106 protein-coding genes, 1 pseudogene and 2 other annotated features (2 of these 109 only partly in view) are annotated in these 115,343 nt (G+C 36.9%); of the genes and pseudogenes, 89 read left to right on the forward strand and 18 right to left on the reverse strand.

Annotation, left to right across the window (positions count from 1 at the left end; all coding sequences use genetic code 11):
- Both murJ and MKX39_RS04390 read left to right on the forward strand, forming a co-directional pair.
- Positions 1-636, forward strand: the final stretch of a protein-coding gene (gene murJ, locus MKX39_RS04385; RefSeq protein WP_340768518.1) for a murein biosynthesis integral membrane protein MurJ. The gene continues 897 nt to the left of window position 1, outside the view; only the last 636 of its 1,533 coding nucleotides appear in the window; its start codon lies beyond the left edge, outside the window; its stop codon occupies positions 634-636.
- Between the two features lie 69 nt (positions 637-705).
- Complete coding sequence (locus MKX39_RS04390) at positions 706-1,755, forward strand: glycosyltransferase family 4 protein (RefSeq protein ID WP_340768519.1); 1,050 nt, start codon at positions 706-708, stop codon at positions 1,753-1,755.
- Between the two features lie 136 nt (positions 1,756-1,891).
- Here the strand turns inward: MKX39_RS04390 and MKX39_RS04395 are convergent, their stop codons facing one another.
- Together MKX39_RS04395 and MKX39_RS04400 are read right to left on the reverse strand one after the other, a co-directional pair.
- Positions 1,892-2,938, reverse strand: a complete 1,047-nt coding sequence (locus MKX39_RS04395; RefSeq protein WP_340768520.1) for an LCP family protein — start codon at positions 2,936-2,938, stop codon at positions 1,892-1,894.
- A 113-nt stretch (positions 2,939-3,051) separates the two neighbouring features.
- The gene (locus tag MKX39_RS04400) at positions 3,052-3,687 is read right to left on the reverse strand and encodes a YigZ family protein (RefSeq protein WP_340768522.1); all 636 of its coding nucleotides are present in this window, start codon (positions 3,685-3,687) and stop codon (positions 3,052-3,054) included.
- A 140-nt stretch (positions 3,688-3,827) separates the two neighbouring features.
- Here MKX39_RS04400 and MKX39_RS04405 point away from each other — a divergent pair, with 140 nt between their 5' ends.
- Together MKX39_RS04405 and MKX39_RS04410 are read left to right on the forward strand one after the other, a co-directional pair.
- A complete protein-coding gene (locus tag MKX39_RS04405; RefSeq protein WP_340768524.1) occupies positions 3,828-4,973 on the forward strand; it encodes a sensor histidine kinase in 1,146 nt (381 codons plus the stop codon).
- Between the two features lie 35 nt (positions 4,974-5,008).
- Positions 5,009-5,683, forward strand: a complete 675-nt coding sequence (locus MKX39_RS04410) for a response regulator (RefSeq protein WP_093537271.1) — start codon at positions 5,009-5,011, stop codon at positions 5,681-5,683.
- A 187-nt stretch (positions 5,684-5,870) separates the two neighbouring features.
- Here the strand turns inward: MKX39_RS04410 and MKX39_RS04415 are convergent, their stop codons facing one another.
- Positions 5,871-6,788 carry a nuclease-related domain-containing protein gene (locus tag MKX39_RS04415; protein ID WP_340768525.1) on the reverse strand — a complete coding sequence of 306 codons (918 nt, stop codon included), beginning with the start codon at positions 6,786-6,788 and terminating at the stop codon, positions 5,871-5,873.
- Positions 6,789-6,918: 130 nt separating this feature from the next.
- On the opposite strand from MKX39_RS04415, the gene MKX39_RS04420 reads away from it, so the two are divergent.
- From MKX39_RS04420 to MKX39_RS04505, 18 genes are all read left to right on the forward strand, one after another.
- A complete protein-coding gene (locus MKX39_RS04420; protein WP_093537273.1) occupies positions 6,919-7,500 on the forward strand; it encodes a nuclear transport factor 2 family protein in 582 nt (193 codons plus the stop codon).
- Between the two features lie 106 nt (positions 7,501-7,606).
- The gene (locus MKX39_RS04425) at positions 7,607-8,449 is read left to right on the forward strand and encodes a DegV family protein (RefSeq protein ID WP_093537274.1); all 843 of its coding nucleotides are present in this window, start codon (positions 7,607-7,609) and stop codon (positions 8,447-8,449) included.
- Positions 8,450-8,739: 290 nt separating this feature from the next.
- Positions 8,740-9,789, forward strand: coding sequence for a DEAD/DEAH box helicase (locus tag MKX39_RS04430; protein WP_340768526.1), 1,050 nt, complete (start codon positions 8,740-8,742; stop codon positions 9,787-9,789).
- Entirely contained in the window at positions 9,789-10,412 is a 624-nt protein-coding gene (locus tag MKX39_RS04435; protein WP_340768527.1) for a ComF family protein, read from the forward strand. The genes MKX39_RS04430 and MKX39_RS04435 overlap by 1 nt, the downstream gene beginning before the upstream one ends.
- 43 nt (positions 10,413-10,455) lie before the next feature.
- The gene (locus MKX39_RS04440) at positions 10,456-10,872 is read left to right on the forward strand and encodes a TIGR03826 family flagellar region protein (RefSeq protein ID WP_340768528.1); all 417 of its coding nucleotides are present in this window, start codon (positions 10,456-10,458) and stop codon (positions 10,870-10,872) included.
- 263 nt (positions 10,873-11,135) lie between these two features.
- A complete protein-coding gene (gene flgM / locus MKX39_RS04445) occupies positions 11,136-11,399 on the forward strand; it encodes a flagellar biosynthesis anti-sigma factor FlgM (protein WP_340768529.1) in 264 nt (87 codons plus the stop codon).
- Positions 11,400-11,414: 15 nt separating this feature from the next.
- Positions 11,415-11,909, forward strand: coding sequence for a flagellar protein FlgN (locus MKX39_RS04450; RefSeq protein ID WP_340768530.1), 495 nt, complete (start codon positions 11,415-11,417; stop codon positions 11,907-11,909).
- 12 nt (positions 11,910-11,921) lie between these two features.
- Complete coding sequence (flgK, locus tag MKX39_RS04455) at positions 11,922-13,559, forward strand: flagellar hook-associated protein FlgK (protein WP_340768531.1); 1,638 nt, start codon at positions 11,922-11,924, stop codon at positions 13,557-13,559.
- A gap of 15 nt (positions 13,560-13,574) precedes the next feature.
- Entirely contained in the window at positions 13,575-14,444 is an 870-nt protein-coding gene (flgL, locus tag MKX39_RS04460; protein WP_340768533.1) for a flagellar hook-associated protein FlgL, read from the forward strand.
- A gap of 55 nt (positions 14,445-14,499) precedes the next feature.
- Positions 14,500-15,054: a DUF6470 family protein gene (locus MKX39_RS04465; protein WP_340768536.1), complete on the forward strand. Its 555-nt coding sequence runs from the start codon at positions 14,500-14,502 to the stop codon at positions 15,052-15,054.
- A 19-nt stretch (positions 15,055-15,073) separates the two neighbouring features.
- A complete protein-coding gene (fliW, locus tag MKX39_RS04470; RefSeq protein ID WP_340768537.1) occupies positions 15,074-15,511 on the forward strand; it encodes a flagellar assembly protein FliW in 438 nt (145 codons plus the stop codon).
- Positions 15,512-15,515: 4 nt separating this feature from the next.
- Positions 15,516-15,728: a carbon storage regulator CsrA gene (csrA, locus tag MKX39_RS04475; RefSeq protein WP_340768538.1), complete on the forward strand. Its 213-nt coding sequence runs from the start codon at positions 15,516-15,518 to the stop codon at positions 15,726-15,728.
- Positions 15,729-15,915: 187 nt separating this feature from the next.
- A complete protein-coding gene (locus tag MKX39_RS04480; protein WP_340768539.1) occupies positions 15,916-17,628 on the forward strand; it encodes a flagellin N-terminal helical domain-containing protein in 1,713 nt (570 codons plus the stop codon).
- An 848-nt stretch (positions 17,629-18,476) separates the two neighbouring features.
- Positions 18,477-18,845, forward strand: coding sequence for a flagellar protein FlaG (gene flaG / locus MKX39_RS04485; protein ID WP_340768541.1), 369 nt, complete (start codon positions 18,477-18,479; stop codon positions 18,843-18,845).
- Between the two features lie 15 nt (positions 18,846-18,860).
- Entirely contained in the window at positions 18,861-20,375 is a 1,515-nt protein-coding gene (locus MKX39_RS04490) for a flagellar hook-associated protein 2 (protein ID WP_340768542.1), read from the forward strand.
- 39 nt (positions 20,376-20,414) lie between these two features.
- Positions 20,415-20,816 (forward strand): flagellar export chaperone FliS, encoded by a 402-nt coding sequence (fliS, locus tag MKX39_RS04495; protein WP_340768544.1) that lies wholly within the window; start codon positions 20,415-20,417, stop codon positions 20,814-20,816.
- Positions 20,813-21,166 (forward strand): flagellar protein FliT, encoded by a 354-nt coding sequence (locus MKX39_RS04500; protein ID WP_340768545.1) that lies wholly within the window; start codon positions 20,813-20,815, stop codon positions 21,164-21,166. The genes fliS and MKX39_RS04500 overlap by 4 nt, the downstream gene beginning before the upstream one ends.
- A 70-nt stretch (positions 21,167-21,236) precedes the next feature.
- Complete coding sequence (locus MKX39_RS04505; RefSeq protein ID WP_340768547.1) at positions 21,237-21,623, forward strand: hypothetical protein; 387 nt, start codon at positions 21,237-21,239, stop codon at positions 21,621-21,623.
- Between the two features lie 44 nt (positions 21,624-21,667).
- Here the strand turns inward: MKX39_RS04505 and MKX39_RS04510 are convergent, their stop codons facing one another.
- Entirely contained in the window at positions 21,668-21,994 is a 327-nt protein-coding gene (locus MKX39_RS04510) for an SCP2 sterol-binding domain-containing protein (protein WP_340768548.1), read from the reverse strand.
- Between the two features lie 168 nt (positions 21,995-22,162).
- On the opposite strand from MKX39_RS04510, the gene MKX39_RS04515 reads away from it, so the two are divergent.
- The 30 genes from MKX39_RS04515 to MKX39_RS04660 all read left to right on the forward strand — a co-directional run bounded on the left by MKX39_RS04515 (position 22,163) and on the right by MKX39_RS04660 (position 61,014).
- Positions 22,163-22,912 carry a C40 family peptidase gene (locus tag MKX39_RS04515; protein ID WP_340768549.1) on the forward strand — a complete coding sequence of 250 codons (750 nt, stop codon included), beginning with the start codon at positions 22,163-22,165 and terminating at the stop codon, positions 22,910-22,912.
- Positions 22,913-22,930: 18 nt separating this feature from the next.
- Complete coding sequence (locus MKX39_RS04520; protein ID WP_340768550.1) at positions 22,931-24,619, forward strand: methyl-accepting chemotaxis protein; 1,689 nt, start codon at positions 22,931-22,933, stop codon at positions 24,617-24,619.
- Between the two features lie 156 nt (positions 24,620-24,775).
- Positions 24,776-26,458, forward strand: coding sequence for a methyl-accepting chemotaxis protein (locus MKX39_RS04525; RefSeq protein ID WP_340768551.1), 1,683 nt, complete (start codon positions 24,776-24,778; stop codon positions 26,456-26,458).
- Positions 26,459-26,594: 136 nt separating this feature from the next.
- Positions 26,595-28,277: a methyl-accepting chemotaxis protein gene (locus MKX39_RS04530; RefSeq protein WP_340768552.1), complete on the forward strand. Its 1,683-nt coding sequence runs from the start codon at positions 26,595-26,597 to the stop codon at positions 28,275-28,277.
- 269 nt (positions 28,278-28,546) lie between these two features.
- Positions 28,547-28,978 (forward strand): hypothetical protein, encoded by a 432-nt coding sequence (locus MKX39_RS04535; RefSeq protein ID WP_340768553.1) that lies wholly within the window; start codon positions 28,547-28,549, stop codon positions 28,976-28,978.
- 454 nt (positions 28,979-29,432) lie between these two features.
- Positions 29,433-31,100, forward strand: coding sequence for a dihydroxy-acid dehydratase (gene ilvD / locus MKX39_RS04540; RefSeq protein WP_340768554.1), 1,668 nt, complete (start codon positions 29,433-29,435; stop codon positions 31,098-31,100).
- Between the two features lie 39 nt (positions 31,101-31,139).
- Positions 31,140-31,391: a binding site (T-box leader), on the forward strand.
- Between the two features lie 136 nt (positions 31,392-31,527).
- Entirely contained in the window at positions 31,528-33,279 is a 1,752-nt protein-coding gene (gene ilvB / locus MKX39_RS04545; RefSeq protein ID WP_340771337.1) for an acetolactate synthase large subunit, read from the forward strand.
- A complete protein-coding gene (gene ilvN / locus MKX39_RS04550) occupies positions 33,276-33,791 on the forward strand; it encodes an acetolactate synthase small subunit (protein ID WP_093537301.1) in 516 nt (171 codons plus the stop codon). The genes ilvB and ilvN overlap by 4 nt, the downstream gene beginning before the upstream one ends.
- Positions 33,792-34,079: 288 nt before the next feature.
- On the forward strand, positions 34,080-35,111 hold the full coding sequence (gene ilvC, locus MKX39_RS04555) for a ketol-acid reductoisomerase (RefSeq protein ID WP_340761733.1): 1,032 nt from the start codon (positions 34,080-34,082) through the stop codon (positions 35,109-35,111).
- Entirely contained in the window at positions 35,098-36,639 is a 1,542-nt protein-coding gene (locus MKX39_RS04560; RefSeq protein WP_340768555.1) for a 2-isopropylmalate synthase, read from the forward strand. Before ilvC ends, MKX39_RS04560 begins: the two co-directional genes overlap by 14 nt.
- A gap of 262 nt (positions 36,640-36,901) precedes the next feature.
- Positions 36,902-38,002: a 3-isopropylmalate dehydrogenase gene (leuB, locus tag MKX39_RS04565; protein WP_340768556.1), complete on the forward strand. Its 1,101-nt coding sequence runs from the start codon at positions 36,902-36,904 to the stop codon at positions 38,000-38,002.
- A 19-nt stretch (positions 38,003-38,021) separates the two neighbouring features.
- Positions 38,022-39,431: a 3-isopropylmalate dehydratase large subunit gene (gene leuC / locus MKX39_RS04570; RefSeq protein WP_340768558.1), complete on the forward strand. Its 1,410-nt coding sequence runs from the start codon at positions 38,022-38,024 to the stop codon at positions 39,429-39,431.
- A gap of 15 nt (positions 39,432-39,446) precedes the next feature.
- On the forward strand, positions 39,447-40,028 hold the full coding sequence (gene leuD, locus MKX39_RS04575) for a 3-isopropylmalate dehydratase small subunit (RefSeq protein ID WP_340768560.1): 582 nt from the start codon (positions 39,447-39,449) through the stop codon (positions 40,026-40,028).
- Positions 40,029-40,434: 406 nt separating this feature from the next.
- The gene (locus tag MKX39_RS04580) at positions 40,435-41,283 is read left to right on the forward strand and encodes a VOC family protein (RefSeq protein ID WP_340768561.1); all 849 of its coding nucleotides are present in this window, start codon (positions 40,435-40,437) and stop codon (positions 41,281-41,283) included.
- A gap of 378 nt (positions 41,284-41,661) precedes the next feature.
- On the forward strand, positions 41,662-43,350 hold the full coding sequence (locus MKX39_RS04585) for a methyl-accepting chemotaxis protein (protein WP_340768563.1): 1,689 nt from the start codon (positions 41,662-41,664) through the stop codon (positions 43,348-43,350).
- Positions 43,351-43,529: 179 nt separating this feature from the next.
- The gene (locus MKX39_RS04590; protein ID WP_093537309.1) at positions 43,530-44,024 is read left to right on the forward strand and encodes a C40 family peptidase; all 495 of its coding nucleotides are present in this window, start codon (positions 43,530-43,532) and stop codon (positions 44,022-44,024) included.
- Positions 44,025-44,177: 153 nt separating this feature from the next.
- Positions 44,178-44,558: a PilZ domain-containing protein gene (locus MKX39_RS04595; RefSeq protein ID WP_340761741.1), complete on the forward strand. Its 381-nt coding sequence runs from the start codon at positions 44,178-44,180 to the stop codon at positions 44,556-44,558.
- A 110-nt stretch (positions 44,559-44,668) separates the two neighbouring features.
- The gene (hpf, locus tag MKX39_RS04600) at positions 44,669-45,226 is read left to right on the forward strand and encodes a ribosome hibernation-promoting factor, HPF/YfiA family (protein ID WP_093537311.1); all 558 of its coding nucleotides are present in this window, start codon (positions 44,669-44,671) and stop codon (positions 45,224-45,226) included.
- A gap of 135 nt (positions 45,227-45,361) precedes the next feature.
- Complete coding sequence (gene secA / locus MKX39_RS04605; protein ID WP_340768566.1) at positions 45,362-47,872, forward strand: preprotein translocase subunit SecA; 2,511 nt, start codon at positions 45,362-45,364, stop codon at positions 47,870-47,872.
- Between the two features lie 192 nt (positions 47,873-48,064).
- Positions 48,065-49,169 (forward strand): peptide chain release factor 2 gene (gene prfB, locus MKX39_RS04610; protein WP_407691709.1). Its coding sequence is split into 2 segments (ribosomal slippage): positions 48,065-48,130 and positions 48,132-49,169, totalling 1,104 coding nucleotides; the frame shifts between segments, so codons are not numbered across the junction.
- 81 nt (positions 49,170-49,250) lie between these two features.
- Positions 49,251-50,717: a methyl-accepting chemotaxis protein gene (locus MKX39_RS04615; protein WP_340768568.1), complete on the forward strand. Its 1,467-nt coding sequence runs from the start codon at positions 49,251-49,253 to the stop codon at positions 50,715-50,717.
- A gap of 762 nt (positions 50,718-51,479) precedes the next feature.
- A complete protein-coding gene (locus tag MKX39_RS04620; protein WP_340768570.1) occupies positions 51,480-52,355 on the forward strand; it encodes a YitT family protein in 876 nt (291 codons plus the stop codon).
- Positions 52,356-52,405: 50 nt separating this feature from the next.
- Positions 52,406-52,753, forward strand: coding sequence for a cytochrome c551 (gene cccB, locus MKX39_RS04625; RefSeq protein WP_093537315.1), 348 nt, complete (start codon positions 52,406-52,408; stop codon positions 52,751-52,753).
- A 278-nt stretch (positions 52,754-53,031) separates the two neighbouring features.
- Complete coding sequence (ftsE, locus tag MKX39_RS04630; protein ID WP_093537316.1) at positions 53,032-53,718, forward strand: cell division ATP-binding protein FtsE; 687 nt, start codon at positions 53,032-53,034, stop codon at positions 53,716-53,718.
- Complete coding sequence (ftsX, locus tag MKX39_RS04635; RefSeq protein WP_093537317.1) at positions 53,708-54,595, forward strand: permease-like cell division protein FtsX; 888 nt, start codon at positions 53,708-53,710, stop codon at positions 54,593-54,595. The genes ftsE and ftsX overlap by 11 nt, the downstream gene beginning before the upstream one ends.
- Before the next feature lie 29 nt (positions 54,596-54,624).
- Positions 54,625-55,947 (forward strand): murein hydrolase activator EnvC family protein, encoded by a 1,323-nt coding sequence (locus tag MKX39_RS04640; protein WP_340768571.1) that lies wholly within the window; start codon positions 54,625-54,627, stop codon positions 55,945-55,947.
- A gap of 1,479 nt (positions 55,948-57,426) precedes the next feature.
- Complete coding sequence (locus MKX39_RS04645; RefSeq protein ID WP_340768573.1) at positions 57,427-58,005, forward strand: peroxiredoxin family protein; 579 nt, start codon at positions 57,427-57,429, stop codon at positions 58,003-58,005.
- Between the two features lie 72 nt (positions 58,006-58,077).
- On the forward strand, positions 58,078-59,493 hold the full coding sequence (locus MKX39_RS04650; protein WP_340768575.1) for a S41 family peptidase: 1,416 nt from the start codon (positions 58,078-58,080) through the stop codon (positions 59,491-59,493).
- Between the two features lie 85 nt (positions 59,494-59,578).
- Positions 59,579-60,748: a PDZ domain-containing protein gene (locus MKX39_RS04655; protein WP_093537321.1), complete on the forward strand. Its 1,170-nt coding sequence runs from the start codon at positions 59,579-59,581 to the stop codon at positions 60,746-60,748.
- Between the two features lie 8 nt (positions 60,749-60,756).
- Positions 60,757-61,014: a CsbA family protein gene (locus MKX39_RS04660; RefSeq protein ID WP_093537322.1), complete on the forward strand. Its 258-nt coding sequence runs from the start codon at positions 60,757-60,759 to the stop codon at positions 61,012-61,014.
- Positions 61,015-61,059: 45 nt separating this feature from the next.
- Here MKX39_RS04660 and MKX39_RS04665 read toward each other — a convergent pair whose 3' ends face one another.
- Together MKX39_RS04665 and MKX39_RS04670 are read right to left on the reverse strand one after the other, a co-directional pair.
- Positions 61,060-61,368 carry an AzlD domain-containing protein gene (locus tag MKX39_RS04665; protein WP_340768578.1) on the reverse strand — a complete coding sequence of 103 codons (309 nt, stop codon included), beginning with the start codon at positions 61,366-61,368 and terminating at the stop codon, positions 61,060-61,062.
- A 4-nt stretch (positions 61,369-61,372) separates the two neighbouring features.
- Complete coding sequence (locus tag MKX39_RS04670; protein ID WP_340768579.1) at positions 61,373-62,080, reverse strand: AzlC family ABC transporter permease; 708 nt, start codon at positions 62,078-62,080, stop codon at positions 61,373-61,375.
- Between the two features lie 110 nt (positions 62,081-62,190).
- On the opposite strand from MKX39_RS04670, the gene MKX39_RS04675 reads away from it, so the two are divergent.
- From MKX39_RS04675 to MKX39_RS04715, 9 genes are all read left to right on the forward strand, one after another.
- Positions 62,191-62,832, forward strand: coding sequence for a TVP38/TMEM64 family protein (locus MKX39_RS04675; RefSeq protein ID WP_093537324.1), 642 nt, complete (start codon positions 62,191-62,193; stop codon positions 62,830-62,832).
- Position 62,833: 1 nt separating this feature from the next.
- Positions 62,834-63,376 (forward strand): signal peptidase I, encoded by a 543-nt coding sequence (gene lepB / locus MKX39_RS04680; protein ID WP_340771339.1) that lies wholly within the window; start codon positions 62,834-62,836, stop codon positions 63,374-63,376.
- A 332-nt stretch (positions 63,377-63,708) separates the two neighbouring features.
- On the forward strand, positions 63,709-67,203 hold the full coding sequence (gene addB, locus MKX39_RS04685) for a helicase-exonuclease AddAB subunit AddB (RefSeq protein WP_340768580.1): 3,495 nt from the start codon (positions 63,709-63,711) through the stop codon (positions 67,201-67,203).
- Positions 67,190-70,903 carry a helicase-exonuclease AddAB subunit AddA gene (gene addA / locus MKX39_RS04690; protein ID WP_340768582.1) on the forward strand — a complete coding sequence of 1,238 codons (3,714 nt, stop codon included), beginning with the start codon at positions 67,190-67,192 and terminating at the stop codon, positions 70,901-70,903. Before addB ends, addA begins: the two co-directional genes overlap by 14 nt.
- 11 nt (positions 70,904-70,914) lie before the next feature.
- Entirely contained in the window at positions 70,915-72,078 is a 1,164-nt protein-coding gene (locus MKX39_RS04695; RefSeq protein WP_340768584.1) for a DUF418 domain-containing protein, read from the forward strand.
- Between the two features lie 77 nt (positions 72,079-72,155).
- Positions 72,156-73,052, forward strand: coding sequence for a fumarylacetoacetate hydrolase family protein (locus MKX39_RS04700; protein ID WP_340768586.1), 897 nt, complete (start codon positions 72,156-72,158; stop codon positions 73,050-73,052).
- A 54-nt stretch (positions 73,053-73,106) separates the two neighbouring features.
- Entirely contained in the window at positions 73,107-73,469 is a 363-nt protein-coding gene (locus tag MKX39_RS04705) for a YisL family protein (RefSeq protein WP_093537330.1), read from the forward strand.
- Positions 73,470-73,557: 88 nt separating this feature from the next.
- The gene (locus MKX39_RS04710) at positions 73,558-73,719 is read left to right on the forward strand and encodes a hypothetical protein (RefSeq protein ID WP_175496271.1); all 162 of its coding nucleotides are present in this window, start codon (positions 73,558-73,560) and stop codon (positions 73,717-73,719) included.
- Between the two features lie 268 nt (positions 73,720-73,987).
- Positions 73,988-75,433 carry an alpha-amylase family glycosyl hydrolase gene (locus MKX39_RS04715; RefSeq protein WP_340768588.1) on the forward strand — a complete coding sequence of 482 codons (1,446 nt, stop codon included), beginning with the start codon at positions 73,988-73,990 and terminating at the stop codon, positions 75,431-75,433.
- Positions 75,434-75,493: 60 nt separating this feature from the next.
- Here the strand turns inward: MKX39_RS04715 and MKX39_RS04720 are convergent, their stop codons facing one another.
- From MKX39_RS04720 to MKX39_RS04730, 3 genes are all read right to left on the reverse strand, one after another.
- Positions 75,494-76,003, reverse strand: a complete 510-nt coding sequence (locus MKX39_RS04720) for a DUF3231 family protein (protein WP_093537332.1) — start codon at positions 76,001-76,003, stop codon at positions 75,494-75,496.
- A 124-nt stretch (positions 76,004-76,127) separates the two neighbouring features.
- Positions 76,128-76,979, reverse strand: coding sequence for a DegV family protein (locus MKX39_RS04725; protein ID WP_093537333.1), 852 nt, complete (start codon positions 76,977-76,979; stop codon positions 76,128-76,130).
- Between the two features lie 164 nt (positions 76,980-77,143).
- A complete protein-coding gene (locus tag MKX39_RS04730; RefSeq protein ID WP_093537334.1) occupies positions 77,144-77,956 on the reverse strand; it encodes a Cof-type HAD-IIB family hydrolase in 813 nt (270 codons plus the stop codon).
- Between the two features lie 131 nt (positions 77,957-78,087).
- On the opposite strand from MKX39_RS04730, the gene MKX39_RS04735 reads away from it, so the two are divergent.
- Together MKX39_RS04735 and MKX39_RS04740 are read left to right on the forward strand one after the other, a co-directional pair.
- Positions 78,088-78,846, forward strand: a complete 759-nt coding sequence (locus MKX39_RS04735; RefSeq protein ID WP_340768589.1) for a prolyl oligopeptidase family serine peptidase — start codon at positions 78,088-78,090, stop codon at positions 78,844-78,846.
- 66 nt (positions 78,847-78,912) lie between these two features.
- The gene (locus MKX39_RS04740) at positions 78,913-79,233 is read left to right on the forward strand and encodes a metal-sulfur cluster assembly factor (protein WP_093537336.1); all 321 of its coding nucleotides are present in this window, start codon (positions 78,913-78,915) and stop codon (positions 79,231-79,233) included.
- 146 nt (positions 79,234-79,379) lie between these two features.
- Here the strand turns inward: MKX39_RS04740 and MKX39_RS04745 are convergent, their stop codons facing one another.
- Positions 79,380-80,075: a Crp/Fnr family transcriptional regulator gene (locus MKX39_RS04745; protein ID WP_340768591.1), complete on the reverse strand. Its 696-nt coding sequence runs from the start codon at positions 80,073-80,075 to the stop codon at positions 79,380-79,382.
- A gap of 184 nt (positions 80,076-80,259) precedes the next feature.
- On the opposite strand from MKX39_RS04745, the gene MKX39_RS04750 reads away from it, so the two are divergent.
- Positions 80,260-82,395: an ATP-dependent Clp protease ATP-binding subunit gene (locus MKX39_RS04750; protein ID WP_340768592.1), complete on the forward strand. Its 2,136-nt coding sequence runs from the start codon at positions 80,260-80,262 to the stop codon at positions 82,393-82,395.
- Between the two features lie 674 nt (positions 82,396-83,069).
- Here MKX39_RS04750 and MKX39_RS04755 read toward each other — a convergent pair.
- Positions 83,070-83,258, reverse strand: a complete 189-nt coding sequence (locus MKX39_RS04755) for a YjzD family protein (RefSeq protein ID WP_340761764.1) — start codon at positions 83,256-83,258, stop codon at positions 83,070-83,072.
- 164 nt (positions 83,259-83,422) lie between these two features.
- Here MKX39_RS04755 and MKX39_RS04760 point away from each other — a divergent pair, with 164 nt between their 5' ends.
- The 7 genes from MKX39_RS04760 (at position 83,423) to MKX39_RS04790 (ending at position 91,786) form a co-directional block, all read left to right on the forward strand.
- The gene (locus MKX39_RS04760) at positions 83,423-84,358 is read left to right on the forward strand and encodes a beta-ketoacyl-ACP synthase III (protein WP_340761765.1); all 936 of its coding nucleotides are present in this window, start codon (positions 83,423-83,425) and stop codon (positions 84,356-84,358) included.
- A gap of 28 nt (positions 84,359-84,386) precedes the next feature.
- The gene (gene fabF, locus MKX39_RS04765; RefSeq protein ID WP_340761767.1) at positions 84,387-85,622 is read left to right on the forward strand and encodes a beta-ketoacyl-ACP synthase II; all 1,236 of its coding nucleotides are present in this window, start codon (positions 84,387-84,389) and stop codon (positions 85,620-85,622) included.
- Positions 85,623-86,020: 398 nt separating this feature from the next.
- Entirely contained in the window at positions 86,021-87,037 is a 1,017-nt protein-coding gene (locus MKX39_RS04770; protein WP_093535615.1) for an oligopeptide/dipeptide ABC transporter ATP-binding protein, read from the forward strand.
- Positions 87,034-87,981 carry an ATP-binding cassette domain-containing protein gene (locus MKX39_RS04775; protein WP_093535613.1) on the forward strand — a complete coding sequence of 316 codons (948 nt, stop codon included), beginning with the start codon at positions 87,034-87,036 and terminating at the stop codon, positions 87,979-87,981. The genes MKX39_RS04770 and MKX39_RS04775 overlap by 4 nt, the downstream gene beginning before the upstream one ends.
- 1 nt (position 87,982) lies before the next feature.
- On the forward strand, positions 87,983-88,945 hold the full coding sequence (opp4B, locus tag MKX39_RS04780; protein WP_093535611.1) for an oligopeptide ABC transporter permease: 963 nt from the start codon (positions 87,983-87,985) through the stop codon (positions 88,943-88,945).
- Positions 88,946-88,973: 28 nt separating this feature from the next.
- Positions 88,974-89,882 carry an ABC transporter permease gene (locus tag MKX39_RS04785; protein ID WP_093535609.1) on the forward strand — a complete coding sequence of 303 codons (909 nt, stop codon included), beginning with the start codon at positions 88,974-88,976 and terminating at the stop codon, positions 89,880-89,882.
- Between the two features lie 62 nt (positions 89,883-89,944).
- Complete coding sequence (locus MKX39_RS04790) at positions 89,945-91,786, forward strand: oligopeptide ABC transporter substrate-binding protein (protein WP_340768594.1); 1,842 nt, start codon at positions 89,945-89,947, stop codon at positions 91,784-91,786.
- A 243-nt stretch (positions 91,787-92,029) separates the two neighbouring features.
- Here MKX39_RS04790 and trpS read toward each other — a convergent pair whose 3' ends face one another.
- A complete protein-coding gene (gene trpS, locus MKX39_RS04795; protein WP_340761769.1) occupies positions 92,030-93,022 on the reverse strand; it encodes a tryptophan--tRNA ligase in 993 nt (330 codons plus the stop codon).
- 53 nt (positions 93,023-93,075) lie between these two features.
- Positions 93,076-93,291, reverse strand: a binding site (T-box leader).
- Between the two features lie 53 nt (positions 93,292-93,344).
- On the reverse strand, positions 93,345-93,689 hold the full coding sequence (locus MKX39_RS04800; protein ID WP_340768596.1) for a DUF3899 domain-containing protein: 345 nt from the start codon (positions 93,687-93,689) through the stop codon (positions 93,345-93,347).
- Between the two features lie 237 nt (positions 93,690-93,926).
- Between MKX39_RS04800 and MKX39_RS04805 the strand changes: the two genes are divergently transcribed.
- From MKX39_RS04805 to pepF, 11 genes and pseudogenes are all read left to right on the forward strand, one after another.
- A complete protein-coding gene (locus MKX39_RS04805; RefSeq protein ID WP_340768597.1) occupies positions 93,927-95,639 on the forward strand; it encodes a peptide ABC transporter substrate-binding protein in 1,713 nt (570 codons plus the stop codon).
- Between the two features lie 197 nt (positions 95,640-95,836).
- On the forward strand, positions 95,837-96,769 hold the full coding sequence (opp3b, locus tag MKX39_RS04810; protein ID WP_093535599.1) for an oligopeptide ABC transporter permease: 933 nt from the start codon (positions 95,837-95,839) through the stop codon (positions 96,767-96,769).
- Positions 96,769-97,788 carry an oligopeptide ABC transporter permease gene (opp3C, locus tag MKX39_RS04815; protein ID WP_093535597.1) on the forward strand — a complete coding sequence of 340 codons (1,020 nt, stop codon included), beginning with the start codon at positions 96,769-96,771 and terminating at the stop codon, positions 97,786-97,788. The genes opp3b and opp3C overlap by 1 nt, the downstream gene beginning before the upstream one ends.
- Before the next feature lie 15 nt (positions 97,789-97,803).
- On the forward strand, positions 97,804-98,868 hold the full coding sequence (locus MKX39_RS04820; protein WP_093535595.1) for an ABC transporter ATP-binding protein: 1,065 nt from the start codon (positions 97,804-97,806) through the stop codon (positions 98,866-98,868).
- Positions 98,868-99,809: an ABC transporter ATP-binding protein gene (locus tag MKX39_RS04825; RefSeq protein ID WP_340761775.1), complete on the forward strand. Its 942-nt coding sequence runs from the start codon at positions 98,868-98,870 to the stop codon at positions 99,807-99,809. The genes MKX39_RS04820 and MKX39_RS04825 overlap by 1 nt, the downstream gene beginning before the upstream one ends.
- 424 nt (positions 99,810-100,233) lie before the next feature.
- A complete protein-coding gene (locus MKX39_RS04830; protein WP_340768599.1) occupies positions 100,234-101,442 on the forward strand; it encodes a putative glycoside hydrolase in 1,209 nt (402 codons plus the stop codon).
- A 392-nt stretch (positions 101,443-101,834) separates the two neighbouring features.
- Positions 101,835-102,230: a transcriptional regulator SpxA gene (spxA, locus tag MKX39_RS04835; RefSeq protein WP_175453953.1), complete on the forward strand. Its 396-nt coding sequence runs from the start codon at positions 101,835-101,837 to the stop codon at positions 102,228-102,230.
- A 224-nt stretch (positions 102,231-102,454) separates the two neighbouring features.
- The gene (gene mecA / locus MKX39_RS04840) at positions 102,455-103,123 is read left to right on the forward strand and encodes an adaptor protein MecA (RefSeq protein WP_093535589.1); all 669 of its coding nucleotides are present in this window, start codon (positions 102,455-102,457) and stop codon (positions 103,121-103,123) included.
- A 123-nt stretch (positions 103,124-103,246) separates the two neighbouring features.
- Positions 103,247-103,903: pseudogene (locus MKX39_RS22310) on the forward strand (competence protein CoiA); the annotation flags it as partial.
- A 132-nt stretch (positions 103,904-104,035) separates the two neighbouring features.
- A complete protein-coding gene (locus MKX39_RS04845; RefSeq protein ID WP_340768601.1) occupies positions 104,036-104,398 on the forward strand; it encodes a hypothetical protein in 363 nt (120 codons plus the stop codon).
- Positions 104,399-104,460: 62 nt separating this feature from the next.
- Complete coding sequence (pepF, locus tag MKX39_RS04850) at positions 104,461-106,281, forward strand: oligoendopeptidase F (protein ID WP_340768602.1); 1,821 nt, start codon at positions 104,461-104,463, stop codon at positions 106,279-106,281.
- A gap of 486 nt (positions 106,282-106,767) precedes the next feature.
- Here the strand turns inward: pepF and MKX39_RS04855 are convergent, their stop codons facing one another.
- The 4 genes from MKX39_RS04855 to MKX39_RS04870 form a co-directional block, all read right to left on the reverse strand.
- Entirely contained in the window at positions 106,768-107,583 is an 816-nt protein-coding gene (locus MKX39_RS04855; RefSeq protein ID WP_245762631.1) for a ClpXP adapter SpxH family protein, read from the reverse strand.
- Positions 107,580-107,978, reverse strand: a complete 399-nt coding sequence (locus MKX39_RS04860; protein WP_093535583.1) for a globin domain-containing protein — start codon at positions 107,976-107,978, stop codon at positions 107,580-107,582. Before MKX39_RS04860 ends, MKX39_RS04855 begins: the two co-directional genes overlap by 4 nt.
- A gap of 249 nt (positions 107,979-108,227) precedes the next feature.
- Positions 108,228-108,878, reverse strand: a complete 651-nt coding sequence (locus tag MKX39_RS04865; protein WP_340761778.1) for a lytic transglycosylase domain-containing protein — start codon at positions 108,876-108,878, stop codon at positions 108,228-108,230.
- A 5-nt stretch (positions 108,879-108,883) separates the two neighbouring features.
- On the reverse strand, positions 108,884-109,459 hold the full coding sequence (locus tag MKX39_RS04870; protein ID WP_340768603.1) for a CYTH domain-containing protein: 576 nt from the start codon (positions 109,457-109,459) through the stop codon (positions 108,884-108,886).
- Between the two features lie 98 nt (positions 109,460-109,557).
- On the opposite strand from MKX39_RS04870, the gene MKX39_RS04875 reads away from it, so the two are divergent.
- From MKX39_RS04875 to MKX39_RS04900, 6 genes are all read left to right on the forward strand, one after another.
- Complete coding sequence (locus tag MKX39_RS04875) at positions 109,558-109,941, forward strand: UPF0738 family protein (protein WP_340768604.1); 384 nt, start codon at positions 109,558-109,560, stop codon at positions 109,939-109,941.
- A gap of 32 nt (positions 109,942-109,973) precedes the next feature.
- Positions 109,974-110,648 (forward strand): GTP pyrophosphokinase, encoded by a 675-nt coding sequence (locus tag MKX39_RS04880; RefSeq protein WP_093535578.1) that lies wholly within the window; start codon positions 109,974-109,976, stop codon positions 110,646-110,648.
- Positions 110,649-110,651: 3 nt separating this feature from the next.
- A complete protein-coding gene (locus tag MKX39_RS04885) occupies positions 110,652-111,458 on the forward strand; it encodes an NAD kinase (protein WP_340761781.1) in 807 nt (268 codons plus the stop codon).
- On the forward strand, positions 111,455-112,366 hold the full coding sequence (locus tag MKX39_RS04890; protein WP_340768606.1) for an RluA family pseudouridine synthase: 912 nt from the start codon (positions 111,455-111,457) through the stop codon (positions 112,364-112,366). Before MKX39_RS04885 ends, MKX39_RS04890 begins: the two co-directional genes overlap by 4 nt.
- Positions 112,367-112,709: 343 nt before the next feature.
- Positions 112,710-114,095: a magnesium transporter gene (gene mgtE, locus MKX39_RS04895; RefSeq protein ID WP_340768607.1), complete on the forward strand. Its 1,386-nt coding sequence runs from the start codon at positions 112,710-112,712 to the stop codon at positions 114,093-114,095.
- 52 nt (positions 114,096-114,147) lie between these two features.
- On the forward strand, positions 114,148-114,513 hold the full coding sequence (locus MKX39_RS04900) for a hypothetical protein (protein ID WP_340761784.1): 366 nt from the start codon (positions 114,148-114,150) through the stop codon (positions 114,511-114,513).
- Positions 114,514-114,640: 127 nt separating this feature from the next.
- Here the strand turns inward: MKX39_RS04900 and MKX39_RS04905 are convergent, their stop codons facing one another.
- Positions 114,641-115,156 (reverse strand): CotY/CotZ family spore coat protein, encoded by a 516-nt coding sequence (locus MKX39_RS04905; RefSeq protein ID WP_340761785.1) that lies wholly within the window; start codon positions 115,154-115,156, stop codon positions 114,641-114,643.
- Positions 115,157-115,292: 136 nt separating this feature from the next.
- On the opposite strand from MKX39_RS04905, the gene MKX39_RS04910 reads away from it, so the two are divergent.
- Positions 115,293-115,343, forward strand: the 5' portion of a protein-coding gene (locus MKX39_RS04910; RefSeq protein ID WP_340761786.1) for a hypothetical protein. Its footprint extends 342 nt past the window's final position; only the first 51 of its 393 coding nucleotides appear in the window; the start codon lies at positions 115,293-115,295; its stop codon lies off the right edge, out of view.

Genomic DNA, 115,343 nt, shown 5'->3' on the forward strand with positions numbered 1-115,343 from the left:
AGTGGACTTAGATATTTAGTTATACTGTTAGTACCGGTGACCATTTTTTCCTTTTTTTATGCTGAAAACCTTATTCAAATTATATTTGAATACGGAAATTTTGATGAGGTCTCTACTGCTATAACAGCGCCAATTTTAGAAATATTTTTATTAACCATGTTCTTCTTAGCTGCGAATACGTATGTGACAAGATTCTATTATGCAAAAGGGAACTCAATTACACCAGTCATCTTTAGTATTATTAATGTCTTTGTTATTAATATAATTATAATTTATTTCTTTATTGACTCTATTGGAGCAATGGCTATAGCATGGGGAACCTTAATTTCTTCCGTTATAAATTTCATTATGTTATTTGTATATGCTAACAAGAAATATGAGTTAACCTTTTTTAATAGCTGGAACAAAGGAATTGGAAAGATATTTGTTGCGATTTTATTAATGGGATTTGTAACATATTTTTCAAACGAATTTATTCAATTATCTTCTAAATGGTTAACATTTTTGGTTGGATTGAGTATATTTGGATTCAGTTATGTGTGTTTCTTCCTATTGCTTAAAGTTGCTGAAGCAAATATAATTTTGATGAAACTAAAAAGTAGTATAAAACGTCTTATAAATATAAAAAATAAATGATATTATGTATATTTCCATGTTATAATGTATTGGATTTGAATAATACAGATTTAGATGAGGAGGAGAGACATGCTTGCCTTTACACTAGTGTTGGCATTTGTCGCATCCGTACTATTTACACCACTTGTAAAAAAATTAGCGTTTCGCGTTGGAGCAGTAGATAAACCAAACTATAGAAAAGTTCATGCTAAGATTATGCCGAGACTAGGTGGATTAGCTATCTTTATGGCCTTCCTGGTTGCTTTTTTTGTTTATAGACCCGATGGTCAATATGACAAAGCAATGTTACTTGGAGCGTTAATAATTATCATTACAGGTGCTTTAGATGATATGTTTGAGATTACAGCAAAAGCAAAATTACTTGGGCAACTTTTAGCAGCCTCAAGTGTTGCCATATATGGGGGACTACAAATTGAGTTTATAAACATTCCATTTATAGGCTATGAATTACAGTTTGGTTATTTTGCAATCCCGCTTACTATTTTATGGATTATAGCTATTACAAATGCAATAAATTTAATCGATGGTTTAGATGGATTGGCAGCTGGTGTTTCTGCCATAGCACTTTTAACACTATCAGGAATGGCTATTATAATGGGGACTCCATTTGTTGCTGCAATGGCAGCTATATTGGCAGCTAGCACATTAGGTTTCTTAGTATTTAACTTTTATCCTGCGAAGATTTTCATGGGAGATACAGGTGCACTGTTCCTTGGGTATATGATATCAGTACTTGCATTACTTGGATTTAAAGGTATAACAATGTTTGCATTGATCATCCCTATAATAATGCTTGGTGTACCTATTTCAGATACATTCTTTGCAATTGTTAGAAGATATCGCTCAAAACAGCCATTAATGGCTCCAGATAAATCTCATTTACATCATTGCTTATTAAATGTAGGATTTACACATCGTCAAACAGTTCTTATCATTTATGCAATAGCTGCAATGTTTGGTATTGCGGCATTAATATTCTCACAAGCAACAATGTGGGGAGCAATCCTCTTGCTAGTTGTTATGCTTATAGCGATTGAATTATTTGTAGAAGCAGTTGGTTTAGCAGGAAAAAATTATAGACCACTCTTAAATTTAGTAAAAATAATAGGTAGATCATAAAAAAACCTTTCATTCTATTATATAGAATGAAAGGTTTTTTTATGTTTATAGAGAATAAAAGATTATTAGAATATGTTATGGTGAATGAAAAAGGAGCTAAGAAGAAAATATATTTCTTCTTAGCTCCTTATCTTTGCTAAGGGCGACTATCTGCTGCATAATTACTGTTTGTATCGGAATTATTGCCTGAAATATTACTTGTTTCTGGCTGTAATCCAAGATGGCTTTTAAGAATATCTCTCGTTTCATCAAGGCTTTCATCGTCTAATTTCCAATAATAAACACCAGTTGACATATCATCATAACCTTCAAGAGATAGAGTATCTATTTGTGGCATTCCCTTTTTAATATATTCAAAGAAGGATTTCATTTCATCAAATGTTAAATCAGTCTTCATATTTTCTCCGACAGCATCAATCACTTCACCGTATTTAGTAAAGGACGAGGCAGAACTAGCTTTCTTAATAATAGAAGAAAGGATCATTTGTTGACGTTTCCCTCGTTCAATATCATTATCAAGTTTTCGAGTTCTAGCTAAAGCTAATGCTTCTCGACCGTCAAGCTCTTGTAATCCAGGGTTTAATGCAACTGTACGTTGATCGTTCTCATCTTTTTCTAGTAACTTATAAGGAACCTCGGCTTCGATTCCTCCTAACGCATCGATAACATCGATAAATGCATCAAAGTTCATTTTCACATAATAGTCTACTGGTACTTCTAGTAAATCTTCAATTGTTTCTATAGAAGCTCTAGTCCCACCATATGAATGAGCATGGGTAATTTTATCTTCATACCCGACTTCATCTATATAAACATATGAATCACGCGGGACACTTACTAATTTTACGGTTTTGGTCTTGTTGTTCAGCGTAGCTAGCATGAGTGCATCAGAGCGGCTGTTTGTGTCACCTTGACCACGTTGCTCACTATCGTCAATTCCTATAAAAAGAACTGAGACATTATCATTCAATGGTTCAACTTTCTCATCGCGTAATGGAGATTGATCCCGATTATCCACAATTTCAAAAGCTTTGTCTGCAGCAGTTTCTGCCTTTTTGGTTAAGAAAACTGCATAGGTAGATAAAGAAATAAGTAAGGACCCAATTACTATAAGAGAAACGGTTAAGAATTTGCGCTTCTTACTACTTTTCTTTTTCTCCTTTTTATATGCTCTTCTATTCATTTTTATAATCTCCCTTTATTCTAGATAACGCTAATAAGACGAAGAATCGACAAAATAGTTTCTTAAAATTTGGCATGCCCCTTATTATACTATGAATTTGATTATAGGTAAATTTATTTCATTACGAATTCCAAAAACTCTTTTTCGACAAGTTCGACTTTCGCCTGTCCATTAGTCATTTCAGCCATCCAGTTAATAAAGGTTTCTTCTTCATATGCTTTTGTAAATACCATTACTTCGACAAGATCCGCATAGTTAATCTCTTTTAGAGGATAGACGGAGTTCCGAACTTCATTTTCCACTTTTCCTAGCCATGTGTAGTCTATAGAGATCTTCATCAGATGATGCAGCTTTCGTTCCACCACTTTTGCGGCGTCAATTCCTTCTGTAGTTGCTTTCCCGTAAGCTCTGATAAGTCCGCCACCACCGAGCTTAATACCCCCAAAGTAACGAGTGACGACAACAACTGTATCCTGTAGACCCTGTTTCTTCAATACTTCGAGCATTGGGACTCCTGCAGTTCCACTTGGTTCCCCATCATCATTGGCTTTTTGTATATTGTCATGCTCGCCAATAATGTAAGCAGAGCAGTTATGATTAGCACTTTTATGCTTTTCTTTGATATTATTAATAAAATCTTGCGCTTGTTGTTCTGTTTCAGCCCGGCTCACATACGTTAGAAAACGTGATTTTTGAATGATTAATTCGCTCTCGCCACAGCCTTGGATAGTATGGTAATCTTTTCTCATAGATATATTTCCCCTCCTGATTCTATTGAAACATAGTTGTAAAGTAATTTTAATTTATTTTTAGTCACTTAGTGCTATAATAGGACATGTCATCATTTGTGAATGAGGACTCATTTGGGCGCATAAAGGAGAAAAAACAGATGACGAATATGAATTTTGAAACGCAATCGTTAGATGTTATTTTCGATCGAATGGTCGAAGTGATGGATCATTCGAAAAAGGATATATTCATTATAAGCGAACAGAGTCGACAAAGCTTTGAAGAAATGAAAGTGGAGTTAGAAATTATTCGTGGAGATATCGAGACAATTATTATAGAAGGAGATTTGCTCGAATCAAAATCGAGGCACTCCCGAAATCGATTAGCTGAGGTTTCCAAGAATTTTGACTCGTACGATGAACCACAAGTTCGCCAAGCCTACGAAACTGCAAATGAAATTCAAATAAATCTTCTCATCAAACGTAGTGAGGAACGTCAGCTTAGACTTAGAAGAGATGATTTAGAACGCAGATTACAGGGCTTGCTAGAAATGATTGAACGTGCCGATCATCTGGTCAATCAGGTGAATATCGTCATGAATTACTTAACATCCGATTTGAAAAATGTAGGAGCAGCACTTGAAAATGCAAAAATTAAACAAGATTTCACCTTGAAAATTATCGAAGCGCAAGAAGAAGAGCGTAAAAGACTTTCAAGGGAAATTCATGATGGCCCTGCGCAAATGCTAGCGAATGTTCTTCTTAGAACAGACCTAATCAATCTTACATATCAGCAGCGTGGTGGAGAAGCAGCGATGAAAGAAATTTTAGACCTAAAAAAAATGGTTCGTGATGCTCTTTCAGAAGTACGTCGTATTATTTACGATCTACGACCTATGGCATTAGACGATTTAGGTTTAATACCAACACTTCGAAAGTATATAACAACAATCGAAGAATACAACCCAACAGGTAGGATTAATTTCCAAAACTTTGGAGAAGAGAAAAGACTAGATACCAATTTTGAAGTAGCCATTTTCCGTATTGTCCAAGAGTGCTTAACGAATGGAACTAAACACGGGAAGTTTACTGAAGCTTGGGTGAAAGTAGAATGGTTGAAACAAAAGATAAATATTATCGTCAAAGATAATGGAGCTGGTTTTGATCCAGAAGTAGCAAAAGAAAAATCCTTTGGTTTAATCGGAATGAAGGAACGAGTGGATTTGTTAGAAGGATCGATGAAAGTTATATCATCCCCTGGTAAAGGAACTAGTATTTTGTTTAGTATTCCATTAAATGAGGAATAGTAAATATGGCTTTTTAATTATAGGAGGAAATGAACATGACAAAAATTATAATCATAGATGATCACCAACTATTTCGCGAAGGAGTAAAACGTATTTTAGACTTTGAAGACTCTTTCGAAGTAATAGCAGAAGGTGACGACGGCCATGACGTTTTAAGTCTTTATGAAAAATATCTTCCAGATGTAGTATTGATGGATATCAATATGCCTACTAAAAATGGCGTAGAGGCTACAGGAGAATTACTAGTGAAATTCCCTGATGCAAAAGTAATCATCCTTTCTATCCATGATGATGAGTCATACGTATCACACGCACTAAAAACAGGTGCTCTTGGATACATGCTAAAAGAAATGGATGCCAATGCAATTGTCTCTGCTATCAAAGTAGTAGCAAAAGGCGGTTCATACTTACATCCAAAAGTTACTAAGAACCTTGTTGCAGAATTCCGTCGCTTAAGCGAGCGCGAAAACAAAGGGAACTTCCATCAAACAGAAATTCGTCGTCCATTCCATTTACTTACAAAACGTGAATGCGAAGTACTTCAATTGCTAACAGATGGCCAAAGTAACCGCACAATCGGAGAAACACTATTCATCTCCGAAAAAACCGTAAAAAATCACGTATCCAGCATCCTTCAAAAAATGAACGTAAACGACCGCACCCAAGCCGTAGTAACCGGCATCAAAAATGGTTGGGTTGAAGTACGCTAATAATTATATAAAGAATCCCACTCCAGTTTTGGAGTGGGATTTTGTTTTTGGAAAAATAAAAATGAGAAAGTTGCGCCAAACGAAGTGAATGTTGCGAATAAAGTCACCAATGTTGCGAGAAACCACTTGGAAGTTGTGAAACCACCTCGGAACGTTGCGCATCGCAAAATCATCACTCCCGATTCAATCACTTCTCCACAAAATACCGACTAGGACCAGATCCATATGCTATCAAATCCATACTATTCAACATACGCGAAGCGCTATATTTAGAATCTATCATACAAAATCTCCGAAACTCTTTACTAGTAATTTTTTTATCAATTAGCCGAAAGTAATCTCTTACAGCCGATATATGTGCATAGCGATCATTTTTCCCGCAAGCCAAACAATGCCAAGTAGTGTATACACGTCGCATCCCCAAAACCCCACAACCAGGACACTCCACCCCTGGCCGAATCTCGCTAGCATTAATTCGATAATATTCACAAAGTGGGGGATACTCAAAAGTAGACCTATTCTCTAACAACAGCTTCTGAATCACATCTAACTGTTCTCCAGAAAAACCAACAACACCAGAACTATTGTAAATCTGTGTCACTCTCTCAACCATGCTCTCTAACTTATAAATGGGATAATGGGTAGGTTTTTTCATAATGCGGCAGGACTTAGCGGTCATGATAACTGCACCAGTCACTTTCATTTGTGGGTGGGTCTTTCGTAGAAGTTCTTTCATGAAGCGAATATTTCGCATCAATTGAAAATACGGATTAGAAATGGGGGTCTCTGTTCCATTTTCATCTTTATAAAATTCATCTAACTCTTCATTAAAATACAAGCGTCCACTTATATTCTTCGACTCCAACACTATACAACATCGGTCGGTCACTAAAAGACAATCTATCTGCACTTTCCAATCATCCAACTCCAAGCAGACATCCGAGAAAACGCGAAACTTACCATGCAAACGTAACTCCCTCAATCTCTCAACAAGTCGATCCTCTCCGCGCACTCCAGCATCCATTTTCCGAATCTCTTCACGAATAAATTCAAAAGACGGAGCTCCATCATTCAACCTTTTCAACAAAGTAAAATGTCCACTCAATCCTTCAGCTCCTTTCTACCTATATCTTACATTCCAATACCGGAATATTCTACCTATTTTAAATGGGAACTTAATAATTGAGTTTTCGTCCTAATTATGACAAAATAACCTTCAGCAGGAGGAGACATATATGAAAATAATCCAAGCAATTACACTCGCGGCCTTCACACTAACGCTGGCAGCTTGCAATAGTAACGACGAAACAGCACAAAACGCTAATTCCGCAACCGACATCGCTCCAACGAACACACAAACAACAACGGATCACGGTGCAGAAGATAAAAGCGAAACCAATATAGGCTTCGAATTGTCAGGTGACAATATTGAAGAAGCAACAAATGTACCAGAAAAAGAAAAAACAGCATTACTCGAATCTTTCACGGAATACATGGAATCATTTAACGCAGAAGACCCAGAACGCTATATGAACACAATTTCCAAAAATCCAGAAGGCTTTAACTACGACGCTGAAAAAGTCAAAGTAGAAGAAACGTTCAACGACTTTAACACGATCCGTACAGCTGATAATATTACGATTATCGAATACGATAAATCACAAGCGCAAGTATTCTCCAATATCCATACTTCTTTTGAACAAATGGACACAGGTGCTAAACTTGAACAGAACGGACGCCAGGTAACTGTATTTGTCAAAGAAGATGGCAAATGGCTAGTTTCTAGCGTCTACTATATAGGCGAAACAACTGAATAACAACGTATTCCCCAGACATATATGACAAATATCATGTTTGGGCTTTTTTATGCTTTCATTTCTACCAATTATTCAGTAAACTACAAGTAGGAGTGTGATTTATTAAATGAAGACAGCAATCGTAACCGACAGCACCGCATATATCCCGAAAGAAATTCGTGACCAACTGAATATTCATATGGTGCCGCTAAGCGTTGTCATCGGAAATGACACCTATCAAGAAGAAATCGACATTAACACCACAGAATTCTACGATAAAATCCGTAAAGGTGGAGCGCTTCCAAAGACATCGCAACCAGCCTTAGGAACATTTATCGAAACATATGAAAAGCTAGCAAAAGAGAACGACGCAGTTATCTCTATCCATCTATCTAGTGGTATCAGCGGAACACTTGCTGGAGCAGAACAAGCAGGAGAAATGGTAGCTGACCTTGATGTACGAACATTCGACACAGAAATTTCCTGTATGGTCCAAGGCTTCTACGTACTTAAAGCTGCTGAAATGGCTGAACAAGGTGCTTCACCGGATGCCATCCTACAAGAACTAAACAACATGAAACAAACGATGCGTGCATATTTTATGGTCGACAATCTAGACCATCTTCACCGCGGAGGAAGACTAACTGGCTTCGAACGCGTCATCGGTTCCGTACTGCAAGTAAAACCGATTCTACACTTTGAAAACAAAGTCATTGTACCATTTGAAAAAGTTCGTACTCGTAAAAAAGCGATGAAACGTATTTCGGACATGCTTCAAGAAGACTCAAACAAATTCAACATAAAAGCGACAATCATTCATGCTAACTACGAAAACGAAGCAATCGCATGGAAAGAAGAACTTCAAGCAACAATGCCAAACGTAGACTTCACGATTAGCTACTTCGGTCCCGTAATCGGTACACATCTTGGGGAAGGGTCCATGGGTCTCGGTTGGTACAAGATTAACTAATGAGGTGAATGCTCATGAACAAACAGCTCCAACAATTTCTAACCGGCCGCATATGGCTTCGCGAACACACCCCATTCCCACGCGAAGTCATCGACGCCCACATCGACTCCGGTCACATCCACCTAAAGCCTGGAGTCCTCACAAAATCAGATTCCAACCTTTTTTGGCAATCAAACATGAACACCTGCAACAGATGCCACAATACGAACCCATCCTTATTTCACTCATTCAACTGTGCCCTTTGCAACAAAATTTGTACGTATTGCCGCCATTGTATCCGAATGGGGCGGGTGAGTAGTTGTTCTGAATTACTCCTTTGGGACAAGCAGCATGCTCGCAGCGCGAACGCACATGTCTTTGCATGGAGCGGCCAGCTTACACCTCTTCAACAAAAGGCGAATGAAGAACTACTTGCTAGTGTCGAGCAAAACCAATCCCACCTAGTCCATGCAGTATGCGGAGCAGGAAAAACAGAACTCCTATTTCCAGCTATCTTTGCATGTTTACAAGCTGGCAAAAGAGTTTGCGTTGCTGCCCCAAGGACCGATGTTATTTTAGAGCTATTCCCTCGATTCCAGAAAGTCTTCCCAGACACAACGATCCACGCATTATTCGGTGGAGCACCTGACCAACAAGGATTTCCTGAACTCATACTAGCAACAACACACCAACTCTATAGATTTGAAAATGCCTTCGACGTCGTATTTGTCGACGAAGCAGATGCCTTTCCTTACTATGCTGATGAAACCCTCCAAAAAGCAGTTACTAAAGCCGCAAAACCAGAAACTGCCATACATTATGTAACAGCTACTCCAACTAAATCATTAAAAACAAGCAACCAATCTATTCTCACAAGAAGATATCACGGCTACGACCTTCCAGTACCTAAATTTGTAAGTCTATGGGGTTACGCTCGGCAACTCAAAAAAGGAAAAATTCCTCTGAAAATACAAAACTGGATAAATGAAAAGATAGAAACAAACACGCCTTTTCTTATCTTCTTGCCTACTATCGAAATGCTTGAGAACTTCCCAGGTGATTTACCAAGGGTTCATGCAGAGCACCCAGATAGAAAAGAACTAGTTATGCAATTACGCGAAAAGAAAATCCCTGGCTTACTAACAACGACCATATTAGAAAGAGGAGTTACTATTGAAAACGTGCATGTAGCTGTAGTTGGAGCAGAGCAGCCCATCTTCACCTCCAGTGCGCTCATTCAAATAAGTGGACGAGTCGGTAGATCAGCACAGTATCCAGATGGAGATATTACTTTTTTTCATCACGGGATAAGCAGAGATATGGATAAAGCGCAGGATGCGATTGAAGGGTGGAATCTTTGATGACCTGTTTAATCTGTGGCACACTTTACCAACCATCAGCAACCTGGTCGAAGCTTTTTTTATACGAGGTGGATTCTTCTACTTGCAAGAGATGCTTCGCAAAATTTGAAATCTCAAAGTCGACCATCGATTTTACCAATTTCCTAGACACTCCTTATGAAGGAGCAGTAGACTCAGTCTTTTGTCTATACACTTATAACGAACCGATGAAAGAATATCTACACCAGTACAAATTCCTCCAGGACGTTGCATTAGCAAAAGTATTTTCGGGGAAGTTACAACAAGCATTTCAGAAGAAAGAAGGCATTGTCGTACCCATTCCAATGCACCCAGAAAAACTAAAGTTACGTACATTCTCTCAAGTAGACGAGCTCCTAAATGCAGCACAAATTCCTTTTCAACAAGTACTTACCAAAACAACATCCGATTCTCAAGGGAAGAAAACAAAAAAAGAACGATTAAAAACAACTAATCTTTTCGAAGTAATAAGGACCATCGAAGCAGCAAATTATATTTTATTCGACGATATATACACAACTGGCGCTACCATCCATCATGCAGCGAAGATATTAAAGGATGCGGGTGCCAAAAGAGTCGACGCAATCACTTTAATAAAAGGGTAACTTGCCGATAAATAAAGGGAGAATATTATTTGGAGGTAACAACATGGGTGAACTAAAAAATTGTCCTTCATGCGACGAGTTTTTTAACTATACGGGATTGAGAGAAGTATGTAACAATTGCGCAATGAACGAAGAAAAACTATATGAAACGGTTTACCGCTTCCTTCGCAAACGCGAAAATCGAGCAGCAACCGTAGAAAGAATTGTAGAAGCTACCGGAGTAGAAGAGTCATTATTACATAAATGGGTACGTAAAAACCGTCTTCAACCAGCCATGTTCCCGAACCTAGGCTATCCATGCGATAACTGTGGAAAAATTACACAGTCAGGTAAACTATGTATCAAATGTACGGACGAATTAAAATCCGGTCTTCGTCAATTTGACGCAGCAAAAGAATTCCGCGAAAAAGTGTCTCAACAAGAAACAGGGACTTATTATTCAGACAGTAAGAAAAAATAACTCTCACCTTGTGTGGGAGTTTTTCCTTGGGGTGATTAAAAGAAATCAAAATTGAGTTACACTCAAAGCCATACGAGTTCCATCTAACAATCCATGAGTTCAACCCACCCCCACTCCAGTTCTACCAAAAGACCTTCTAATTCCACTAAGCCCTTTAATTCCCAAGACCTATTCCACACAAATCGTTCAAATTACTCTAAACACTTCATATTTCCTGCCGAAATAATACATAGACACTTTGAAAAAAGAGGAGGATGAAGTTTATGAAAATCACAAATATTGGTGTAAACCAAGTAAATCCATACAAACGTAATCAACAACAAGCTGAAAAAGTACAAAACACAACCAAAACAGCTGCAGATCAATTAGAAATTTCGTCTACTGCGAAAAGCATGCAAACCAAATCACCGGTAGAAGTAAAACAAGCGGAACGAGTTGCGGCTATAAAAGCTGACATCGATGCAGGAACATACAAAGTAGATGCAAAACAATTAGCCTCGAATATCCTGAATTATTACCGTCTATAAAAGGAGCTTACGAACATGTCCATCGATAACATTTTGCAATCACTAACCAAACTAGACATGCTTCACAAAAGCTTGTTAGAGGTTGCATACAAAAAAACAGAAGCTATCAAAACAGGGGACATGGACAGTCTAAACCAGCTGCTCAAGGATGAGCAGGCACATGTTGCAGGCATTTCACAGCTAGAACAACAGCGTCAAACAGAGGTAACGGATTACCTTCGAGCAAAAGGAATTGCTCCTACTGACAACCCTACTGTTGCACTTGTCTTAGAAAATACCAACACAGATGAAGAAAAAGCTCAACTAACCAAAGCACGCAATAATCTATTATTAACGCTAGAAACATTAAAACAACAAAACGATCTAAATCAAAAACTTACCATGCAATCACTTCAATTTGTTAATTTAACATTAGATGCATTAAGACCCAAGCCAGACCAAATAAACTATTCGAGATCTGAAGTACAAAGTCCCTCAAAAGACAAAACCTACTTCGACTCACAAGCATAAGGAGGCGAACCCATGGGCTCTACATTTATGGGACTAGAAACAAGTAAACGCGGATTATACACGCAACAATCTGCATTATATACAACCGGACACAATATATCTAATGCTAATACAATTGGATATTCTCGCCAAAGAGTGAATATGGAAGCAACTTTAGGCTATCCCGGAACAGGACTAAACGCACCAAAAATTCCAGGTCATCTGGGTACAGGTGTGCAATCACAGTCAATTCAACGTATTCGTGATTCTTTCGTTGATACGCAATATCGTCAAGAATCCAATAAACTAGGTTATTGGGAAACAAGGTCTCAAGCAATAACACAAATGGAAGATGTGCTTAATGAACCGTCCGATTATGGATTAGCTAAATCAATGGATGAGTTTTGGAAATCACTACAAGACTTAAGCGTCAACCCTGAGAATGGTGGGGCACGTTCTGTAGTTGTTCAACGTGGAATAGCAGTAGCTGATTCTTTCAACTACTTGTCCAAATCCATCTCCCAAATCCAAGAAAATGCAGGTAAAGAAATCGGAATTTCATTAAAAAATGTAAACTCGATTTTAGAACAAATCGCTAGCATTAACGAACAGATACAAGCGATTGAACCGAACGGCTATATGCCTAATGATTTATATGATGTTCGTGACACGCTGCTAGATGAGTTATCAACTTACTTCCCAATCGAAACTAGTAACGTTAAATCAGGTGGTAATTCATTAGCTATTGCAGAAGGTTCCGTGACAGTTTCATTGAAATTAAAAGACGGTTCATCCTTAAAATTGATTGATGGAAAAAACTTTGCTCAGCTTCGTAATTCTGGTGCAAGTGAAACAGATGGGATGACACCCAAATCTGCAATCGAAGGTTTTCATATTGTCAGATTAGACTCTAGCAGAAAGGATGTTCCTCTAAATAATGATTGGACTGATGCTTTAGCAGCTGTGCCGCATGACATTACTAAATTTAGCGATTTAGGCAAACTTAAATCACTTGTGAATTCATATGGTCAGGCTACTGGTGGTCCAATAGCACCTGTAAAAGGATTATTGCCAGATATGCTTGCAAAATTAGACAAAATGGCAGAAGCATTTGCGACTGAATTTAATAAAGTTCATATGGGTGATCCAACTGACACTGCAAAGTATCCACAAGGTTCAGATATTTATGGAAAACAAGGTGAAACTTTCTTTATTAATAAAGATAAAGCTGATAATAGCGGAGCCGGAATAACTGCAAAAAATATCTATATTTCCTCTGATATTATTAAAGATCCTGGAAAAGTTGTGGCTTCTGATTCAACGCCTGGAGAGGCTGAACCAGGTAACGGCAAATTTGCATTAAAATTAGCAAATATGAAATTTGCAAGCCTTGATGATTTAGGAAAAGTTAGTGCACAAACCTATTTCGAAGGTCTTATTGGTCAATTAGGTGTAGATGGTCAACAGGCTACACGTTTGGCATTCAATTCCGCAACACTTCAGCAAGCAGTAACAGAACGTCGTGCTTCCGTAAGCTCAGTATCACTGGATGAAGAAATGACAAATATGATTATTTTTCAACAAGCATACAATGCTTCGGCGCGTATGATTACAGTAGTTGATGAAACATTAGATAAAATAATCAACGGCATGGGCCGTGTGGGACTATAATAGGGGGAACTAAACATGCGTGTAACCCAAGCAATGCTATCAAGCAACATGCTTCGTAACTTATCCACTAGCTATAATAAAATGGGGAAACTTCAAAATCAAATTGAGACAGGTAAAAAAGTAAACCGACCTTCTGATGATCCAGTGGTTGCGATGAAGGGGATTGGATACAGAACAGCGTTAGAAAAAGTAGAACAATTCCAACGTAACATTGGAGAAGTAAATAACTGGTTGGATAGTTCGGATGATGCCTTTGATAAAGTTGGTTCTGCATTGCAACGTGCTAATGAACTAGCGGTAAAAGCGGCAAGTGAGACAACAACCGTTGATGATCGGCAAAAGGTTCTGAGTGAATTAGACCAACTAAGACAACATATTCAAAATATTGCTAATACAAAAGTTGGAGACAAATATATTTTTAGTGGAACTAAAACAACTACAGCTTTATTTGATGAAAAATCGGGTGGATATCCGACAACAAATATAGATGCATTTAATAAAGATGTGGAAATAGAAGTATTCGATGGAATAACACTTAAAGTGAATACAAATGCAATCGATGTATTTAAAAATATCGATCAAATGTTTGCGGATATTAAAGAAGGAAATGTCAACTACAGTGAGGCTATCGGAAAAATTGACGAACAAATGAATGAAATACTAACAACACGTGCTGATATTGGAGCTCGTCAAAACCGTGTAGAGCTAATGAATGATCGACTGCAATCACAAGAAGTAATTGCGACTAAACAAATGTCCGAAAATGAAGACGTGGACATGGAAAAGGCAATTACTGAAATGATTACTCAAGAATCAATTCATCGTGCAGCCCTTTCAGTTGGTGCGCGAATTATTCAACCGAGTTTAGTAGACTTTTTACGATAATAACAAAAGCGTTTGGACATATGCTCCAAACGCTTTCTTTAAAGGGTGAGAAAAGATGAATATCCCAAAACTCCAAGTAAACTCAACAAAAGCACAAATTGGTTTAAATATACAAAAACCAGTGCAAGAAATTGAACAGCCAAGCGCGAATCTAGATTTGCAACAACCAAAAGCAATACAAACGATGAGAACAACAAAACCGCAACTTTCCATAGACACGGAGCAAGCTCGGGCTGATATTGATTTAAAAAGCGTCAGAAGAAGAATCGAAGAGTTTGCTGCTGAAGGACGTCAAGGTGTATCAGAAGGTATCGCTAGACGTGCGCAACAAGGCACCGAACTGATGAAAATTGAAAACGGTGGAAATCCGATAAAATCACAAGCTCAACAAACGGGAAGACAACCATACTCTGGCTTAGCGATTAAATTCGTGCCCTCTTACGGTAGCGTAAAAGTAGACTTTCAACCAGGAAGCGTTGATATCCAAGTAGAACCACAACAAGTGATTAATAATACAACAACTAATAAGCCAATTCACAATTACACTCCTGGAAAAGTGAAAGTGGAAATGCAACAGCACTCATCCATTCAATTAGATTGGCTTGTATAAATAGATAGGAGTAAATTATATGAATCTCAAAACAGCATACTCAGGAGAAGTGGAAATTGATACTGCTGAAATACTTAAGTTTGAACATGGAATACCAGGGTTCGAATCCGAAAAAGAATTCGTAATACTTCCCATTGAAGACAACGAGGAGTTTACTGTCCTCCAATCTGTTCAAACAGAAGCTTTGGCATTCATTGTTACAAATCCTTATAACATAACGGTAAATTACAATATTGAACTGGACGAAGCGACGGTTCATGCTCTTCAAATAAAAGAGCAGAAAGAGGTAGCTGTTTTTGCAATTGTCTCTTTAAAAGAAACAATTGCAGACTCAACAATAAACTTAAAAGCACCTATTATTCAAAATACATCCAATAATAAAGCTAAACAAGTAATCTTAAACAATGAGGACTACAGTATTCGTCATCTTATATCATCAGAAAGTCAAAAGGGGTGATCATATGCTAGTATTATCCCGGAAAGCTGGGGAAACGATTTGGATTGGGGAAGACATCGAAATCATAATCTCAGAAGTAAAAGGCGAACAAGTAAAAATAGGAATCAGCGCACCAAGAAGTATTGAAGTAATTCGTGGCGAATTAAGACAGGATGTGTCTACTTCTAATACTGAAGCAGTACTTAAAAACATTGACATTTTCAAATCAAAAAAGTAACGATTTAATAAATCGACAAAAAGATTCAAAAAAATATATAAAACTATTAAACAATGGAAAAACATTCCGATACTATCTATGTAAGCAAGAAAAACGGGGTCCGGCCGGCTCGGTTCTCTTGTCTCATACAAAATACAAAACACTGCTCACAAGGAAGTGAGCAACACATTCCAAGGAGGAACTTATAATGAGAATTAATCACAATATCGCAGCACTTAACACACATCGCCAGTTAAATAGTGCATCTACTGCACAATCTAAATCAATGGAAAAATTAGCTTCAGGTCTTCGTATTAACCGTGCTGGAGATGACGCAGCTGGCCTTGCGATTTCTGAAAAAATGCGCGGTCAGATTCGCGGATTAGATCAAGCTTCTAAAAACTCTCAAGATGGGATTTCCATGATCCAAACAGCTGAAGGTGCCTTAAATGAAACACATGATATCCTTCAACGTATGAAAGAACTTTCAACACAAGCTGCGAATGGGACAAATACAAAGTCTGATCGTGGAGAAATCCAAAAAGAAATCAATGAGTTAACTTCTGAAATTAACCGTATCGGTAACACGACTGAGTTTAATACGCAAAGCCTATTAAAGGGTGGAAGTGGTTCTGCAAACGTAACATCAACAAATCTTATAACTTCAGGTAAACTTGCTAATGGTACAGCAGCTAGTCTTACACAAGCAACTACAACAGATGCTATTGCGGATTTATCTAACGCAGCAGCAGATGGTACAACTGCAGAATTTACAGTTGGTGGAAAAACATTTACAGTTACTTTTGATCAAGCTGATACTGCTGCAAATAGTAATTATGTTTCTACAGATGGTTTGACAGTTACACTAGGGACTTCAGATGCAACAAATGCAGCTGGAAGTGCTACTGCATTAGCAACTATTTTAAATGAAGCTTTCGGGGCAGCAGGAATTGATGCTCAATATCAAGCTACAGATGATGGCACTGGGAATCTAACGATTTCAGCAATTGCTGGAAGTGATGCAGATGGAACAGCAGGAACTATTGCAGACTCAAGTTTCTCAGCAGTAGGAGCAGGTGTTGCTGGTGCAGCAGCCCCGGGTACAATTACTGCCGGTTCTAAAGCAGTAACTGCTGATATTGACCTTTCAAGCATAGCAAACGCTGCTGATGTTGCATCTCTTGTTGGAAAAGGATTCACAGTAGACAATCAAGTAATTGAGTTCTTTGATGGAAGTAAAGGTAGCTATGAAGGAAATGGTATCGGTATAGATATTCATAATGCTCTTGATAGTGGAGATGTTGTTGCAGATCTTGTAGCACAAACTGCTGGTAAATTAAATAATGTAACACTTAAACAAGGTACATCAGTTGATGATTTAGTAATTGAAGCTAAACAAGCTGGAACTAATGGTAATAATATTTCTCTATCTGATGGAGGTAGAGAAAAAGAATTTACTGCTTCTTTCCAAGTAGGTGCAAATGAAGGTCAAAGTATGTCAATCAAAATTAGTGATATGCGTTCTGAGGCACTAGGTTTAACTGGTAAAGCAGGAACTGGAAACTTTACTTCGACTAATAATGTTACTAACGGTACAAATAATACTTCTGTTGAAGCGGGTCTAGATGTGTCATCACATGAGAGTGCTTCAGCTGCAATTACAACAATTAATGATGCGATTGAGAAAGTCTCTTCTCAACGTTCTAACCTTGGTGCATTCCAAAATCGTTTAGAGCACACAATCAATAACTTAAACACATCTTCTGAGAATCTAACTGCTGCGGAATCTCGTATTAGAGATGTCGATATGGCCAAAGAAATGATGAATCAAACTAAGAACTCAATATTAGCACAAGCAGCACAAGCAATGTTGGCTCAAGCTAACCAACAACCGCAAGGGGTTCTACAACTTCTTCGTTAATATTAATAAAAAAATGGCCTTCTCCTTTTTGAGAAAGGTCATTTTTTATTATTCATTTAAATTTTTCTGGCTTTTCTGGGGTGCCAGGATTAATTAAATATTTGTTTTGAGTAAATATAATTTTCTATCGCTTAATGTTGTTTCATCTGATTTTTTTCCAGATAATAAAGTTCTACTTCAAGTGACTTTAAAAAAATTACAAACTTGCTTCTTTATGCTGACTATCTCATTGGAACAAGATTGTCAGTGTACATAATGAGAACAGAAGTATCAGTAGTAGCTGATTCTAAGTAAGTCTCAATAAATTCTGCAGTAAGCTTACATAATTCCATATTCAATAGTATTAAGTCATTTTACTACCACTCTCAATATCCATTTCTAAAAGAATTTCACGATATTTTCAAAATGCTCTAAAATCCCAATGAAATTTTATTACCCTACATCCTGCTCAAAGTAAGCATTATTAACTTCTGAGGAGACATTTGCATCCACATATTGAGAAAAAGTATTAAAACTTGATGGCTCTCATTCAAAATCCTGATTGAAGGCAATAAGTATTTTTATTTTAGACAGGATAATTATATTACTCATATCGGTTTAATCAATTTCTTGAAAACCAATAATGCGTCTACTCATTTTTCTTATTCCGCTATATTACTGTATATTTTTGGGAAATATAACGTGGTTAATTACTTGAAATTAAAGTTTCAATAGTAATTGAAGAAAGAATAGCATTACAAATCCAAATAAAAATTTCATTTACTCTATTTTCTAGATGGTTATTAAAATAATTTATCACCAACCGATATAAAAAGTAAAACATATATTAACAAGGGGGCAAGACCCGTATGGTCAATCGAATATCTGATTCTATTCTAAATGTTCCAATCAATGTAGCAGTAAAAATAGCTGATGTCGAGCCAGTTGTGTCCACTTCTACTCAATCTGACTATATTCCTTTATCAAAAGAAAGTGCTGAACAAGAGCATTTACCTGGTGAAAAAGCAAAGAAAATGACAGATAGTATGAATCAGTTTATGGAATCGACTAATACCAGCTTGCGGTTTCAATATCATGAAGAGCTAAAAGAGTACTACGTGAGTATTGTAGATTCAAGGACAGATGAAGTAGTGAAAGAAATTCCTTCAAAAAAACTTATGGATATATATGCAGCTATGCGTGATTTCCTAGGAATTTTAGTTGATCACAAAATTTAGAGAGTAGGTGGAAATGTGCGAGTTACGGGACTAGCAAGTGGTATGGATACAGAAACAATGATAAAAGATATGATGAAGGCGCAGCGCCTTCCATTAGATAAAATAATTCAAAAGAAGCAATACATGGAGTGGCAACGGGATGATTATCGAGCTACAAATAAAAAAATGTTTGATTTTCGCAATTTAACTAGTGATACAATGTTGCGTCAATCTACATATATACAACAGACAGTGACCAGTTCAGCACCTGACGATATTAGTGTACGAAATGTTAATTCTACCAGTAACTTTACTGGTAAAATTTACGTAAAGGAACTTGCAGAATCAGCTACAATGCAAAGCTCGGGTCGTGTGCTGAATTCGGAAGCAGATTTGAAAAAAACCCTAAAGGAAATAAAGCCAACGATTAATGTACCAACTACATTCAATATAAAAGCGATAAAAGAAGATGGGAATTTAGATACAAAAGGCTATGATGTTAAAATAGACGAGAACTCCACTATGCAAAGCATTTTGGATGATATTAATAAAAACTCAGGTGTGACAGCTATTTTTGATAGCTTTACTGGTCAGATAGCGATTACCTCCAAAAATAGTGGGAGTTCACAAAATAGTTCGAATGAAATAGAGTTCAGTGGTGACTTTGCAAAATACTTCATGTTAATGGATACCAACAATGTTGCTGCAAAAAAAGAATTAAGAGGAACTGATGGCAAAAATGCCGAGTTTACTTTTAACGGGTTAGTAACTCAAAGACAAAGCAACACCTTTCAAATCAATGGATTCGAGGTTTCATTGAAAAAAGCTAGTAAGACAGACATTACGTTTAGTTCCGCACCCGATACAGATAAAATTCTTGCATCAGTAACTAAGTTTGTAGATGAATATAACAAGTTGATTGAAAGTTTGAATAGCGAGATTAGAGAAACAAAATATAGAGATTTTCAACCTCTATCTACTGAACAAAAAGCAGATATGAAAGAGAAAGAAATTGAGCTTTGGGAAGAAAAAGCGAAAAGTGGGACACTTAAAAATGACAGTGTCATTTCCAGTGCATTAAGCCAATTGCGTTCGGCATTAAATTCAGCTGTTAGCGGGGTTGTTGGTGCTGGTCGATTAAATGAAATAGGTATTTCCACTTCAAACAACTATATGGAAAATGGGAAATTAGTAATTGACGAAACGAAATTGCGCAAAGCGATTTCTGATAATCCTAACCAGGTGTATGAACTTTTTGCGGCAGATGGTGCTACGGATTCAGAAAAAGGATTGGCTAGGAGATTAGTAACTACATTAGACGATACGCGAAAAAAATTGATTGAAAAGGCTGGTACGGATACAGCAATAAGCACTACTTTTTCACTTGGACGTACATTAAAAGGTTATGATGATCAAATTACTCGATTTGAAGCTCGTCTTCAAATGATTGAAAGTCGCTATTATAAACAATTTTCGGCAATGGAATCTGCAATACTACGTGCAAATAACCAATCGAGTTACTTAATGAATGCATTTAGTAGCGGGCAATAATAAATAAGTTATAAGTGTTAAATAAAGAGGAGTGTTATCGTGGCTATAAATAATCCATATCAAGCCTATCAACAAAACAGTGTTACTCAGTCTACACCGGGAGAGCTAACACTTATGTTGTATAATGGCTGTTTGAAGTTTTTAAACCAAGCGAAAAAAGGAATTGATACAAAAGATATTGCATTGAAAAATACGAATATCCAAAAAGCACAAAATATTTTACGTGAGTTGATGATTACACTGGATCCATCCCAAACTATTTCCCAATCAATGGCAAGTATTTATGAATATATGATTAACCGTTTAGTAGAAGCAAATATAAACAATGATGCAGCGATTGTGGATGAAGTATATGGAATGACTACTGAATTCCGTGATACTTGGAAACAAGTAATTCAAATAAATCGTCAAAGACAATACGGCTCTACTGGTGAAGTATGATTCGTGAAAGCCTTATTTCTTGGAGAGATGTTACGGAGCAGTTAGTTGTTATTTTAGATGAACGAGAAGAAGAAAAACGAGATGCCATTATTACGCAAATAGAGGAATTAATAAATAAACGTGAGGATTTACAATCTTCTATTCAAGAACCTTTTACCGACGAAGAAAAGTCATTTGGACAAGCACTTCTTCCTTTAGAAAAAATACTTCAAGCGAAGCTGAAAGTCTATTTGAAGGATATTCGTTTGGATATATCAGATCAACAAAAGAAAAAAGTCTCTGTAAACGCCTACATGGACCCATACAATCAAGTATTCCGAGACGGTACTTTTTACGATAAGAAAAAATAAGCAAACCGGCATTAGCTCATGCTTGTGCCGGTTTGACTTGTATTTACATATGAAATGGAGCTCTATAATAATGACAACTTTAACAGAAGATCAAACACAATTAGTTCGGGAATATACAACAATGCTTGTGAATGTTGATGAAGCATTTGAATATGTTGTTGCTAGTTTTTCAGATTACTCCAAAACAGAAAGTGACCTTGTGTTGAGTGACATTCTTTCATCCTTTGTTCAGTTTATACAAGTGAATGAGGACTTAACAACTATTTATCATGATAATAGTGAAGTGAAGAACTCCATAATTGACTTCAAAAAAGTTATTTCTGAAGCTGAGAAGTTAGATGGCATTTTTGAAAAGTCTCAGGAAAAACAAGAAGTGGTTCAAAAATCACTATACCCAGCATATAAAAACTGGTATGAAACTATTCATCCACAACTAGTCGTGTATACACAAGTATAAAATCAAACCCAATGAGAAAACATCATTGGGTTATTTTTCAATCCTCAAAATTTATACTCCTTCAACAACCCCTCCAACTTCAAAGCCAACCCAATACTCCCATCTACCTTCAACTTACCAAACATAAACGCAGTAGTACTATTCAACTCCCCAGCTAGTAGTTTCATAAAGTCTTTCGAGCTCAATGTTAACTTGCAATCTGCCTTGGTCGAAGTATCGTCCGAAACTTCTGCAATCCCATTTGCTAAGACTAGCTGTTTCACACTTGGATTATCACCAGTTAAGTTAAACTCATAACGTACATTTTCATTGTGAATTGGTGCAGGATTTTCATTCATTGTAGTTTCAATTAGTTGCCAAGTTTCGTTCATATATAATCTCCCTCTCTAAATATGACTGAATATTCAGTCATATTTAATTTTCTCATATTCGTCCCGTTTTGGCGAGTTAATATTTCCTGGGAAATTAATAAATAGTAATGTGATTAGTAAGTAGAAATGGTATTATAGATATAATAGTTAAATAGAAGGAGGGTCTTTATGTTCAAGAAAGTGCTAATAGTAACAGTCTTACTTATTTCATTTGCATCATCTGCTAGTGCCAATACCTTATATGAAGTTAAAAAGGGTGATACACTATCGAAAATAGCAAAGCTTAATAAAGTAACAATCAATGATCTTCGTTCATGGAATAAGTTGACGAAGGATAGTGTTTATATCAAACAAAAGTTAGTTGTGAAAAAGCCCGCTATTACGACTAAAACTCCGGCAAAGGTTGTTACTACTAAACCTGTAGTAGTTACTAATACATCGAAACAGGAGACAGTAGTAACTCCAGTACAAGTAAAGGATGCACAGCTGATCACTGCACCATTTCAAGAACAAGAAAAGAGTTTATCTGCTAAAGGACAAGCTATGTATCCCTTAATAGTAGATTTTGCAATACGTCTAGAAGGCATACCGTACGTATATGGTGGTTATACAATGTCGGGGTTCGATTGTAGTGGATTTATTTATTTCTTACATACACAAGCAGGTTTAGATATTACGAGACAAAGTAGTGAGAGTTACTTCGCACAAACATCTGTTGTTTCGATACCAGTTGTAGGGGATTTAGTATTTTTCCAAAATACATATAAACAAGGGATTTCTCATATGGGAATTTACATAGGTGATAATAAGTTCATCCATGCGGGTTCGAAAAGTGTGGAAGTGACGAGTTTAGATTCTTCTTATTGGAAAGAACATTTTGTTTCATTCAATCGATTTAATGCATTAACTGTGAAGTAAGGCAAAGGGGGATTTGACATGAAGTGGACTATCGGTAGGAAGATGTGGCTGGGGTTTGTTGCTATTTTAGTATTATTAATCATCGTTTCGGTTTTATCGGTTATGACGATTATGGATACGAGTGATAAATATCGATTTTTGCTAGATGATCGAGTAGTTAAAGTGAATCTAGTAAAAGATATTGAGTTATCTCAAAAGGACACGTCCGGAGCACTTATGGATTATTTACTATTTACTACAGATGCATCCAGAGCAAGTGTAGAGGAACATCAACAAATTACGAATAATTTAACTGCTGAATTACGTAATAAGATGTTTTCAGAAGAGACGTTAGAGATGATGACAGAATTTGAAAAGAAAAATGATATGTTCGCTGCTATTAATGCAGATGCGATTAAAGCGAAAATGGAAAAAGATACTGCGGCGGTCAATAAACTTACTGCCAATGCGAAAACTACAAATGCAGATGCGTTAGTAGTACTAGAAAAAATTGAAAAGTTTTTACAAGACGATATGGATAAAACTAGAGAAGAGCTTACTAGTTATGAATTTGGGGCAAAAGTATTCGTTAGCTCCTTAGCGGCATTAGGTGTTTTACTAGGTGTTATACTTGCATACTTTATCAGTAGAAGTATTTCAGCACCCGTGAAGTGTGTTACGGCTGGCCTTACAGAAATTGCAACAGGTAACTTATTAGTTGATCCTATTGTGATTAAAAATAAAGATGAGGTCGGCGAAATGGCCACAGCATTTAATGCGATGTCTAAAGACCTACGAGACATCGTGTCAGGAGTTCGAGATTCTTCTACGCAGCTTGCGGCCAATGCAGAGGAACTTTCTGCTAGCTCCGAAGAAAGTTTAGCATCTTCTCAAATGGTAGCGAAATCTGCGGAAGCTCAGATGGTTTCAAGTGAGCAGCAAGTACATCATATGGATTCATCCGTTCAGTCATTAACAGAGCTATCACAAGGAATTGGTCAAATTTCTGTTAGTAACGAAGAAATGCTAGTGGCTGCAAATGATGTACAAAAACTAGTTCACACAGGATCTAATGTTGTATCAGATGTTGCTAAACAAATGGATACTATTCATACAACATTTAATGATACGACTATTATCATGAAGAATATGGCGAAGCATTCCAATGATATTCAGACTGTTACTGCTTTAATAACGGATATATCTGAACAAACAAACTTATTGGCATTGAATGCTGCCATTGAAGCAGCACGGGCTGGCGAATATGGTAAAGGCTTTGCAGTTGTAGCGGATGAGGTGCGTAAACTTGCAGAGCAATCTAAGAATTCTGCGACAGAAATAGCTTCTATGGTTCAATTGATTCAAAGTGCTTCAGGTGAGGCTGTTCATGCTATAACAGATGGTGGCGAGAAAGTGGAAGCTGGTATCGCTAAAACAACCGAATCCTTAAAGGTATTCCAAGGCATTGAACAGGCTGTTGGAGAAGTAGGTCTTAAAGTAGAATCGGTTTCTGCAGCTATTGAACAAATACAAGCTATGGCGGAGTCTGTTTCCCAGGGCGCGATAGAAGTACAGCGACTTGCAACGCTTGCAGCAGATGGAGCTAATGATACTAGTGCGGCGACAGAGCAACAAATCGCTGCAAATGAAGAGATTTCATCCAATGCACAAGCATTAGCGGATCTTGCTGAAGCATTACAAAATAATGTTAGTCATTTTAAAATTTAAATTAAACCTGTCTATCCTATGTCATCCTAAATGGCATAGGATATTTTACTGAAAGTTTTCAAAATTTATGTGTCCAAATACCCTTCTATTATGTATAATGATATAGTTACATTAGAATCATATAATACTAATATAAATAGGAAAAAGGGGATACAAATGAAGTTAACAATATCTAAGAAAATGTGGTTTGGTTTTAGTGCTGTTTTACTATTACTAGTAATCACAAGTATTATTACTCAAATAGGAACGTCCATGCTAACGGATAGATACAAAGAATTATTAGATGATGACGTTGCAAAGATAGATTTAGTAGAAGAGATCACGGTCATTCAAAAAGATATGGCCACTGCTATATTAGAGTTTGTTATGTTTGGTAAGAGAGAAGCAGTGGATAAGTTTGATGCTGAAATAGAGAAAGGTTCTGTTGCAGCACGAGCTTTAATAGAAAAAGCTCCTGATGCAGAGTCCATGGAGTTAATGAAAGAACTTCAAACAGAAACAGTGAAGTTATTCGAAAATAATAATAAAATTATAGAGTTAAAATCTGTAAATAAGCCTTTTGAACAATATGCAGCAAATTCATCGAAAATTAATGCCGGGGTTCTTGATATTTTGGCAGAACTACAACAAGTACAAGAAGAAAATTTGGCAGATACACGAGCGGAATTAGAGAAATTTGAGGCAAACACCTCAAGATTACTAATTTTATTAACTATTGCAGCAATTATTATTGGAATTCTGATTTCTTACTTCATCGGAAAATCTATTTCTAATCCAATTCAAAAAGTAACAAAAGGTCTGGAAGAAATTTCTAATGGTAACTTAGCCGTTGAACCAATTATTATTAAAAATAAAGATGAAGTAGGCACAATGGCGAAAACATTTAATAAAATGTCGAGCGATTTACAACAAATTGTATCCAGTGTTCGTGATTCATCGATGCAGTTAGCAGCAAATGCAGAAGAACTTTCTGCTAGCTCCGAAGAAAGTCTTGCATCCTCTCAAATGGTAGCGAAATCTGCCGAAGAGCAAATGGTTGCAAGTGAACAACAGGTAAAACACATGGAGTCATCGATGAACTCAATGGAAGGTCTTAAGCATGGCGTATCAGAAATTGCTTCAAGTAACGATGAAATGTTACAAGCGACAGATGGCGTGCAAACTTTAGTAACGAAAGGTTCTTCTGTTGTATCTGAAGTAGCTAACCAAATGGAAACGATCCATACTACTTTCACTGAAACTACTGAAATTATGAAAGATATGGCTAAGCATTCTGATGAAATTCAAAACATTACATCACTTATAACGGATATCTCCGAACAAACGAACTTACTTGCATTAAATGCTGCAATTGAAGCAGCTCGTGCTGGGGAATATGGTAAAGGATTTGCGGTTGTTGCGGAAGAAGTTCGTAAACTTGCAGAGCAATCGAAAAATTCCGCTTCTGAAATTGAGTCAATGGTTAAACTAATCCAAACTGCATCAGGGTCAGCAGTTAAAGCTATAACAACTGGTGGAGATAAAGTAGAGCAAGGTCTTGCGAAAACGACAGAATCTCTTCATGTTTTTGAAGAAATTGAAACTAGTGTAGTGGATGTAGTGAACAAAGTAGAGCTTGTAACATCTGCTATTGGACAAATTCAAGAGATGGCTAATTCTGTTACAGAGAGTGCCCAACAAGTACAAACAATTGCTACGCACGCTGCAGATAGCGCAAGTGACACAAGTGCCGCTACAGAACAACAATTAGCTGCAAACGAAGAAATCTCTTCCAATGCTCAGTCTCTAGCAGATTTAGCAGAAAAACTACAAAACGAAGTAAGTCACTTTAAGATATAACTTTCAAAGACCCTAAATTGTAAGTTGGATTTAGGGTCTTTTACTGCTAAAAAAAATATTTCGACAATAAATGTCGTCAACTTTCAACTTGTATAATTAGGTTTAATTAGCATCTATAGAGAAAAAGGGGATAATTATGAAATTAACAATTTCTAAGAAATTATGGGGTGGATTTACAGCAGTATTGGGGATGTTAATAATAGCGAGTGCTATGTCTATGTGGACAACTTACGACATATCAAGTAAATATGATTCACTAATTGATGAAGAACTGGAACATGTGTCTCTTATCGAGAAAGTGGAACTAATTCAAAAGGACACGTCGACTTCAGTATTAGAGTATTTAATGTTTAGCAAACTAACTTCAGTAGAAAAACTAGAAAACAATTATAAACAAGTGACGGAGATTACAACTTCCCTTTCTAGTGATCTTAAAGATACGACTTCAAAAGAGTTAGTAGAAGAATTACAGAAGAAATCTAAACAACTATACGAATCAAACAATCAAATAATCGAAATAAAAAAGAAAAACGGTATGTACCAAAAGAATGCTTCCGAATCTACGAAGCTTAACTTGGAGATTGCGGATGTATTAGTAGAACTAAAATCAAATGTTGAAAAAAGAGCAGAGCAAACAAGGGACGAATTAAATACATATGTAGGAACAGCTAATATTGTTACACTAATATTAACCATTCTTAGTATCGTTGTTGGAGTACTCGTATCACACTTTATAAGTAGAAGTATAGCTAAACCTATTACTAAAGTGACGAATGGTCTTGTAGAAATTGCAGACGGCAATTTGACAATAGAGCCAATTATTATAAAGAATAAAGATGAAGTTGGAGAAATGGCCACTACTTTTAACAAAATGTCTGGTGATTTACAACGTATAGTTTCTGGTGTCCGTGATTCATCGATGCAATTAGCAGCAAACGCGGAAGAACTAACTGCTAGTTCCGAAGAAAGTTTGGCATCTTCCCAAATGGTCGCAAAATCTGCGGAAGCTCAAATGTTAGCAAGTGATGAACAAGTAAATCACATGGATGCTTCAATGCAATCCATGACAGACTTACAAAAAGGTGTTTCACAAATTGCTTCAAGTAATGATGAAATGTTACAAGCTACAGACGGAGTGCGATCTCTTGTTACACAAGGGTCTAAAGTCGTTACAAATGTAGCTAGTCAAATGGATAATATTTATACAACTTTCCATGAAACAACAGAAATTATGAAAAACATGGCAAAGCATTCCGATGAAATTCAAAACATTACTTCCATGATTACAGACATTTCCGATCAAACGAATCTGCTGGCATTGAATGCAGCAATTGAAGCAGCGCGTGCTGGTGAATACGGAAAAGGATTTGCAGTTGTAGCAGAAGAAGTGCGCAAACTTGCGGAGCAATCCAAAAACTCAGCAGCAGAAATAGCAGCCATGGTCCAGTTAATCCAAACGGCATCGAGTTCAGCAGTTAAAGCAATCACTTCGGGCGGAGAAAAAGTGGAAGAGGGCTTAGCGCAAACAACTGAATCTCTAAATGTCTTCCATCAAATTGAAACAAGCGTTGACGATGTAGTACAAAAAGTAGAATCCGTCACAATCGCTATAAGTAATATCCAAGAAATATCTAGTTCCGTAACCGAAAGTGTCCAACAAGTTCAATCATTAGCAACACAAGCAGCAGACGGAGCAAGTGACACAAGCGCTGCAACCGAACAACAATTAGCAGCAAACGAAGAAATTTCAACCAATGCTCAATTCCTAGCAGACTTAGCAGAAAAATTACAAAACGAAGTAAGTCACTTTAAAATATAAGTAACACGACTCCTATTGCTTATAGGAGTTGTTTTTCTGTAGAGGCAGAGGGAAATTGCGCAAATGAACCGCAATGTTGAGCTAATGACGTAGTACGTTGCAAATAAGATAACTCATGTTGTGCCAACAAGAACAACGTTGCGAGAAACTAGAAAGTTGCGCAAAATTATATCACCCTAATTCTCAAAGATTATCTCCTAACATTCCAGAACTCGTCACAAAGTTATCAAGGGAAATCAGGTATACTTGCGGTAGGGAGTTGTTTCGAAATGTATACATTCATTATTTTCATACATGTGATAAGTGCAGTTTTATCGATAGGTCCGTTTTTTGTTCTGTTCCCGTTATTAAATAGGATGAAAGGCAAAAGTAAAGAGATGATCGATACATCTTTAGAAGTGTTTCAAGCAGCTATTCGTCTAGTTAAACACGCTGGTCATGTGCTTGTAGGGTCAGGGATTCTCCTTGTATGGCAAGGGAACTGGTCATGGACAACCTCGTGGGTGGTTATGACAATTGTCGTGATGGTAAGTTCAATCGTATTCCTAGCAAGAGCATTTAAACCAAATATTCGAGAATTCCGCGCAGAAACGATTGATTTGGATACACTCATCAATAAATTAAAGTCCAATGTGTGGAAATATATATTATTGTTATTACTCATGCTTTGGTTCATGGTTGCAAAGCCAAATTTGTGGTAACAGATGACCCTTTCTCTTTTTGGAGAAAGGGTTTTTATTTGTCAACTTGCGATTATCGAAGTAGATATTGCGATTTGTATTTAATGACTTGCGATCATTCCAAACCATTTTGCGATTCACTGTGTACAACTTGCGAATAGACACACACAATTTGCGATTCAAAAGATATAACTCCTCCACAACTCTAATATCTTCCAAACTCATGTCATTTTAACAAAAAGTTCATAATTATTTTTTCTTTCTGCGAAATGCGATATATCGCAGATGAAAGCGATTACAAACAAAAAGAATATTCGAAAATAACTGACAATTTAAAAATTGGGTGTTGACGGGGCATTTTAAAGGCGATATGATATCAACAATATATTAATTATTGTGAGAAAATTCACAATGATAAATATTCAGAGCTGCAAAGCTAAACGCTACATAAGCGGAAAGTATAGGAGCGATTGAATTGAGAAGTGACATGATAAAAAAAGGCGTCGATCGCGCCCCACACAGAAGCTTGCTTTATGCAACTGGGGTTAAAACGAAAGATTTAGATAAACCGTTTATCGGTGTTTGTAACTCCTATATTGATATTATTCCTGGTCATATGCACTTAAACAAATTTGCCGAAGTTGTGAAAGCAGCTATTCGTGAAGCAGGAGGAATTCCATTTGAGTTCAACACGATTGGTGTAGACGATGGAATTGCAATGGGTCACATCGGCATGAGATATTCACTTCCTAGCCGAGAGCTTATTGCAGATTCAGCTGAAACAGTTATTAATGCGCACTGGTTCGACGGAGTGTTCTACATTCCAAACTGTGACAAGATCACACCGGGTATGCTAATGGCAGCGGTAAGAACGAATGTCCCATCTGTGTTTGTTTCAGGTGGTCCGATGGAAGCTGGTACTTCAGCTGACGGGAAACAACTTTCACTCACTTCTGTGTTTGAAGGAGTAGGTTCTTATAAGTCAGGTGGTATGTCAGCAGAAGAGCTACTAGATATTGAACAGAATGCATGTCCAACATGCGGATCATGTTCAGGTATGTTCACTGCAAACTCCATGAACTCCTTAATGGAAATGCTAGGAGTGACACCTCCCGGCAATGGAACGATTATCGCAACATCCGATGAACGTCATCGCCTTATTAAAGAAGCAGCACATCATCTAATACGAATGGTAAAAGAAGATGTGAAGCCTAGAGATTTAATAACAAAAGAAACGATCGATGATGCATTTGCGCTAGATATGGCAATGGGTGGTTCAACAAACACAGTTCTCCACACATTAGCAATTGCACATGAAGCTGAAATTGAATATAACGTGCGTGAGATTAATGAAGTCGCAAAACGTATTCCTTACTTATCGAAGATTATGCCAGCATCTGATTACTCCATGCATGATGTTCATCTAGCAGGAGGAGTTAGTGCCATTATAAAAGAGCTTTGTGAGATTCCTGGAGCTGTTCATCCAGATCGACTAACGATTACTGGAAAGTCACTCTATGAAAATGTGAAAGAAGCAGAAATTACGAATGATCGAGTCATACGCCGAAAAGAAAATCCATATAGTCCTGTAGGAGGCTTATCCGTATTATTTGGAAATATTGCTCCTGAAGGTGGAGTTATTAAAGTAGGTGCGGTGGATCCTTCTATTAAAGAGTTCACTGGTAAAGCGATTGTGTTTGATTCGCAAGAAGCTGCACAAGAAGCGATTGATGATGGTACCGTTCAAGCAGGTCATGTCGTTGTTATCCGCTACGAAGGTCCAAAGGGTGGACCAGGAATGCCGGAAATGCTTGGACCAACTTCCGCGATTCAAGGTCGCGGATTAGGAACACAAGTAGCACTAATAACAGACGGTCGTTTCTCCGGAGCTTCTCGAGGGATTTCAATCGGACATATTTCTCCAGAAGCCGCAGATGGTGGACCAATTGCTTTAGTTCAAAATGATGATTTGATCGCTATTGATCTAACAAATAGAACGATAGATTTACAAGTTAGCGATGAGGAATTAGCTACTAGAAAAGCAAACTTACAACCATTTGAACCAAAGATTAAAAAAGGTTATTTAGCAAGATATTCAAAACTAGTAACATCAGCAAGTACTGGTGGAGTAATGAAAATCTAAGGATAAACTTTACAAACGGTTTTTATTAAAAATAAAATATATAAATCATTGATGAGGCAAAAGTTAAAGGAATCTTGTATTAACAGAGAGTCGGTGTGGTGGGAACCGACAATACAACCTTTAGCGACATCCCCTCGGAGTGAAGTGTTGAACGGGAAACCTTTTAGATACTTCCGGGTGTAGTTTAGCTACTCTCGTTATAAATGGATAGTGGGCAATTGCTTGTTATCTGCGAGGTAGCGGTTGCGCTACGAACTAGGGTGGTACCATGAAAAGAATTTCATCCCTATACAAAAGAACGATGGTTTCTTTGTGTGGGATGAGATTCTTTTCTTTTTTATACATTTAACTTTAGCCATTTAAAGTGAGAGTTAAGTGAAGTTTTTCAAGCGAACTGGGCGATTTGATTAAAAAGGAGGAATTAATGATGAAGTTGACCGTTGAGGAAACTGAGCAAGTTTATGAAGAGCCAATAACCACACAGGCTCCTACACAGTTGAATGGTGCAGATGTTTTTATCGAAACGTTAAAGAAGCATCAGGTTGAAGTAATATTTGGTTATCCAGGTGGTGCGGTTCTACCAATTTATGACGCATTGTACAAAAATCCGATTAAACATATTCTTGCAAGACATGAACAAGGCGCTATTCATGCAGCGGAAGGATATGCCCGTGTTTCTGGAAAAGTTGGAGTAGTGATTGCTACTTCGGGACCAGGTGCAACGAATTTAGTTACCGGCATTGCCGATGCGATGATGGATTCCATTCCGTTAGTCGTGTTTACAGGGCAGGTTGCTACAACCGTGATTGGTACAGATGCATTCCAAGAAGCAGATATTATCGGTATTACGCAGCCTATAACTAAACATAATTACCAAGTAAAAGATGTAGCTGATTTTCCAAGAATCATTAACGAAGCTTTTCATATTGCTTCTACAGGTCGTCCAGGACCAGTTGTAGTAGATATACCTAAAAATATGGCTACCGGATTGTTCGTAACGCCAAAAGATGAAGATCAGGAAGTAAATCTTCCAGGGTATCAGCCAACGACAAAGCCAAACTTTTTACAAATTCAAAAAGCGGCTCAAGCTATTTCTACCGCCAAACAACCGTTAATCCTTGCTGGAGCAGGAGTATTATTTGCAAAAGCATCAGACGAACTTGCTGAATTTGCTGAAAAATATCAAATTCCAGTAACGAATACGCTGCTAGGATTAGGGGGTATCGAAGGTAATCATCCACTATTCCTCGGAATGGCAGGCATGCACGGAACTTATACAGCGAATATGGCCATTCAAACATGTGACTTACTTATAAATGTTGGTGCACGATTTGATGATCGCTTAACAGGAAATTTAAATTACTTTGCTCCAAACGCTAGAGTTGTTCATATTGATATAGATCCAGCAGAAATTGGCAAAAACGTTCCAACAGAAATTCCGATTGTAGCGGATGCGAAAGAAGCATTAGAAGCTTTGATAGCGCATGAAGCATCGAATAGAAATACAGCAGCTTGGTTAGAAAGCTTAAATATTTCTAAAGAGCAATATCCATTTCATTATCAAGCTAGCGAAGAACGTGGATTGCTTCCACAGCAAGTTATCGAGCTAGTACATGAGTATACAAACGGAGACGCGGTTGTCACAACAGACGTTGGACAGCATCAAATGTGGACTGCACAATATTATAAATTTAATCATCCACATAATTGGGTAACATCCGGTGGACTAGGAACGATGGGATTTGGTTTCCCAGCTGCAATTGGTGCACAGCTAGCAAAGCCTGATGCGAAAGTGGTTTCAATTGTTGGGGATGCAGGTTTCCAAATGACGTTACAGGAATTATCTCTATTACAAGAACTGAGAATTCCAGTAAAGGTAATTATTTTAAACAATCAAGCACTTGGTATGGTCCGCCAGTGGCAAGAGACCTTCCACGGTGAAAGGTACTCACAATCATTAATTTCGGTTCAACCAGATTTCGTGAAACTAGCAGAAGCTTACGATATCAAAGGGTATAAAATTGAAACGTTTGAAGACGCGAAGGTTCAGTTAAAAGAAGCATTAGAATCAGATGAGCCAGTTTTAATCGATTGCCGAGTAGTACAAAAAGAATTAGTTTATCCAATGGTTGTTCCAGGCACAGCCCTACATGAAATGATTGGGGTGAAACCAGAATGAAACGAATCATCACAGTAACCGTGATCAATCAAAGTGGAGTTCTCAATCGTGTGACTGGCTTACTCATGAAGCGTCAGTTCAACATTGAAAGTATCACAGTAGGGCATACAGAAAATCCGCAAATTTCTAAAATGACATTTGTCGTAAATGTGGAGGATGAGCAAAAGCTTGAGCAGCTATTAAAGCAGCTACAAAAACAAGTAGATGTTCTGAAAGTAAATGATATTACCGAAAAACAAATTGTCGTAAGAGAACTGGCACTCGTAAAAGTTGCGTCGCCACCAACTGTAAGAGCAGAGGTTAATAGTATTATAGAACCTTTCCGTGCTTCTATTATTGATACTGGTAAAAACGTAGTCACTTTCCAAGTAACAGGTAGTCCAGAAAAAATTGATGCATTCATCGATTTGCTCAAACCCTATGGCATTAAAGAACTAACAAGAACAGGCGTAACCGCATTTGTTCGCGAGACACAGAAAGTAAACGGCCCACAGCTATCCATTTTGAAATGAAATAGTGGCTTATGAATATGTAATGAAAGATTTTAGAAACTTATTTAATTGGAGTGTAATGCGGCGACTCCAGCGGGAAAAGCGAGTCCAGGTGAGACACCACAGGAGACTTAGAAGAACGAAGGCTAAAAGCGCCACATCGTGTGGCAACACCTTCGCGACCAACATTGTGTTGGCCTGAGGAGGCTCACGGACCGCCCGCGGAAAGCGTCCGCATGAAACGTAAATCTGCAAAAGTGATTAATGAATAAAAAATATAAAAAACCCAAATTCGAGGAGGAAATAACAATGGCTAAAATGTATTATAACGGAGATATCAACGAAGGACTTTTACAAGACAAAAAAATCGCAATCATCGGGTACGGATCACAAGGTCACGCACACGCACAAAACCTGAAGGATTCAGGATTTGATGTAGTAGTTGGTATTCGTGCAGGTAAATCATTCGATCAAGCAAAAGAGGATGGTCTAGAAGTATATTCTGTAAAAGAAGCGGCAGAAAAAGCAGACGTTATCATGATCTTATTGCCAGATGAAAGACAAAAAGCAGTGTATGAAGCAGAAATTGAACCTTCGTTAAAAGCCGGCAAAACATTAGTATTCGCACATGGCTTCAACGTACATTTTGGTCAAATCGTTCCTCCAACAGATGTGGATGTATTCCTAGTAGCACCAAAAGGTCCTGGTCATTTAGTGCGTAGAACATTCGAAGCAGGAGCAGGAGTACCTGGATTATTCGCAGTTTACCAAGATGCAACTGGTCAGGCAAAGGATCTAGCTCTTGCTTATGCAAAAGGTATCGGAGCTGCACGTGCAGGTGTTCTAGAAACAACGTTTAAAGAAGAAACGGAAACAGATTTATTCGGAGAGCAAGCGGTACTTTGTGGTAGTACAACTGCGATCGTTAAAGCAGGTTTCGAAACATTAGTAGAAGCAGGTTACCAACCAGAGCTTGCTTACTTTGAAACTTTACACGAATTAAAACTAATCGTTGACCTTATGTACGAAGGAGGAATGGCTACAATGCGTTCTTCGATCTCAGACACTGCAGAGTGGGGAGATTTCGTATCAGGACCACGTATCATTGATGCATCTGTAAAAGATCGTATGAAAGACGTATTAACAGATATTCAAGACGGTACTTTTGCAAGAGAATGGATTAAAGAAAACGAAACAGATCGTCCAAAATATAATGCTATTAAAAAAGCAGAATCAGAGCACCAAATTGAAGTAGTTGGAGCAAAATTACGTGAAATGATGCCTTTCATCAATGAAGGGAAAAAAGTCAAGAAAGAAGTGGTGACTAGTGCGCAAAATTGAATTCTTTGACACAACTCTACGTGACGGCGAACAATCAGCTGGTATTAATTTAAATACAAAAGAAAAGTTAGAGATTGCTCGTCAGCTAGAAAAGTACGGTGTTTCCATTATTGAAGCAGGCTTTCCTGCTTCATCCCCTGGGGACTTCGAGGCAGTTAAGCTAATTGCAGATACGGTGAAAAATTCAGTTGTTACTGGTTTAGCTCGGTCGATTAAAAGTGATATCGAAACTTCTTGGGAAGCGTTAAAAGGTGGCGTGCAACCACATCTACACACATTTATCGCAACTTCACCGATTCATATGCAATATAAGTTAAATAAAACACCTGAGCAAGTAATCGAAATTGCTGTGGAATCTGTGAAACTAGCAAAAAAATATTTTCCACTTGTACAGTGGTCTGCAGAGGATGCAACTCGCTCCGACAAGGATTTCTTAGTTCGTATTATGAATGAAGTCATTAAAGCAGGAGCAACAACAATTAATATTCCCGATACAGTGGGCTATGCGAGTCCTATTGAATACGGAGCTCTCTTCAAATACTTAAGTGAAAACGTAACAGGTATCGAAAAAGTGAAATTATCAGCTCATTGTCATGATGACTTAGGAATGGCTGTAGCTAATACATTAGCAGCTATCGAAAATGGAGCAACGCAAGTAGAAGGTACGATTAATGGTATCGGTGAACGTGCGGGTAATGCAGCACTGGAGGAAGTAGCTGTTGCACTACATATTCGCAATGATTATTACCAAGCAGATTCTGGCATTATATTAAAAGAAACAAAACGTACTAGTCAACTAGTAAGTCAGCTTACAGGCGTTGTAATTCAGCCAAATAAAGCGGTTGTCGGAAAAAATGCATTTGCACATGAATCTGGAATTCACCAAGATGGCATGCTTAAAAATCCGGAAACGTATGAAATCATTACACCTGATCTTATCGGTGACGTAGCTACTGAACTTGTTCTTGGAAAACATTCGGGTCGTCATGCTTTCTTCTCGAGAGCGGCGGAAATGGGCTTCCAGCTAAGTGATGAGAAACTAAATGCCGCATTTGTCGCATTTAAGAAATTGGCAGATCGTAAGAAAGAAATTGCAGAAGAGGACTTATTTGTTCTATTAACTGATCAGCAAGTGAAGAGCGGAGAAGTGGAATTGTATGAATTAGAGGAATTAGTCGTCCACTATGAAAACAATGTCCCAACCTCTACGATTACTGTAAAAGTACCATCAGGTGAACAAGTAGTGGAAACTTGCGCAGGTTCTGGTGCAGTAGAAGCTATTTTCAATACACTAGAAAAGATCGTAAACGGCGAAGTTCGCATTTTAGATTACCGTGTATCGTCTGTATCTAAAGGACGCGACGCACTCGGTGAGGCAGTAATCAACTTAACACTCAACGGCAAAACATCCACGGGTAGAAATGCTTCCCAAGATGTATTGAAAGCATCTGCCAGAGCGTATATCAACGCCATCAATCGTCAATTAGTAAACGTTCAAATAAAAGAACAAGCCGCAGTAGGACAATAACTAAGTTAGTGAGTTAATTTCAGAACAAATAATAAAATCCGAACAAAGTTGATTTCCGCTATAGGCGGACGCTTTCCGCGGGCACGGCTTCAATCTCCTCGTCACTGCGTTCCTGTGGGGCTTTCAGCTCGCGCTATTCCCGCTGGAGTCGCCGCCTTACGCTGCAATCAACGAAGTCCACTTTAATTAATAGGATAATATCACATAGTTCTTCGTGTTTTATTATTAATTTTATGTAAATAAAAAAATGGGAGTGAATGAGATGGAAAAAACGATAACGGTATTACCGGGAGACGGAATCGGTCCAGAAGTAACAGAGGCAGCAGTAAAGGTGCTTCAAGCAATTGCAAAACGTTATAACCATACGTTCAACTTGCAATACGGATTAATAGGTGGAGCAGCAATTGATGCTTGTGAAAACCCACTTCCAGAAGAAACAATTAACGCATGTAGTCAAAGTGATGCCATCCTATTAGGCGCAGTGGGTGGGCCAAAATGGGATCAAAATCCATCTCATTTACGTCCGGAAAAAGGTTTGCTAGCTATTCGTAAGCATTTTGGGTTGTACGCGAATATTCGCCCAGTCAAAGCCATTCCTGCATTACTAGAAGCTTCGCCTCTTAAAAAGGAGGTAGCAGAATCAGTCGATTTAGTCATTGTACGCGAGTTGACGGGTGGTTTATATTTTGCTGAACCACGGAAGAAAACAAATGATTACGCAGTCGATACGTTAGTTTATACCCGCAATGAGATTGAACGAATTGTAGATACTGCTTTCCAGCTAGCTAGAAGCCGTCGGGGCAAGCTTGCTTCTGTGGATAAAGCGAATGTATTGGATTCTAGTAAACTATGGCGTCAAATTGTGGAAGAGAAAAAACAAGGATATCCAGATGTGGAAGTAGAGCATATGCTTGTCGATTCAACAGCGATGAAGCTAATTACGAAGCCGGATTACTTTGACGTAATTGTAACGGAAAATATGTTTGGAGATATTTTAAGTGATGAAGCTTCCGTAATCACTGGTTCCTTAGGAATGCTGCCATCTGCAAGTACTCGTGAGGATGGTTTTGGTTTATATGAACCGGTCCATGGCTCTGCTCCAGATATCGCTGGACAAAACAAAGCAAATCCGGCCGCTACAATTCTTTCAACAGCAATGATGCTACGTGAGTCTTTCCAAATGGAAACAGAAGCAGCAGCTATTGAAGAAGCAGTATTCAATGTATTAAATGATGGTAACTTCACAAGTGACCTAGAAATAAAAGGAAAACGAGTGCTATCTACTACAGAATGGACGGCTAAAGTTTTAGAAGAATTAGACTCAGAATTTGTATCAGATAGTATTATGTTTTCTTATGTCTAACCAAAAGGAGAGAAACTAAATGGCAAAAACGATTATTGAGAAAATTTGGGATGAACATATTGTGTACGAGGAAGAAGGTAAACCAGACCTTCTCTATATCGATTTACACTTAATCCATGAGGTGACATCTCCCCAAGCGTTTGAAGGGTTACGACTGAATAATCGTAAGGTGCGTCGGCCAGATCTTTGTTATGCAACGATGGATCACAATGTCCCAACTCGAAATAGAGAACAGATTAAAGACGTTATCGCTCGTAAACAAATTTCTACACTTCAACAAAACTGTGAAGAGTTTGGCGTTCCACTTGCCAATATGGACCACCCGGACCAAGGGATTGTTCATATTATCGGACCAGAGCTGGGTCTAACTCAGCCTGGTAAAACAATTGTTTGTGGAGACAGTCATACATCTACACATGGTGCATTTGGTGCCATAGCTTTTGGTATCGGTACTAGTGAAGTGGAGCATGTACTTTCAACGCAAACTTTATGGCAAGCTAAACCGAAAACAATGCAAATTAAAGTGACGGGTGAGCTTGGATATGGCGTTGCTGCAAAAGATATTATTTTGGCAATCATTGCGAAGTTTGGTATCGATATGGGTACAGGTTATATCGTCGAATATACTGGCGAAGCGATTCGAAAGCTATCAATGGAAGAGCGTATGACGATTTGTAATATGTCGATTGAAGCAGGAGCACGTGCTGGTTTGATCAGCCCGGATGAAACTACAGTTGAATTCCTTAGAGGGCGTGAACATGTACCGGCAGGGGAAGCTTTTGAAACAGAAGCAGCACGTTGGTTAGCTCTAGCAACGGAAGAAGGGGCACTTTACGATAAAACGGTAGAAATTTCTACAGATGAAATTGAGCCGTTTGTCACATGGGGTACCAATCCTTCGATGGGTTCTGGTGTATCGCAAAATATTCCATACACATCTGATTTTGCTGAAATAAGTGACCAACAAGCACATGAAAAAGCATTAGCTTATATGGGACTAGAACAAGGGATGCCGCTAGAGGACATCGCAATATCAAATGTATTTATCGGATCGTGTACAAATGCACGCTTAAGCGATCTTCGCACAGCAGCAAACGTTATTGTAGGGCGTAAAGTACATCCCAATGTAACGGCAATTGTCGTTCCAGGATCGCAAACGGTTAAAAAACAAGCAGAGCAAGAAGGCATCGACCAAATATTCCTTCATGCAGGATTTGAATGGCGCGAATCAGGCTGCAGTATGTGCCTAGCGATGAATGATGATATCGTTCCAGCAGGAGAGCACTGTGCATCCACTTCTAATCGAAACTTTGAAGGCCGTCAAGGTGCGGGTTCGAAAACACATCTGATGAGCCCAGCAATGGCAGCAGCTGCTGCAATCGAAGGTCATATTGTAGATATTCGCAAATTTGGACTAGTAAATGCATAAGGAGGAGGAAACCAAATGGAGCCTATCAATGAAATTAACAGTGTCATCACCCCTTTAAATCAAAAAAATGTAGACACAGATCAAATTATCTCGAAAGAATTTCTAAAACGTATCGAACGTACTGGATTTGGAAAATACCTATTTTACCACTGGCGCTTCGATGTGAATGATCAACCAATTAAAGACTTCGTATTAAATGATGAACGATATAAAGCATCTGCAATTCTAGTAGCTCATGATAACTTTGGATGTGGCTCCTCCCGTGAACATGCTCCTTGGTCCATCTTGGATTACGGATTTCGAGTAGTCATTGCACCGAGCTTTGCGGATATCTTCTATAATAACTGCATGAAAAACGGAATTTTACCGATTAAGTTATCGGTGAGTGAAGTGGAAGCCTTGCTAAGCAAAGAAGTATACAATGTCGCAGTTAATCTAGAAGCGCAAACCGTAACAGGCGAAGATGGTGTGGTATATTCATTTGACATTGATCCATACCAAAAGAAAATGCTTCTAAATGGATGGGACGAAATTTCGTTAACCTTCCAATATGAAGATAAGATTAAAGCTTATGAAGATAAAAGAATAGCTAATTAGCAACTCGAAAACACCACTCCCTGATTGAGGAAAGTGGTGTTTTGATGTTTTACAAGAAGAGTGATTATAATGTTGCGAGAATGCGTCCGAGAGTTGCGTAAATCGAGGTATACGTTGCGTATACGACGTAAGATGTTGTGAATAATAAAAAGGTTGGGCAAAACTGTAATGCTCTGATTTAATCCCATCATTTGCGATTTGTATCGACTAATTTGCGATTCCACACAATCATCTTGCGATATGCATCAACTAATTTGTGATTCTGTCCTCAGACCTTGCGATTAACACCAACTAATTAGCGATTATTATTACAAGCTTGACCTAAACTCTTCTCTTGACTTTATTAAGTAACTAAAATATAATTACTTACGAAAAGTAACCTATATAAATAACTGGAGGAATCAACATGAAATATCATAATAAACCAAACACATTTGTAGAATTAGTAGAGTTAAAGGTAGCAGATCTTCAGCGTTCCGTAGAATTTTATGAGAATATCATAGGCTTTACAATATTGGAACAGCAAGCTAACAAAATATATCTTACTGCCGATGGAAAAACAGCACTTCTTTCTATTGAACAACCAGATGATATTATGCCAACTCAACAAAAAACTGCTGGATTATATCACTTTGCGTTATTATTACCAACACGTGCTGATTTAGGGGCAATTTTAAGATATTTTTCTGAGCTTAACATTAGAGTGGGAGCAGGAGATCATTTAGTTAGTGAAGCACTATATTTAAATGATCCTGATGGAAATGGCATTGAGATTTATACTGATCGTCCAGATTCTGAGTGGAAATGGGAAAATGAGTATGTGGAAATGGCTACCCTTCAAATTGATGCACAAAGTATTTTGACGGAAGGGGCTAATACCCCGTGGAATGGTTTGCCAGCAGGAACTGTAATGGGACATATTCATTTACATGTCTCTGAACTAGACTTAACGAAAGAATTTTACAATGCTTTAGGTTTTGATGTGATGACTCCTAATTATCCTGGTGCATTATTTATGGGAGCTGGTAAATACCATCACCATATTGGATTAAATACTTGGGCTGGAATTGGAGCACCTCCTACACCAGAAAACGTGGTTGGGTTAAAAGCATTCTCTGTCGTTTATCCTTCAAATGAAGAGCTACAAATAGCAATTACGAAAGTAAAAGCATTTGGATCAGAAATTTTTGAAGAAAATGGTATATACACCGTTAAAGATCCTTCTCAAAATAAAATTAAATTAACTATAAAATAAACAAATGACTCCGAGAAAATCGGAGTCATTTTTGAATCTTCTCCCTCTATCTATAGCTTCAACAAATTTCTACTCTCGCATCTTCATTTCGTTCATTTTTGAAATCATCTATCTGTGACAAAATATGCTTGAATTCGAACTTCCAAATCTATATAAGGTATTTTGTTGTTTCTTGCATTTATATCGACACCTCTAATCAGAGTATTCGACAGGTTAATACAATAAATTAAAGAGAAAAAAATTGAAATTTTACTAAGAATATTAAGAGGTTACACCGAAAGCTCCTTTGTAAATTTGTAAAATCCTTGTAAAGTTTCAGAAAACACACTCATTTAAGCAAAGTGTTATGCTATATTTCAGTGGGAGGTCGGAATGCCTATGAAAAAATGGTCTGCTATACCACTTCGAATGAAGTATTTAATTGCTATTTTTAGTTCCTTTATCTTATTTGGAGCGATGACTGTCTTATTGATTTTCCAAGTAGTTCACAACCAAGATTTAGCTAATGATATGGAAGTCTACTCACAAAATGTCGAGAGTACGGATATTATGCGATCGGAGGTAGCGAGTTTATATATTGCCATTTCCAATTTTGCTGGAGATCCTCTAGAAGAGTTTGACAAAGATTATGAATCGACAAAAGAGAATCTAATTAATCTACAAATTTCTTCAAGTAAACAGATGCCCTATGTAGATTGGAAAACTTTCTCAGAAACCTTACAATCAATACAAACTACATATGAGAATAACTTAAAGGAATCGGTTATGAACAAAGAAAATGTCGCCAAACGAAGACAACTTCAGTCCATCAATGAAAAGTACGTAAGCCTGACAGTATTGCTAAAAGACGCTAGACAACTTGAATCTGACAAAAGAATTCTTTTAATAGAAGAAATGTCAGAGAGCCAGAAAAATACAATTTATATTGTCGTTGCCTCGTTTCTAATCGCGGGATTACTATCACTCGCTCTAGTATTATTAACAAATCGACAAATTAAGACTCAGCTTTCGCAAGTAGTACTATCTGCAAAAGATATATCTCTAGGAAAACTAAATAGTGAACAAATACACATATTAACAAACGATGAAATAGGAGAAGTATCAAAAGCGATGAATGAGATGAGAGCTAATCTTATTAACATCGTAAAAACGATTAAACTTACTGCAGAAAATCTAAGTGCTAATAGCGTAAAACTAAAGGGATATTCTAAGAATACGGTCGATAGTACAAATACCGTTAAACTAGCTATCCATGAAACTGGTGGAAGCATGCGCAATCAAAAAGAAGCTTCTATCGGTATCCGCTCCTTTCTAGAAGAATTCTCCCATACTTTTGATGAAGTAACAGAGAAGGTTATTAAGTTAAACGGGGATTCAGCTATTGCTGTACAAATGGCGGATGAAAGTGCACTGGCATTGAGAAAAACGGCTGTAGAGTCTGCAAGGTTACGAAACTTATTTAAAGAAGCAGATCAAGAAAGAAAGTTACTTCAAGAAAGAACAGAGGAAATCGCTAGAATGACCACAATTGTACAGGCGATTTCAAAACAAACAAATCTCTTGGCACTGAATGCTGGCATAGAGGCTGCTAGATCAGGTGAAGATGGTAAAGGATTTGCTGTTGTAGCTGCAGAAGTGAAGAAATTGGCAGATGAAGTATCTGGTACAGCAAATACTATACGTCAAATATCCAATTCGATTACTCAACAAGGTACTCAAATGGCAAATGTGTTTGTCGAAGGAATGGAAACTTCCAAAAATAATGCTGCAACGTTTAAAATGTTACATCAAAAGATGGATAAAATAGTTTCCTACATAAGAGATTCCAAGTATCAAAACGACCATATGAAAGATTCTATGTTAACTATTGAAAAAGAAAAGAATACTTCTGAGAAACTCATTTTTGCATTAATAGAATCGATAGAATCTAACACAGTACAAATGGAACTAACAGATGACATGCTTCTAGCTAATGTTCAAAATATCGAAAAGCTATCTAAATTGATAAATGATGTGAATGAGCAGGCAATTATTTTGGAGAATTCAAGCACAAGATTTGTAATATAAACTCTACCTAACAAGTAATCTTTTTTATACTTGTTAGGTTTTTTATATGCAAACCCTTGGAAATACTCGTTTTTCTTTGTAACACAATTGTTACATAACTGTAAAATTAAAAAGGTTTAAAGAATGGTAACATGAGTTTAGAGAAATAATCAGAAAATTTAAGACCTTGGGGGAACACGATGAATTTGAAATCTATGTCGCAAAAAGTCACGGCTATGTTACTATTATCTGTTCTCTTAGTAACAGCACCATTCGCAGTAAATACGCAAGCCGCAAGTTCTGTTAACTCATCTGAATTAGTCGCAACAGCTAAAGATTTAATTGGAACGAAATATCGTGGTGGCGGTACAACAAAAGCAGGTTTTGATTGTTCAGGATTCGTAAGTTATGTGTATAAAGATTTAGGAGTAAGCCTTCCGAGAACATCTTCTGGAATGTATGCTTCGGGTTCTAAGGTAGGTAAAAGTGATTTAGCTTCTGGTGACCTAGTATTCTTTAATACAGCTGGTAAAGGTGTATCGCATGTTGGTATATATATTGGAGACGGGAAATTTATCCACTCATCCTCTTCAAAAGGTGTGAAAATCGATAAGTTAAGTGATCCTCATTATTGGGGAGACCGTTATGTAGGAGCTAAACGAATTGCGGATGTAACAGTAGCGATAAATAAATAAAACATATACATGTCTGTTCTATCGTATAATTTACGGTAGAACTTTTTTGTTTCTTAAAATAGTGTAAATTATCTCATATCATTTGATAATTCTTTCCTCATTATGCATAATGAAGAAATATAAAATTTAAAAATATCGGAAGGAGAGGTGGATTTGAAGTATAATCGCAATGAATATTTTCGTTATACATTTGAAGAACCCTGTGACGCAACCTTTCGTCTAATCAAGCAAAACGAAGGCAATGTTGGTGTGGAGTTATCAAACAAAGGTGCCTGCAAAATCATAGACATAAGTCCGAATGGCTTGAAGTTGTTTAGCGATTTATTTATCTCCATAGATCAATTACATCATGTGGAATTGAATTTCACGTTAGATACAAATCCTATTTCCATGGTTGGGGAATTTGTATGGTCCCACCGCAAAGCATGGGGCCATGAGTATGGTGTTAAGTTGGTTGGAGATAGTGAAAGTGAACAGATGATTATTGGAGAGCTAAAAAAACGTAGACGGAAAGAAATGGAACTTAAAAAGTAAAAAATATTACAAGTTTCGACAAAAAATAAATAAAAACTTTAAAATAAGAAGGATATTTTAAAGGTGGTGTTGAAATATATATATAGAGTTAAATTAAAGGAGGAGTTTTCATGCTAAACTTTAACATTCGTGGAGAAAATATTGAGGTGACTCCTGCAATACGTGAGTACGTTGAAGGTAAGATTGATAAAGTAGACCGTTACTTCAACGAAGAGATTCAAGCGACTGCAAACGTTAACTTAAAAGTGTATAACGACAAACAAACAAAAGTAGAAGTAACAATTCCTATGAAAAACTTAACACTACGAGCAGAAGAACGTAATGCAGATATGTATGCTGCAGTGGACTTAATCGTAGATAAACTAGAACGTCAAATTAGAAAATATAAAACAAAAGTAAATCGCAAGTTCCGTGAGCGTGAAGGTGTAGCTACATTTTTTGCTACAATCGATCCACCTGAAGGAGCAACAGATCATTCCGAAGAGGATGAATATAATATCGTCCGTACAAAACAGTTCGACCTAAAACCAATGGACCAAGAAGAAGCAGTATTGCAAATGAACATGCTTGGTCATAACTTCTTCATCTTTACAGATGCTGAGTCTAATGGTACTCATATCGTTTATAAACGCAGAGATGGAAAATACGGCTTAATCGAAACTAACTAAGCCTTTAAAGACTCATATCCAACTCTCCTCGTAATTGCGAGGAGAGTTTTTTGATTTAATAATGGACCTTATTTGCGTGCCTTTAGAACGAATGGTAAAATGTAGAGTAAGATATTAAATGGGAAGTGAAAATAGATGCTGGGTGTATTAAACAAAGTGTTCGATTTGAATAAACGTGAACTAAAACGCTTAGAAAAAATTGCGGATAAAGTAGAAGCATTAGAAAGTACAATGGAAGCCTTAACTGATGATGAACTTCGTGGGAAAACAGACGAGTTCCGCGGACGTTATGCAAAAGGAGAAAACATAGATAGTTTACTGCCAGAAGCATTTGCAGTAGCACGTGAAGGATCTAGACGTGTACTTGGAATGTTCCCTTTCCGTGTTCAAATTATGGGAGCAGCTGCTCTAAACGAAGGTAATATTGCGGAAATGAAGACTGGGGAAGGTAAAACACTAACTTCTACATTATCCATTTATTTAAATGCAATTACTGGTCTTGGTGCGCATGTTGTTACGGTCAATGAATACTTATCTAGTCGTGATGCTGCGGAGATGGGAAAATTATATAATTTCCTAGGTTTAAGTGTGGGATTAAATTTAAATTCCATGTCCAAAGAAGAAAAACGTGAAGCTTATGCTGCGGATGTTACGTATTCGACGAATAATGAGCTTGGGTTCGATTATTTAAGAGATAATATGGTGTTATACAAAGAAGATAAAGTGCAACGTCCACTTCACTACGCTGTAATTGATGAAGTTGACTCAATCTTAATCGATGAAGCTAGAACGCCGTTAATCATTTCTGGACAAGCCAATAAAGCAGCACTTCTTTATAAACAAGCAAATGCATTTGTACGTACCTTAACAAAAGAAGTAGATTATTCTTATGAAGAATCTACAAAAGGTGTAACACTAACGGATACAGGTGTTGAAAAAGTAGAAAAAGCTTTCAATATAGATAACTTATTTGACTTGACCCATGTGCGTTTAAACCATGCAATCAATCAATCACTTAAAGCCCACGCTTCTATGCATTTGGATGTCGACTATGTCGTTCAAGAAGGTGACATTGTAATCGTTGATTCGTTTACAGGTCGTCTGATGAAAGGTCGTCGTTACAGTGATGGTCTTCATCAAGCGATTGAAGCAAAAGAAGGCTTAGAAGTTCAAAATGAGTCAATGACAATGGCTACAATTACGTTCCAAAACTTTTTCCGTATGTACGATAAGCTATCAGGTATGACAGGTACGGCAAAAACGGAGGAAGAAGAATTCCGTAATATATACAATATGAACGTTATTGCGATTCCAACAAATCGTCCAATAGCAAGGGATGACCGTGCAGATTTAATCTATGCTTCTATGAATGGTAAATACGAAGCAGCAGCGGCTGATATTGCAGAACGCAATAAAAATGGTCAACCAGTTCTAATAGGTACTGTTGCCATTGAAACCTCTGAAATTATTTCTAAATTGTTAACTAAACATGGCATTAAGCATAATGTATTAAATGCCAAAAATCATGAACATGAAGCAGAAATTATTGCGACTGCGGGACATTTAGGTTCTGTAACGATTGCAACAAATATGGCTGGTCGTGGTACAGATATTAAATTAGGTGACGGTGTCATTGAAGTTGGTGGATTAGCGGTTATTGGTACAGAACGACATGAATCTCGTCGTATAGATAACCAATTACGTGGACGTTCTGGTCGTCAAGGTGACCCAGGGGTAACACAGTTCTACCTATCGATGGAAGATGAGTTAATGCGCAGATTTGGTTCCGATAATATGCGTGCGATGATGTCTAAGCTTGGTATGGATGACTCACAGCCAATTCAATCTAAAATGGTATCTCGTGCTGTGGAATCAGCACAAAAACGTGTAGAAGGAAATAACTTCGATTCACGTAAGCGTTTATTACAATATGATGATGTACTACGTCAACAACGTGAAATCATTTATAAAGAACGTAATGAAGTACTTGAAACAGAGAATATGCGTGTACTAGTTGAGTCGATGCTATTTGGAGCAATTGAACGTTTAGTTTCTTCTCATACAAGCTCTGAGAATAAGGCAGACTGGAGCTTAAAAGGGATTGAAGATTATGTTCAAGCGAATTTGTTGCCAGAAGATGTCATTACACAATCAGAATTAGAAAGTTTATCTTCTGAAGAAATGATCGAAAAAATCAAACAAGAAGTTATAAGTTTCTACGATGCGAAAGAAGAAGAAATGACTGCCGAACGTATGCGCGAGTTTGAAAAGGTAGTATTACTTCGTTCTATTGACTCTAAGTGGATCGATCATATCGATGCAATGGATCAACTTCGCCAAGGAATTCATTTGCGTGCATATGGGCAAACGGATCCACTTCGCGAATACCAAAGTGAAGGATTCGCTATGTTCGAAGCAATGGTCGATTCCATCCAGGAAGACGTTGCTAAATACGCGATGAAAGCTGAAATTCGCAATAACTTAGAACGTGAAGAAGTAGCAAAAGGGCAAGCTGTAAATCCAAAAGAAGAAAGCGGCCCAGTGAAGAAAAAACCTATGCGTAAAGAAGTTTCTGTCGGACGAAACGACCTATGTCCATGTGGTAGCGGTGAAAAGTTCAAAAACTGTCACGGTGCAGTAAAATAATATAAAAGCGCAAGACGCCTGTAACCCTCGACCAGCCTTGGAAAACTTTATCTTAATCGTAAAGCGACTCGAGAGGTTGGCGTCTGTAGCAAGCCACTAAGAAATGCAGAATACGTTCACATGTCGTTACAATGTTATTGTAACGACAAAGTTTGAGCTATAACTAGACACCAGAAAGTCGGAGGAATACAAATGATAGAAATTGCAACAGTACGTAATGAACTAGATAGAACTTCAGGAAAGTTAAAAGACTTTAGGGGGTCTCTTTGACTTAGAAAACAAAGAGGTTCGTATTCAAGAATTAGAGGAGCTAATGACATTTCCTGATTTTTGGGATGATGCACAAGGAGCTCAAAAAGTAATAAATGAAACTAATGCTCTAAAAACAATAGTAGAAGAATATCGTTCTCTTGAATCTACGCAAGAAGATTTGGAAATGACTTTGGAATTGATCAAAGAAATGCCAGATGAAGAGTTGCAAGAAGATCTTGGGAAAGAACTCAATGAGTTTACAAACAAGCTGAGTGACTTTGAATTACAAATGTTACTTAGTGAAGAATACGACAAGCATAATGCAATTTTAGAATTGCATCCAGGTGCGGGTGGTACAGAGTCTCAAGATTGGGGTTCTATATTGCTTCGTATGTACCAACGATGGGCAGATAAACGCGGCTTTAAAGTAGAAACGATTGATTATTTGCCTGGAGATGAAGCTGGTATTAAATCGGTAACTCTACTCATTAAAGGACATAATGCATATGGCTATCTAAAGGCGGAGAAAGGCGTTCATCGTCTTGTACGTATTTCACCTTTCGACTCATCAGGGCGCCGTCATACTTCATTTGTATCCTGCGAAGTAATGCCGGAGTTTACAGATGAAATTGAAATTGATATTCGGACAGAAGATTTGAAAGTTGATACTTATCGTGCAACTGGCGCTGGTGGACAGCATATTAATACAACTGACTCAGCAGTTCGTATTACGCATTTACCAACAAATACGGTTGTTACTTGTCAGTCAGAGCGTTCGCAGATAAAAAATCGTGAGCATGCGATGAAATTATTAAAATCAAAATTATATCAATTGAAGATCGAAGAACAAGAAGCACAGTTATTAGAAATCCGTGGGGAACAAAAAGAAATCGGATGGGGAAGTCAAATACGTTCGTACGTATTCCACCCATACTCCATGGTAAAAGACCACCGTACAAATGAAGAAAGCGGTAATGTTCATGCCGTTGTAGACGGTGAAATTGATCCGTTTATTCACGCTTATCTACGTTCGAAAATAAACTAATAGACGTTTTAGAAACCGATGTTATAATTATATAGCATCGGTTTTTTAATTTTCAGAATATAAAGGACAGGGGAAAGAGTAATGAATATTAATGAGTTGAAAAATGAAGACTTACAGAGAAAAAACGTCATTTTATTTTTAGCTTATGCATTAGCAGCAGGTTTAGGATTACTTGTTCAAATTATTATTCAACAGGCAGTAGTTGTCATTATTTCAATTGGAATTCCATTTGTCATATCCATAATTATGTTTATTATCGCTCGAAAGTCGATATATTTCGCACGTATATTCCCTTATTTTGTCATACTAGCGGGGACTATTACAGCCGTCAGCATGAGTTATTTCAATGAAGTAAGCATCGCTACAATCGTTTTAGCCCTTTTCATTCTAATTCTAAGCAGTTTACATTCAAAGCAGAGTATTTTTGTATACGGTTACATTTTATGTGTGTTCGCAATGATATTAAATGTAATGTGGGATGATTCAGGTATATTTGAAGGACGAACTGTGAATATTTTCTTCATCCAGTTCATAATGGCACTAGGTATCTTCTTACAAGTAAGGCAAAGTAAGAATCTATTCACGAAAGTTGAAAAACTTTTAGAAGATGCTAAAGTTAAATCTGATGAAGAAACATTTCTACATCAAAAACTGGAAACTGCAGTGTCTGTCATTACATCTAATTTGGAGCAAATTCGTACGAATACATTTAATACAAACAATGCACAGGCAGAAATGCTTATTGCTGTAGGGGAAGTTAGTATTGGTTCTCAAAAACAAGCAGATCATGTAGTGGATATTGTAAAATCTACTGAGGCCACTTCTGATTCAGTAAAAGAAATGGCTGGACATTTACATGAAATCGTCAAACAAGCTGAATTTGCAGAACAGAATGCTTCGGACGGTTCTATAATGATGGAAAAGATGAAAAATGAAATTGATGAATTCACCGTATTTTTTGTGGAACTCAATAAAACATTTAACGGTCTTTCCGAAAAAATTAATGAAACAAATAATTTTGCGAGTGATATTCGTCAAATAACAGCACAAACTAATCTTCTAGCCTTGAATGCATCTATAGAAGCCGCAAGAGCTGGAGAACTCGGAAAAGGGTTTGCCGTTGTGGCAGAAGAAATCCGAAAACTTGCTGGTGTCACTGATCAGTCTCTAGAAAAAATAGATGATAATTTAAACCAATTAAACAAATACAATCAAGAAGCTCTTAAAAAGTTAGAAAATGGAGTAAATCAAATTTATGCACAAGTTTCAACAGCCGATAAATCAAATAAATCATTTAATAAACTTCATGAAACAATGAAGAAACTGCAAAACGAGTTAGCTAAGTTCTTAAAGGATGTAGATATTATCTCCAATAATACAGAATCCATTAATATTAGTACGAGTGAATTTGCGGCTATTATTGAAGAAAGTACCGCGACTGTAGAAGAATTCAATGCAACACTTGTGCAAATAACAGAAGATCAGCAGGCAATTGCCAACTATATCGATGAAACATATAAAGAAGCCCAAAGCATTAATACAAAATAGACTTAAAGAGTGTGTCTTAGGACATGCTCTTTTTAAATACAAAGTATATAAAAATATAGAGTGAACATTGTAGTTCAAGGATACTGATTTCCATTTCAGGTGGACGCTTTCGGCGGGGTATCGACTTTCTCGCTTATACGTAGGAGTCGCCACCCTGCATTCCAATCAGTAAGTGAGTAGTCATTAACTATTAATTTGAAATGAGCTTATCTAAACACGATAAAAGGTAAGCTTATAGTAACTAACATATTTGCCTAGAATGTTAGTTAGTGATTTATACGGCATATTGTCCGAAGGCAGTCAATTTAATAGTTACTTATTTTAATAAAAATACAAATATGGTGTACTTTGTGTATTGTTGCGGAGGGAGGCGACTCCAGCGGAATAGCATGAGTTGAAAGCCCCGCAGGAACGCTTAAGAGGAACTAAGGCTAAGAACGCCACTTCGTGTGGCAACGCCTTCGTGACCAACATCCTGTTGGCCCGAGGAAATTGAAGCCATACCCGCGGAAAGCGTCCGCCCAGAGCAGAAATCAACTTTATATTTTTATTTTTAATTACTTATCCATGAACTTGAAACAGTTGTGTATGTATAACTCACTGTTTTGGAGAGATAACATCTATATAAGACAATCCACAGCTCTCCTTTTCATCCACTTCACTTCACCTTGTCAACACGCTATCTTGTTGAAGTTCACAAATTACTTTTCACTTGTTATACTAGTGCAGGCAAACAAAGAATGTGGATGAAAGAGGAATGAAATGGAAACTAATATTAATCGTAGACAATATAAAGAACCACACCCCATTATTAAAAATTCCAAGGATTATGTTTATGTAATCATTGGTGCAGCTATTATTGCGATCGCATTCAACGTTTTTTTGTTACCGAACCAGGTAGCTTCTGGTGGAGTTAGCGGAATTAGTACAATCTTAAAAGGAGTCTTTGGTTGGGCGCCTGGACTTGTGCAATATGCATTTAATATTCCATTGTTTATAGCAGGACTTATATTTTTAGGCGCAAAATTTGGTATTAAATCGTTTGTCGGTACATTAGTGCTACCAGCAGTTGTACTATTGACTGCTGCCTGGGAACCATGGACGATGAATCCATTACTTGGCGCATTGTTTGGTGGAATTAGTGTTGGTTTAGGTTTGGGTATCGTTTTTAGAGGTGGAGCATCTACAGGCGGAACAGATTTAGCGGCACAAATTATTACGAAGTATACGGGATTCTCTCTTGGGACAAGTGTGCTGTTAATAGATGGATTGATCGTACTTAGTGCAGCTTTTGTTTTTGATATTGAAAGGGCCCTTTATGCGTTAATAGCATTATTTGTTACCACTAAAACGATTGATCTCGTGCAACTAGGTTTTAGTCAATCAAAAATGATTTATATTATTACGAATAAACAGGATGAAATTAGAGATGCTATATATACCGAGATTGATCGCGGTGTAACGAAACTTCCAGCTCATGGTGGGTATACGAATGTGGAAAGACCAATTTTAATGGTCGTGGCTTATCAGACAGAGTTCACAAAGTTGAAACATATCATTAAAACTATTGACCCTGCTGCTTTTGTCATAGTTTCGGATGCCTATGAAGTACTGGGAGAAGGTTTCAAAAGATCATAAGTAAGGTATAATGAGTATGCAGATTAAATTTAACTTAGGGAGGTAATAACATGAATAAGAAACTCTTAGCTTTAATATTTGGAGCAGGATTAGTACTTGCTGCATGTGGTGGCGGAGATGATAAAGCTGATAAAGATACATCAACAGACTCTGGAACTACAACTACTGAAACAGCTTCAGTTGACGCAGAAAAAATTGTTAGCGCAAAATGTATTAGCTGTCATGGTCAAAACTTAGAGGGACAAGGTAACTTCCCGGCCCTTAACAATGTAGGTTCACGCCTATCACAAGATGAAATTTTAAATGTAATTGAAAACGGTAGAGGCGCAATGCCAGGAGGTATTATTTCTGGAGATGACGCAACTGCAGTAGCAGAGTGGTTAGCTGCTAAGAAATAATCTTTGAAAATTAACAAACGAAATCAGCTGCTCTTTGAGTAGCTGATTTTTTTATTGAAATAAAAGAAGGAATCTTCTCACATAATGTAGAATATGGGGTAGTGGGTACAAGGTATGTAAGTTAAATTTACTAGTTAGGATAAAACGTAGATTCGACTTTAGACAATTCCCCCTATAATTACCTATAAAATGAAATCTAATTGTAACAAATAATAGCGTATCTAATGTTATAATAGGCGTGTTGCATTTTATGACGAATCTAAATAGGTGGTTTATTAATGATAGAAATGATAAATGTCTACAAGAAATACCCAAATGGTATTGTTGCCGCAAACGGTATTGATGTAAAGATTGAACAAGGTGACTTTGTCTATGTAGTTGGACCAAGTGGAGCAGGAAAAACGACATTCATCAAAATGATGTATCGAGAAGAACGCCCAACCTCAGGAGATATTTTAATAAATGGTATCAATTTAGCTACTCTAAAAAATAGTAAAGTTCCACTTTTAAGACGCCAAATCGGTGTAGTGTTCCAAGATTTTAAATTATTACCACGTTTGAGTGTTTATGAAAATGTGGCGTTTGCATTAGAAGTTATAGAAGAAACACCAAAAGTGATACGACAAAAAGTTATGGATGTATTAGAACTGGTAGGGTTGAAAGGCAAAGCAAGAATGTTCCCAACGGAGCTTTCAGGTGGAGAACAACAACGTGTGTCAATTGCAAGATCCATCGTCAATAGACCCAAACTTGTTATAGCAGATGAACCTACAGGAAACTTAGACCCAGAAACCTCATGGGAAATTATGAATATATTTAAAGAAATTAATGCTCGAGGAACAACAATTATTATGGCAACTCATAATAGAGAAATTGTTAATACTATTAGACACCGTGTTATTGCAGTTGAGGGTGGATTAATCACTCGAGACGAATACGGAGGAGAATACGGTTATGAAGGGTAGAACATTAGCAAGACACTTTAGAGAAAGTTTAAAGAGCATCAGTCGTAACGGATGGATGACATTTGCTTCGGTTAGTGCGGTAACAGTTACATTATTACTTGTCGGCGTTTTCGTCATGATTATGATGAACTTGAACAAAGTAGCAGATGACTTGGAGAAAGACGTAGAGATTAAGGTCTATGTCGAATTAACAGCAGATGAAGCAGCTATTACAAAGCTAGAACAAGATATTAAAGACACAACTGGAATTGAAGAAGTTACATATTCTCCAAAAGGAGAAGAATTAAGTAAATTAGTAGTTGATTTTGGAGAAGATTTACGATTATTTGAACAACAGAATCCACTACATGATGTGTTTTATGCTAAAGCTACCAATCCTCAGGAAACAGAAAAAGTGGCAGCAAAATTAGATCGTCTCGATAATACGTTTGAAGTTAAGTATGGGGAAGGTAAAATAGAAAAACTATTCTCCTTCTTGAACACAGGGAGAAATGTTGGATTAGTGCTAATCTTGGCATTACTATTTACAGCAATGTTCCTAATATCTAACACCATTCGTATCACAATTGTTGCAAGAAGAAGAGATATCGAAATTATGAAACTAGTAGGAGCAACGAATTGGTTTATTCGTATTCCATTCATCTTAGAAGGTATGTGGCTAGGGATTTTAGGAGCTATCATTCCTATAACATTAGTTACAGTACTCTACTCTAATATCTATAAATTGTTAGAGCCAAAATTAGAATCAGGAAACTTATTTAAACTGCTCGAATTCTCGCCATTTATTTATCAAGTAAACGCATTAATATTATTAATGGGTGTACTTATTGGTATCTGGGGAAGTTTCATGTCGGTTCGTAAATTTTTACGGGTATAATTGGTAAATTGAAGGGAGCAAGATAGGTTTTGAGAAAACAGTCTAAATGGATGCTAAGAATTATGGCTATAGCTACTACTGGGGCGCTTTTAATAACGACTCCTAGCGCTTTAGCGAATACTCTAGATGATTTGAAACAGGAACAAAAACAATTAGAGCAAAAGAAAAATAATATTGACTCAACTATCAAACATACAGAAGGTAAGATCGATCAAAATGTATCGAAAATAGATCAAATTATGGCTCAAATTAAAGAGTTAGACACTAAGATTATTAATACAGAATCACAGATTTCGGAAGTATTAAACCAAATAAAATTAACAACTACTGAAATTGAAAAGTTACAAGCTTCTATTAAAGAGCTTGAAAGAAAAATTGAAGAACGCGATCAACTACTAAAAGAACGTATTCGTGCTGTTCAAGTAAGCGGAGGATCTGTAAGTTACCTAGATGTTTTATTAGGGGCAAATAGTTTCATCGATTTTATCGACCGTTTTTCTGCTGTCAACACACTGATGGATGCAGATCGTACTATCTTAGAAGAGCAAGCAAATGATAAAAAACAATTAGAAGAACAACAGGCAAGTTTAAATAAAAAATTGCAACAGCAAGAAGATAGCAAAAATGAACTTTTAAGTTTAAAGGCCTCCCTGGATGGACAAAAAGCTTCTAAAGGTAATTTAGTAGACCAACTAGAGGTAGAACAAGCAAAATTACATGAAGAAAAAGAAGGTTTAGAAACGGAATATGACGAAATTCTAAACTTAAGTCAAGAAACACAAAATAAAATCGTTTCTGAACAAAAAAGATTAGCAGAAGTTGCAAGAAAAGCAGCTGAAGAAAAGAAACGTAAAGAAGCAGCAGAAAGACAACGTCAGCAAGCAGCAAGTGGCGGTGGCGGTGGTGGTTCTTCAATAGCCATTCCAAATGTCTCTGCTGGGGCATGGACAAAACCAGCATCAGGTCGATACACTTCTGGATATGGTAGTAGAACACACCCAATTTCAGGAGGAATAAAAACTCACTACGGTATTGATATTGCGAACAGTACAGGTACACCAGTACTATCTGCTGCTGATGGAGTTATTTCTTACGCTTCTCCACTGAGCACATACGGGAATGTAATCATGGTGACACATTCTATTGATGGCCAGACATTTACTTCTTTATATGCGCATTTAAGTAGTATTAAAGTTGGTGTTGGACAAGTTGTATCAAAAGGTCAGATTATTGGAGCGATAGGTACTACCGGTAATTCTACTGGACCTCATTTACATTTTGAGATTCATATTGGAAACTGGGAAGGTATGGCCAAAAACTCTGTTAACCCACTGAGATATATTTCATTATAATAGTAACCAACGCTTTTCCATTCGTGGAGAAGCGTTTTTTTATTGTAGATTTCATAAATAAAATTCAAGATAGCTTATGGAAAGGGACTACTGTGATTTCCGTTCCGTGCGGTCCGTGAGCCTCTTGCAGAGTCTCACCTGGACACGGTGTTGCCGCAGGAGTCGCCGCACTGCACTTCAATCAATAAGTGAGTAGTGTTAACTTTGAAATTGGATCGATTTTAGTAGTATAAAAACGATGAAATGGAAATTTTAATATAGGAGGAAAAAACCCTAGCTAGATTATTCAGCAAATAACCGATTGTAGTAAGTAACAAAAGGCAGTTACTACTGTGATTTACGTTCCGTGCGGACGCTTACCGCGGGCGGTCCGTGAGCCTCTTGCAGAGTCTCACCTGGACACGCTGTTGCCGCAGGAGTCGCCGCACTGCACTTCAATTAATAAGTGAGTAGGTGTTAACTTTAAAATTCAATTGATTTAGTAGTATAAAAACGATGAATTGGAAATTTTAATATAAGGAAAAAACACTAGCTAGATTATTCAGGAAATAACCGATAGTAGTAAGTAACAAAAGGCAGTTACTACTGTGATTTACGTTCCGTGCGGACGCTTTCCGCGGGCGGTCCGTGAGCCTCTTGCAGAGTCTCACCTGGACACGCTGTTGCCGCTGGAGTCGCCGCACTGCACTTCAATCAATAAGTGAGTAGGTATTAACTTTGAAATTGGATTGACTTAGTAGTATAAAAACGATGAATTGGAAAAGGTTAGTTAAGAGAAAATGATTCAGATCTATAGAAATTAGAATCAGTATCATCAGTGGTGCTTAGGAGGTGCGCCTTCCAAGCCGCATGAGCGCGAAGAATGAGACTTCCTAAAGGATGAAGGAGCTAAAAGCGACCATCCTGGAAGGCTCATGCGTAGCGTGCGGCTAGCGCCGATCCGTTTAGAGAACATTTTATTAGCATAAGAATGAGTTACTCGCTCTGGGTCTGTAATTTATTAGCGTCTGATATCTTAATAATGAACACTTCATAACTATAGATATTCAATTTAGTATCATCAGTGGTACTTAGGATGTGCGCCTTTCAAGCCGCATGAGCGCGAAGAATGAGACTTCCTAAAGGATGAAGGAGCTGAAAGCGATCATCCTAGAAGGCTCATGCGTAGCGTGCGGCCAGCGCCCATCCGTTTAGAGAACATTTTATTAGCATAAGAACAATTTAGTATGATCAGTGGTACTTAGGATGTGCGCCTTCCAAGCCGCATGAGTCCGAAGAATGAGACATGAAGGAGCTGAAAGCGATCATCCTGGAAGGCTCATGCGTAGCGTGCGGCCAGCGCACATCCGTTTAGAAAATATTTCATAAGCTTACTTTTCACTACATAGTCACAATTGCAACTCTTTTAATTCGTATTTTAGGCAACGGATAACATATAATAAGGGCAGAGAAATATATGTACCAAGTAGGAGGTATTATATGAAAAAGAAAATAATTGCGCTAGTAGTTATTGCTGCTCTAATAGCAATAGCCACAATATCGTTTGTTAGAGGTAATATCGATGAACAAGAGGCATTTGCAGGGGAGCAGTTGGGCACAGATTTGGCAAACAATCCTGCCAACGAAGGTTTAGGTCAAGGGAATGTGGCACCTAACTTTACACTCACGACATTAGCTGGCGAGGAAGTTACGCTCGCAGATTATAAAGGGAAGAAAATAGTTTTAAATTTGTGGGCAACTTGGTGTGGACCATGTAAAGCAGAAATGCCACATATGCAAAACTATTACGAAGATATGGCAGAGAAAGAAAATGTAGAAATTTTAGCTGTCAATTTGACAAGTAGCGATGTTGGAATCGATAAAGTGAAAGCCTTCCAAGATGATTATGCACTTGGCTTTCCTATACTTTTAGATGAAGATGGAATAGTTGGAGAAACCTATCAAGCGATTACAATACCAACGACGTATATGATCGATACGACAGGGACCATCCAAAATAAGATTGTTGGTCCAATGGATGAGCAAATGTTAGCAGACTATATAAGTAATTTAAAATAAGAATCGATTTTTGGGGCAAGTATTAAACTCCTCTTTTCACACATATATTAGTGGAAAAGTAGGAGGTTGAACTTGCGCAAAAGTCGATTTTTTCTTTATGGATTGCTAGTCGTTGTTGTTTTAGGTATCGGGTATATGTGGTTGATGAAACCATCAGCTACAGAACAAAAAGATGTAAGCAATAGTCAAGTCATTGATGAAGCGTTTCAATTAATCAAAAAAGAAGCAGTATTCTCCAAAAATGACAGTCTGCTCGTTGAAGGAGCCATTCGTGGTATGGCTGAGGCATTAGAGGATCCGCATAGTACGTATTTAACTATGGAAGAAGCAGCGAATCAAGAAGCATCACTAGCAGAGGAAAGGGTTGGAATTGGAGCGGAGATTATGCTTTCGGCAGGAAAGTTTGTCGTAGTAGCACCTTTAAAAGATTCACCTGCTTTTAAAGCTGGCTTAAAGCCTCAGGATGAAATCGTTCGAGTAAATGAAGAAAGAGTAGAAGGAAAGTCAATGACTCAGTTAATGCAGTTATTAAGCGGTAAAAAAGGTACTAGTATCAAAATGACTGTATATCGGTCTAGTGAGAATCGCCATGTCGAATTACATATGAAACGGGACACGATTGCGATGCATACGGTTTCCAGTGATGTTTATGAAGTAGATGATTATTCTCTAGGCATTGTCAATATTTCATTATTCGGAGAGAAGACTGGAGAAGAATGGGAGAAACAAACGAAAGCTCTGGTAGAACGAGGAATAGATGGACTTGTAATTGATGTTCGAGGAAATCCAGGTGGCTATTTATATAGTGTTTCGACAATAATCGGTACTTTACTACCGAATGGTTCCACTTTTGCTTATATGCAAGATGCCAAAGGCGTTTTGGAAATGCTAAATACTGAAGCAAAAGATAATCAGTATTTAAACAAGCTCCCGGTGGTGTTGCTACAAAATGGGGGTAGTGCTTCAGCAAGTGAAGTATTAGCTGGGGCTTTAAAGGATAATAAGCGTGCAATGATTGTTGGCGAAAAAAGTTTTGGTAAGGGGACAGTGCAAGAAACACACCCACTTCAAAATGGAGGAAAGCTTAAAATCTCCACTCATAAATGGCTTACTCCGAAACAAGAGTGGATCCATCACAAAGGAATTCAAGCAGATTTACAGGTCGAGCCAGATGAATTATATATGATGGATATAAAATACTATCAAGGGAATTTTCATGTGGGAGACTTCGGGGAGGAAGTAAAGTATGTTCAACAAGTGTTAGGGGCACTTGGTTATAATATCAGTCGTCAGGATGGATATTTTGATGAAGATACACAGGATGCTATTGAAAAGTATCGACAAGAGAGAAGCCTAGACGAGTATAACGAGATCGATGATGTATTATTTCAGTCATTATCAAAAACTATTCTAGATTATAAAACTAGTAGAGAAAACGATAAACAGTTCCAAATGGGAGTAAGTTATTTACTTCACGATATCAAATAACAAAGTATATACGAAAATCCTATACGCAAAGCCCTCTACGTTTGTTACAATAATAGGAAGTATAGTTGTAAGTGAGGGGATGCGTATGGTGCAAGAAGTATTAATCGAATTGGTTAAAGGAATTGGACGTTTTTTCCTTCATCCAGCAGTATATGTTACGCTTCTCTTCTCGATATTGATCGGATACGTTCGCGTTAAAAGAGAAAGAAGACAATTTCGCACGAGGCTACTATGGGGATGGACCGAGGCAAAAGGGTTCTTGCTAGATGGTATCATTTGGGCACTTATTTTATCAGTTATTAGCGTAGCTATCGGATTAGTTATTCCTAATTCATGGCTATTGATATATAGCATGTGGATGCTATTATTTATACTATTGTTTACGTATCAGTTTGGTTCTGCTATTTATACAATTGCATTAGGTACGGCAACTGCCTACGCTATGTATACATTTAACTGGAGTTTAGACGTATTTACTTGGACTGTTTCGGGGCTAGATATTCTTCAGGCAGGAATTGTGCCAGTTGCTATAATTGCTGGATTGTTACTCATTGTAGAGGGCGTCCTTATTCAAAAGCATGGGTCAGCTCAAGCTTCACCAAAACTGGTTACTACTCATAGAGGTATCGAAGCGATTGTATATCATGTGAAAAAATTATGGTTATTACCTATACTACTGGTGATCCCGGGGGATGTTATTCCTACGTATTTACCTTATTGGCCACAGTTTACATTAGGAGAAACTGCTTTTTCTTTCGTTGTATTTCCATTTGTAATTGGTTTCCAACAAAAATCTCAACATTCTCTACCGATTCATTTTTTTGCTGGGTACGGTAAAATTGTTTGGCAACTAGGAATTGTTATTACAATAATTGCAGCGATCGGTTATTTTGAGCCATTAGTAAGTGCAATTGCTATACTAATAGGTGTCATCGCGAGATTGCTAATAACTATTATAAAATACCAACAAGAAAAAACAGGGAACTATGCTGTATCGCCACAATCGAATGGTGTTATGATTGCAGGTGTGCTTTCTGGATCTCCTGCCGAGAAAATGGGTCTTTTAATAGGAGAACGTATTGTTAAAGTGAACGGACAGAAAGTTGAAAACGAACAGGAATTATATGAAGCAGTTCAAATAAATGCTGCTCATTGTCGCCTAGAAGTGCTGGATTCAAACGGAGAATTACGTCTTCGTCAGCACATACTATTTAGACATGATCATTATCGACTAGGTCTAATCTTAGTTAGATAGGAGAAGCTATGGAATCACTATCAATCACAACTCAAATAATATTGGCTATTTTTGCTCCGGGATTAATGGTCGTGTTATTTACACGTATCACTTTCAATCATTATGTTGCGCTAGTATTAACCGTAGCATTATTCGCAGCATCGGTCTACGCAGGCTATACACATAGATGGTGGATTTATGTGATTGACGCTGCATCCCTTACATTAGGATTTTGGTATAGTACCAATATGAAAACTAGTAATAATAAAGAAAATCCGCCTCTGTAAAGAGAGCGGATTTTTTGTTCTAAAAACTATGTACAAACAAACGGATTAAAATAATAAGCTATATACAGCTAAAACTCCAATTGTTCCAAGAACTACAATCATTACATTTGAAAATAGAAAAGCTAAACTAAACGCTACGGCTGCTCCTATTAAGCCAAATAAAAGATTGTCTTGTTGGACATATAAAATAGCCGGGAATATTAAAGCTCCTAATACTGCATAAGGAATATTACGCAATACGCCCGATACGACTGGAGGCAATTCTTTCCCTTCTAAAAAGGTAAGAGGAAATGTCCTTGGAATATATGTCACCAGTGCCATCCCAAGCAAAGTCCACCAATACCACATCCCCATTTTGTTACGCCCCTTTCGGTAAGTTTTTCCCTCTTTTTGCATAAATGACTTCAATTAAAATAGAAGATACCAATGTAGCAACTAAGATGGACCAACCAGTTGATAATAGCCCGGTCCAATAAAAGAAACCGTTAATTACTGCAGCTACAAGCGCAAGCATTACCACTTTACGATTTCCACGCATGGATGGAACAAGCAATCCAACAAACATCGCATTCAAAGCAATGGACATTGCTGCTTGTAAAAATGCCGGGAGATTTGCACCAATGACATGTCCAACTGCGGTAAATATAACCCAGCTGCTATATGCAATTACAGCTACGCCAAAAGCAAAGGGAGTAGCTATTTTACTTTCTTTTTGTGTAGCTAATACTGAGAAACTCTCATCTGTAATACCAAAAGCATAAATCCCTTTGACCCATCTTTTTTCACTTTGCATCTTTTCATTAAGTGCAGCCGTCATTAAGAAGTGACGAATATTAACGACAAATGTATTTAAAACGATTAAAATAGGGTCAACCCCTTTTGAAATAAGTGTGAGGGACATATATTGAGCTGCTCCTGCATAAACAAAAATACTCATCGCGGTTGCTTCCCAAATAGATAGTCCGGTCGTCTTTGCTAGCAAGCCAAATGTCAGTGCAACTGGAAAGTAACCGATCGCTATACTGACTCCAGCTTTCAAACCCGATAAAAACGAATTTTTATTCACAAAATGTTCACCACCTAAATGCATAATCATCAAATTATACTATAATTAGAGAGTTTTATGTACAGCAAAAATGGGAATAGTATAAATATACATATTTGGAGGAGAGCCAAATGCCGGAATGGTTTTCATTAGAAACTTTAACTAACTTAACACATGATTATCGAGCACTTGGACCGCTAATTGGTATCTTATTACCTTTTTTGGAAGCCTTTCTTCCATTTTTACCTTTAGTCGTTTTCATAGTAGCAAACGTCAATGCCTATGGATTATTGTTTGGATTTTTAATATCCTGGATAGGGTCTGTAGCTGGTTCCTATGCAGTATTCCTAGTCATCCGAAAATATGGACGAGCTCGCGCATTAGGTTTTATTACAAGACATATTAAAATTCAAAAATTAATAAAATGGGTAGAGCGAAATGGATTTGGACCACTCTTTTTACTCGTTTGTTTTCCATTTACACCTTCTGCTCTAGTTAATATTGTTGCAGGTCTTTCAGATATGAAGAAAAACACATATTTCTGGACACTGGCATTAGGTAAACTCATTATGATTTTCGTTGTTAGTTTTATTGGATCTGACATCAAAGCATTAATCACTCAACCAATTAGAACCGCTATTGTTATTTTGGTAATTGCTATACTATGGTTTGTAGGTAAGGCAATTGAAAAGAGATTAAATAAAAAAGTAGAGGCTGATTTTAGATTGATCAGCAGCGAACGAAAAAACAAAAGAGGAGAAAGTCTTGAATAATGTGAAAAAAGAAATATGGGAATGGTTGGCAGCACTTGTAATAGGTATTTTAATCGTGACACTTGTCAAAGTATTCCTCGTGACAAATTATGAAGTAGTGGGTCAGTCAATGATGCCCACATTAAACGATAAAGATAAGGTAATAGTTAGTAAAATGACAGAAGTTAAACGCATGGATATTGTGATCTTCCATGGTGATCAGCAAGAAGATTATGTAAAACGTGTAATTGGTCTGCCAGGTGATACGATTACCTATGAGAATGATGAGTTGTTTATAAACAATAAAAGAATAAAAGAACCTTATTTGCAGTCTTATAGTGCGTTCAATAATCCAAATGAGAACTTTACAGGTGATTTTGAATTAGAGGAACTAACAGGAAGTCAAAGGGTTCCGTCTGGAAAGTTATTTGTTCTAGGCGATAATCGTATTTCTAGTATGGATAGTCGATATTTCTATTTTGTAGATACTGAAGAAATTGTTGGTACGGTAAAAGCACGCTACTGGCCAATATCACAAGCTACATCCCAATTTTATTCCGAATAATTTCCCTCTCTGTAGTATGTTTTGTACAATAGAGATAGGAGATTATTCGGTTTTTTAATATTCCACAAAATATTGGATAACTCTAACATTCACAAAAATTATATTCAGCATACTAAGCAAATTAATAGATTGTTCCTAGAAGGATATGTTGCTTTACGCTACATATGAACCTTCAGGAAGTCGTTAAAGCTCCTTCATCCAGGATTATTTATCCGTCCTGAGAGGTAAATGAGCACCGAGAGCAAGTAACGAATAGCAGTGCAAGTAACCAGTAAAAAGGTTGAGATTTCATTATAAGATATTAACTCACTAGAAAGGAGATTGAAAACCCAATGTCGCTACGAATAGTCAGTGGCCGATCAGGCTCTGGAAAAACAACTTTTATCCACGAAGAAATAATCACAGCTCTACAAAAAGCTCCTATAGGAGACCCAATATTCTACATAGTACCTGACCAGATGTCCTTTTCCAGTGAATATGACCTTGCAGCCGAATCTGGACTACCTGGGCTAATAAGAGCACAAGTAACGACATTTAAACGACTAGCATGGCGCGTTCTCCAAGAAACAGGAGGAATAGCTAAAGAAGAAATAAGTGGCTTCGGTTACCGAATGCTCATTCGTAGCCTACTTGAAAACCACAAAGACGAATTTACACTATTTAAACGAGCAGCAACCAAAAGAGGATTCACCGATCAAATTGAAGTGCTACTAAAAGAGTTTAGTAGATACTGTATGGATTATTCCACAATGGCAAATGCCCTAAACAATTTAGAAAATGTAAATGCACCCAAAACACTTATTGATAAATCCTCTGATATCATGCTGATGCTTGAAAAGGTTGAGCAAAAATTAGGCGTTAGCTACATTGACGGAGAAGGATACTTAACCTTATTAGCGAATAAAATAAAAGACTCTAGCCTCCTTGCAAATACAGATTTATATATAGATGGGTTTACTTCATTTACGCCGAGAGAATTAGAGATTATCGAGCAATTAATGAAACAAGTAAAACGTATTACCGTTGCCCTTCCTATGGAATCATTACAGGATGCAGTAGACGAACAATCTCTTTTTTATCAGCCTGCCAATACATGTGCAAGATTATTAGAAATAGCGCAGATGGAAAAGGTAGAAATTGAAGAGACTGTACATCAATCTGAACAGAAACGATTTAGGTCACCAGAAATTGCTCATATAGAGGCAAATCTTGATCAGCTTCCTCCTTTGCAAGCAAAATCAGAAGGAAATATTCACATAACGGAAGCAGCCAATCGTCGTGCGGAGATGCATGCTATAGCAAGACACATACGTGAGCTCATGCAACAAAAAAGTATTCGGTTTAACGAAATGGCTATTTTGCATAGAGATGCTGATACATACGAAGGTTTAATCGAGACTATTTTTCCACAGTATGATATACCGTTTTTCATAAGTAAAAAGAAACCGATGTTACATCACCCGCTCATTGAACTTAGTCGAACTATTCTTGAGATAATCCGAACAGACTGGAAGTATGAACCAGTTTTTCGTGCAGTGAAGACGGATTTGTTTTTCCCATTAGATGCTTCTAAAAAAACTTGGAGAGAGCGTGCTGATCGTTTAGAAAATTTTGTGTTGGCATTCGGAATTTATGGAGATAGATGGCTAGATGAGAGACGCTGGGTTTATAAAAAATATCGAGGCTTAGAGTTTTATTCCAAAGTCCAAACAGATGAAGAGAAGAGTATTCAAGCTGATATTCATACAATGAGAGATTTAATCGTCGAACCAATAAAACTTCTTTCCGATCAGCTGAAACAAAGTAGAACTGGTAAGGATTTTGCAATAGCTATTTATACATTTATAGAGGCACTTAACGTATATGAAAAGTTACAAAGCTTAAAGCAAGCGGAAGAAGAAAATGGCCAATTGCTTCTAGCTTCCGAACATGAACAAGTGTGGAACGAATGGGTAAATGTAATAGACCAATTTGTCTTGATGTTTGGTGAAAAGGAAATGTCCTTGGAGGAAGTAGCGAAAATTTTAGACGAGGGTTACGACCAACTTACTTTTTCGGGTATTCCGCCGACGATTGATCAAGTAATAGTTGGAAATGTAGATATTATTCGGCTCACAAATATTAAAGCAGCATTTGTAGTAGGTGTTAACGATGGAGCATATCCAAAACGGATGGACCATGAAGGGTTGCTAACAGATACTGAGCGTGAATGGTTCACGCAAATTGGCTTTGAACTAGCACCTACATCGAAAATGCGTTTAATGGATGAAAACTATTTAATATACAAAGCACTCGTAACAGCATCCCATTTCTTATATGTATCGTATCCGATGGCAGATAACGAAGGGAAAGCATTGTTGCCTTCCTTGTATATAAAAAAACTTCATCAGATGGTAAGCGACTTACCGGTTGAAATAGCTGTTGTGGATCCAAGTGATATGCTCTCGGATGAATTAGACTTAACTTCCATTAGTCATCCACGCCCTACATTACCTTATGTGGTTATGCAACTTCGAGGAGCACTAGCAACAGGTAAGTTAACTGAAGTGTGGCAGTCCGTTTATCAATATTATTTAGAGGATCCATATTGGTCCAAATTATTGAAGAGAATTACAAAGCCATTAATCCATGGCAATAAAACCGAAAGATTAAATGAAGAAATGACTGCTGCTTTATACGGAGAAACAATGATTTCTAGTGTGTCTCGGGTAGAGAAATACTATAGTTGTCCGTTTGCACATTACGCATCCTATGGTCTAAAGCTAGAAGAGCGTGCGGAGTATAGATTAGAAGCGCCACAAATGGGAGACTTATTCCATGCGGCGTTAAAATGGATTGCGGATGAAACGAAGCGTATAGATATACAATGGTCTGATTTAACCCGCCCGCAATGCCACCAGCTTGCTAGACAAGCGGTCGATTATATTGTGCCTGTTTTTGTCCACCAATTGTTATTAAGTACAAACCGCTATCGATACATTCAACGAAAATTGGAACAAATCGTTGCTAATACGTTAATCGCTTTAAGTAGACATTCTAAAGGCTCGGGCTTTGTCCCGATAGCTATAGAAGCAGGGTTTGGTCCTGGAGAGGTATTACCAGCTTTAGAAATTCCATTGAAGCGTAATCGGAAAATGCAATTGCGCGGCCGAATTGACCGTGTAGATGCAGCTAATATTAACGGCAATATGTTTGTTCGAATTGTCGATTATAAATCTTCTAAAAAAGGGATTGATTTGAATGAGGTATACCATGGTATTTCTCTTCAAATGTTAACTTATTTAGATGTCGCTGTTGAAAATGCAGATGTGTGGCTACATGAAGATGCTGATCCAGCAGGAGTTTTATATGTGCATATGCATAATCCATTTATCCAATCACAAAAAGAAATGGAAGAGGAAGAACTTGAGGATGCTATTTATAAATCATATAAAATGAATGGCCTTCTACTTGATGATCCAGAAGTAATTATGGAAATGGACGACCAAATCTCAGGATTTTCAAAGGTTATTCCCGTACGCATGAACAAAGACGGAAACTTATCGAAATCATCGTCCAAAGTAGTAGAACCGGAGCAAATGAGATTACTACAGTCCTTTGTTCGTAAAAAGCATGAACAAGCCGGAAACGGGATGAATGCTGGCGATACTCGAGTATTACCCTATCGAATAAAAGATAAAATGCCATGTAATTATTGCTCGTTCCGTAGTGTTTGCCAATTTGATCCCGCGGATCCCGCACAACAAGTACGTGCATTGAAAGTGGAGCAGCCTGAAATAATAGCTGAAAAAATACGTGAGGAGATGAGTCCACATGAACATTCCTAATATGCCAGCAGAGTTAACATGGACACCTGCACAATGGAAGGCTATCTGGGCAACAGGTGCTGATGTACTTGTATCCGCTGCTGCAGGCTCGGGAAAAACTGCTGTTCTCATCGACCGACTCATACAAAAAGTCATTGCAAAAGAACAGCCGATCAATGTCGATGAGTTACTGGTTGTTACTTTTACTAATGCTTCGGCAGCAGAAATGCGTCATCGTATGGGAGAGGCCCTTGAAAAGGCTATTGCAAATGATCCAACATCGAATCACTTACGAAAGCAACTAAGTCTATTAAACAAAGCACAAATTTCTACATTGCATTCATTTTGTTTAAATATTGTTCGACAATACGCTTATATGCTTACGATAGACCCAGGATTCCGTATTGCAAATGAAACAGAAGCTGCAATTATGCGTGACGATATGTTAGCAGAAGTGCTAGAAGAAGCTTATCATGTCGACAATCCAGAGCCTATGTATCGATTATCGGACAGTTTCACATCCGATCGTGATGATCAATCCATCGAAGTGATGATTGAAAAGCTCTATTCTTATTCACGCGTTCATCCGGAGCCAGAGAAATGGTTACTGGCAATACCCGAAGCATATAATCTTTCGGAAGACATGACTATAGATGAGTTATCCTTTATCGGTTCATTGAAACTTGCGATCATACATCATTTAGAAGAGGCAATCGCCGTAACTGAAGAGATTCGTCGACTTGCAAACGAACCAAATGGGCCAGCACCTCTTGCAGATACTGCGGTAATCGACCAGCAAATGATTCAAGAGGCAGTAGACTTGATGAAAAATAGCTCTTGGCAAAGTGTTTTTCATTATTTCCAGGGCATTAAATGGGGAAGAGCGGCAGCGATAAAAAAAGACTCTTGCGATGAAGGGTTGAAAAACCAAGCGACTAACAAACGTACGAAAGTGAAGAAAATCATCAATGACTTAAAGGATAATTATTTCACTCGAACACCTGAAAGATTGTTAGAGGAAATGCGTTTAATGGCCCCACAGCTGCAAAAACTAGTGGAATTGACTATAGCATATGGGGAACGTTATACCACAGCTAAAAATGAAAAAGGTCTAGTCGACTTTTCAGACTTGGAACATTACGCATTAGATATTCTATCGGAGCAGGGGGAAAATGGTGAACTCATTCCTTCCGAAATAGCGAAGGAATATAAAGCTCGTTTTAAAGAAGTGCTTGTGGATGAATATCAGGATACAAATTTACTACAAGAAACCATTTTACAATTTGTTAAAAGTGGAGATGAAAATACTGGTAATATGTTCATGGTAGGGGATGTAAAGCAATCCATTTATCGTTTCCGTTTAGCGGAGCCAATGCTATTTTTAGGGAAATATCTCGCATTTAACGATCTTCCAATCGATTCAGGTATCAAAATCGATTTAAATGCCAATTTCCGCAGTAGAAAAGAAGTATTGCATGCAACGAACTATATTTTCAGTCAAATTATGGGTGAACAAGTTGGGGAAATTCAATACGATGAAGCAGCTTCGTTAAAACCTGGAGCACCGTATGAAGAAATCGAAACTCCTGTTGAACTGGCACTGTTATATGAAGTGGAGGACGGTAGTGCAGAACCAACTGAAGATGACGAAGAAACAATCGAAGTAATGGCAGAAGAAGAACTTAAAAAGTCACAAGCTGAAGCACGATATATTATTTCAAAAATAGACGAACTGATTCAATCCGAAGCAACTGTCTACGATCCATGGACAAAAACTCATCGACCCGTCCGGTATAGCGATATGGTCATATTAATGCGGTCGATGACATGGTCAGGAGAGGTTACAGAGCAATTTAAAGAAGCGGGTATTCCACTATATGCAGAGCTTTCGAAAGGATATTTTGAAGCAATTGAAGTGCTGATCATGCTACATACGTTGCGTACAATAGATAATCCATATCAAGATATATCACTTGCATCTGTTCTTAGGTCGCCGTTTGTTGGTCTAACAGAATCTGAGCTTGCACTTATCCGATTATCTGCTCCAAAAGAGCCTTTCTACGATGCGATGAAAACCTTTGTGTCTACCGGAGGAGCTGGACTATCATCTGATACTGCTGAGAAGCTGCAAAGATTTTTACTTCAATATGAAGATTGGCGCGATTTAAGTAGGAGAGGCTCACTTGCCGATTTAATATGGCAGATTTACCTAGATACGCATTACTACGAAATAGTAGGTGCGATGCCAAATGGTAAGCAAAGACAAGCAAACCTTCGTATTCTACACGACCGTGCAATCGATTATGAGAAAACTTCTTTTCGTGGGCTGTTCCGCTTTTTACGTTTCATCGATCGTATGCGTAAACGAGGGGATGACTTAGGGGCTGCACGTTCTATAGGAGAAAAGGAAAATGTTGTTCGTTTAATGACTATTCATTCTTCTAAAGGATTGGAATTTCCAGTTGTGTTCTTAGCGGGAATGGGAAGGCCCTTTAACCAAATGGATTTTAATGAAGCTTATTTATTTGACCAATCTTTTGGACTTGCAGTAAAAGCAATTGATCCTGACAAGCGAATTTCTTACACTTCATTGCCATTTTTGTCTATGAAGGAACAAAAGCAAATGGAATTGAAAGCAGAGGAAATGCGAGTTTTATATGTAGCAATGACACGTGCGAAAGAACAATTATTCCTCATTGGGTCTATAAAAGATTTAGCAAAAACGTTAGAAAAATGGGTTGATGCCCAAAATGTTTTGAGTGAAGAAATGTTACCGGGTTATATGCGTGCGAAAGCGAAAGGGTATTTAGACTGGATTGGTCCAGCTTTAGCAAGACATACAAATTTCAGGCAGCTATCGGAAGTAAATGAAGCAAATCTCGTAGATAGCGAATCAAAATGGAAGATTGTTGCTAAATGTGTAGATGATTTAAAGCGCACTGTACAAGAGGAAGAAAAAGAGGCTGTTTTACTTGAGCAGCTAATAGATCCATCAAAAAGTGTTTATTCGCAGGATATTAAGGACCGTTTCGATACACCATATGTCCATGAAATTTCTACTCATAAACGTTCAAAGCAAACAGTTAGTGAGATGAAGAAAATTCAGCAGCTAATGGAACAATCGGACGATGACTATTTTAAAATGTCTGGTCCAACTAATCTAAAAAAAGTTGCAAAGCGTCCTTTCTTCCTGCAGCAGGAAACAGCTTTGACAGGTGCAGAAGCAGGTACTGCGGTCCATGCATTTATGCAAAATGTCGATCTTCAGGAACAAAAAAATGAAGAGCAGGTTCTCCTATTTGCAGAAAGGCTGGAAGAACGTGAAATTTTAACTAAAGCTGAACGAGCTGCTATAAAACCTAAGCAAATGGTTTCCTTCTTCCAGTCAGAAATGGCAGAACGTCTACGAAATGCGAAAGAAATTATGCGAGAATTTCCTTTTACGTATGCATTAGAGGACGCAGATGGAGATAAACAGATTATCCAAGGGGTCGTAGATTGCTTGTTTTTGGAAGAGGATGGTCGTTGGGTTTTATTGGACTATAAAACAGATAAAGTAAAGCATTTAGTTAAGGACGACTCCATATTACAAAAAGAGATGCAACAACGTTATCAGCTGCAATTGTCTCTTTATACACAGGCAATTGAGGCGATATTACAAGTAGAGATAAAAGAAAAAGTACTATACTTATTTGACGTAAATAGAACAGTGTCATTTTAGGGGGAAAAAGCTTGGCTATTAAACCAACAGGAGTCAATGAACGAATTATTTCGATAGATGTCATGAGAGGTTTTGCTCTACTCGGCATATTTGTCGTTAATATGCTATTTTTCCACTCTCCATATATTTATATAAATCCGTATACTTGGTTTCAAAATCCAAGTGATTTTGAAACGTTTAAAATGATTGACATTTTTGTACAAGGAAGTGTATATCCACTGTTTTCCATGTTATTTGGTTACGGTTTGGCTATGCAATTTCTGAAGTCTACGGCTAACGGCGGTCCATTTGCCAAATTTGCCGTTCGACGATTGACTATATTGTTAATAATCGGATGTATTCATGCGTTTCTTATTTGGGCCGGTGATATTTTGATAACTTATGCCCTAGCAGGATTTGTATTAATACTGATGATTAGATTAAAGCCAATTTGGTTACTACTCATTAGTATTTTCTTATTCTTAATACCAAATGGATTACTTTATGGTTTAGTATATTTAGGATCTTTATTAGAGCCAAATGCCACGATTATTTATACTGGCATTCAGGAAATTGAAGCTTCTATTGTTGCATATGGCCAAGGATCATGGGGCGATATTTTCTCTCAACGATTAGCAGACTGGTTATATATGAGTGGAAATGGACTCATCGTCATTTCGATGCTATTTACTATCGTCCCCTTCCTACTACTAGGTGCAGCAGCAGCAAAATGGAAGCTTATCGAAAGAGTAAGAGAATTAAAAGTATATTGGATGATTACAGTGTTAGTAATGTTAATAGTCGGTACAGTTATTAAATGGCTTCCATATTTACTAGAAGCAAACTTATTTACTATGGGTATCCAAGATACTTTTGGAGGACCACTTCAAGCAATAGCCTACGCAGGTATAATTGCATTAGTTTGCTCGATTCCTTTCGCAGCAAAAATACTTTCACCAATTTCGAAGGTTGGTAGAATGTCGATGACGACCTATTTAATGCAATCTATTATTGCGACTACTATTTTTTATGCTTATGGATTCGGATTATACGGGAAAATCGATTTAAGCACAGGAACGTGGATGGCTATAGGGATTTATGCTTTTCAAGTAGTCTTTGCAGAGATTTGGTTTACGAAATTTAAGCAAGGTCCGGTAGAAATGTTATGGAGAAAACTGACTTATTCGAATAATTAGTCGAAAATAGATGAAAATGAAGTTAATTTGTAATAGACTAAGAGATAGATTAAAACTTTTAAGGGAGTGTCCATCAAATGAAACTGTTATCATACCGTTTAAACGACAAAATTTACTTCGGACCAAAAGTAAAAAAAGAAGAGGCAGTATGGGATGTATTACACATTCAGGAGACGCTCCAAGTATTACCCAAATTTCCCACTACTATTATAGATGGAGTAGGTTTAGGGATGGATTTTCTCGAACAAATCCGTAAATTAGTAGAAGCGGCAACAAAGGCTGAACAGCCAAATAACTTCAAACGTTCCTTTACAGAAATAGAGTGGCTTTCACCAATTCCAAGAACACCAAAAAATATTATGGCAATTGGTAAAAACTATGCAGATCATGCAAAAGAAATGGGTGGAACGGCAAGTCAATTTGTTGTATTTACGAAATCTCCCACTTCCATTGCAGCAGATGAGCAAACTCTATCATTACACGCAGATATTACAAATTCCTTCGACTACGAAGGCGAGTTAGCTATTGTAATCGGTAAACAAGGAAAAAATATTCCAGAAAAATTAGCTTATGATTATATATTCGGTTACACAATTGCCAATGACTTAACTGCGCGTGATCTACAAACGAAGCATCAGCAATATTTCTTAGGGAAAAGTCTTGAAGGGTCATGTCCTATGGGGCCTTATGTAGTAACGAAGGATGAGTTACCAAATCCACAGGAGCTAGTTGTTGTGACTAAGGTAAATGATGAGATTCGTCAAAATGGTAAAACTTCCGATATGGTGTTTTCAGTGGAACAAATTATTGCCGAGATTTCTAAGTCTGTTACCCTCGAGCCAGGTGATGTTATATTAACTGGAACACCGGCTGGGGTCGGCAAGGGATTTAATCCACCACGTTACTTAAAATCAGGAGATGTAGTAAAAATATCTATTGAAGGAATAGGTACATTAGTGAACAAATTCGAGTAACATGGTACACTAAATAGGATAGTAGTAAACTACAAGTATATTGAGGTGGAAAAAATGGATTTTCTAGCAAGAACAGATTTACACATTACCACTTGGGTAGTCGCACTAATCCTATTTTTTGTAGCATTAGCGATTGCTAAACCTAAAGTAGTTCATATGATTTTACGTTTGTTCTACATCCTAATCATCATTTCTGGGGTTGCTTTGTTCATCAAGGGCATGGACTTTGGTGAAGGAATGCTTTACGGATTTAAGTTCCTAGCAGGCATATTAGTAATTGGAATGATGGAAATGACTTTAGTGAAAAAGGCAAAAGGGAAACCGTACACAACTTTCTTAGTGTTAGTATTTGTTTTCTTCTTGATCGCACTTTTCCTTGGGTTCAAATTACCAATGGGTATCAACTTTTTAGCATAGGTTTTGGGAAGCTTTCACTTAGTGAAAGCTTCTTTTCATTTTATTGATATTGTGCTATTTTGAGAGAATAAGAGAGGGGGAGCTTTAGGTGGGAATAACATTGCTAATATTAGTCATTGTTCTAATGCTTGTTTTTGTAGGTGCGTCAGTTGTCATTGCAAATCTACAAAAAAACAATACTGATTCTCCTGGTGAACTCCAATCACATATCCTTCAAGAATTTCATAAAATCGAGAAACCACCAGAGTGATTGGTGGTTTTGTTTTTTATAAAAGTGTACTGCGGACAAGGGAATTGGAAAAAGGAACAGATGGTGTTTTCAGCCTATCAACATCTCAAAAAGTCACTCGGTAGTCGTAATGTAAAACATTGTTATAAAGCACTAGAAATACTTTTAGTATAGCTGTCACAGTTTGGACGAAATATAATAGATATTTAATGCTTTAATGGCGAAACAATAGCGATTAAAACAGAGCTTTGTTAAAATGAAATGTATATGCGTCAAAGGAGGATTTACCTTGAAGTTTACAAAATGGATTATAACTGGATTGCTGATGAGTAGTCTTTGCCTTACAACAACTCAGGTGAGCAATGCAGAAACGAATAACTCTATACATAACGAAAGTATTTATGATCTATATGTAGATCGTTACTTCAATAAATTAGGAACGAATGATTATGAGGTCAATCCCAAAGATCCCAATGCATTCGCAGGTGGGGACTTTCTAGGTGTTTTAGAAAAGATGACACATATTAAAGATATGGGTTTCACTACAATCTCTATTGGTCCTGTTTTTTCTACTGAATCTTATGATGGAAAGCGAATCTTGGATTTTGAAGAACTAGAGAGACACTTTGGGACAACGGAAGAATTTAACGAGTTATTAGATGAATCACACAAAAAAGATATGAAGATTATGGTTGAATTTCCTCTAAATAACTTTAGTGACCAACATATTTGGTCAACCGACAACAAAAAGAGTGATTGGGTACTATCAACAGAAAATGGTCAGATGCAATTGGATTTGACTAATAATGATGTACAACAGGCTCTTATTGATACCATCGTAAAATTTGCAGAAACCTACAAAATTGATGGAGTTAAATTGTCAGAGTTGGAGGGAGCGCCAACTGCATTTATTAATGATTTAATCGCTGCAGTAAAAGAAGTTCGTGATCCTATGTATGTCATCGCACTCGAAGAGTCAGAAGCGAATTTTGACTTGGACTATTCAGAACAGCAAATGATAGATTTCGTGGATACTTTCAAAAATACAGATTTACCTTCAGAGTCTATTTCTTCTACAAATGAAGATAGCCTTGTAATGGTGGATAATTTGTTAACAGAGAGAATTACGTATCATAGTGCAGTGGAAAATATGTTTCCGCCTACTCGCATTAAGATGGCAATCGGTACAATTCTTACATTACCGGGAGTACCGTATATGACATATGGTACGGAAATAGCGATGAATGGTCAAAAACCACAAGATAGCCACCAAATCATGAATTTCCGGGTAGATGAAGAGTTAATTGAATACTTAAAGGATATGGCCTCCATTCGCACAAAGTCTGAAGCAATGCGAACTGGTAAAATGGAATTATTAGAAAACAAAGATGGTTATGCAGTATACAAACGTTCTTCGGATGAAGAAACATTTTATGTGGTAGTGAATAATACAAGTGAGACCAAAAGAATAGATCTTTCTAGTGATGAAATCGGTGAAGATAAAGAACTGCTTGGTTTATTTGAATCGGATATAGTCCGTGCTACCGATGATGGTTCTTACCGTTTAGTATTAGATAGAGAGATTGTCGAAGTATATCAAGTTAAAGATGATACAGGACTAAATAGTGCTTATATCGCTGCAATGGTCATTGCTTATCTACTGTTTATGTTATTTTTGATCATTGTTTGGCGTAAAGGGAAACAACGCCGAGTAGATGAAGAAAAAAGTAAATAACTAAAAAAACTGTCCACCTGTATTTACGGGTGAACAGTTTTTTTGTGGGACTGCGAAAAACTATTTTTTACTAGGGAAATTATGAAGAGGTGGAGATACCAACCACCCTTTACTTTTGTTTAAGCGTAGAATTTTTGCACCAATTTGAGTTTTAGCTATATGAAATTGTCCGTAAAGCATAGCAATATCTTCGCGGATACTTTCACCCATTACTTTGCTACATGCTACTAGTCCAGCAGCTGAATCCATGGCTAATGCCGCTCCAATTTCAGGGTCATTAAATCGTGCACCAACCGGAATATCTTCAAGTCGAGCATCTGCGCGAGCAGGGGGTGCAGGTGGTAAACCAACGGAATTTACTTTTAATATCTTCTCAATTTGTTTATTTTCTTCTTCCATAGCTTTATAGCACTCTTCTATCAACTGTTTTAGTTCATCATCACCTGCATGATTATAAAAAGTTTGATATGCGGCGATTAACCCGTTATTAATTACTAAGTTTGACCACAGAGCATATACTTCACCGTAATGTAAAGGTTCTTCTTTTGGATTACCACTCAAAATTCCCATTGTCTCACTCCTAGTTTATATTTTCACAGAATTTCTCCATGTAAATGGTAGTATGTGAAGTAAATGAGAAAGTATTCTCCAAAAAAAATAAGATCTACATAAACTATAGATCTTACTTTAACTTTTATGGTCGTTTATTTAAGAAAAACAGTCCCATTGTTCCTGGACCAACGTGCGCACCAATAGTTGAACCGATGGAATATATTTCAATATTCTTCGGATTGAATCTTTCTACAATCATTTGCTTTAAATCTAGTACTGTCGCTTCATCATCACTATGACAAAGAGCGATTGTCTGTTCACTTATAGTATCTCCTCGTTCATCCATCATATCAAGCATACGCTTCAACACTTTTTTACGTCCACGGATTTTCTCTAAAGGCACGAGCTTGCCTTCTTCTACGTGGAGCAGTGGTTTAATATTAAGTAACCCTCCAACAAATGCGCTCGCTTTAGAAACTCTCCCACCACGTGCTAAATAATCTAAATCCTCCACGGTAAATAAATGTTCCATATGCTCGGCATGAAAATGTGCTTTTTCAATAATTTGAGCCGCATCCATTCCTTCATCACGCAGTCTAACTACTTCTTTAACGACCAAACCATATCCTAGTGATGCACATTGAGTATCGATAATCGTCAGTTTTAAATCTGGATACGTTTCTAATAATTGTTCCCGCATCATCATAGCTGTGCTATAGGTTCCGGAAAGAGCCGATGAAAATGCAATATATAATCCTTCTTCTCCTGACTTTGCAAGATCTTCAAATAAGCGTAAAAATAATTCAGGTGAAACTTGTGAAGTTTTTGGATGCTTCCCTGCACGTATTGCAGCATAAACTTCCGAAGAATCAATACTAATAATATCCTCGTATTCATCTTCCTCAATATGAACTCTAAGTGGTGCTAAAAGAACGTTATTTTCTTCAAAAAAACTCTTAGGTAAATCTGAAGCACTATCAGCAAATATTCTCATTTCCCATCCTCCTGTAACTCTATTTATTTGTATTAATTTCATAATTACTTGTTTCAAATTTAATATAACTTTTGCGTGGCATCATATTTTTAATCATTTTTAGAAATTGTTGATTTTGGTTGTTGGAGGGTAACGTGTCCGCCTGGAGTGAAAAACAGCAGAATCTATTTAGTTAAGTTTAATCTTTCTATTAGGAATTCTGCAATACCATCTTCATTATTCGTTAAAGTTACTTCATTGGCGATGGATTGAAGAGGACTAATTGCATTACCCATAGCTACTCCAACACCAGCATATTCTATCATTTCTAAATCATTATCTTCATCACCAAACGCAATAATACGTTCCTTTGGTATGTTTAAGAACTTGGATACTTGGGAGAGTCCAACCGCCTTATTTAAACCATGGCGTACAATTTCAATAACATCCCAAGGTGCACCCCAACGACGATGATCGATTACTTCCGCGTGAACATCTCTTAAATGCTGGCGTACTAAATCGACCGAGTCTTCTTCTGCGTGGATTAGTAAACTAGTTGGGTCTGTTTTCAAAAGGCTGCGTAAATCTCCGGTAGTTACCTGTGGATTCCCTAATGAAAATGCTGAGAGTATTTTTTCATCGTGATAATGTAAATATACATCATCTAATACCTCCGCGAGCATATTTTTGATGGAATAACCTTCTACCGCTTCAACTACTTGTTTGACAACCTTTAAATCTATCGGTGTATGTACAGTTTTCCATGAGGATCTTCCAGGATGATGAACAAATGCTCCGTTAAAGTTAACAATTGGTGTACTCAAACCGAGCTCTTTATAATACATTTCACTGGATCTATAAGGTCTACCAGTGGCAATCATTACTTCATGTCCCTCATTTTTTGCCTGCTGAAGTATATTTTTAGTTTTTGTTGAAATTACTTTTTCATCGGTCAATAAAGTACCATCTAAATCTAACACGATTAAATGTGGTTTCATAAAAAAAACTCCCTTCTATCTTACTTTAAAGTGTATCGTTTTCAATGAATAACGTCAAAATGTAAAATCAGTCTCTTTGAACTCTTAAGATTACTTTGGTAGAATAATGATAGAAGAAAGGCGGGATAGCAATGATAGTTACTACCGAGGCATGGGGAAACATTCCGTTATTACATATTTTTAAAGAAGAAACAAAAAAGGATGCTTCAATTGTCATCTTTTTACACGGATTTGAAAGTGGAAAAGAGCATAACCTACATTACGCTTACCAACTTGTACAACAAGGCTGTCGCGTCATTTTACCAGATGCACATCTACATGGAGAACGAGATGAAGAATTAGATGAAGTAGAAATAAGTCTTCGTTTTTGGGAAATTGTTTTAACTTCTATCGAAGAAGTTGGGCATATTAAGCTTGAGTTAGAAAAACGAGGCTATTTCACAGGTCAAAAAATTGGTATAGGTGGAACGTCAATGGGTGGTATTACTACTCTAGGTTGTTTAACTGTCTATCCATGGATTGACGCTGCTGCTATTATGATGGGTACGCCTGGTTATGTAGAACTTGCGAAAGGACAAATTGCTTCCGTTGAACAAAAAGGATTCAAAGTACCATTGAATGCGGTTGAACGAAAAAATATGTTCGACACATTAGCTACTTTTGACGCATCAAACTATCCTGATAATCTTATTGAAACGCCATTATTCTTCTGGCATGGAGAAAAGGATCCTGTAGTACCATATGAACCAACTGCCCAATTTATCGCTTCGCTTAGAAAGCGATATGATAAAAAGAATATAGTCTTGATGAACGAGAAGTCAGCGGGACATGCAGTATCACGAAAAGGATTGCTAGCTTCTATGCAGTGGCTTGCGGATAGTTTGGCATAAACTGTTGAGTTTGATATGATTGATATATAGCCTGTTAAGCGGGATAAAATAGAGGAGGTTTTCAATATGAGTCAAGATGAAGAACAAGACATGAAGGATAGTATGATGGCCGCTCTGGAAAATGTTATCGACCCTGAACTAGGCATAGATATTGTCAATTTAGGTTTAGTATATGATGTGCAGTTAGCAGATGAAGATATTGCAAAAGTTACCATGACATTAACATCAATCGGTTGTCCAATGGGTCCACAGATTGTAGATCAAGTAAAAACAGCACTTAGTGAACTACCTGAAGTAAAAGGAACAGATGTGAATGTAGTCTTCAATCCACCATGGTCTAAAGACAATATGTCCCGCTACGCTAAAATAGCACTAGGAATTAGATAATAAAATACATCGAGTAAAAAGTCGAATCATAGTAGATTCGACTTTTTATTATGAAGCTCCACAATAGTGCCCTGAGTTAAACACGATTCCACCTAAGTTTCACCTTCCAAAATCCAAACAAAAAAGCCGCTGAATTAGCTCAGCAGCTAGTCAATTCGACAAATATGCAATGGACAGTTATCACACTCAACTTCTGTGCGTAAAAAAGGTAGATTATGAATTGTAATCATACCATTATCTAACGATAGAACCCTTTTTTTCTTTAAGTCATTTAAAATCCGATTTACAACTTCTCTGCTAGTAGCACAAAAGTTGGCCAACTCTTGATTGGTCAATGCGCGATCTATTAGTATACCACCATCCTCTTGTTTTACCCCATATGTATTTGTTAATCGAATTAATGTGGACAATAACGCACCTTTTTTCCCATGGAGCAATAAATCTCTTAAGCGAGTTTCGTTTTTTAAATTATGCACTTGTAGGATTTGAAGCCATTCTTTCATAAGAGTAGAATCATCCGATAAGTATTTTTCCAATGTAGAACGAGATAATACTAATAAGTGGGTAGGTTCTATTGCATTTGCCGAAACGGAATGATACAAAACTTCGCAAAAAATAGAAGTTTCTCCTATAATCGTATTATTTCCAGTAATTCTCAAAGTTAATATTTTTCCGCTTTCTGTATCCTTACTTATGCGAATGGTACCTGTTTTTACAAGAAAAACATCTTCTGACCTTTCACCTTCTAAAAAAATGGATTGATCTTTATCTACTTTTAAGTTGACTCCATATTGTTCGAATAGTGCATGTATACCTTGTGAATTGGAACTTTGTTCATTCATAATTATTACTTCCTTTCCGATATTCACATTTGTTTTCATATGTGCACTTTCATATATAATAGCATATTTAGGTAATTTACTTAACCAAATATCATGCCATATTTCTTTACAAAGGTTATAGGGAAAACGTATACTTATATTAGTCAAAGAAGGTCAAACTATTTCGCGAGGAGAGGTTTGTAAAATGCAAATGAAACAGCAAGATGAAAAAAGTCCTTTAGAAACGTACGGTAGAAATCTAGTAAATGCAGTCAAAGAGGGGAAAATGGATCCTGTTATTGGGCGTGATCAGGAAATAAGGGATGTTATTCGAATCCTATCGAGAAAAACAAAAAATAATCCTGTATTAATAGGCGAACCAGGGGTAGGGAAAACGGCCATTGTAGAAGGACTAGCCCAGCGAATTGTACGTAAGGATGTACCAGAAGGCTTGAAAGAGAAACAGATTTTTGAGCTTGATATGAGTTCGTTAATCGCTGGTGCAAAATATCGCGGAGAATTTGAAGAACGCCTTCAAGCCGTTTTAAAGCAAGTGAAAGATAGCGAAGGACAAATTATTTTATTCATCGATGAAATTCATACGATAGTTGGCGCAGGGAAATCTGATGGTGCAATGGATGCCGGTAATATGTTGAAACCAATGTTAGCGCGCGGGGAATTGCATTGTATTGGAGCTACAACACTCGATGAATATCGAATGTATATTGAGAAGGACCCAGCACTTGAAAGACGCTTCCAACAAGTAATGGTCAGAGAACCTTCTATAGAAGATACAGTTTCCATTTTACGCGGACTGAAAGAACGCTATGAACTACATCACGGGGTGCGAATCCATGACCGAGCAATTGTAGCAGCGGCAGAGCTTTCAAATCGCTATATAACAGAACGGTTTTTGCCAGACAAAGCAATCGATTTAGTTGATGAGGCTTGCGCGATGATTCGGACAGAAATCGATTCAATGCCGCAGGAACTCGACGAAGTTACAAGAAAAATGATGCAGCTTCAAATTGAAGAACAAGCGTTAATGAAAGAAAAGGATGCCGCAAGTCAAAAAAGACTAGAGCAATTGCGTAAGGATTTAAAAGAATTAGAGACTTCAACAAGTGAAATGCGAACAAAATGGCAGCTAGAAAAAGAGGCTATTCGAGTAATTCAACAAAAACGAGAAGTACTGGATCTCTATCGCCGAGAATTAGAAGAGGCGGAAAATCAATACGATTTAAACTTAGCAGCAGAGCTTCGCCATGGTAAAATTCCCACACTAGAAAAAGAGCTTCAAGTGTATGAAAACCAAGTAAATGAAGATACAGAAACTCGTCTATTACGAGAAGAGGTAACAGCAGACGAAATTGCCTCTATTGTTTCAAGATGGACTGGTATTCCTGTAACAAAGCTGGTAGAGGGAGAAAGAGAAAAGCTTTTACGCTTGAATGAAACATTAGGAGAGCGAGTAGTTGGACAAGATCAAGCTGTCCAGTTAGTGACAGAGGCGGTTTGGCGTGCAAGAGCAGGTATTAAAGATCCTCATAAACCAATTGGATCTTTCTTATTTTTAGGACCTACGGGAGTTGGTAAAACGGAACTTGCTAAATCATTAGCGGCAAATTTATTTGACTCTGAGGAGCATTTTATACGTATTGATATGTCGGAATATATGGAAAAGCACAGTGTTTCTCGTTTGGTTGGAGCACCTCCAGGATATATCGGGTATGAAGAAGGCGGTCAATTAACAGAGGCTGTTCGTAGAAATCCGTATTCAGTCGTGTTGCTCGATGAAATAGAAAAAGCACATCCAGATGTCGCAAATATTTTATTGCAATTGATGGATGATGGACGAATAACAGATAGCCAAGGTAGAATTGTAAACTTTACAAATACAATTGTCATCTTAACTTCTAATATTGGCTCAGGGTACTTAGCAAATACAACTGGGGAAGTATCGGAACAAGATGAAAGCCTTGTGATGAGTGCATTACGTGAACATTTTAAACCAGAATTATTAAATCGCTTAGATGATATTATTATGTTCCATTCCTTAACCACGCATCATTTCATTAAGATTACAGAAAAATATGTGAAACAACTTCAAAGTCGTTTGCATGAACAAGAAATTGAGTTGCAAGTAGATGATTCAGTGATACAGTGGATTGTTGAGGAAGGTACAGATGCAGCTTTTGGTGCAAGACCATTGAAAAGATATATTCAACGTTACTTAGAAACGGCAGTAGCTAAACTGCTAATCGGTGGTACTGTTCTACCTGGCAGTAAGGTAGTTGCTAAAATGGAAGAGGATGAACTGAAAATCATGATGGAAAGTTAATAAAATCACAAATATTAGGAAGAACTACAGGAAAACCAGACAAAAAGACGCGCGGTCCTCAAAAAACAGAAACGTAGAATGCCGTTGATTTCCTCTGCGATCGGGCGCTTTCCGCGGGCACGGCTTCAGCCGCTTCCCTCGCTTACGCTCAGTCCAGGGTCTTCAGCTCGCGCGGTCCCGCTGGAGTCGCCGCTCTGCGCTCCAATCAACTAGACATACTTTATATAAAAGTATAATTGGATTTAAAACCACTTAAATATACTAGTTCTATCTTAAAATAAGTAATGATGAAATAGACTCAAATAAAAGAAAACCCAATCGCCTCTACATGATAAAATAGTATTCCTAACTAGGCAGACGGTTTTATCACTTTATTAACTTTGATTACTCTTATTATCTTAGGGATATACTTTGCCCTATCTCAGAGTGAAGAACTACACTTTATATTGCTTGAAGTTGAAGGTGGCGACTCTTAGCGGGAGAGCTTGAGCTGAAGAACCCGCAGGAGCTTGCGACGAGGAGGCTGAAGCCAAGCCCGCGGAAAAGCGTCCACCTGAAATCGAAATCAGTAGCATTATTCATCTTAAAAGTCCCGTAAAACCAGTGTTCATCTTGTATTTTTATATACTTTCTTTTCTATCACTAAAAAAAGCCTCCCGTGTGGGAAGGCTTTTTTAGTGATGTGCTTTAGCTGTTGGTTCCTCAGGAATGATAGCTGCGATAATTAGAACCATAATTGCAACTGGAATGGACATGATAATACCATTCATGAACACAAATTCAACGTTTTGCACGGAACTTACTACATAATTTAACATTGTAACTAAAACTACTGACCAAAATACTGTCATTATATATTGCATGTAATTTCACCTCAGGCGCTAATTTTATATATATATCATAACATAGCATAGCATATTACAAAAGAATATTTGGCAAAAGGAACTCTGTTGTTGAAAAATGTACATATATTCGTTATTATTAATACCAGGTACTAATAATAGATTATAAGAAAAGAGGAACTTTCATGAATGCGGGAATAATTGGTTTAGGAACATATTCACCTGAGCATGTTTTGACAAATGAAGACCTTGAGAAAAGAATGGATACATCTGATGAATGGATAAGAACAATGACTGGTATAGAAGAACGTAGAATTGCTGGAGAAGAAGAAAATACATCTCATATGGCTGTGAAAGCTGCAAAAGAAGCAATAAAAGACGCAGGAATAACAGCTGATCAAATTGGATTGATACTTGTAGCGACGGTAACACCAGACCGTCCTTTTCCAAGTGTTTCAACAATGATACAGGAACAAATTGGCGCAACAAATGCTGCTGCAATGGACTTGTCGGCTGCTTGTGCAGGTTTTATGTATGGACTTGTTACAGCGAAGCAATTTGTGGAGTCTGATACATATTCCCACGTGCTTGTTGTGGGAGTAGAAAAACTCTCTAAAATTACTAATTGGGAAGATAGAAATACAGCAGTATTATTCGGAGATGGTGCTGGTGCTGCGGTAATTAGTAAAGTGTCAGAAGGACGAGGAATTTTATCTTTTGAACTCGGTGCTGATGGTAGTGGTGGGAAGCATTTATCACAAGAAGGTCCTCATCTTCACATGAATGGACGAGAAGTTTTTAAATTTGCAGTAAGACAAATGGGCGAATCTGCGATTAATGTAATAGAAAAAGCTGGTCTAAACAAAGAAGAAGTGGATATGCTCATTCCACATCAAGCCAATATCCGTATAATGGAATCGTCCAGAGAAAGACTAGGATTACCAATTGAAAAGATGTCTAAAACAATCCATAAATACGGTAATACATCTTCGGCTTCTATCCCATTGTCGTTATATGATGAAGTGATAAATGGCAAAGTAAAAGATGATGATATTATTGTGATGGTTGGCTTTGGTGGAGGATTAACTTGGGGTGCAATTGCATTAAAATGGGGAAAATAAGCGAACAATTTGGAAGGATGAATCTTACATGATGAAACGCAGAGTAGTAGTTACGGGTTTAGGAGCTGTTACACCACTAGGTAATAATATAGAAACAACTTGGTCGGGTATTAAAGAAGGAAAATCTGGTGTAGGTATGCTGACAAGATTAGATGCATCACAGTTTGCTGCTAAGGTTGCTGCTGAAGTAAAAGACTTTGATATAGAAAAATATATTGAAAGAAAAGAAGCACGAAAAATGGATCGCTTTACCCATTACGCATTAGCTGCTTCTATTATGGCTGTCGAAGATGCCAACCTGACAATAACAGAAGAAATTGGTCTTCGTACAGGAGTATGGATTGGTTCTGGTATAGGGGGAATGGAGACTTATGAAGCACAATTCCGTATCTTTTTAGAAAAAGGAGCACGCCGAGTAAGTCCATTTTTTGTACCAATGATGATTCCAGATATGGCAGCAGGGCAAGTATCCATTCATTTTGGCGCGAAGGCTATTAATTCTTGTTCGGTAACAGCTTGTGCATCTGGCACAAACTCAATTGGAGATGCATTTAAGGTGATTGAACGTGGGGATGCAGACGTGATGATTACAGGCGGAGCAGAATCACCTATTACTCATATGTCTGTAGCAGGATTTGTATCAAATACTGCCCTTACGTTAAATACAGATCCTGAGAAAGCATCTCGTCCATTCGATGCAAATCGCGATGGATTTGTAATTGGAGAAGGCGCTGGGATTATTATTTTAGAGGAATATGAACATGCCGTTGCACGTGGAGCTAAAATTTATGCGGAAATTATCGGATATGGCTCAACTGGAGATGCACATCATATTACAGCACCAGCACCAGGAGGCGAAGGTGCAGCTCGTGCGATGAAACAAGCACTTGACGATGCTACAATTTCACCAGAACAAGTAGATTATATTAATGCGCATGGAACGAGTACACCATACAACGACCATTTTGAAACAATGGCAGTGAAAACTGTGTTTGGAGAACATGCATATAAACTTGCTATGAGTTCTACTAAGTCTATGACAGGCCATCTTTTAGGTGCTGCAGGTGGTGTTGAAGCAATCTTCACTGTATTAGCATTAAAAGAGGGAATATTACCACCGACAATGAATTTAGACACTCCAGATCCAGAATGTGATTTAGACTATGTGCCAAATGCTGCAAGAAAAGAAGACATCGAATATGCTATGAGTAATTCCTTAGGTTTCGGTGGACATAATGCAAGTATTTTATTCAAAAAAATATAAAATTATTCTCTCAAAGCATTTCCAAGGTTTATTTGGAAATGCTTTTTTTGAATTCTATAATTCATCGCTTTAAAGTGTTGATTCGTCAGTGTTTTAATACACAAAACAACTTTTTTGTAAGAGAAAATGTTGAAATATGACGAATATATTAATATTCCAATAAAATATTTTAATTATTTATATATGCTTCAATCCTATGTTATAACTAGCTTTTTAGATTATTTAAATTTTCTCAAAGTATCCAATTAATCAAATAATGAAAAAATAATATTGCGATTGTAATAGAACTGTAATAGAATTTAACCAGAAGGTAATAATAAACAGAAAATTTAAACATTGAATGAGCAAGTAGACTTCTAAAATAATAGTTTAGTAGAGCGATTACTGAAAGGAGCAATATGTTGAACAACTTAGATCAGCTTTTAACCATAAACGACTTACATACAGGTTTTCGCATAAAAGATACATATTACGATGCGGTTGATGGTGTATCCCTAACCTTAAGAAGAAATGAAATACTTGCAGTAGTGGGCGAGTCAGGTTGTGGGAAATCTACATTAGCCACTTCTATTATTGGACTATATGACCATAACAAGACACGAGTTCAAGGAGAAATTCTATATAATGGGGAAAACCTAGCCCTGTTGAAAGAGGATAAGTTAAATGATGTCCGTGGAGAAGAAATAGGAATGATTTTCCAAGATCCGTTATCAGCTTTAAACCCATTAATGAGAATTGGTGAGCAGATTGAAGAAGGTCTTGTGTATCATACTAAAATGTCAAAACAAGAGCGCAATACACGTGTATTAGAATTACTAAAACAAGTAGGAATCCCGAATCCAGATCGAATTGCTAAACAGTTTCCCCACCAACTTTCAGGCGGGATGAGACAACGTGTAATTATTGCAATTGCTATTTCTTGTAAACCAAATATTATTATTGCTGATGAACCGACAACTGCATTAGATGTTACAATTCAAGCTCAGATTCTGGATCTGTTGAAAGAACTTCAAAATGAAACAGGAGCAGGTATTGTATTAATCACACATGATTTAGGTGTAGTAGCTGAAACGGCTGACCGTGTTGTAGTTATGTATGCTGGGCAAATTATTGAAGAAGCACCTGTAGATGAGTTGTTTGCAAATCCTAGACATCCATATACACGTTCACTACTAAATTCTATTCCACAGATGAATAGTGAGAATGAAAAGCTACAAGTAATACAAGGAATGGTACCATCGTTAGTAAAATTACCAAGAGTAGGATGTAGATTTGCAGATCGTATCCCTTGGATTCCTGCTGAAGCACATGAAGAAAATCCAACATTGCATGAAGTATCTCCAGGTCATCTCGTTAGATGTACATGCTGGCAGCATTTTCACTTTGAAAGTGAAAAAGGAGGTAATCCCCTATGAGTTTCATGCAAATTAATGACCTAAAGGTGCATTACCCTATTCGTGGAGGATTTTTCAATACAGTTGTAGATAATGTGCACGCTGTAGATGGAATAAATCTTGAATTTGAAAAAGGGAAAGCATATGGACTAGTAGGAGAATCAGGTTGTGGAAAATCTACAACTGGCAAATCTATTATCGGTCTAGAGAAAATTACATCTGGAAACATTATTTATGAAGGCGTGGATGTTACAAACAAAGTAAGAAGTAGAAATTCCGCCTATAACCGTGATATCCAAATGATTTTCCAGGATGCACACTCTAGTTTGAATCCGCGAAAAAGAGTAGAGGATATCATCGCAGAACCTATTCGTAATTTCTTGAAACTTTCTCCTGGAGAAGAAAGAAAAAGAATAAATGAATTACTGGCGATTGTTGGGATGAGTGAGGAAGCAAGAATCAAATATCCCCATGAATTTTCAGGTGGACAAAAACAACGTATAGGTATTGCAAGAGCAATTGCAAGTAATCCTAAACTAATTATTGCTGATGAACCAGTATCGGCACTCGATTTATCCGTTCAGGCACAGGTTTTAAACTTCTTAAAAGATATTCAAGAGGAGTTTGGATTGAGTTTCTTATTTATATCCCACGATCTGGGAGTAGTTAAACATATGTGTGATAATATCTCGATTATGTATAAAGGACGTTTTGTAGAGTCTGGTAATCGAAATGATATTTATACAAATCCTCAACATATATACACGAAAAGATTACTGTCTGCAATACCGGAGGTAAATCCGACAAATCGCGAAGAGCGAAAGAATATTCGAAGAGCTGTAGAAGTAGATTATTTAACGAATCACCATAATTATTATGATGAGAATGGAAGAGTTTTTGATTTACAAACAATCTCCAATACACATCAAGTGGCAATGAGTGCTCAGAACAAAGGGGGCATGTAATATGTGGAAAACAATAATTAGGCGTATTCTCGTAATGATTCCACAATTATTTGTACTTAGTCTTTTAATATTTATTATGGCGAAGTTTATGCCTGGGGACCCTTTTACAGGATTAATCACTCCAGAAACAGATCCCGCTAGAGTAGAAGAACTTCGTATTAAAGCTGGTTTCTATGACCCATGGTATGTTCAATATGTGAACTGGATTGGGAATGCTTTTCAAGGAGACTTTGGACGTAGCTACACCTTTAACGTCCCTGTTGCTGATTTAATCGGAGAGCGTGCGTTGAATACATTATGGTTATCTTTGTTAAGTGTATTTTTATTATATTTAATTGCCATTCCACTAGGAGTTATAGCTGGTAGATTCCATGACTCTCTCCTAGATAAAACGATTGTATTGTATAGCTTTATAGTTTTTGCCATACCAACATTTGTATTAGGATTGATCAATCTGTTCTTCTTCGGATATGAATTAGGTTGGTTCCCTACTAGTGGGACTGTAGATATTAAATACGAGTCTGGAACAGCTGGCTTCATATGGAGTAAGTTCTATCATATTTTATTACCAGCGATTACGTATGCCTTACTTGCGACTACTGGGATTATTCAGTACCTACGTTCCGAAATTATTGATTCTAAGTCGTTAGATTATGTACGGACTGCGAAAAGTAAAGGTATTCCGATCAATAAAGTATATTCTCGTCATATATTACGTAACTCGTTGTTACCGATTGCAGCCTTTTTAGGGTTTACAATTACAGGACTTCTAACTGGATCTATCTTTATTGAAACTATTTTTGGATATCATGGTATGGGACAATTGTTCATTCACGCAATTAATGGGCGTGATTATAGTGTAATTACAGCACTTGTTATGCTTTTTGGATTCTTAACATTATTAGGAAGTCTATTATCCGATATCATCATGAGCATCGTTGACCCTCGAATTAGGATTGACTAAAAAATAATGGATAAGGAGAGTCCAAATAATGAAAAATACGGAAGCTATTGAAGCATCAAAAGAGATGAAAGTAAGCTCTCCCCCGACTGGTTTCCAAGTTATTGCGCGGGAGTTCATGAAAGATAAATTAGCAATGTTCTCATTAATATCGTTAATTGTAGTTATTGGAAGCATATATATATGGGCATGGCAAATTGACCAAACTCAGCTTATGCGAATAAGCTTGCGTGACAAGCTAGCAGAACCAGGTGAAAAATTCTGGTTAGGAGCCGATAAAGGTGGGCGGGATATCCTTGGCCAATTAGTAGTAGGTGCGCGTAACTCATTGACAATTGCAATATCAGTTACATTATTAACAGGGTTTATCGGTGTAGTCATTGGTTTAGTGACAGGCTATTTTGGAGGATGGATTGATAATATCTTTATGCGTATTATTGATTTCTTCATTACTATACCTTCTCTTATGATTATCATTGTATTTGTAACTATCGTACCAAAATATAATATTCTCATATTCATTTTAATAATGAGTGTATTCTTATGGGTAGGTACTGCGCGGGTTATTCGAAGTAAAGCTCTTTCTGAAAGTAGGAGAGACTATATAAATGCATCGAAAACATTAGGCACAGGTAATTTTGTTATTATTTTCAAAGAAATGATGCCGAATTTAAGCTCTCTATTAATCGTGGAGATGACACTAAATTTTGCTGGAAATGTCGGATTGGAAACTGGACTATCGTTTTTAGGTTTTGGTTTACCGCCGTCTACACCAAGTTTAGGAACACTTGTAAGCTATGCAACAGATCCATTCATAATGGAAAATGCCTGGTGGAACTGGTTGCCAGCAGCATTACTAATCTTATTACTTATGTTAGCGATCAATTATGTTGGTCAGGCAATTCGAAGATCTGCTGATGCACGTCAACGACTTGGTTAAAAATAGTTATTAGACGCTAGAGCGTTTGATATATAAAAAGAGAATAAAAAGGAGGAAAAAGAATGAATAAGAAACTTTTAGCTTTACTTGCATTACTTTTGACAATGATGCTAGTTCTTGCCGCGTGTAATTCAGATGAAGACACTTCAAAACCTGCTGATGAGCCGGATAAGACAGAAGACGGTGGAGAAAAGGAAGATGATGGTGCAGAGGAAAATGCTGAAGAGCCTGCCTCAGACGATTTATTCTCTGTAGTACTTGATAACGAAGGTGAAGCTATAAAAGGAGGAACTTTACAAGTTGCATTAGTAAATGATTCTCCATTCCAAGGTATCTTCTCTTATACTCTATATGAAGATGCTTATGATGCAGAAATTATGGATTTCGCAACTAATGTACTGTTTGACACAGATGGAGATTTCCTAATTTCTGATGGTGGTATTGCTACATTAGAAGTTGACGATGCTAACAATAAAGCAACTGTTAAGATTAAAGACGGAGTTAAATGGTCAGATGGAGAGCCTCTTAAAATTGAGGATTTAATCCAACCTTACCTAATTATCGGTCATCCTGATTATGCAGGAGTTCGTTATGATTCAGACTTCCAAAATATTGTCGGAGCTGTAGAATATCATGATGGAAAAGCAGATACAATTTCTGGTTTGAAAAAAGTGGATGAAACTACTTTAGAAATTTCATTCAACAAAGTTTCTCCTGCAATCTACTCAGGTGGAGATGGACTATGGTTTTATGCTGAACCAAGTCATATCGTAAAAGATATTCCTGTTGCTGAATTACTTGAAAGTGATGCTGTACGTAAAAACCCAGTTACTCTAGGGGCATTCAAATTCGACAAAATCGTTCCTGGTGAGACTGTACAATTTGTACGCAATGACAACTACTGGAAAGGTCAAGCGAAACTGGATGGGGTAGTGATCAAAACAGTTCCAACTGCATCAGCTGCTAAAGCATTAGAAACTGGTGAATACGATATGGCTCTTTCTTTCCCAACAAGCGCTTATGAAAATGTAAAAGATCTTGAAAATATTACGCTTCTTGGTCGTCAAGAATTGTACTACTCTTATGTAGGATTCAAACTTGGGAAATATGACTATGATGCAAGTGTTGCAATTACAAATGAAGAAGAAGCAAAAATGGGTGACAAAGTACTACGTCAAGCAATGGGTTACGCTTTAGACATCGAGCAAGTTAATGAAGTATTCTACTTCGACTTACGTGAACGTGCTAATTCTCTAATTCCACCAGTATTTAAATCATTCCATGATTCTTCTATTGAAGGATATAACTATGATCCTGAAAAAGCTAAACAATTATTAGACGAAGCTGGATATAAAGATACTGATGGCGATGGTTTACGTGAAGATAAAAATGGAGAAAAACTTTCTATTAAATTAGCAGCTATGGCTGGTGATGAAACACAAGAGCAAGTAATCTCTTACTACCTACAAAACTGGGGTGAGGTTGGCTTAGACGTACAATTAGCTACAGGTCGTCTAATTGAATTCAACACATTCTATGATAAAGTTCAAGCAGATGATCCAGAAATCGATGTATTTATGGGTGCATGGGGTACAGGTACAAACCCATCTCCAGCAGGTTTATACTCTAAAACAGCTGTTTATAACTTCAGCCGTTACACATCTGAAGACCTTGAAGGATTGTTAACTGCAATCGATTCTCCTGAAGCAATTGATGGAGAGTTCCGTGCTAAGAAGTTCCGTGAATGGCAAGAATATATGCAAGATGTTTCTGCTGTAATTCCTATGCAATTCCGTTACGAATTACGCCCAATCAATGATCGTGTGAAAAACTGGGACTTCGGTTATGACACTGATTTCGATTATATCGATGTTGAACTAGTGGCTGATACTCCAGTTAAATAAATATTTTTTAAAAAAACCGCTCTTAAACGAAAGTTTAAGAGCGGTTTTTCATATGGTCTTATAAGGATGTGATACTAATAAGATTATTAATATTTTTAGTCAGTTATGGAATAGCAGTTATTAGCTGCTCACATTTAGTACTTTATTTGAACTTTTTATCGCTAGGCTACTCTTGGAGATCCGTCCTCATGTATATGATGGTGTCGACGGATTTTATACTTTTATGTGTGTCTATACTAGCAATTACTTTAGTCGTCTTCTTCCGAGACCCATTGCAGCTTCCATCTTAACTAAAGTTTCATTTGCAAGAGCCTGGGCTTTCTCTGCTCCTAAGTCTAAAATTTCATCCAGCTCAGTAGAATTGAGCAACTGCTCATATCTTTGTTGAATAGGGGTTAAATGCGCAATAATGACTTCGGCCACGGAGGCTTTGAAATCTCCATATCCCTTGCCTTCATATTTTTGTACAAGTGTTGGGATGGATACGTCTGTTAAAGCGGATTCAATTGTTAAGAGATTAGAAACTCCGGGTTTGTTTTCAGGATCGAAAGCAACGATACCTTCAGAATCTGTAACAGAGCTTTTAATTTTCTTTTCAATTTCCTTTGGACTATCCAAAAGTCGTATCGTAGCTTTTAGATTGGAATCTGATTTACTCATTTTCTTCAGTGGGTCTTGTAAGGATTTAATACGAGCTCCATTTTTGGGTAATTGAATTTGCGGAACTGTCAATACTTCACCATAGCGTTTGTTGAATCTTTCAGCTAAGTCTCTTGTTAACTCGACATGTTGAGTTTGATCATCACCAACAGGTACAATATCTGTTTGGTATAAAAGTATATCCGCTGCCATCAATGGTGGATAAGTTAACAATGCTGCTGAAACCGCATCTTTACCAGTAGATTTATCTTTGAATTGAGTCATTCTTTCCAATTCACCGATATAAGAAATACATTGCATAATCCAGCCAGCTTGTGTGTGAGCAGGAACTTCAGACTGTATAAATAATGTGGACTTCTCCGGATCAATACCGACAGCAATATATAATGCTGCTAATGAGCGAATATGATCACTTAGTTCTTTCGGGTCCTGCGCAATTGTAATAGCGTGCTGATCTACAATACAAAACACACAATCATAATCATGTTGTAATGCTGTGAATTGTCGGAAGGCACCAATGTAATTCCCTAGTGTGATAATTCCTGTTGGTTGTACGCCTGAAAAGATCTTCTTCATTTTTACTATCTCCTTTTGTATTGAAAAATAAAAAAAACATCACGCATCCCTATAAAAGGGACGAATGATGTTAAATCCGTGGTACCACCCAGCTTGCTAAAATAATTAGCCACTCTTGTTTCGTAACGTGAACGGGACGGTATATGCTACTTTACTTTCACATATACTGCTCAGAAGCCCATTCCATCTACCGTATGATCTGTTCACAGCGACCACAGACTCTCTTAGCATACGTCAGTAAATGTACTTTTCTTCTTCAAAGCTAAATTATTTAGTTTTGATTATTATATATAGAAGAAACACAAAAATCAAGGGATCTTAATTAGCTATAATAGATGAACAAAGCGATACACATACAAAACAAACTCGATAGTCCTAATGCGATAATCGGTTTATGTGGAAAAGAAAATACTTCTGATGGTAATCGCATCTGGCTTACATCATTTTTCATATGTTTAGGAGTAAATACTTTACGTGTACTTTCCGTAAAAAAATCAAAAAAACCTCCTGAAACGACATAAGTCATTAACCCTATAAATGTAATTGTACCGCCGACAAAAAAGGACATATTTATATAAGGTACGAGTTGGATTGTCTTATTAACTGCAAGCATTAATGTAACAATTATTACCTGACAACTAAGAAAGTAAATCAATCTTTTTTTCATATTTCACCTCTATCATTTTTAAATTATAAAATAGACACAGAAAATATGCAAAAAATTGATTATTTAAATTGCCAAAAAAAAGCAATTTCTTTTCCAAAGATTCACAATTGTTAGGACAATGTAATGATATTGTTACACTATTGTAAAAATATAAAAAAAAAACCTGTACAAGCTAGAAAGAAAATGTATAATAATAAATGTAATGAATTTTTCTGAATATTTAAGGAGGTTATTTATTTGAAGAATAGCAAGCTTGTATGGCTTTTAAGCCTACTGTTAGTTGTTGCTTTATTCCTAGCTGCATGTGGTGGCGATGATAAGGAAACTAAAGATGATACAACTACAGACACAGACGATAAAGACGCAACAACTGAAGAAACAGAAGTAGCAGCAGACGAGGAACAAGTTCTTAACTTGATCATGACTGCTGAAATTCCAACAATGGATTCAGCTCTAGTAACTGACGCAGTTGGTTTTGATCTACTTAACAACGTAAACGAAGGTTTATACCGTTTGAATCAAGAAAACATTGCTGTTCCTGCAATCTCTGATGGGGAACCCAAAGTTTCTGAAGATGGATTAGTTTATACTTTCACATTACGTGATTCTAACTGGTCTGATGGTACTCCAGTAACTGCTAATGACTTTGAATATTCATGGAAGCGTGCTATGAACCCAGATACTGCATCTGAATATGGTCCATATATGATGGCTGGTGTCATCAAAAACGCTACTGCAATTTCTAATGGCGAAATGGAATACACTGAGTTAGGTGTTAAAGCACTTGATGAAAAAACTTTAGAAGTTTCTCTTGAAAAACCAATTCCTTACTTCTTATCACTAATGTCATTTGGAACATTCTTACCACAAAGTGAAGCATTCGTTACTACGCAAGGTGAAAACTACGCGAAAAACTCTGAATCACTTTTATACAACGGACCGTTTACACTTGCTAAATGGGACGGAACAGGTTTATCTTGGCAACTACTTAAAAATGAAGAGTACTGGGATAAAGAAACTGTAAAGCTTACTGAAATTAATTATGATGTTATAAAAGAAACTGCAACAGCAGTTAACTTATATACAAATGGTGAAAAAGACCGTGCTGGACTATCTGGAGAATATGCAATGCAATATGCTGCTGATCCAGAGTTAGTAAATGAATTAGAAACTTCAGTATTCTATTTCAAATATAACCAAGAACGTAATGGAGAAAAAACTCCACTTGCTAACGTAAATATTCGTGAAGCAATTAGTAAAGCATTCAACAAAGAAGATTTAGCTTCTGTTGTATTAGCAAATGGTTCGACAGCTGCTTATTCATTCATTCCTTCAGATTTCGTGTTTGATGAAGATGGAAAAGACTTCCGTGACGTTAACGGAGACATGGCTGTATTCAATGTAGATGAAGCAAAAGCTGCATGGGAAAAAGGTTTATCAGAACTAGGAGTTACTGAACTTTCGATAGAAATTCTAGGTGGAGACACTGAACTTTCTAAAAAAATGGATGAATACTTCAAATCTCAATTAGAAGGTAATTTACCAGGATTGTCTATTACTCTTAAAGAAGTTCCATTTAATGTTCGTTTAGATCTTGATACAAACCAAGACTATGATATTCAAGTTGCAGGATGGGGACCAGATTATCAAGACCCATTCACATTCTTAAGCCTATGGGAAACTGATGGCGGTAACAACCAAATGTCATTCTCAAATCCTGAATACGATCAATTATTACAAGATATCAATGGTTCATTGGCTCTAGATACTGAAGCTCGTTGGGAAGCAATGGCTAAAGCTGAAAAAATGATCGTTGATGAAGAATTTGCAGTTGGACCAATCTACCAACGTGGATTAATGTTCCTTCAAAAACCATATGTAAAAGGTATAATTGCTCACCCATTCGGTGGAGATTATAGTTACAAATGGGCATATATTGAAGGTAAATAAGCTTATTAATAATTTTTAAAATCTCATAGCTAGAGAGTATATGGTTCCTAATGGATCATGTACTCTCTTTTTAAATGAATCAGAATTCACAAAATATTTAATATTATATTTTAGTTTTGACAACTATCCACATTAAATGTTTAATATATTAGTAGCATGTTAATGTCAAAAAAATATTGTTTGTTGGAGGTGCAAAGATGACAAAATACATTACTCGTCGTATTTTTTATATGTTTATTACGTTTTTCCTGATTGCGACGGCAACATTTTTTTTAATGAAGGCGCTTCCAGGATCCCCGATTAGCTCTGCTTCAAAACTATCCCCTACACAACTTGCGGTAGTTGAAGCGAAATATGGATTAGATCAACCGATTCCAGTACAGTATGCTAAGTATATGCTGAATCTAGCGCAAGGTGATTTAGGAAATTCATTCCAATTTAAGAATGCCAGCGTTACAGATTTAATAATAGATCGACTAGGACCATCTCTGATACTGGGTACTCAAGGTTTAGTTCTTGGTGTGACTCTCGGTATACTATTGGGCATGATTGCAGCATTAAGGCAAAATACTATTTGGGATTACGGTAGTACATTCGTGGCTATCATCGGTATATCTATTCCATCTTTCGTTTTTGCAACTTTCCTTCAATATTGGTTGGCAGTTCAATGGGAACTATTCCCGGTGGCATTGTGGAAGGATGGCTGGATGTCCAGCGTACTCCCATCTATTGCTTTAGCAATGGGACCACTTGCAACAGCTTCTCGATTTATACGAACGGAAATGATTGAAGTTTTAAGTTCGGATTATATTACTCTAGCAAAATCTAAAGGGGCCAACGGTTTTGAAATTGCATTTAAGCATGCTTTCCGAAATGCATTGATCCCGCTAGTTACAGTTTTAGGACCACTTGCAGCAGGATTATTAACTGGATCTCTAGTTATTGAACAAATCTTTGCAATTCCGGGTATCGGAGAGCAATTTGTTAAATCCATTATGTCTAATGACTTCTCTATAATTATGGGAACTACATTATTCTTCTCTGCATTCTTAATTGTCGTAATATTCTTAGTAGATGTGCTTTATGGCATTATCGATCCACGTATTCGTTTGTCAGGAGGTAAAGATTAATGAAACACGACTTACAAAAACCACCTGCATCTTCTTTTGAAAGAATTGAAATTGATTCTAGTCATGCGGAGCGTATATCAAAACCAAGTTTGAGTTTCTGGCAGGATGCTTGGCTTCGTATACGCAAGAACAAAGCGGCTATAGTTAGTATGTTCATTTTGGCATTCATAATCATCATGGCTTTTGTCGGACCTATGATTAGTCCACATGACTCGGAAACACAAACTATCACACACGCTAATTTACCACCAAAAGTTCCGGGTATTGAAAAGCTTGGAATAATGAATGGTGTAGGAACTCTTGCAGGTAAAGAAGTAGACTTATATGAGATGAAAAAGGTTGATACTTATTATTGGTTTGGTACAGACGGTCTTGGCCGTGATATGTTCTCTCGTGTTTGGGAAGGTACTCAAATCTCCTTATTTATCGCTTTTGTGGCAGCATTAATCGATATGGTAATCGGAGTTGCATACGGCGGTATTTCTGGATACTATGGTGGTCGTGTTGATGATATTATGCAACGTATTGTAGAAATTCTATACGGAATTCCAACACTTGTAATTGTTATTCTCATGCTTAGCTTTATGGACCCAGGAATAACGGCTATTATTATTGCTATTACTATAACCGGATGGATTGGTATGTCCCGTATAGTGCGTGGTCAAGTATTAAAATTCAAAAATCAAGAATTTGTATTAGCTTCACGCACATTGGGTGCTACAGATAGTAGAATTATTACTAAACATATTTTACCTAATATATTAGGTATTATTATCATTAATACAATGTTCACTATTCCAACTGCCATTTTCTTTGAAGCCTTTTTAAGCTTCATTGGACTAGGTTTACAACCACCTGATGCATCACTTGGGACACTAATAAACGATGGATATAAATTAATTAAGTTCCAACCACATATTCTATTGTACCCATCGATTATTATTAGTTTACTAATGATTGCATTCAACTTACTAGGTGATGGACTACGTGACGCACTCGATCCGAAGATGAAAGACTAAAGGAGGAAAGCGAATATGGAAAAGATATTAGAAGTTAAAAACCTAGAGCTTTCCTTCCATACATTTGCTGGTGAAGTAAAGGCCATTCGTGGCGTTAACTTCGACTTAAAAAAAGGGGAAACACTGGCAATAGTAGGAGAGTCTGGCTCTGGTAAATCAGTTACAACAAAAGCAATTATGCGTTTGTTACCTGAATCTAGTTCAGAATTTAAAAATGGTCAAATCTTATTTAACGGAAAAGATTTAACTAAGTTATCAGATAAAGAGATGCAAAAGATTCGTGGAAAAGATATTTCAATGATTTTCCAAGATCCAATGACTTCTTTGAATCCTACAATGACTATCGGCAACCAGATTATGGAACCAATTTTGAAACACCAAAAAATTGGGAAAGCTGAAGCACGTAAAGTAGCAATAGACTTATTGCGTTTAGTTGGTATGCCGAAACCTGAGGCGCGTATTAAGCAATATCCTCACCAATTCTCTGGTGGTCAACGTCAACGTATTGTTATTGCTATTGCGCTAGCATGTAATCCACAGATTCTTATTGCGGATGAGCCAACTACTGCATTAGATGTAACGATTCAAGCACAAATTTTAGAGTTAATGAAAGACCTTCAAAAGAAAATAGATACATCTATCATCTTCATTACACATGATCTTGGGGTCGTGGCAAATGTTGCGGATAGAGTAGCTGTTATGTATGGTGGTAAAATAGTTGAGATTGGGACCGTAGATGAAATATTCTATAACCCTCAACACCCTTATACATGGGGCTTACTAAGTTCAATGCCTTCATTAGATAGTGCTGATGAAAAATTATATGCAATTCCAGGAACACCTCCTGATTTATTGTATCCACCTAAAGGTGATGCATTTGCACTACGTAGTGATTATGCTTTGAAAATAGACTTAGAAGAAGCACCACCATTTTTTAAAGTAAGTGATACGCACTCAGCTGCTACATGGTTGTTACATCCGGATGCTCCACAAGTTGAGCCTCCACTAGCAATTGTAGAACGTATGAAAAAGTTCCCAGGCAGCCGCTATTATGAAGGAACGGAAGGAGGGACTTACTAATGGCTGAAAAATTACTAGAAATTAAAAATCTTAAGCAGTATTTCAATCAAGGTAAGCCTAATGAAGTTCGTGCGGTAGACGATATCAGTTTCGATATATATAAAGGGGAAACACTTGGACTAGTAGGGGAATCTGGCTGTGGTAAATCCACAACAGGTCGAACAATTATACGCCTTTACGAAGCAACAGATGGACAAGTAATTTATGATGGTATTAACGTTCATGATAAAAAGTCGAAAAAAGATTTAAAATCATTTAACCGTAAAATGCAAATGATCTTCCAAGATCCTTATGCTTCGCTAAATCCGCGTATGAAAGTACTGGATATTATTGCGGAAGGTTTAGACATTCATGGACTTGTTAAAAATCCAAAAGAACGTAAAGAACGTGTTGTGGAATTATTAGAAACTGTAGGGTTGAACCGTGAGCACGCTGACCGTTATGCACATGAGTTTTCTGGTGGACAAAGACAACGTCTAGGTATTGCGAGAGCACTAGCTGTTAATCCAGAATTCATCATTGCCGATGAGCCAATCTCGGCATTAGACGTTTCTATTCAAGCACAAGTAGTTAACTTACTAAAAGAATTACAAGAAGAAAAAGGCTTAACGTATTTGTTTATCGCCCATGATTTATCAATGGTTAAGTATATTTCCGATCGAATCGGTGTTATGTATTTTGGTAAGTTAGTAGAACTAGCTTCTGCAGAGGATTTATATAAAAATCCAATGCATCCATATACACAGTCACTATTGTCAGCTATACCACTTCCAGATCCAAATTATGAGCGTACTCGTGTGCGTAAATCATACGATCCTGCTTCTCATAATTATCAAGATGGGGAAGAGATAGCAATGCGCGAAGTAACGCCTGGACATTTTGTATATTGTTCAACAAAAGAGCTTGCCACTTTACAAGCTATTTCAGGTTCACAAGTATAATAAATCAGCGACCATTCATACGAATGGTCGCTTTTTTTGAAAGAATGTATATAAGGTACTGCACTGGATACCAAGTAAATGATATGAAAATACTCACACCTAAGCGATAAACCCTTCCTTGAAGTATTACTTACTAGATTGACTGGAGTGTAGTGTGGTATCTTCCATAGGGCCGAGAAAACGTCAGCGGAAAGTATTTTAGTGGACAAACGATGTGGTTCACCTCTTCAAGTATTAGCTGACTAATTTATTCTGTCCGAAGTGCATTTTATATCATAAATTGATTTAATCGTATTTTTATGGGTATACATACAAGGTAAATATGAAATTCTCGCACTCTATTTATTTTTGGTCTAATGGCACTTTCTTTCATAGTTTGAACTTGTTAGAATAGAGTGACTTATAGGAGAGGGATTTTTAAAATATGAAAAAGTATCTAAGAGCAATAGCTTCGACATCGATAGCAATGACAGTATTTATACCTGGTGCGGTTAGTGCGGAAACAAATTTATTTTCAAAAGAATTTTCTACTAAAGAATTTAGCTTTCAAGCAATAGACGAAACTCTTGTATCTGCATCTAAATTATTCACATATGATTCTGGTTTGACATTTGAATATCCAGATGCGGTAAGAGGTGTATATGTAACAGGGCATTCAGCAGGTGGAGAACGTTTTAATGATCTAGTGAATTTAATGGACATAACAGATTTAAACGCAATGGTTGTTGATATTAAAGATGATTTTGGAAACCTTACATACATCCCCAAAGAAGATTCAGCATTAGCAAAATACGATATTGGGAAACCATACATAAAAGATCCGCAAAAAATGTTGAAAACCATGGAAGAAAAGAAAATTTACCCGATAGCGCGTATCGTTATCTTTAAAGATACAGAGCTTGCGGAGAGAAAGCCTGAATGGTCATTTGTAGATGGTACATCAGTCTGGAAAAATGGACGTGGGGAAGCATTTGTTAATCCTTTTATGAAAGAGGTATGGGATTATAATGTGGAAATAGCAATTGAGGCAGCTAAAATGGGCTTTAAGGAAATTCAATTTGACTATGTTCGTTTTCCAGAAGGTTTTGAGAAGAGAGAAAACACGTTAAAATACTCAATGGGTGAATATGAAAAGTCAGACCTAGATTTTGTTCAACGTAGGGTTTCGGCAGTTACCGATTTTGTAGCTTATGCAAAAGAAAAGCTTAAACCATATGGTGCTCAACTATCGGTTGATATTTTTGGATATTCAGCTACATTACCAGAGGCACCGGGAATCGGTCAAAATTTTAGTAAAATATCTGAAAATGTGGACGTAATTTCTTCCATGATTTACCCAAGTCATTGGACCTCTTACTTTGGAATTGCAAAACCAGATTTAGAGCCATATAGATTAGTACAAGAATATGCGAAGGTTGAAAATGCTAAACTGGCAGAGCTGCAAAACCCGCCTGTCTCACGTCCATGGCTACAAGATTTTACTGCTTCGTATTTAGGGGCGGGGAATTATCAACAATATGGTAAAGAGGAAGTAGAGGCCCAGATTAAGGCATTAAGCGAAGCTGGGATTAAAGAATATTTATTATGGAATGCAGGCAATAAGTATACTAAAGGCGTAGATTATACTCCTTAGGCATAGAATAACAAGAAAGTAGAATGATATTATCATTCTACTTTTTTCTTTTTTGAAACCTTTTTGCATTTAAAACGTACTATTAAGTATAACAGTTATTTTCATTAAGTATCACTAATTGAGAAAATAGTATTTTATGTTGGAGATGTTTAAGTTCTTGAAATGGTGGGTAATAATTAGTATATAACTAAAAATGATTCATTCTATATAAGGATTACCTAATAAGTAACACGAAATTGTGACAGTAATTTTTCCTAGTTAAATTTTTCATTAAAACGTATTTTAAAAAAATTAAAAGTGGTGTATACTAAAGAAAGTATATAACTACATTAAATTAATTATAATCTACTTTATATAACACAGACATTTGAAGGGACGTGTTTTTTAAAATGATGGTAACTTTATTCACTTCACCAAGTTGTACTTCTTGTAGAAAAGCAAAAGCGTGGTTAGAAGAGCATGAGATTGCATATAAAGAACGTAATATTTTTTCAGAACCACTTAGTATAAGTGAAATAAAAGAAATCCTTCGTATGACAGAAGACGGAACAGATGAAATTATATCAACACGATCTAAAATATTTCAAAAGCTGAATGTTGATTTAGAAAGTCTCCCGTTACAACGTCTTTACGAACTAATTCAAGAACATCCTGGCTTGCTACGTCGACCAATTATTTTAGATGAAAAGCGTCTACAAGTTGGTTACAATGAAGATGAAATTCGTAGATTCTTACCTAGAAAAGTACGTGCTTATCAATTACTTGAAGCACAACGTCTAGTTAACTAGTGTAATATTAAGCTAATTGTTTTTCAAAGTACTTTTTGAAAAATAATTGGCTTTTCTTTTTTTCTTCCACTTGCATTCAAGGCTAAATTTTTCTACAATCCATGTAGTTTGATTAATAATTTTAAAAGTTAAGCAGGAATCCTTTTCTTTTTTTTATAAACGACATACAATAGTAATAGACACTACACATTTGAGACGGTAAGAAGCGAAAGGAGATGTGTTAAATGGATATCGAGCGTATCAATGATAACACTTTCAAAGTATACATTTCATACATCGACATTGAAGAAAGAGGCTTCAGCCGAGATGAAATCTGGTTCAATAAGGATAAGAGCGAGCAGCTTTTTTGGGAAATGATGGATGAGGTTCATGATGATGATCATTTTGAAGAATTAGATGGTCCTTTATGGATTCAAGTTCATGCGATGGAAAAAGGTTTGGAAGTGATTGTTACAAGAACGGAATTAACAAAACAAGATGAGCGTTTAGGGAATAATTCAGATGCTGATGATATATCTAGTAAAATATTTAAAAATGGGGTATCAAGTTCTATCGGTCCACATGAGTTTGATGATTTTTCAAGTTATATGGATGAATTAGATGAAATTCCAACGGATTATACATTTGTTTTTGAAAGCTTTGAGGATGTAATTGGTCTAGCAAAAAAATTAGATGAGGCAGATTTACAGACTTCTTTGTATTTTTATGAAGAGAAGTATTATTTGCATATCGTTTTTGATTTTGATGAAACCGAATTTGAATTGGTACTTAATACATTAAGTGTTGTTTCAGAGTTTGCAAATAATTCAAAGACAACCATTCATATAATTCAAGAGTATGGGAAAGAAATAATTTCCAGTGGAGTTCTAGACGAATTAAATAAACATTTTTAAAACCTTCTATTTATAGAAGGTTTTTTTGATTGCTTCTTTATAGAATCTTTCTGGATATGGGCTAATACTTTTGTTTAAAGTAGTTGCATTATTTTCTGAAAATTTGTATATTGGTATTTGGAGGTGATACCAATATTATCAGCTGTAACAAGAGATGGAGAAATAATCATACCTGCACAACATTCTCGAACCTTTTTAAATGTTTTAAAAACGAGCAATACCTTCTCCTGCGCTCAATGTAGCGAACAAGTTATTTTGAAAAATGGACCAATAAAAATCCCACATTTTGCTCATACTCGGAATATTTCCTGCAATCAGGCTTTTTCAGAAGGAGAAAGCGAGGACCATTTAAATGGTAAATTGGATTTATATGAGTTTTTGCAGAAACATTCATCATACGTAGAATTAGAAGCTTACCTACCTTTTCTTCATCAAAGACCCGACCTATATGTTCAAAGCAATGTATCCAAATTTGCAATAGAATTCCAGTGTAGTCAAATCCCCGTTACCACAATTCAGGAGCGTACAAATGGCTATATAACTAAGCAAATTATTCCTCTATGGATCTTGCGGACACCGAGAAGTTCCGACTTTCCAATCCATGAGATAGGCACTATGAAGCTATCCTCCTTCCGGCAACAGTTCTTTTATACGACCCCAAATGGAAAAGCAATACTCACCTATTGCCCTCGAACAAAGTATTTTCATTATATTTCAAATCCAATGCATGTAAAGGCTAATAATTATATTGTTAAAGTTAAGAAGCTATCCTTGGAAGAGCAGTCCTGGCCCTTTGCCATACTAAAAAAGAATTCATGGGAAGAGTTTCAAAAATACTTATGCTTATACAAGCACCAGCGCTCCAAGCATTTAGACAATCTATACTTTTTTAATAGAAAAGGAGTCCAATCCTTGTTCCTCCAAATATGCTATAGATGGCGAATGCATCCCAAGAAAGTACCTTTTTTTATAGGTATTCCAACTAAACTAGCTGTTATTTTTCCTACCCATGCGATTGAATGGCAAATTCAGTTTATAGATTATTTACATCAACTAGGTATATCCATTCCACAAGCAGACTATCAAAATTGTGAAACTTTTCTATTAGATAGAAAGATATCATCCCAACATTCCACAGACCATATAAAAGCAGTAAAAAACTATCTTAATACGCTTCAACGCTGTCTAATTTCTACTGAAGATGCAATATATAATAGTAAAATGAATTATTATTTAATGAAACGATTGTTATACAGTGAATTCCTTGCAAATTGATTTGAATATTGAGAAAATAGAAGATGATTCGAAATTCGAAACAGTAAGAGGGGGAGTTTAGTTTGACTACAGATACAAAAAATAAAATATTGACTCGTGACGAAGTAGCAGAAAATTTAACTTGGAAATTAGAAGATATTTTTGCTTCAAATGATGAATGGGAAAAAGAATATCTAGAGGTAGCGAAATTGTCAGAGAAGGCATCTTCTTATCAGGGAACAATCAGCAATGGTGCTGACGCTCTGTTAGAAGTGTTGACTTACCGTGATGAAATTACTTCAAGATTGCGTAAACTATATACATTCGCACATATGAGAACGGACCAAGATACTGCAAATAGCACATATCAGGCGATGGATAGCCGTATAAAATCATTGTATGTGAAAGTGTCTACTGTGCTATCGTTTTTAGTGCCAGAAATTCTTTCCGTCGATGAGACTGTAATTGCTAGTTATTTAGCTAAAAACAAGGATTTACAAGTTTATAAACAATTACTTGAAGAGATTAATAAAGAGCGCCCTCATGTACTTCCAAAAGAACAGGAAGCATTATTGGCACAGTTTTCGGAAGTTGCAGGTGCATCAGCTGATACCTTTGGTAAACTAAATAATGCAGATTTAGAATTTCCATTTATCAAAGATGAAGATGGCAATGATGTCCAACTAACCCATGGCAGATACTCACGTTTCTTAGAAAGTGAAGATCCGCGTGTACGTGAAGATGCTTTTAAGGCGATGTATGATACGTATGGAAAATTCCGAAACACATTTGCTTCAACGCTTACAGGGAATATTAAAGGAGACAATGTTAACTCTAAAATTCGTAACTATAAATCGGCACGTGAAGCTGCTATGTCTAACAATCATATTCCGGAGAGTGTATATGACAACTTAGTCAATACAGTCAATAAAAATGTTCATTTACTTCATCGATATGTAGCTCTAAGAAAAAAAGTATTAGGCTTAGATGAAGTGCATATGTGGGATTTATACACCCCATTAGTGAAAGAATTGGATATGGAATACACATATGAAGAGGCGAGTGATGCGATGCTTAAAAGCTTTGAACCTCTAGGTGAAGAGTACGTGTCTATTGTCAAGCAAGGACTTGAAAATCGTTGGGTTGATGTAGTAGAAACGAAAGGTAAACGATCTGGCGCTTATTCGTCAGGAACTTATGGTACGAACCCATATATACTGATGAACTGGCAAAACAACGTTAACAACCTTTTTACGCTTGCACATGAATTTGGCCATAGTATTCATAGTTATTATACTAGAGCTAATCAGCCTTATGTTTACGGAGATTATTCTATATTCGTGGCAGAGGTAGCTTCTACATGTAACGAAGCATTATTGAATGATTATCTACTAAAAACGATTGATGATCCAAAGAAACGTATTTACTTATTAAATCACTGGTTAGAAGGGTTCCGTGGAACTGTTTTCCGTCAAACTATGTTTGCGGAGTTTGAACATATTATTCATCAATTGGATCAAGATGGTGAAGCTTTAACAGCAGATAAACTGACAGAAGAATATTATAAGTTAAATCAAAAGTACTTTGGGGATGATATTGTAATTGACGAACAAATAGGATTGGAATGGGCTAGAATTCCTCATTTCTATTACAACTACTATGTATACCAATATGCGACTGGTTTAAGCGCTGCAACTGCTTTAAGTAACCAAATTTTGACGGAAGGTAAGCCGGCTGTAGACCGTTATATTAACGAGTTCCTAAAAGCAGGATGTTCGGATTATCCAATCGAAGTATTGAAAAAAGCTGGCGTAGACATGAACACTGCTGCTCCTATTGAAGAAGCGTGTCGCGTATTTGAAGAAAAATTAAATGAATTAGAACAACTACTTTTAGGAGAATAACAACAAGGCTTGGCTTAATGCCAAGCTTTTTTTGTGGAAATATACCGTAAGCACCAAATTACCTGAAAAAGAGATGCTGGTCGTAGTGATGTAAAATGCGATGAAACATCTAAAAAGAAACTCGGCAATCATACGGATGAGCCGTCCAGTGTAATTCACCAACGGAAAATAGGTTTTAATATAGTGTCAGCTTTATCGTTCTCAGTAGTGCGCTGATAATATGTTAGGGATAGAGGTAAGACGTCCTATGATGTATGACGAATTTGTGAAAAGATAAGCTAATATATTGTATTATATAATATGGCGTGGTAAAGTAAGAGTGTGAAATAAATCACAAGATAACATACACCCCTTTGTTTGAACGTGAACATTTCTCCCATCCCCTTTGTAAATGAAAACACCCTTTCCTCGGTAGGAGGAGAGGGTGTTTTCTGTATTATGACAATAAACAACGGCCTATCTTATAAAAGATAGGCCGTTGTTTATTTATTTTAACCGCCATAATACGGTATTTGGTAAGAGTAGTCTTTCAACCTTTTGCAATAATAGAAGTTTTTTAAGCTCACGTTCTGCTAATTGATTAGAAATATTATAATAGCTTGCAATCTCACTTGTAGTTAAAGAATGGAATCGATCAAAAAGCTTTTCAAGCAACGGAGGGTCTTGTATTTCAGGCTCTTTATTTAACATTTCTTGTAGAATTTGTACATATATCTCGTAAGGATAATTTCCGGAAACTTTTAAGCCTTCATCTTCGATATTTTCATTAAAGAATACAATACTTGGAAAAGAGTCGACTTCCATTTCACAAGTAATGGATAAGTCGCTTTGGAAGGACCTAGCACATTCATTGGAAATAAAGTCTCGTGTAAATTCATCAACATCGAGTTTAACTTCTTCTGCTATTTCCTGTAAAACAGAAAAGGATGTAACATTTTTAGTCTTCAAAAACAAATATTCTTGTATTTTTATGAAAAACCGTAAAGCAGCTTTTTTCCCTTGGAATTCAGCTGCTTTTACAGCAATTGAAGGGAAAACTGAATGTTCTATTTTAGAAATACTGAATGGATCATTACTCAAATCGGCATTGGGAAAGTTACAAACTGTATTTAACTTATTCAGTTTAGTACTTAATACAGTGCGTACAGTAAAGTACTGGCCATACTCTACTTGCAATTTCCGTAGGGTAGGTTGCATATCCCAACAAGTTGGACAAAGTGGGTCCAAAAAAACATACATTTCAAGCGGCTTGTTTACTACTGGGGATGTGCACGTATCAGACGGAATTTGTATTCTTGTCACGTTTTCTCCTCCTCATGACTCGTTTGATTGACCATGTGGTTGGCTGTAAGTTCTAAGCGGCGATAAAATGTATCCCGAGACTTCCCTTCTAATCCTACTGTATCCATCGCATCTCTCATACAGGAAAGCCATGCTTGTGCTCTTTCAGGAGTGATCGGGAATGGATTATGTCGCATTTTCATCATCGGATGTCCGTGTTCTTCTGTATATAAATTAGGTCCACCTAAATATTGAGTTAAAAATTGTTTTTGTTTTCTTGCTGTTTCCGATAAATCATTAGGGAAAATCGGTATAAGCAGTGGATGCTTTGCTACATTGCCGTAAAACGTATCCACGAGCAGATGTAATTTTTCTGCTCCGATTTCATCGTAAGGAAGTATAGGCTGTTGTGTCATTTTCTTTACCCCTTTGCTCTAGCACTATATTCATTCTATCAACGAAACCTAAATATCTCAAACAATTAGATTATCTCATAGTAAACGGTAGTCGAATTTTAGTATAGACAACTAACGAAAAATCTAATGAAAATAAGCCTTTTAATCCCTTTTGATAGGACAAATATATTATTTTATCTTCTTCCTTTACCAAAGGGAATGGCATAAAAAAAACAACCTACTAATATTAATAGGTTGTTAATGTTTCGGTTATGCATGGAAGTTATTCATCACTTTTTGTACGTAATTTTGTGTTTCTTTATATGGTGGAATACCATCGTATTTTTTTACTGCTCCTGGTCCTGCATTGTATGCAGCAAGCGCTGTTTCAATATTGCCATCAAATTTAGTAAGCATTTGACTTATATATTTTGCCCCACCCATTATATTTTGTTCAGGATCTAATGAATTAGTAACGCCTAAATACTTAGCCGTACCTGGCATTAATTGCATCAATCCGGAAGCACCAGCAGAACTAGTAGCAGAGGGGTTAAAGTTAGACTCTTGTTTAATAATAGAAGAAATCAGTTTTTCTGGAACATTGTACTTTTCTGCAGCTCGTTTAATAATTTCATCATAGTCTGTCCCATTTGTAGTAGGGGGTGAATAAGAAGAGATTAAATTCGCTAGACCACTCTGTGCAGAGTTTACACTAGATGGAACAAATACAGGGGATTTTCCACTATATAATAATGAAGAAATATCTTCATTTGTCTGACTCCCTGTACTAGCTTGTAAAACTTGTCCTAACATATCAGAAAATAAGGAAGGATTGGAAGAGTCATTTTGAGAGCTTTGCACACTACCTAAAGTTTGCATTGCATTTATTTCCATTAAAACTTTTAAGGATTGAATATCCAAAGGGATCAACCTTTCAACATATTGTTATATTTTACTAGGCGAGCAATTTTCTTATCAGTGTGTCGAAATGGAATATTATGTGCTTCCAACAATTCAAGAAACACTTTTTTTCCATATTTTACATCACTACTCTCATATTCTACCTCATAATCCTCTGTTTGACTATAAATGGAGTGATCTAAAAAAAGAGTCCCGTTTTTATAGGACATTTCGACACGATTTGTTTGTAAGCTTCCGATACAGAGTAAAGGAGTGGCAAGATTAAATTGCTGTAGAAAGGGAATAGAAGGGAAAGTGGATTGATTGATAATAGCATCCCTTTCAAAATCAGACACTTCTACTGTATTTTCTTCCATCACATGTTCTTCTATCGGTCGTTTAAGAGTAAGTTCATTTTTATTTGTTAATACGCGCAAGCGAAAGCCCATCCGATTGTCCTTGAAAAAGTTATTTTGTGTATCAAAGTAATAATTTGTTTGGGTGTGAAAGTCCTTTTGATCTATTTGAAAAAAGGATACAAAGCATTCAAATTCTTGTTTTGTTAATAAATTTTTAAACTCTATTTCTTTTTCGGATTGCATATTACACGACCTTTCCTATTATTTCTATTATATGCGCTTTTCAAAGAGATTCAATATGTTAAAATAGTGGAAGCATAGACAGAAAGGAACGATTTATTTTGCCTATTACTTATAATGTGCTTAGTGGTGTTCAATTAGAAAATGATATACGCTTTACGCTAGAAGTATTACCTAATAATCCTCAACTAAAAGCAGCGGGTCAAATGATTACTGATTCAGACTCTATGGCTTTTATTTATCTCTTAGAAGATGAAATAGGATATCATTACTTAAAGTTTGGTCAAGAAGTTTGGCCATTACTTGTAAACACCTTAAAAGCTGTAAAAGATCCATCGTTGCAAATCGGTGACAAAGAATTGATCTTACAGGGCTTTAAAGAGGAACTGAACATGCTAATTTTCAATATAGAAGGTAATGACAATTACGGTGCAGATTTCTCCAGAGCAGTGGAAGAAGCATTTAGTGAAATTTTACAACCATAGAACTAAGGTCATTGGAAGTGGAGGACAAGCTTATGGGGCAATGGGATCGCTTTTTAGAGCCGTACAAGCAAGCTGTGTCAGAGTTAAAAGTAAAACTAAAAGGAATGCGCGCGCAGTTTGAAAGAGATAATACAAATTCACCTATCGAATTTGTAACTGGTCGTGTCAAACCGTTGGCAAGTATATATGATAAATCACTTGAAAAAGGAATCTTATTTGAGCCTTCTGATACGTTAGCGCAAGAAATACCAGATATTGCTGGTTTACGGATGATGTGTCAATTTGTAGATGATATAGAAACTGTCGTAGTTCTGTTGCGCGCTAGAAATGACATAAGAATAGTAGAAGAGCGCGATTATATTTCCCACAAGAAACAAAGTGGGTATAGATCCTATCATATGATTATTGAATATCCAGTTCAAACAATTCACGGGGAGATAAATATTCTCGCTGAAATTCAAATACGTACATTAGCGATGAATTTTTGGGCATCTATCGAGCATTCATTGAATTACAAATATAAAGGAATCTTTCCAGAAGAAATTAAAAAAAGACTTCAATATGCGGCAGAAGCAGCATTTCGGTTAGATGAAGAAATGTCTTTAATCCGTGGAGAAATTCAAGAAGCACAAAAATACTTTAGTGAAAATAAGGAACTTTCTCATCCAAATCTCCTGGAATCCAAAAACGAAAGAGAGGGAACATGAATTATGAAATTTTTTATATTGTCCCGAAATGATGATTTATCGAATGAATTAATGGAAAGTGCCAAAACGTATCTAGTAGATTTTGGACTCGTTATTGATGAAGAAAATCCGGATATCGTCTTATCCATTGGTGGGGACGGCACATTATTACATGCATTTCATAAATATAAACATTTAACCCCTTCTGTTGCTTTTGTCGGACTTCATACAGGGCATCTAGGATTTTATGCGGACTGGAAACCAGAAGAGATTGAAAAACTTGTTATTAGCATCGCTAAAAAAGAATTTGAAGTAATAGAATATCCTTTACTTGAAGTAACGATCAATTATAAACATGGGGAAGACAGTTCGGTCTATTTAGCATTAAATGAGTCTACTGTAAAATCACCTGATGTTACATTAGTAATGGATGTGGAACTGAACGGAGATCATTTTGAGCGATTCAGAGGAGATGGTTTATGTATGTCTACTCCATCCGGGAGTACGGCATATAACAAAGCACTTGGAGGGGCCATCGTGCATCCTTCGTTAGAAGCTATTCAACTTGCGGAAATTGCATCTATTAATAACAGGGTCTTCCGAACAGTTGGTTCATCACTGGTCTTACCGAAACATCACTCATGTTTACTAAAGCCTGTGAAAGGACCGGATTTCATGGTGACTGTAGACCATCTTCAGTTATTACACAAAGATGTTCAATCTATTAAGTATCGAGTAGCAGATGAAAAAGTTCGTTTCGCTCGGTTTAGATCATTTCCTTTTTGGCATAGAGTACATTCTTCCTTTATCGATAGTGATTTAGAAATATGAAAGAAGATTTAATCCATTTAGAATTTCGAGTAAATGAGTCGGAACAATTACTTCGGGATGCAATTCGGCAATACGGTATTTCGAAAAAAGCACTGACTAGTATTAAATACGAAGGTGGGCTAATTACGGTTAATGGAGTGGAGAAGACCGTACGCCATAAGTTAGATATAGGGGATTCGGTCAAAATTACATTTCCACCTGAGAAAAAGAGTTTGGGATTAATACCTCAGCAAGTCGACTTTCCAATTTTGATGGAGGATGACCATCTTCTCATTCTTACAAAAGTTGCCGGCATAAGCACAATTCCATCTCGCGAACATCCCATCGGAACAATGGCCAATTATATAGCTGGATATTTGGAGAAAAGTGGACTGTCTTCTACAGTACATATTGTAACTAGGCTTGATAAGGATACTTCTGGTATCATTTGTGTGGCTAAGCATCGTCACGCACATCATTTATTAAGTGAAATGCAACAATTAGGCCAAATATCACGTGCTTATGAGGCTTTCGTTCACGGTCATATTGAACAAGATGAATTAGTTATTGATGCTCCTATTGGTAGAAAAAATGGTAGTATTATTGAACGTATTATCGATGACAATGGTAAACAGGCTAAAACCACTGGTCACGTATTATCTCGTTTTGAAATCGACGGAAAAAAACTTACGCATGTACGATTATATTTACATACTGGTCGTACACATCAGATTCGAGTACATATGATGTCTATTGGTCATCCATTAATCGGAGATGATCTATATGGTGGTGAACTCCAAATCATAAGTAGGCAAGCACTTCATGCAAAAGAACTAAAATTGATACACCCATTTACAAAAGAGCGTATGCACTTAGTTGCTCCATTTCCAGAAGATATGAAAGCGCTGATTCCCACTAATTATTCCTAAGTGACAGGAAGAATGGTGGGATTTCATATTTTTAGTAATTGAGTTCGTATTTATAAAAAGTTAATGGTAGCCAAACCAACCTCATCGGTTTCTAATCCAGACGGACACGTCATTCCCTGTCACTTCGTCCACAGGGCGGTTTTAACATGGGAATCGCAGCCTTACGCTCCAATCAGCGAAGGTCATTAAACAAATACGAATTATAGGTTATAATATTAAGTTATTTTGTGTGTTTCATATTGTTGATTTAGTTAAAAGATAACCTAAATTTTTTATTAAATTATTTCCTAGGGAATATTAACATTGCTTATTTAGTGCTTACTTCATACAATAAATAAGCAAAATGCAGAGAGGAGGAGAAAGTGTGAAAGATGAAATCACCCAAGAGCCCTTAGAGGAATCTATCTTAATTGAATTTCTATTGAATGAATCAATGGAACAGTTTAGAGAAGAATTTATGCAACTACATCCGTATGATCAGTCCATATTTTTTGAAAAGGTGGAGCCAGATGTACGTATGAAAATTTATCATTACCTTTCTCCTAAAGAAATAGCTGAACTATTTGAAGCAACAAAATTTGATGGCGAGCAATATGATTTGTTTATGCAGGAAATGGATATTACATATGCTGCAGATATGCTTTCCTTTATGTTTACAGATAATGCAGTAGATGTTCTAAATGAGTTAGGTAAAGATAAGGTTGCTAGTTATTTAAACATTATGGATAAGGAATCTGCAAAAGAAATTAAGGACCTCTTGCATTATGAGGAATATACAGCTGGGTCCATCATGACAACAGAATATGTAGTCATTCCAGAAAATTCAACATGTCGCTCAGCAATGACTATTTTGCGTAGCGCTGCACCTGAAGCAGAAACCATTTATTATTTATTTGTGGTGGACGATGATCATAAACTATCCGGTGTTATTTCACTGCGTGATTTAATCATTGCAGATGAAGATACATTGATAAAGGATATTATGAATGATCGCGTAGTAAGTGTTTTAGTAAGTGTTGACCAAGAAGAAGTAGCAAGAATGATCAAAGACTATGATTTCCTAGCTGTTCCAGTAGTAGATTTTAAAAATCATTTACTGGGAATTGTAACGGTCGATGATATTTTAGATGTATTAGACGAAGAAGCATCAGATGATTACTCGAAACTTGCTGGTGTATCCAATATGGACACCTTTGATAAAGGACCATTACAAGCTGCTAGAAAAAGACTGCCTTGGCTTATTATTTTGTTATTCCTAGGAATGCTCACTGCTAATCTAATGAGTATTTTTGAACAGACACTAGATAAAGTTGCACTTCTTGCTGTATTCATTCCCCTAATCGCTGGTATGGCTGGTAATAGTGGGACTCAAGCTCTAGCCGTTGCAGTTCGTGGTATTGCAACAGGAGATATAGAAGAAGAAAGTAAGACGAAATTACTTTTTAGGGAAGCTGGCACTGGACTGATTACCGGTCTCATTTGTGGTTTGCTTGTGGTCGGAGTAGTATTTTTTTGGAAACATGATTTGCTAATTGGTATTTTGGTTGGTTCATCGATCTTTGGTTCGATTTTTGTTGCTACTTTGGGAGGTTCTTTTATTCCTTTATTGATGCATCGAATGAAAATAGATCCCGCAGTCGCATCGGGACCATTTATCACAACAGTAAATGATGTCGTGAGTATTTTAATTTACCTTGGATTGGCCACTTTATTTATTTCATCATTGTAGTTTGTATCATATTTTTTAAAATTGCATAAAGTAAAGGAAAAAGGATGTGCTAATGAACTCATTTAATGATCCTTTGCTCTTTATAAAAGGCCCACCAGTTTTTCATCTGCCACCAAATGAACGAGCTGTAATTCCATACGAATTACTAGATGAAAGTACATCGATTTATGAAATACAGAAAAGTTATTCGACGAAGACACTAGCAATTATAGATAAATTAAAATTTTTAGCAAAACCATTTCAACGTAAAGTATATCAACCGTTAATATTTCATCTAAAAGGTGGAGTAACTGTGCCAGGTGAAGTAGAGCGGGTTGAAGAAAGTCAAGTTACTTTACTAGTTGGAAAAGAAGAATTGATGACGGTTCCATTAGAAGAGATCGAAAAGATTATGTGGCGTGGAAGTATATTGAAGTGAACTTAGGCTATCCTATTGTAGGATAGCTTTTTTGTGTTTAAAGAAATCATTGACAGGTGTTTCAAAAAAAATCACTAAAAAACCGCTCGGGTTCCCCCGAACGGAATAGACACTACAGATGAAACGATCAGTCACATACATCTAAAAATACATCGGCGATACATTCAATTGCACAGAAACAATTCAAATCTACAGTAATACAACTGCCAGTTGATCTGAAATTTCTAACTTTACAAAGTTTTCTTAAGTCGATTTTTGTACCACAATCGTTTAATAAATCAACTTCGTTACGTTCTCTGTCAAGTGGCTCTAAAACTCTTAATGTTGCACAGCAACCATCAAAGATATCTTCTACACGGAAGTAAACTGAAATACAATCACAATCAAATCTATCATTATCACGGAAGAACGCTTTAAAAGGATCTCCATCTTTCGTTAATAACATAAATACTCGTGTGTCTGCTTGACGTCTACTAGCAGGGCTAACAAGACCTCCAAGTGGTTCTAGAAAACAATTTGTCGGACATTGAGGGCAATCATCTGTTGCTTGATCTTGAATGTCCTTAATAGCACGGACAACATCACAAACACAATTTCCAGACTGCGTTACATCGGTAACATCACCTAATTTTCCACAACCCATTAAAATTCACCTCCTCTTCATCTCTTACTAACGTATGTGGGAAGTTCATCTTGACAAGGGCAAATATCTCGTAAGCAATTTGCATATTTCAAATACCAGCGAGCATACTAACACAAAAAAAGGAGCATGTAATCATATGAAAAAAAGCTTAATTGTTTTTCTAATGGTTTTATTGTTGGGCGCTTGT

It is taken from the genome of Psychrobacillus sp. FSL K6-1464, assembly GCF_038003145.1.
Classification (GTDB): Bacteria; Bacillota; Bacilli; order Bacillales_A; family Planococcaceae; genus Psychrobacillus; species Psychrobacillus psychrotolerans.

Coding starts and splice junctions, on each gene's coding strand:
- MKX39_RS04390 (WP_340768519.1), top strand. CDS start 706: ATGCTTGCCTTTACACTAGTGTTGGCATTTGTCGCATCCGTACTATTT.
- MKX39_RS04395 (WP_340768520.1), bottom strand. CDS start 2,938: ATGAATAGAAGAGCATATAAAAAGGAGAAAAAGAAAAGTAGTAAGAAG.
- MKX39_RS04400 (WP_340768522.1), bottom strand. CDS start 3,687: ATGAGAAAAGATTACCATACTATCCAAGGCTGTGGCGAGAGCGAATTA.
- MKX39_RS04405 (WP_340768524.1), top strand. CDS start 3,828: ATGACGAATATGAATTTTGAAACGCAATCGTTAGATGTTATTTTCGAT.
- MKX39_RS04410 (WP_093537271.1), top strand. CDS start 5,009: ATGACAAAAATTATAATCATAGATGATCACCAACTATTTCGCGAAGGA.
- MKX39_RS04420 (WP_093537273.1), top strand. CDS start 6,919: ATGAAAATAATCCAAGCAATTACACTCGCGGCCTTCACACTAACGCTG.
- MKX39_RS04425 (WP_093537274.1), top strand. CDS start 7,607: ATGAAGACAGCAATCGTAACCGACAGCACCGCATATATCCCGAAAGAA.
- MKX39_RS04435 (WP_340768527.1), top strand. CDS start 9,789: ATGACCTGTTTAATCTGTGGCACACTTTACCAACCATCAGCAACCTGG.
- MKX39_RS04440 (WP_340768528.1), top strand. CDS start 10,456: ATGGGTGAACTAAAAAATTGTCCTTCATGCGACGAGTTTTTTAACTAT.
- flgM (WP_340768529.1), top strand. CDS start 11,136: ATGAAAATCACAAATATTGGTGTAAACCAAGTAAATCCATACAAACGT.
- MKX39_RS04450 (WP_340768530.1), top strand. CDS start 11,415: ATGTCCATCGATAACATTTTGCAATCACTAACCAAACTAGACATGCTT.
- flgK (WP_340768531.1), top strand. CDS start 11,922: ATGGGCTCTACATTTATGGGACTAGAAACAAGTAAACGCGGATTATAC.
- flgL (WP_340768533.1), top strand. CDS start 13,575: ATGCGTGTAACCCAAGCAATGCTATCAAGCAACATGCTTCGTAACTTA.
- MKX39_RS04465 (WP_340768536.1), top strand. CDS start 14,500: ATGAATATCCCAAAACTCCAAGTAAACTCAACAAAAGCACAAATTGGT.
- fliW (WP_340768537.1), top strand. CDS start 15,074: ATGAATCTCAAAACAGCATACTCAGGAGAAGTGGAAATTGATACTGCT.
- csrA (WP_340768538.1), top strand. CDS start 15,516: ATGCTAGTATTATCCCGGAAAGCTGGGGAAACGATTTGGATTGGGGAA.
- MKX39_RS04480 (WP_340768539.1), top strand. CDS start 15,916: ATGAGAATTAATCACAATATCGCAGCACTTAACACACATCGCCAGTTA.
- flaG (WP_340768541.1), top strand. CDS start 18,477: ATGGTCAATCGAATATCTGATTCTATTCTAAATGTTCCAATCAATGTA.
- MKX39_RS04500 (WP_340768545.1), top strand. CDS start 20,813: ATGATTCGTGAAAGCCTTATTTCTTGGAGAGATGTTACGGAGCAGTTA.
- MKX39_RS04505 (WP_340768547.1), top strand. CDS start 21,237: ATGACAACTTTAACAGAAGATCAAACACAATTAGTTCGGGAATATACA.
- MKX39_RS04510 (WP_340768548.1), bottom strand. CDS start 21,994: ATGAACGAAACTTGGCAACTAATTGAAACTACAATGAATGAAAATCCT.
- MKX39_RS04515 (WP_340768549.1), top strand. CDS start 22,163: ATGTTCAAGAAAGTGCTAATAGTAACAGTCTTACTTATTTCATTTGCA.
- MKX39_RS04520 (WP_340768550.1), top strand. CDS start 22,931: ATGAAGTGGACTATCGGTAGGAAGATGTGGCTGGGGTTTGTTGCTATT.
- MKX39_RS04525 (WP_340768551.1), top strand. CDS start 24,776: ATGAAGTTAACAATATCTAAGAAAATGTGGTTTGGTTTTAGTGCTGTT.
- MKX39_RS04530 (WP_340768552.1), top strand. CDS start 26,595: ATGAAATTAACAATTTCTAAGAAATTATGGGGTGGATTTACAGCAGTA.
- MKX39_RS04535 (WP_340768553.1), top strand. CDS start 28,547: ATGTATACATTCATTATTTTCATACATGTGATAAGTGCAGTTTTATCG.
- ilvB (WP_340771337.1), top strand. CDS start 31,528: ATGAAGTTGACCGTTGAGGAAACTGAGCAAGTTTATGAAGAGCCAATA.
- ilvN (WP_093537301.1), top strand. CDS start 33,276: ATGAAACGAATCATCACAGTAACCGTGATCAATCAAAGTGGAGTTCTC.
- ilvC (WP_340761733.1), top strand. CDS start 34,080: ATGGCTAAAATGTATTATAACGGAGATATCAACGAAGGACTTTTACAA.
- leuB (WP_340768556.1), top strand. CDS start 36,902: ATGGAAAAAACGATAACGGTATTACCGGGAGACGGAATCGGTCCAGAA.
- leuC (WP_340768558.1), top strand. CDS start 38,022: ATGGCAAAAACGATTATTGAGAAAATTTGGGATGAACATATTGTGTAC.
- leuD (WP_340768560.1), top strand. CDS start 39,447: ATGGAGCCTATCAATGAAATTAACAGTGTCATCACCCCTTTAAATCAA.
- MKX39_RS04580 (WP_340768561.1), top strand. CDS start 40,435: ATGAAATATCATAATAAACCAAACACATTTGTAGAATTAGTAGAGTTA.
- MKX39_RS04585 (WP_340768563.1), top strand. CDS start 41,662: ATGAAAAAATGGTCTGCTATACCACTTCGAATGAAGTATTTAATTGCT.
- MKX39_RS04590 (WP_093537309.1), top strand. CDS start 43,530: ATGAATTTGAAATCTATGTCGCAAAAAGTCACGGCTATGTTACTATTA.
- hpf (WP_093537311.1), top strand. CDS start 44,669: ATGCTAAACTTTAACATTCGTGGAGAAAATATTGAGGTGACTCCTGCA.
- secA (WP_340768566.1), top strand. CDS start 45,362: ATGCTGGGTGTATTAAACAAAGTGTTCGATTTGAATAAACGTGAACTA.
- MKX39_RS04615 (WP_340768568.1), top strand. CDS start 49,251: ATGAATATTAATGAGTTGAAAAATGAAGACTTACAGAGAAAAAACGTC.
- MKX39_RS04620 (WP_340768570.1), top strand. CDS start 51,480: ATGGAAACTAATATTAATCGTAGACAATATAAAGAACCACACCCCATT.
- cccB (WP_093537315.1), top strand. CDS start 52,406: ATGAATAAGAAACTCTTAGCTTTAATATTTGGAGCAGGATTAGTACTT.
- ftsE (WP_093537316.1), top strand. CDS start 53,032: ATGATAGAAATGATAAATGTCTACAAGAAATACCCAAATGGTATTGTT.
- ftsX (WP_093537317.1), top strand. CDS start 53,708: ATGAAGGGTAGAACATTAGCAAGACACTTTAGAGAAAGTTTAAAGAGC.
- MKX39_RS04645 (WP_340768573.1), top strand. CDS start 57,427: ATGAAAAAGAAAATAATTGCGCTAGTAGTTATTGCTGCTCTAATAGCA.
- MKX39_RS04655 (WP_093537321.1), top strand. CDS start 59,579: ATGGTGCAAGAAGTATTAATCGAATTGGTTAAAGGAATTGGACGTTTT.
- MKX39_RS04660 (WP_093537322.1), top strand. CDS start 60,757: ATGGAATCACTATCAATCACAACTCAAATAATATTGGCTATTTTTGCT.
- MKX39_RS04665 (WP_340768578.1), bottom strand. CDS start 61,368: ATGGGGATGTGGTATTGGTGGACTTTGCTTGGGATGGCACTGGTGACA.
- MKX39_RS04675 (WP_093537324.1), top strand. CDS start 62,191: ATGCCGGAATGGTTTTCATTAGAAACTTTAACTAACTTAACACATGAT.
- addB (WP_340768580.1), top strand. CDS start 63,709: ATGTCGCTACGAATAGTCAGTGGCCGATCAGGCTCTGGAAAAACAACT.
- addA (WP_340768582.1), top strand. CDS start 67,190: ATGAACATTCCTAATATGCCAGCAGAGTTAACATGGACACCTGCACAA.
- MKX39_RS04700 (WP_340768586.1), top strand. CDS start 72,156: ATGAAACTGTTATCATACCGTTTAAACGACAAAATTTACTTCGGACCA.
- MKX39_RS04705 (WP_093537330.1), top strand. CDS start 73,107: ATGGATTTTCTAGCAAGAACAGATTTACACATTACCACTTGGGTAGTC.
- MKX39_RS04720 (WP_093537332.1), bottom strand. CDS start 76,003: ATGGGAATTTTGAGTGGTAATCCAAAAGAAGAACCTTTACATTACGGT.
- MKX39_RS04725 (WP_093537333.1), bottom strand. CDS start 76,979: ATGAGAATATTTGCTGATAGTGCTTCAGATTTACCTAAGAGTTTTTTT.
- MKX39_RS04730 (WP_093537334.1), bottom strand. CDS start 77,956: ATGAAACCACATTTAATCGTGTTAGATTTAGATGGTACTTTATTGACC.
- MKX39_RS04735 (WP_340768589.1), top strand. CDS start 78,088: ATGATAGTTACTACCGAGGCATGGGGAAACATTCCGTTATTACATATT.
- MKX39_RS04740 (WP_093537336.1), top strand. CDS start 78,913: ATGAGTCAAGATGAAGAACAAGACATGAAGGATAGTATGATGGCCGCT.
- MKX39_RS04745 (WP_340768591.1), bottom strand. CDS start 80,075: ATGAATGAACAAAGTTCCAATTCACAAGGTATACATGCACTATTCGAA.
- MKX39_RS04750 (WP_340768592.1), top strand. CDS start 80,260: ATGCAAATGAAACAGCAAGATGAAAAAAGTCCTTTAGAAACGTACGGT.
- MKX39_RS04755 (WP_340761764.1), bottom strand. CDS start 83,258: ATGCAATATATAATGACAGTATTTTGGTCAGTAGTTTTAGTTACAATG.
- MKX39_RS04760 (WP_340761765.1), top strand. CDS start 83,423: ATGAATGCGGGAATAATTGGTTTAGGAACATATTCACCTGAGCATGTT.
- fabF (WP_340761767.1), top strand. CDS start 84,387: ATGATGAAACGCAGAGTAGTAGTTACGGGTTTAGGAGCTGTTACACCA.
- MKX39_RS04770 (WP_093535615.1), top strand. CDS start 86,021: ATGTTGAACAACTTAGATCAGCTTTTAACCATAAACGACTTACATACA.
- MKX39_RS04775 (WP_093535613.1), top strand. CDS start 87,034: ATGAGTTTCATGCAAATTAATGACCTAAAGGTGCATTACCCTATTCGT.
- opp4B (WP_093535611.1), top strand. CDS start 87,983: ATGTGGAAAACAATAATTAGGCGTATTCTCGTAATGATTCCACAATTA.
- MKX39_RS04785 (WP_093535609.1), top strand. CDS start 88,974: ATGAAAAATACGGAAGCTATTGAAGCATCAAAAGAGATGAAAGTAAGC.
- MKX39_RS04790 (WP_340768594.1), top strand. CDS start 89,945: ATGAATAAGAAACTTTTAGCTTTACTTGCATTACTTTTGACAATGATG.
- trpS (WP_340761769.1), bottom strand. CDS start 93,022: ATGAAGAAGATCTTTTCAGGCGTACAACCAACAGGAATTATCACACTA.
- MKX39_RS04800 (WP_340768596.1), bottom strand. CDS start 93,689: ATGAAAAAAAGATTGATTTACTTTCTTAGTTGTCAGGTAATAATTGTT.
- opp3b (WP_093535599.1), top strand. CDS start 95,837: ATGACAAAATACATTACTCGTCGTATTTTTTATATGTTTATTACGTTT.
- opp3C (WP_093535597.1), top strand. CDS start 96,769: ATGAAACACGACTTACAAAAACCACCTGCATCTTCTTTTGAAAGAATT.
- MKX39_RS04820 (WP_093535595.1), top strand. CDS start 97,804: ATGGAAAAGATATTAGAAGTTAAAAACCTAGAGCTTTCCTTCCATACA.
- MKX39_RS04825 (WP_340761775.1), top strand. CDS start 98,868: ATGGCTGAAAAATTACTAGAAATTAAAAATCTTAAGCAGTATTTCAAT.
- MKX39_RS04830 (WP_340768599.1), top strand. CDS start 100,234: ATGAAAAAGTATCTAAGAGCAATAGCTTCGACATCGATAGCAATGACA.
- spxA (WP_175453953.1), top strand. CDS start 101,835: ATGGTAACTTTATTCACTTCACCAAGTTGTACTTCTTGTAGAAAAGCA.
- mecA (WP_093535589.1), top strand. CDS start 102,455: ATGGATATCGAGCGTATCAATGATAACACTTTCAAAGTATACATTTCA.
- MKX39_RS04860 (WP_093535583.1), bottom strand. CDS start 107,978: ATGACACAACAGCCTATACTTCCTTACGATGAAATCGGAGCAGAAAAA.
- MKX39_RS04870 (WP_340768603.1), bottom strand. CDS start 109,459: ATGCAATCCGAAAAAGAAATAGAGTTTAAAAATTTATTAACAAAACAA.
- MKX39_RS04880 (WP_093535578.1), top strand. CDS start 109,974: ATGGGGCAATGGGATCGCTTTTTAGAGCCGTACAAGCAAGCTGTGTCA.
- MKX39_RS04885 (WP_340761781.1), top strand. CDS start 110,652: ATGAAATTTTTTATATTGTCCCGAAATGATGATTTATCGAATGAATTA.
- MKX39_RS04890 (WP_340768606.1), top strand. CDS start 111,455: ATGAAAGAAGATTTAATCCATTTAGAATTTCGAGTAAATGAGTCGGAA.
- mgtE (WP_340768607.1), top strand. CDS start 112,710: ATGCAGAGAGGAGGAGAAAGTGTGAAAGATGAAATCACCCAAGAGCCC.
- MKX39_RS04900 (WP_340761784.1), top strand. CDS start 114,148: ATGAACTCATTTAATGATCCTTTGCTCTTTATAAAAGGCCCACCAGTT.
- MKX39_RS04905 (WP_340761785.1), bottom strand. CDS start 115,156: ATGGGTTGTGGAAAATTAGGTGATGTTACCGATGTAACGCAGTCTGGA.